Below are 115,343 nucleotides of genomic sequence, written 5' to 3'. Positions count from 1 at the left end.
TGATAGAGTTCATGACGAAAAGCCAACAACGTTTTCGCACTTGCTCCCTTAACTAAAGTATTGCCTCGGCCAATAATAAAAGAACAGCGTAGCGCTTGTTCACTCTCAATCATGTCGACACAAATGGTCTCTCGTAAATTTGAGGTAATAATCGCCACCGTTTCTTGGGTTTTTTTCGCTAAAGTTTGCAGTTCTTGTTTAGATGCGCTCATCAATAAACTGTGGTGATAGTATTTTTCTTGATTTTTGATACTCTGCGAGCCAACACAGTATGTGCCATATTGTTTTGCGTGAGATACAAATTCCCAATCTATGAGAATTGTCAGTAAACGATAGACGGTTGATAATGGGATCTCTAACGCTGATGAGATAGACTGTGGCGTCACTGGAGATGCGCAAGTTGTGATGTAAGACAAGATGTCTAAGGTTCTATTTATACTGTTCATGGCATCTCCTTTTTTTCGAACTTATCAGTAAATTTTTTTCGTCTCAAATATAATTCCCATAATATGAGAATTATATTGTAGCAAATAGGTTAAATTATGACTTTTATTTGCTTAGAATGAGAATATTCGAACAAGTATTAGCCAATTAGAGTGTTTGCATGTGTAAGCAAAAAAAGAATTACCGTAAAGGCGGTTTTACATTTAAACAGTTTTTTGTGGCTCATGACCGATGTGCGATGAAAGTGGGGACGGATGGCGTGCTATTGGGGACTTGGGCTCCTGTGGACGGTGTTCAGTCTGTATTAGACATTGGAAGCGGTAGTGGGTTAATCGCCTTGATGTTAGCGCAAAGAAATACAAAGTTACGTGTTGATGCGGTCGAATTAGATAACGATGCGGCAGTGCAAGCACAGGAAAACTTTACTGAGTCGCCATGGGCTGAGCGTTTGCATGTTATCAACCAAGATATTGTCAGCTACAGCCAGTTACATTCAGCTCAATATGATTTGATTGTGAGCAATCCACCGTATTTCGAACCTGCGGTTGCGTGTCGGGATGAAAAACGAGACCAAGCGCGATATACCGCGACATTAACTCATGATGTATTACTAGAAAGTGCAAAATCCTGTCTTACATCTCATGGGCTATTTTGTTTAGTGCTGCCCTACGAGGTTGGTAAAAAAATACAGAAGATGGCTGAGAATTCAGGCTGGTTTACCGCTTTTCGCGTTAATGTTAGTGATAAACCTACAGCGGCTTACCATCGCATGCTATTAGGTATTCAACGGCAAGAGACACAAGCTCAAGTGACATCGCTGGCACTCAAAGATGAAAAGGGTGAGTATACTGATGAATTTCGTAAACTAATTCAGCCATTTTATGTAAAATACTAAAGCCGGCACTTAAGGCCGGCCAAAGTTCTGGTTATTCAGGCTGTAAAATAGTGGGGCCTGAATTAGGAAGTGGTTCTGGGTAATCTAAGGTGTAATGCAATCCTCGGCTTTCCCTACGCTCTAATGCGCAGCGAACCATTAATTCAGCGACTTGTACGAGGTTTCGTAGTTCCAATAAATTATTTGAGATACGAAAGTTGGCATAATAATCGTGAATCTCTTGTTGAAGTAAATGGATGCGGCGTAATGCACGTTCAAGGCGTTTAGTCGTTCTGACGATCCCCATGTAGTCCCACATAAATAGGCGTAATTCATGCCAATTATGTTGAATAACTACCTGTTCATCTGAGTTATGTACTCGGCTTTCATCCCACTCAGATAAATAGGGAATATCATCGATCTGTTTGATCGTTTTATTAATGTTTTCAGCCGCCGCCCAACCATATACCAAGCATTCTAATAGCGAATTGGATGCCATACGGTTTGCACCATGTAAGCCAGTGTAGCTCACCTCACCAATTGCATAGAGATTCGCGATATCAGTCATACCTGTTTCATCGACAATTACACCACCGCATGTGTAATGGGCCGCTGGGACGATAGGGATGGGCTCTTGAGTGAGGTCTAACCCTAAAGTCATCAATTTCGCATAAATAGTCGGGAAATGGTTTTTAACGAAATCGCTAGGTTTATGGCTGATATCCAAATACATGCAATCAGCACCAAGGCGTTTCATTTCATGGTCAATAGCACGTGCAACGACATCGCGAGGGGCAAGTTCACCGCGATCGTCGTGATCTGGCATAAACCGGCTACCATCAGGGCGCTTGAGGTAAGCTCCCTCACCACGTAATGCCTCAGTTAATAAAAAATTACGGGCTTGTGGGTGAAATAAACAAGTTGGGTGAAATTGATTAAACTCAAGGTTAGCAACACGGCAGCCAGCTCGCCAGGCCATTGCAATGCCATCACCAGAAGAAATATCTGGGTTAGTCGTATATTGATAAACTTTAGCTGCTCCACCCGTGGCGAGAACAATCGTTTTCGCTCGAATGGTTTCAACTTGCTCTTTTTGGCGGTTCCAAACGTAAGCACCTAAAATTCGTGGTGATTCAGTTGTGCTAGAAAGGATCAAGTCGACGGCATTATAGCGTTCTTTAATATGAATGTTTGGGTGAGCAAAAGCGAGATCGACTAACGTGGTTTCAACTTCTTTTCCTGTCGCATCAGCATGATGGAGAATTCGTCGATGGCTATGGCCGCCTTCACGGGTCAAATGATACTGTGTTTCGCCGTTCTCGGTAATTTCAGTATCGAATAACACACCTTGGTCGATAAGCCATTGCACACAATGTTTTGCATTGGAGGCAATAAACTCAACGGCTTCTTTCTGGCAAATACCTGCACCAGCAATTAGTGTATCTTCTACATGAGATTCGATGCTGTCAGTGTCATCAAAAACTGCAGCAATACCGCCTTGTGCGTAGTAAGATGCCCCTTCGCTAAGGCTGCTTTTACTAAGAATGGTCACTTGATGAAAGGGGGCGAGCCGTAAGGCAGCTGAAAGTCCTGCGACACCACTCCCAATGATTAAAATATCAGTGTAATGCTGTGTGGATTCGTTCATAAGTGTTTGCATGTATATAATAGTATGTATTGAGTTTTTTATGTTAGCCTATCGAGTGTCCTATTGCTATGAGTGGATGGCTGTTAAGGTACAGTATATTGACCTAGCGCTACTTACGTATTCAAATGGTTTTAGTGTGATAGCTATCGCATTCGTGCCTAAAATCTGTATGCTGTCTTATGGGTCTTGTAGTTAGTTGTTTTAATAAGGATCTTTAAGATCACCCAAGTAATTTTTTCATCAGTTTTGTAAATTTTTGACTATTTTTTTAGATTAAATTGAACTTCAACGAGTTCTACTACTCAAAGTAGTGCTTGCTTTAGGAAGGGAGAACATGATCAAGTTAACATATTATCGGCCTGAATTCGGGAGATACTTCCTGGAATGAGCGAGCAACTGACCGACCAGATTTTGGTTGAAAAGGTACAAAAAGGCGATCAACAAGCTTTCAACTTATTGGTGATAAAATATCAGCATAAAGTCGCGAGCTTAGTATCTCGCTATGTACCGCAAGCAGATGTGCCTGACGTTGCGCAGGAGTCTTTTATAAAAGCTTATCGCGCCATTGGTTCGTTTCGTGGTGACAGCGCATTTTATACTTGGCTTTATCGGATTGCGGTAAATACAGCTAAAAATTATTTAGTTGCCCAAGATAGACGCCCTCCTGCGTCGGACTTGGAAGCGAGTGATGCAGAAAACTTTGAAACCGCGAGTGCCTTAAAAGAAATTTCGAACCCAGAGAACTTAATGTTGTCTGATGAATTAAAGAAAGTTGTTTTCCGGACCATCGAATCGCTGCCTGAAGATCTTAGAATGGCAATTACGCTCCGCGAGTTAGATGGTTTGAGCTATGAAGAAATCGCAGAAATAATGGACTGCCCAGTTGGCACCGTACGTTCTCGTATTTTTAGGGCAAGGGAAGCGATTGATAATAAAGTTCAGCCACTGATTCAACAGTATTAGTATGTTAAATCAGTCAATTAAACATAATTGTGATGCAATTAACTGAAGGTAATTGGGCATGCAAAGAGAGAAACTTTCCGCAATGATGGATGGCGAAGTACTAGACTTAGAACTAGTCAGCGCTATTTCACGTGATTCAACGTTAAAACAACGTTGGGAGAGCTATCATCTTATTCGTGATACTCTACGTAACGATACTAGTGAAGTCATGCATTTTGATATTGCAAGTAAAGTTGCGGCAGCATTAGAGAATGAAGCTGTGCGTATTAATCCTCAGGTAGTTGTCGAATCGCAGCCAGAGCCTGCGACTTGGGGAGCTTTCCCATTCTGGGGTAAAATTCGTCCTTGGGCGAGCCAGTTAACTCAAATTGGTGTTGCAGCCTGTGTGTCTTTGGCTGTCATTGTTGGCGTTCAACAATACAACCAAAGTAATGCGGTTGACTCACTGGTTGATGAGCCAATGTTCAATACCATTCCTGTTGGCAGAGGGGCGCCAGTTAGTTTAAATATCTCAGATAACCAATTATTTGGTAATGAGCAGCAACTTCAACAAGTTGAACAACAAAATCAACGCATTAATGCGATGCTGCAACAGTATGAAATTGAAAGACGCTCGATGCTCAACCAGCAATATCAAGAGTCTGCACAACCTGCGTCTTCAGCAGGAGTTAAATTGCAATAATGAATAAATGGTTATCCGTCATCTGCCTGACGGGCAGCCTGATTATTTCTAATCAAGCTTCGGCATCTGAAATAGATGCCGATGTTCTTTTTAAAGAAATGGGAAATGCTGCCCAGAACCTCTCTTACGAAATGTCTTATATGACATTCAGCCCGCAATCAATAACACCAGTACGTTATCGCCATGCCATCATTAATGGTGAACCAGTTTCACAAATGATCCAAATGGACTCATCGCGTCGTGAAATTGTTCAAAAAGGTAATAGTATTAGTTATTTTGAACCTGGTTTTGATGCATTTAGCTTAAATGGCAAATATATAGTTGATAATTTGCCATCAGTAGTTTTTGCCAATTATCAACAAATTAAACCTTATTATAATTTTATTGATGCGGGACGTACCCATATTGGTGATAGGCCTGCGTTAGTGATTCGCATAATATCGAAAGACAATTCGCGGTTTAACTATGTAGTATTAATCGATGAAGAAACGAAATTGCCATTACGTATTGACCTTCTCGATAATAATAGCCAAACATTAGAACAATTTCGTGTGATCTCGACGGTGCTAGATAGCCAAACAGTGAAAGACTCATTGCTCGCATTAAGTAAGGTAAATATGCCTCCATTATTGATTTCCCCTAAAAATGGAAATCCTTCTTTTAAATGGCAAGTTGGCATGTTACCTCCTGGTTTTGAAGAAATATCCCGTTCTTCGCGAAAATTAGCTGAAGACGACGTAGTAGAAACCGCAATGTTTAGTGATGGTTTATTTACCTTTTCTGTAAACGTGACAAAATCGACTAAAGGCCCGTTACTTGATCAACCGCTTCAAAATGGGCGTCGTACTATTTATACGATGACGCAAAAGCAAAATGTTATCACTATCATTGGTGAATTACCGTTGGCAACAGCGCAAGTGGTAGCAGGTAGTATTCAGTTTCGGGAGTAAATTATGGTAAAAGAGTGGGCAACAGTAGTCCGTTGGCAAAACGGTAGGGCTTTATTGCGCTACGGTTCTTCGTCCGGCTGTGGCAGTTGTGGTGCTCGTAAAACCTGTGGTTCTTATGCTTTAAGCAAAATAGGGCCAAATACGGAACATGAATTAGAAATTGCGATTGAACAACCGTTAGTTGAAGGGCAAAAAATTGAAGTGGGCATCCCGGAGGGAAGCTTGATCCGTTCAGCGCTATTAGTTTACTTAACACCTATTTTGGGGTTGTTTATTTTTGCAGGATTGGCGCAGGCGTTTGATTTTGAGCAGTTCTGGATAGCGATTTCAGGTGTAATTGGTGGTACTATTGGCTTTTATATCGCGCGTAGACTAGCCTCAAATTGGCGTGATGATGAAGCTTTTCAACCTGTTGTTTTACAGATAGGGCTACCTCCGAGTGAGCTTTCAGTACAAGTTAATTACTAAATTTCAATATGTTGAGTTAGAAGGTTAATTTGATATTGTCAATAGAAAGGGGAAACTTAAGTTTCCCTTTTTTGTGGATTAGAGTTAATTAACAAACAAATAGTATTATGGCGAACAAAGCTATTAACCAATTTTGTCTGTTTTGAGTTAGAAATTACAATAGATTGACTAGGGCTATAGAAGTGGTTGGTGTGAGTTGTATTAATGATGAATCACGGCAACTAATCTATTAACCTGATGCAGGTTTACAGTTGTTTTACATTGAATCTTTGTGTTAGTGGGTTCTTATATGTAAAATGCAGCTAATTAACAATCTTGTGATAATCATAGCATTTTAGTTTTGTTGCAATATTTGCACAAAGCTGATTTTGTAAGGCAATTTAAAAGAAGATATTACCTTGAAAATCAATAATATAAGAAATTTCTCCATCATTGCACATATCGACCACGGCAAGTCGACCTTGTCAGATCGCATCATTCAAATTTGTGGTGGCTTAACCGACCGCGAAATGGCGGCACAAGTTTTAGACTCGATGGACTTAGAGCGTGAGCGTGGGATCACTATTAAAGCACAGAGCGTAACGCTTGATTATAAAGCTTCAGATGGTGAAACTTACCAATTAAACTTCATTGACACACCGGGTCATGTTGACTTCTCTTATGAAGTGTCTCGTTCATTAGCTGCCTGTGAGGGTGCTTTGCTGGTGGTTGATGCAGGGCAAGGTGTTGAAGCTCAAACTTTGGCAAACTGTTATACCGCTATCGAGATGGACTTAGAAGTTGTTCCGGTCTTAAATAAAATTGACTTACCTGCTGCCGATCCTGAACGTGTTGCCGATGAAATCGAAGATATTGTCGGCCTTGACGCACATGATGCGGTTCGCTGCTCTGCAAAAACCGGTGTTGGTGTTCAAGATGTGATTGAACGTCTTGTTAAAGAAATTCCACCACCTGTTGGTGATGCAGATGCTCCGTTACAAGCACTGATTATTGACTCGTGGTTTGATAACTATTTAGGCGTTGTTTCCTTGATCCGTATTAAAAGCGGAACATTGAGAAAGGGCGATAAAATTAAAGTTATGAGTACAGGGCAAGTGTATAACGCGGACCGCCTTGGAATTTTTACACCGAAGCAAATTGACCGTGATGTATTAAGTTGCGGTGAAGTGGGCTGGTTAGTTTGTGCGATTAAAGATATCACTGGCGCCCCAGTTGGGGATACATTAACTGGCGCTCGCAACCCAGCAGATAAAGCGTTACCTGGGTTTAAAAAAGTTAAACCACAGGTATATGCAGGATTATTCCCTGTCAGTTCTGATGACTATGAATCATTCCGTGATGCATTAGGTAAATTGAGTCTAAATGACGCATCTTTGTTTTATGAACCAGAAACTTCTACTGCGTTAGGCTTCGGCTTCCGTTGTGGTTTCCTTGGTTTACTGCACATGGAAATCATTCAAGAACGTTTAGAACGTGAATATGACCTTGATTTGATTACCACTGCACCGACTGTTGTGTATGAAGTGCAGCAAACTAACGGTGATATAGTGTATGTCGATAGCCCATCTAAGCTACCGGCATTGAACAATATTGAAGAATTACGCGAACCAATCGCAGAGTGTCACATGCTGATGCCTAAAGAATATTTAGGTAACGTTATTACACTTTGTATTGAGAAGCGTGGCGTTCAGACCAATATGGTCTATCATGGTAATCAAGTATCGTTGACTTATGAAATCCCAATGGCAGAAGTGGTATTGGATTTCTTCGATCGCTTAAAATCAACGTCTCGTGGGTATGCATCTTTAGATTATGCATTTAAGCGCTTCCAAGCATCAGATATGGTGCGTGTTGATGTTCTTATTAATAATGAGCGTGTTGATGCTTTAGCCTTGATCACACACCGTGCGAATTCTCAATATCGCGGTCGTGAACTGGTCGAAAAAATGAAAGAGCTAATTCCGCGTCAGCAGTTCGATATTGCGATTCAAGCAGCGATTGGTAACCATATTATTGCTCGTTCTACAGTTAAACAATTGCGTAAAAACGTACTTGCCAAGTGTTATGGTGGTGACGTTAGCCGTAAGAAAAAACTGTTGCAGAAGCAAAAGGATGGTAAGAAACGTATGAAGCAAGTTGGTAACGTTGAGCTACCACAAGAAGCGTTCCTTGCTATATTGCATGTTGGTAAAGACTAAGTTTACAAGGAGCCTCAATGGCTAACACCTTTGCCTTGATCCTAACACTGGCAACATTAATCACAGGGATTATATGGTGTTTAGACAAGTTTAAATTTGCACCTGCGCGTAAAGCAAAACTCAAGCAGTTACAGGATGCAACGAATGGCGCCGTGAGTGAAGCGGATGTGGCAAATGCTGTCCGCCGCCCATCATGGCTTGAAACAGGGTCGTCTATTTTCCCTGTGTTGGCGATTGTACTGATTGTGCGTTCATTTATTTATGAGCCATTTCAAATACCTTCAGGGTCAATGATGCCAACGTTGTTAGTTGGCGATTTTATGTTGGTTGAGAAATTTGCTTATGGCTTAAAGGACCCAATTACACAAACGACATTAATCGAAACGGGTAAGCCGAAACGTGGCGATATCGCAGTTTTTAAATACCCAAGAGATCCTAATGTTGATTTTGTCAAACGAGTTATTGGAATGCCGGGTGATAAAATTATTTATAACCCAGATGCAAAGGAATTAACAATTTACCCGAATTGTGCAGATAACAAATGTACAGAGACCTTACCTATTGTTTATGGTCCTCTGGCGCCGAGTGAATGGACAATGTTCCTTGATATCGGTTCTGTTGTTGACAACCAAAAGGGAAATTATGAAATTCCATTAGACCAACCTTTACCAAGGAATGCACTGCGTCAGTATGAGCGTAGTGAAAAGCTGGATACGGTTGAGCATCAAATTTTAATTATTCGTCAAGCAATTACTGAAGCTAAATACCTGCAACCAGGTATGCCAAAGAATGAATGGATTGTTCCTGAAAAGCACTATTTTATGATGGGTGACAACAGGGATAATAGCTCTGATAGCCGTATGTGGGGCTTTGTACCAGAAGAAAATTTAGTTGGTCGCGCAGTATTTATTTGGTTAAGTCTTGATAAACAAGAAAACGAATGGCCGACAGGTATTCGCTTTAGCCGAATTGGTCCACTATAATTTGATTAGTGGCCCTACTAGCCAAACGTTGAAAATGCGGGTTTTCGTTTGAAAATCCGCATTATCCGAAGCATTATTGTTTTACCCGGTGTACAATATAGATTAATTAATATTATTGGCTCCCCAATTATTAACTCTCCCATTTTAACTTATTGTAACTAATGAATTTTTATAATTAGTTCCACTGAGCTGTAAAATATATGGAAGGATAAGGAGTCAGTGCAAACGCAACAGTTTTGTAAAATAATGTATTTTACAGGTCTGTTGCGTGTGCTTTTTTATCAAATAAAAAATGGTTGGGCGCACATGAACCCCTCTTTATTAGAAAGATTACAGCGTAAGCTTGGTTATCAATTCAAACAGAATGAGTTATTAATTCAAGCATTGACGCATAGAAGTGCAAGTAGCAAACATAATGAGCGTCTAGAGTTTTTAGGTGACTCAATTTTGAGTTTTGTGATTGCAAATGACTTATACCACCGTTTTCCAAAAGTAGACGAGGGCGATATGAGTCGTATGCGAGCAACGCTTGTACGTGGAAATACATTAGCAGAAATCGCACGTGAATTTGAACTCGGTGAGTGTTTACGTTTAGGGCCGGGGGAATTAAAAAGCGGTGGTTTCCGTCGCGAATCTATCCTTGCTGATACTGTTGAAGCACTGATCGGTGGTATTTTTTTAGATAGTGATATCCAAACGATCGAAAGAATTATTTTAGATTGGTATCAAAGTAGACTGATTGAGATCAGTCCGGGTGATAAGCAAAAAGACCCTAAAACAAGGTTACAAGAATATCTGCAAGGGCGCCATTTGCCACTACCTAATTATTTGGTTGTTCAGGTTAAAGGCGAAGCTCACGATCAAGAATTTACGATCCACTGCCAAGTTAGTGGTATTGACCAACCTATTAATGGTGTTGGCTCAAGCCGTCGTAAAGCAGAGCAAGCAGCAGCAGAGCAAGCATTGAAAATTTTGGAGCTTGAATGAGTGAATTACAATCCCACTGTGGTTTTGTTGCCATAGTTGGACGGCCAAATGTTGGTAAATCGACATTATTGAATCAATTACTGGGGCAAAAAGTTTCGATTACTTCGAGAAAGCCACAGACGACTCGCCATCGTATTATGGGGATCCATACAGAAGATAATTACCAAATTATTTATGTTGATACCCCAGGACTTCATATTGAAGAAAAACGTGCAATTAACCGCTTAATGAACCGTGCTGCATCCAGTTCAATTGGTGATGTTGAATTAGTTATTTTTGTCGTTGAAGGGACTAATTGGACCGCTGATGATGAAATGGTATTGACTAAGTTATCTAGTTTACGTTGCCCCGTTATATTAGCAATTAACAAAATTGATAATGTGACTGATAAAACGATACTATTGCCTCATATCAGTATGATCAGTCAGAAAATGAATTTTTTAGATGTCGTTCCGATTAGTGCTGAAAAAGGTACTGGTGTGGATACAATTGCTAAAATTGTTAAACAGCATATCCCTGAAGCAGTACACCATTTTCCGGAAGATTACATTACTGACCGTTCGCAGCGTTTTATGGCATCTGAAATTATCCGTGAAAAGCTCATGCGTTTCTTAGGTGACGAACTACCATATTCGGTGACGGTAGAAATTGAGCAATTTAAGGTGACAGAGTCAGGTATTTACCATATCAATGGCTTAATTCTTGTTGAGCGTGAAGGCCAGAAGAAAATGGTTATTGGTAACAAAGGTAGCAAATTGAAAACCATTGGTACCGAAGCGCGAATTGATATGGAAAGAATGTTTGATAACAAGGTGCACCTTGAGCTTTGGGTTAAAGTTAAATCAGGCTGGGCTGATGACGAAAGAGCATTACGTAGCCTAGGTTATGTTGACGACCTAAAATAGTAGGTGGCAAAGTGAGTGGTTGGCAGCGTGCGTTTGTACTCCATTCAAGGCCTTACAGTGAGACGAGTTTATTGCTCGATTTCTTTACTGAAGGCGAGGGGAAAATACGTTTACTTGCAAAAGGTGCTCGCCGTAATCGCTCACCATTAAGGGGTTGCTTACAGCCCTTCACACCTTTGCTAATCCGTTGGGGAGGCAAAGGTGAAATCAAAACCTTAATTAATGCAGACCCGGTTTCTTTAGCCCTCCCTTTAACAGGAACCGTTCTATATAGCGGTTTATACCTTAATGAATTAACCGCGCGTGTATTAGAATTTGGTACACCCTATTCTGCGCTATTTTTTGATTATCTCTCCTGTTTACAAATCCTTGCTGCAAGTGAGCACACTCCCGAATTTGCCTTGCGTCGCTTTGAACTAGCCTTGCTTTCTTACCTTGGCTATGGTGTTGATTTTTTACATTGTGCTGGTAGTGGAGAACCTGTTTCTGACACAATGACTTACCGGTATAGAGAAGAAAAGGGATTTATTGGTAGTTTGGTTGTTGATCAACTTAGTTTTACGGGTAAACAACTTAAAGCACTGGCGAGTCGCGAATTTCCTGATGCGGATACGCTTAAAGCAGCAAAACGTTTTACTCGACTTGCTTTAAAGCCGTATTTAGGCGGTAAACCTTTAAAAAGCCGAGAATTATTTCGCCAGTTTACTTATTCGCCTGTTGTGCAGAACAAACAGAGTTGAAATTGTTTTTAATTTTATTTTTACCTAGTTTGTTATACCGCTAATACCGCTATATATCCTTTTCTCATGTATCTTTTTAGCTGAACTGGCTTTATCAAACAATATATTTTTTTGTCGATATAAAATCTTACGAAGCGCTTCGCAAAAATAAAATACAACGACTGAAATAGGGTATGAATATTGGAATTTACTTCGAATGATGAGAGATTTATTCCCTCAACACAGGAAATTACAGTAGGATAGTAGGCAGATAAGTTTATTAGCGTTTACTAATGGGGAATAAAAAATGGCAGAGCTTTTGTTAGGCGTAAATATTGACCATATTGCAACGGTTAGAAATGCAAGAGGAACCCAATACCCTGATCCAGTACAAGCTGCGTTCGTTGCAGAACAAGCGGGAGCTGATGGTATCACCATTCATTTACGTGAAGACCGCCGTCATATTACAGATAGAGATGTCACATTGCTAAATGAAACCATTCAAACTCGAATGAATCTTGAAATGGCGGTAACGGACGAAATGGTAGAGATTGCTTGTCGTATTAAGCCTGCATTCTGCTGTTTAGTACCTGAAAAACGAGAGGAAGTGACCACGGAAGGTGGCTTAGATGTCGCAGGGCAAAAACAGAAAATTGCAGATGCTGTTAAACACCTCACGGAAGCGGGTATTTTAGTTTCATTGTTTATTGATGCAGACCACGCACAAATTGATGCTGCGCAAGCGTGTGGTGCTCCGTTTATTGAAATCCATACAGGAGCTTATGCAGACGCTAAAACAGAACAGGAGCAAGAACTGGAGTTTCGCCGTATTCATGATGGTGTTATATATGCGGCGAGTAAAGGAATTAAAGTCAATGCAGGTCATGGCTTAACCTATCATAACGTTCAACGTATTGCACAGTTGCCTGAAATTTATGAGCTTAACATTGGTCATGCAATTATTGGCCGAGCATTGTTCAGTGGGTTAGCTCAAGCCGTAGCTGATATGAAAAAAATTCTGTTGGAAGCGCGCAAATAATGGCAATTGTAGGGTTAGGTACAGATATTGTGGAAATTGCTCGTATTGAATCTGTGATTGAACGTACAGGTGACAGCCTTGCGAAACGAATTCTAACGGAGGCTGAGTTAGTCCAGTACCAACAACAATCAAAACCAGCTCGCTTTTTAGCAAAACGCTTTGCAGTTAAAGAAGCGGCAGCTAAAGCACTAGGTACGGGGATCCGCAATGGCCTTGCGTTTAACCAATTTGAAGTTACTAATGACAAGCTTGGGAAACCGTTATTGAGTTTAAGTGATGAGGCATTAAAGTTGGCTAATTGTATACATGCAACACACTTTCATGTTTCGATAACCGATGAACGGCATTATGCGGTAGCTACCGTGATAATTGAAAGCACTATAAAAAATTAAAGTATTTCTAATCAGTAGAAAAATATAGGTTATTTACTGCTTGTTTTATTAGGTAATAAATAACCTATTAAAATAAAAGATATGTTATCTAAAATAAAATAATTATTGTAAGTTGAATATTTATGCTTGAAGTTATGTAATCAAATGAGATTTCAATCAGTCAATAAAAAACGGACTAGCTAATAATATGTAATTTTATAATCATTTTGGTTATTATATTTATTGAAGAATTTATTTTAATAAAATATATAGTATTGTGTAGTTTATTGTTTTTGTTGTTAAACAGCGACAATGGGTTGTATAAATTAAAATTTACACAACCCTAAGCTAAGTAAGAACCCATCATGGGAGGTAAAATATCACTAAAGGTTAGCATGTTGTATTCATTCATAATAATGAACTCTTAACATGATATTAGAAATTTAAATTTTGTCTGCGTGGTGAATCATGACAAATTTATCCCATAGCTGCTCTTGGCTTTCGATATGATGAGGATCAATAATGATAGTATTGTTTATGGGGCATACTGATTGGCAGGTAGGCTTATCATAGTGTCCTACACATTCAGTGCATAGGTTTGAGTCAATCTCATAAATTTCATTACCCATAAAAATTGCATCATTTGGGCATTCAGGTTCGCACATATCACAATTGATACAGCGTTTTGTAATTAATAAAGACATATCAGTGACTTATACTCTACTAAGTTAAAAAATAGTAACTTATACCTTGCACCTATTCGTTACTTCTATTCGATTCTTGTGTTTTTGTGCAACCATTTTACATTGAAATGTTTGAAAAAGTAATACTAAATTACAATACTTATTTTTATATTGTTTAAATTTGAGCTTTGTTTAAGTTTATTTTTATTCAGAATGGTTATTTTCCTATGAAAAATAGAAATCCACAAAAGAAGTTGTTTAGTTAAGTTTATGGAAATGCATCGTTTGATGTTATTAATGAATTTTTATTGCTATTTAATAGTAGGTTTTATTTTCAATAAAAACCAAAATATATTTATAATGGGAAATCTTTATTTAAAAATAAATTTAAAATAGATTTTTTTAGCATTAAAAATGCTTGATGTTAATCGTATTGCTTATTCATATTTTACGGTTTTTATGGTGAAATATGATTATTTATATCAATAAGGGCCTTTAATCAGACCCTTATCCATTTTAAATTTTAACCTAAATATAATTCGGTGTTATTATTCCTCTATTGAATAGCTATGGATTTTCCAGTTTTTATCTTTTTCTGCTTGGCTATATATATGAATAAGACCATTAGCGACATAAAGCGTTGCTGATTGAATTGTATCTCCAACGTTGAAGTTATCAATAAAGATCGGTTGTATACCAGCTTTATCATCTATTTGGTACAATTCGACAATTTTTTCATTTAAATTATACCCATATAAGTACTGTTTGTTTTTTGCCGAATCATAGAATGCTTGAATATTACTAAGGTAGGATCTTAGTTTCCCTTTTTGTACTGGTGCATTCGGGTCAACTTTACCATTATCTGCCATAGAATATACAACGTAAGTTTTATCTTTTGAGTGACCTAAAAAGTAATTACGTTTAGCGGCACTAAAAGTCATCGTTGTTGGATAGAAATCTTCGAATGCACCATTTTGTACTAAGGTTCTAATAATAAGCATATATTTATTCCTTTTGTTGTTAATAATGAATAACAATGTGATTGCCTAGTAATCATAAATAAATAAGTTTGATTTAAAATAATCTTTATTATTAGTTCATTTCATATATCTAATTAATTGAATAAATATTCACAAAGAGTGAAAGTTATGATAAAAATAATAAAAAAGATAAAGGGTCAAAAATATGTTCGAAAATCTTGGTGTTCTTAACTTCTGGACTTATTTGGCAGGGTTAGTTTTAATCATTATTGTACCAGGACCTAACTCATTATATGTATTAAAAACAAGTACATCGAGTGGCACTCGGTTTGGTTATCGAGCTGCTCTAGGGGTATTTACTGGAGATGCAATATTAATTTTTCTGTCATTTATTGGTGTCGCTTCAGTGATTAAAGCATCTCCAACATTATTTATGATAGTTCGCTATTTAGGTGCGGCTTATCTACTATATTTAGGCAGTAAGATTTTATATAGCACATTTATGCGTAAAAAATCGAAGCCAGACGGTATTGACGCTATCCCAATTAAAACAGAAAAACACTTTACTCGTGCCTTAGTGCTGAGCTTAACAAACCCGAAAGCAATTTTATTTTATATTTCTTTCTTTATACAATTTGTTGACTTTAATTACTCACATGCATGGGTACCTTACCTTGTACTTGCGACGATTTTAGAATTAGTGAGCTTTTTATACCTGAGCTTATTGATTTTTAGTGGCTATTTGATTGCGCGTTTTTTGCGTGAAAAACAACTCCTTGCAAAGCTTGGAAATTGTACGGTAGGCGCCTTCTTTATGGGGTTTGCAGCTAAATTAGCAATTTTTAGCAATTAAAATTAGGTTGTTATTACAGAGATAAAAGCATTTTAATTGCGGTCATTCTAACATTTGAGGATAATCGCGTGTAAAACGCATTGACCAGAGGTAAGAGTGACGCAAATAGAAATTGATGAGTATTGGATGCAACAAGCCATTGAACTTGCGCTAACAGCACAAGATCTCGGTGAAATTCCTGTTGGTGCGGTCTTAGTTAAAGACAATCGTTTAATTGCTTCGGGCTGGAATCGTTCTATTATTGACCATAATCCAACAGCACATGCTGAAATTATGGCTCTGCAACAAGCAGGGCAAGTGTTGTCAAATTATCGGCTATTGGATACCACATTATATGTAACATTAGAGCCTTGCATTATGTGTGCAGGCGCGATGATCCACAGCCGTATTAATCGTGTCGTTTATGGTGCTAAGGATTTTAAAACTGGCGCTTGTGGTTCCTACCTAGATATTATGGGGCAAGCAGGGCTAAATCATTATGTGGATGTGACTGGTGGTGTTCTAGAAGAGCAATGTTCTTCAATGCTGAGTGCTTTTTTTAAATTGCGTAGAGCGCAAAAAAAAGAACAAAAGCGCTAACACAGTAAAATTTAGCGCACTTATTTTATTTCAGCATGATTTATAGTGGCTTTTCAGGTGCTTTTGGTGGTGAGATAGGTGTTTCATCATCGGCTTCATCAGTATGTTGTGATGGGTGTAATGAAAGTAAATATTTTCCTAATGGCAGCCTTTTTTCATCAAGAGTTTTAGATGGCTGCGCCGCAGAACTCATTTTCCCTAGATTGGTTACACTAACTTTGTCAGGAATAGGGGATTGATTTTGCATTGCTTGAGATTCTATTTTGGTATGGCTCTCAGGCGAAATCAAATAAATAAGTGACTTTTGCGCAATATCAAGTGCATGCTGCTTTCTTTCTTGGCTTTGTAAGTAACCCACTAAACTTTGATGATAACGACGAATATTCTCAACGTAACGATAAGCTTCGTGGCCACGTGCATAACCATAAGTGAGTTGTGAGTAATATTTTTTCTGCGTCAATAGAGGTAAACGGGCTTTTACATCTAACCACCGGTTAGGGTCTCCGCCTAACATTTCAGTTAATTTACGGACATCCTGCATATGCCCATACCCCATATTATAGGCTGAAAGGGCAAACCAGATACGGTCATCCTTTTCGATGGTTTCAGGTAAACGCTCCATAATATAAGCAATATAAGCGGCGCCGCCCTTTATGCTTTCTTCCGGATCTAACCTATCCGCAATACCCATTGTTGTTGCGGTTGGCTTTGTTAGCATCATTAGCCCGCGCACCCCTGTAGGTGAGGTCGCTAAAGGATCCCAATGGGACTCTTGCCATGCAATAGCCGCTAATAATTTCCAGTCAATTACCTGAGCATATTTTTCAAATAGGGGTTGATACTCGGGGAGTTTATTATCAATGGCTTTAATAAATGCCATTGTGTCGAAATAATCGAAAGACTCTACATGGCTGAAATATTTTTCATTAAGGCGCGCGAGTAACTCGCTTTCATGGCTGATGTTGAAGAAATCAAGCAACGCAGCATCTAAACTGTTTTCTTTACTACGACGCATATACCAAGTAACAGCATGATCATCCAATAAATCAAAAGCAACCGCTAATTGCGGGTGAATACGTTGCTGTAGTGCAACTGCAATAGAGTCTTCTAATGTGTAGTCAACCTCACCATCGGCAACCATTTCAAGGATTTGATTAGTATTGTATTTTGAGGTTTCTTCCCATTTTAGGTTTGGGTATTCTTTAGCGAGCTCTTTCAAGGTACTTGCATGCGCCGTACCCGCCGTCACCAATAATTTACCATTTATTTCATTGAAGTTTTTGGGGCGATTTGTTCCTTTGCGATAGACGAGTTGTTGAGTGACATTGAGATAACTTGGACCTGTTTTCGTTTTAGCTAAACGGTCTTTGTTATACAGTAAACCCGCAACCGCGATATCGGCATCGCCATTTTCAAGGTCATCAAATATTTGCTCGAATGTTGGGCGAATGGTTATCTTGAGTTTAACTCCTAAGTATGAGGCAAAGCCTTGAGCTAGCTCGTAGTCGAACCCACGCAGCTGTTTTTGCTCATCAATATAGATAAGTGGCGAGCTAACGGCACTAATACGTAATTCACCTTGAGAAATAATTTTATTAATTTGTGAATTCTGCGTATTGGGCCAGCGGACGTTAAAACCGATGACCATAGTTGCTAGTAGCGCGATGACCACGATAATTAAATAGTTAACTTTTAAGTTATTCAAATAATAGTTTCTCGTGCATTGACTGGTGCTGTATGTCCATAAAAGAGTATGGCTAAGTAATGGTTATAATTCCAGTAGTCGGCTATTTTGCTCAACATTTAGGAACGGTGCAACCTATATTATCGTATTTAGCACAGAATAATATTTAACTAATCGCTTCATTTTTAATCACGCAAACGGTTTCGTATTGATGAACATTGCTTTATAATGTGTTCCGGTTTCCCTGCTTTCATGTTCAGGGCTGGCGTTTAAAAGAGAGAAATTAAGACGATGGAAATTTTGCGTGGTTCACCTGCTCTATCAGCATTTCGTATTACCCGCCTTTTGGCGCTGTTTGTAGAAAAACAGCTTCCTGTCACGGATATCTATGCTGAATATATGCACTTTGCTGAATTATCAGCGCCGTTGAGTGATAGTGAGCAAGGCAAACTGAGCAGTTTGTTAAAGTATGGTCCTTCTCTGGCTGAGCACGACCCATTTGGTAAGCTTATTTTAGTCACTCCTCGTCCAGGAACTATCTCTCCGTGGTCTTCAAAAGCCACCGATATTGCACATAACTGTGGCCTTGGCCAAGTAAAGCGTATTGAACGTGGTATTGCTTATTATGTTCAAGGTGATGCATTGACCCAAGAACAGTGGCATGAAGTGATCGCCATTTTGCATGATCGCATGATGGAAAGCATTTTCTCTTCTTTTGAACAAGCGAGCGCACTGTTTGTGCAGCAACAGCCGGCACCAATGAAATCCATTGATGTGATTGCGGGTGGCCGACTTGCATTGGAAACAGCAAACAGGGAAATGGGCCTAGCGTTGGCTGATGACGAAATTGATTACCTGTTAGAGGCGTTTACGGGGCTAAAACGTAATCCAACGGATGTTGAGCTCTATATGTTTGCGCAAGCGAACTCTGAACATTGCCGCCACAAAATCTTTAATGCAGACTGGGTGATTGATGGTGAAGAACAACCTAAATCACTGTTTAAAATGATTAAAAATACGTTTGAAAAAACACCTGACTATGTTTTATCTGCTTATAAAGATAATGCTGCAGTTATGGAAGGTTCGTCTGTTGGCCGCTTTTTTCCTGAACCTCAAGGACGTACATACCGCTACCACCAAGAAGATGCTCATATCTTAATGAAGGTGGAAACTCATAACCATCCAACAGCGATTTCACCTTGGCCAGGAGCAGCAACAGGCTCTGGCGGTGAAATTCGTGATGAAGGCGCAACAGGGCGCGGCGCGAAGCCAAAAGCCGGTTTAGTCGGTTTTTCTGTTTCTAACTTACGCATTCCTGGTTTTGAACAGCCTTGGGAAGAAGATTTTGGTAAACCAGAGCGCATTGTGACGGCTTTGGATATTATGATGGAAGGGCCATTAGGCGGTGCAGCATTTAATAATGAATTTGGTCGCCCTGCGTTATTAGGCTATTTCCGTACCTATGAAGAAAAGGTCAATAGCCACAATGGTGAAGAGCTTCGCGGCTATCATAAACCGATTATGTTAGCAGGCGGCATAGGAAACATTCGTGCGGACCACGTGCAAAAAGGTGAAATTACGGTCGGTGCCAAACTCATTGTACTGGGTGGCTCTTCGATGAATATCGGGCTAGGTGGTGGAGCCGCGTCATCAATGGCATCTGGTCAATCAGACGCAGATCTCGATTTTGCTTCGGTACAACGTGATAACGCAGAGATGGAACGCCGTTGCCAAGAAGTGATCGATAGTTGCTGGCAGCTTGGTGATGATAACCCTATCTTATTTATCCACGATGTGGGTGCGGGGGGTTTATCGAACGCAATGCCAGAATTGGTGAGTGATGGTGGCCGTGGTGGGCGTTTTGAATTACGTAAAATACTGAATGATGAGCCGGGCATGAGCCCGCTAGAAGTTTGGTGTAACGAATCACAAGAACGTTATGTGATGGCGGTTTCACCTGAACAGCTTCCTGTCTTTACGGCGATTTGTGAACGTGAACGTGCACCGTTTGCCGTGATCGGGGAAGCCACTGAAGAGCGTCATTTAATATTGAATGATGAACATTTTGCTAACCAACCTATTGATATGCCTCTGGATGTTTTACTAGGTAAAACACCAAAAATGCTGCGTGATGTAACAACATTAAAGGCAGAGCCTGATTCATTAGATAGAACAGCGATCAATTTAAATGAAGCGGTTAAACGTGTTCTACATTTACCTGCAGTTGCTGAAAAAACATTCTTAATTACCATTGGTGACCGCACCGTTACAGGTATGGTTGCACGTGATCAAATGGTTGGCCCATGGCAAATTCCTGTTGCTGACTGCGCGGTCACTACCGCTAGCTTAGATAGCTACTATGGGGAATCCATGTCAATTGGTGAAAGAACACCGGTGGCATTAGTGGACTTTGCTGCATCAGCACGAATGGCAGTGGGGGAAGCATTAACTAATATCGCATGTTCTTATGTGCAAGATTTAAAACGCGTTAAATTGTCGGCTAACTGGATGGCAGCGGCGGGGCACCCTGGTGAAGATGCGGGTCTATATGAAGCGGTTAAAGCGGTGGGGGAAGAACTTTGCCCTGGATTAGGTTTAACTATCCCAGTTGGTAAAGACTCCATGTCAATGAAAACGCGTTGGCAGCAAGATGGCGAAGAACGCGAAATGACCTCGCCACTTTCTTTGGTGATTAGTGCATTTGGCCGTGTTGAAGATGTTCGCTTAACAGTGACACCTGAATTAAAAGTAACTAATGATAATGCCTTGTTATTAATTGACCTTGGGCAAGGCAATAATGCGCTGGGCGGCTCTGCGCTGGCACAGGTATATCGTCAGTTAGGTAATAAAGCCCCAGATGTACGCAGCCCTGAAGTATTACTTGGCTTCTTTAATACAATTCAGAAGTTATTATCAGAGCAAAAACTTCTAGCTTACCATGACCGTTCAGATGGTGGTTTATTCGTCACTTTAGTAGAAATGGCTTTTGCGGGTCATTGCGGTATTAATGTTGATATTAGCTCTTTTGATGAAGACACGCTTGCGGCGTTATTTAACGAAGAGTTAGGGGCAGTCATTCAAATTAATGAAGCCGATAGAGCGTATGTAGCAGAATGTTTCGAACTAGCAGGGTTGGCAGGTTGCGTTCATTATTTAGGTTCTGCAATACATGATGACGCCGTGATTATTAATAGTCGAGATACGGTTGTATATCGTGAATCACGTAGCTTATTGCGTCAATGGTGGGCTGAAACTACTTGGCAAATGCAACGCTTGCGTGATAACGAGGTTTGTGCAGACGAAGAGCATGCGATGAAGCAGGATAACCAAGATCCTGGCTTGAATGTGAAACTGACGTATGACATTGAAGAAGACATCGCAGCGCCGTTTATTTTGTCAGGTGCGCGCCCTAAAGTGGCTGTTTTACGCGAACAAGGCGTGAACTCGCATGTGGAAATGGCTGCTGCTTTTGACCGTGCTGGTTTTGATGCGGTTGATGTGCATATGAGTGATTTACTTGCAGGTAACTTATCTTTGGAACAATTCCAAACATTGGTGGCTTGTGGTGGTTTCTCTTATGGGGACGTATTAGGTGCGGGTGAAGGTTGGGCAAAATCTATTTTATTCAATAATAAAGTTCGTGATGAATTCGCTGCGTTTTTCAACCGTCCTGATACCTTATCACTGGGGGTATGTAATGGTTGCCAGATGATGTCAAATTTACATGCGCTGATCCCAGGAGCGGAATTCTGGCCGCGTTTTGTACGTAACCGTTCAGAGCGTTTTGAAGCGCGCTTTAGCTTAGTTGAAATTGCGAATAGCCCATCGTTATTACTGCAAGATATGGCAGGCTCTCGTATGCCTATTGCCGTTTCTCATGGTGAAGGACAAGTGGAAACACGTGCAGCTGCACATTTACAGCAACTGGAAGATTACGGGTTGGTGGCGATGCGTTTCGTGAATAACTATGGTCAAGTGACTGAGCAATATCCAGCTAACCCGAATGGGTCAGTTAATGGTATTACTTCTGTGACATCGAAAGACGGCCGTGCAACGATTATGATGCCTCATCCTGAGCGTGTTTTCCGTACGGTAAGTAATTCATGGCACCCAGAGAATTGGGGGGAAGACAGCCCATGGATGCGTATTTTCCGTAATGCACGTAAACAATTAGATTAATGAGTATTTTAATAAATTAGCCGCTGAGCTAAATTGAATGCAAGCACGCTATCGTTAGGTATAAAACTAAAACGATAGCGTGCTTTTTTATTATTTAAATATTAATTAATTTTAAATTGGTTTTATGAATGAATCTCTTGATATATCAGATTAACTTTTTAATTAAAAAATGAATTAAATGTTAAATTATTGAATGCTAAATACGGCTAATTCAATTAATGGATTAGTCGTTTACATTCAAATAAAATTTAACGAGTATTAATATGAATGCTATAAATAAATTGAAGGAAGTTATTCATTTAAATAAGACAGTCGTAGGTTTAAATTATCGTGATAAAGGAGACGTATACATTAATTTAATGAAGGAAAACCTTGAGTTAGGTGAAGGTAAAGGGCATGAAGTCAAATTGGAATATACTAATAATGTGTTTTTTTCAGGGGGAATTGAATCCAATTTATTTATAAAAGGGAATAAAAACAATAATGTATTAGATGCGGGTGTAATGAAAGCGTCTATTAATGGATACGGCGGGAACGATCATATTATTTTTAGCTCGGGTGTTGCGAGAGGCGGGGATGGTGATGATAATTATTATTTACGCCGTTATCAATGGAAGAATGTTAAAAATAAAAGTATAACTAAATTAAATGCAAGAATCGTTGAGAACACAAAAGATAAGAGTGATGTTCACTTAGGGTATACTTTAGAGGAAATAGTTAACGTAAAACGCATAGATAATGACCTAGTATTAACAATAAAGGCAAAATCGCCATATAAAACCTTAGATGTTTTAGAACTAAATATTACATTAAAAAATGCTTATCAAGATACTTTAAATGGAAAAAAACTAAAACATCATTACCAGCTCTATACACATGATGGGTTTTGTTTAAATCCGATTTTAAATAACAATAGTGATAAGAAAAATTTGGAAAAATTTTATGAGATTACCTATCTTCAAGATAATGATTATCTTAAGAGAAGTGATGAAAGTGATAAAGTCAAAATCAATCAAGAAAAGCAAAATATAATCATTAATAATCATGGATATTTTTCTCCTTCCTGGGGTGATTTCAATTTTAATGGAAATATTAAAAACCTAACTTATACAGGTAGTGATCATAATGACCATTTAGTTATGGTTAATAGGAATAGCTATATTATTGCTACAAAGGGGAATGATATTTACCAGTTAAAACACAGTGATCTTGTGCCCTCGGAATTGGTTATTGACCTTGGTAATATGAAAGGGAATGATGGCCGTAAAAACAGTATTATTATAAAATTACCTGATGAATATGAAGACCAGTTACGTACAGATGGTCAATCAATATACGTTACTAATATTTTCGATGATAGAAAACTGGATATAAAATTTGTTGGCTATGAAAATAATGAATTTCAGCATATATATATTAAGGATGCAAATGATAATTTAATTAAGATTAATTTAAATAACGAAGGGCATGAAATAGCAACTAAAAAGATAACCAGTTTATTTACTGAACAATCGGATAAATTCAACCTTAGAAGGAAAGGGGACTATCTAGAGGCTATTGTTGATGCATTAGATGGGGATGATTCCATTTATAATCATAGTGGATTTGGAATGATAGCTAATGGCGGTAATGGTAATGATAAACTTATAGCATATAAGGGGATGAATGTTTTATATGGTGGGTCGGGGAATGATGTTATAGATGGAGGTATGCAAGGAGACTTATTACTTTCGGATTTAGGTGATGATATTTTAAATGGTAATGATGGGAATGATCACTATATTGTTGATGGTTCCAAAGGTATCGGAACAACAATTATCAATGATAATAAAGGTATCGGAACAACAATTATCAATGATAATAAAGGTATTAATAACATTCATTTAATGTATTTTAATAAAGAATATAAAGAAGTAGAAGAGAATGGAATAAAGTATCAGGTTTTCACGTCAGTTTCAAAATTACGTGAGGTAAAAATAAAGAAAATATCATCTAATGAAATAAATAAAAATCACATTCATCATTATGACAGGCTTCCTGATAATATTCCTAACGATGTCAAAGAAAGTATGAGCCATATGGTAAGGTACCTGGCTGAGCAAAAAAAATTCTGGGAAAGAGAGTATCCACTAATACCTTGGCAGCCGATATTTGAATTTAAAGGTTTTTTTGAAAACACAAATTACTCAATAAGAGATTTATCTTCACTAGAGATTAATATTAAGAAGGATTCAAAACCTTTTCAGTTAGTTATGAGTTTAACTGGCAATCAACATAAAGTAGTCGATAAAAGCAAACACGGACGGGTATTTAAAGCAAAGATGGATATAGGAAGTGTATCTGTTGTACACAATAATGCTGGCCATAATGTTTTGTATGCTGAAGAAGGAAATATCGATTTATCCGGTGGTGATGGAAATGATGTGCTTATTGCTAATGGTCATAGTGGGGAATTAAGTGACCAAAAAGGAGAGAATACGTTTATTGTTAATGGGGAATTCGTAGGGAAGAGTATTATAAATCACTATAGTGATAAAGACACGATACACTTAATTAGCTTTAATAGAACACCAGAAATCTTAGAACCTGATGACCGAAATGAAATAGCCCGCCATGTGTACAGTTCAGAGTCCGGCTATAAAGTTACGCTTATCCAACGTAAAAATAACCAAGCGCCAGTTGTTGTCCATCATAATTCATTACCCGGTACGCGAAAATATACAACAGCTCAAAAGCTTGATTATTTAGTGAATACTTTAGCTGAAATGCGGTTACAAGATGAATATAACAGCGTTGGGACTCTTGATTTTGAAAGAATAAATAGTGATTGGCAACCCGTTCAGCTTGTGAACGATTTTTTGTCGAAGGGATAAGTATAAAAAGAATAGTATGTTAATGAGTTACTGGTTTTAAACGTTGTAGAGTGAATAAAATCAAAAGCCCTAAAATATTCTGTTGATTTTAGGGCTTAACTAGAAACATATTTAGCGTAGTTTAGGCCCAAAAACGGTCGATTTGCTCACGTAATGCTTCTGCCGTTTTTTTACCTTTTTCGCCCACTAATGCACGGCCAGCAATAAAGGCTTTGGCCTTGATACCGTTAAATAAATGGATATCCTCCGGCACGATACCGCCAGTAATGGACAACTCTAGCCCTAAATCAGACAATTTGCGCATTTTTTCGATATCTTCACTAGTCCAGCCAATACCGGCGAGTTCTGCATCGCGGGAACGATGGTAAATCGCTTGCGAAATACCAAGTTCGACCCAATTTTTGGCATCTTCAAAAGTCCAATTACCATAAATTTCAATTTGGATCTCACGATTAAACTCATCGGCAACTTTTTTACAGGCAGCCATAGTGGCAATATGCGCCGCGGCTGAGACTGTGATCCAATCTGCTCCTGCTTCAAATGCCATTCTTGATAAAATGGCGCCACCATCCGTCGTTTTCATATCACAAACAATAATATGGTTTGGATATTTCTGACGGAGTGTCGAAACGGCTTTCATGCCTTCTGCGAAAGCTAAAATGGTACCCACTTCGATAATGTCGACAAAAGTGTGTACATTGTCAGCCACTTCGAGTGCGGCAGGTAAGTTGGTTTGGTCTAAAGCAATTTGGATCAAAGGCTTTGTCATTGTGATTGTCCTAAAATATTTTCATGGATTAGACGTGCAAGGCCATCACCGTTATTATCTGTAGCACAGACGGAATTCGCATGTGATTTCACTGTGTCATCAGCATTTTTCATTGCAACTCCTAGACCCGCTAGCTCAATCATGGAGATATCGTTGTGGTTATCACCAACAGCAATAACTTGTTTTGAGTCATAACCCTGAGAGTGAAGATATTCCGCTAAACGCGTTCCTTTGTTATTGCCTTTTGCGGCAAAGTCGAAACGGTTTGACCATGACTTTTCGGCATTAAAAGTTTGTTTAATCCAAGGGGAATTTAAGAAACGTTCTAACGTAGACGGTTCACCTTCGACGACGAACTTCCAAATATAGTCAGCCTGCTGGACTTGTTCTTCAAATGAATCAATGCGATAAATTTTCGGCGGATGGCTCATGGTTGGGTCGTTAGCCCACTGTTCCATTGCACTCATGTAATCGATAGGGTCGATTTTTGAATACACCATGGCATCGGTGATATACATCACCATTTTCAGTTTATCGTTCTGCGCTAATTCGATGAATGTCAGTGCATTTTCTTTGGTAAGGGCATTGTGCGTGATGACTTTTTCATTTTGGTAATCATAGATATAAGTACCATTGCAACAAATAATCGGCGTAGTTAGCCCGAGTTCATCATAGTAAGGACGCGCAGCGGTATGGTGGCGGCCAGTGACTATCATGACGTGGCATTGTTTTGCTGCTTGTTTAATGGCTTGTTTGACTGCAGGGTGGATTGTATGTTCTTGAGTTAAAACCGTTCCATCCAAATCAAGCGCTAATACTTTATACATAGTTGATTACCTCTATCGCTAATTAATGATTCTCTTTTATTATCATTAAATTAGCATAATGCTTGATCAATAACCTGATAAACATCATCAATCGTGCGGCAACGGCGTAGTTTTTCAAGATCGACACCTGTTTCACTGTTTTCATCATCGAGAACGCGGGTCACTTCCATCAAGCCTTCCATATGTTCATCGGATGAACTGCCTGCTAAGGTGATCAGTACATCAACGGGTTCATCTTCACCCTCAAAAACAATCGGTTTTTCCAGTGTGACTAAAGCAAAGGCAGTTTTCAGCACACCATCTTCAGGTCTCGCATGGGGAAGTGCTAAGCTAGGTGCGATACAAATATAAGGGCCGAGCTTTTCGACGCTGCTGATGATTGCTTCATGGTAGCTGGGTTTTATCGCACCTGAAGCGATGAGCAAGTCTGTACCTATCTTAATGGCATCACGCCAGTTATCAGCGGATGCTTGTAGCTGTATCGAATTATTGTCGATTAATGATTGTTTAAATCCCATCATTGCCTTCCTATTTTTCAACGTTAGGGGAGTCGATACCGTTATGAGCGATATTGACTCCTACGACTTAGGCTATTTATTACCTATAAAATTGGTATGTATGATATCGAGTAGTTCATCACCGAATGAGTTGGGGTTGAGCATATTTTGTACGCCAAGAATGAATTTACCATCACCGGGATCCATTTCTGAGCTTAAATGTTTAGATGAAACAATAATATCTGTAGCGATTAATTTTGATTTATAGTCAGATACGGCGCAGGAATCCATGATGTGCGGGATACCTTTTTTCTCAAGATACTGGCCAATTTTCATCTTCATCATCATGGAAGAGCCTTGTCCATTGCCGCAAACCGCTAAGATACGTACAGGTTTAGCACCACTATGTTCAATAGATGCCGCTTCGGCTTCTTCAATGGTTTCTATTTCTCTTTCAATTGGGCTTTGTGCATCTTCTTCAGCGCGTAGTTTCTTCGCCGCAAAATACATATAGATAAGGGAGAGAGCGACAATAACAAAGAAGAACATTTTGGAGAAAGAAAGGCCTTGCATAATCACTGGGAAGGCGAGCGCCCAGTCGGCCATACCCATCCAACCACTAAAGTCAGTACCTTGGTTATTAATTAAGCTGATTGCCCAAGCGGAACCTAATACTTCAATGATACCCATCACGAAACACACTTTCATGACGGCTTTCCAACCCCCAAAATGGTTGGCAAAAATACCGATAGTGGCGTTCGAGAAGAACATAGGGATAAAGCCAGGAATGATCATAATTGGTGAGTTAAACGCCAACATACCCAACACAGCCACAAATTGGCCTATTGCCCCCCACATAAAACCAAATACCATGGCATTAGGTGAGAATGCATAGATAGCTGCACAATCAATGGCGAGCACGGCGTTAGGAATGACACGTTCGGAGATCCCTTTAAAGGCCTCAGAAAGCTCTGCAACAAACATGCGCACACCCGTTACAATAATTTGGATAGCGACGGCAAATTTTAAACCAGTTTCAATAATATAAATGGTCCAGTGAGTGGTACCTGCCATGGTTTGTAGGTTGGGAATGCCAAAAGAAATCAAAATAACGCCAAAGAATAAGGTCATCACAATGGCAGTAGCGGAAATGCTGTCGTGAAAAATATGCAGCCATTTGGGCAGTTTTAAATTATCTACACTGTCTTTTTTATCGCCCAGTTTAGGAGCAACTTTGGTTGCTATCCATGAGGCAAACTGCTGCTGGTGCCCAATCGAAAAACCGGCACCACCAGTGACTTCTTGCGTTGGTTTAAACATAATATTGGAAGAAATTCCCCAATATAGCGCCATTAAAACTGCGGAATACAAAATAGTTTCCCACATGCTTGATCCGAGAACAAAATAGAAAACAGCGATCAAGCCTGCTTGTTGAAACATAATATGCCCTGTCAGCATAATGGTACGAATACCCGTGACGCGGCGGAAAAGGACTAAAAGAATATTAATTGCGAGAGCTAATAACACGGTATAGCCCACCCAAGAATAGTTATCACCCATGGTTTCCATTGTCGCCATCATTGATGTATATGGGTCAATGACGGACCCTGTAAGTCCATGGTATTCAGACATTTTTTCGATGACGGGTTTAAAACTGGACACTAAGGTACTGGCACCCACGCCAACTAGCATAAAACCAACAATCGTTTTGATTGTCCCTTTGAGGATTGTCGTGCCATCGCGCTTTAATAGCCAATAACCAATAAATGTGACTAAGCCTAATAATAGAGGTGCTTTTGTCATTACTTGGCTGTAAAAAATATAGAAAGCGTCGTATAAAAAATCCATATTTTTACCTCTAATCAAATTGTATTTGTAATTTATCTGGGTCAGAGATTAATCATATTGATCGTATCTGGTGTTATTGCGATATAATCATTTAAAGCGATTAATCAGTCTCGCAAAAATCAAATGTGATCATATGTAATCACGAATTGCTCTTTTTTGATTGTTCTCATTTGTGCGTTTTTTTACCAGTAAAAAAATAAATAAATGGCGACCTGATCACGTAAAATTTAAAATATACATATGTATCAATCACTTGTTTTTATTTATATTAAATGTTGTTTTTTTGCATTCGCAAAGGTTGACAATAGTAAACGAGATAAATAGAATCAAAACCAATCACTAATAATCATTTTGAGTCACAAGGTGTCATCAGGATGATTATTAATTAATAAGGCGATGATTATGAATGAAGTGCAAAGACACAATGAAATATTGTCGTTATTGGAAACACATCGAGTGATCAATGTTTCTCATATTACCGAACAGTTTAGTGTGTCTCCTGCAACAGCTCGTCGTGATATTTCAAAGTTAGATGAGCAAGGTAAATTGCGAAAAGTCCGTAATGGCGCTGAACGTATTGAAAATAAAAAGCGTAAGTGGACACCGTTAAACATCAACAGTACTGATCACTATGAAGAAAAATCGGAAATCGCAATTAAAGCGGCTGCACTTTGTCTTCCTGGGGAAAGCGCAGTCATTAACTGTGGTTCCACCGCGTTTATGTTAGGGCAGCAATTGTGCGGGAAAAACGTGCAAATTGTGACTAATTATTTTCCATTAGCGAGCTATTTGATAGACCAAGACCATGATGACGTCATTTTAATCGGCGGGCAGTATAACAAAGCACAAAACATTTTTTTGAATCCGGCTTTGAACACGTTAATGGGTTATGCAGGTAACTGGATGTTTACTTCAGGTAAAGGGTTAACGGAGGCCGGCTTATATAAAGCTGACATGCTAACTGCGGTAGCAGAGCAGCAAATGCTTGACCAAATTGATAAATTAGTCGTTGTTGTAGACAGTTCCAAAGTGGGTCATCGAACCGGAATGTTATTCTGCCCAGCTAATAAGATAGATGTTCTTATCACTGGAAGAAATGCTAACTCTGAGGTTATCAAAGCGATTGCTGCACAGGGCACGCGAGTGATACTGGTTTAATTCCACCGTATACCTAATTTTTAAAACTTAAACTAATTCTGCCGCCATGCCTTAATTTCTCGATTAAGGCATCAGGCTCCCTACATCTAAAATTCTGGAAAAAGGTATTATTACTATGAGCAAAGTAAATGAAATCACACGTGAATCTTGGATTTTAAGTACGTTTCCTGAGTGGGGAACGTGGCTAAATGAAGAAATTGAAAAAACGGTTATTGAACCTAATACCTTTTCAATGTGGTGGCTAGGATGCACAGGAATTTGGTTAAAAAGTGAAGGGAATACCAATGTTTGTATCGATTTTTGGTGTGGAACAGGGAAAAAAACACAGAAAAACCCATTGATGAATAAGCAACATCAAATGATGCGTATGGGAGGGGTGGAAGCGCTACAACCAAACTTACGAACCGCGATTTTCCCTTTAGACCCGTTTGCCATTAAAGAAGTTGATGCGATTTTAGCGTCTCATGACCATGCTGACCATATTGATGTCAATGTGGCCGCGGCGGTAATGCAAAATTGCGGCGACCACGTTAAATTTATAGGTCCTCAAGCCTGTGTGGATTTATGGATTAAGTGGGGCGTACCAGTAGAGCGCTGTGTAGTCGCCAAAGTTGGCGATGTACTTGAAGTAGGGGACATGAAAATCCGTGTGTTAGATTCATTTGACCGCACAGCATTGGTGACATTGCCACAGGGCGTTTCTTCCACGGATAAGCAAATTTTAGATGGCATGGATTCTCGTGCAGTAAACTACCTGATAGAAACAACTGGCGGCTCTATTTATCATTCCGGTGATTCACATTATTCAAACTATTATGCGGCGCATGGTAATCGTTACAATATTGATGTCGCACTGCTTTCTTTTGGTGAAAACCCACGTGGTGTGACCGATAAAATGACTTCATCGGATATTTTGCGTGCAGCAGAGTCATTAGATTGTGAGCGGGTTATTCCATTCCATCATGATATTTGGGCAAACTTCCAAAATGACCCGCGTGAAATAGAAGTGTTGTGGAATATGAAAAAAGAGCGCCTGCAATATAAATTTGCCCCGTTCTTCTGGCAAGTGGGTGGGAAATATACTTATCCAACAGATAAAGACCGCATGCATTATCAACATTTCCGTGGCTTTAGTGATATTTTCAAAAATGAGCCTGAATTACCATATAAAGCATTTTTATAATTAATTGGTTTGTTAAGAAAAGCAGAAGGGGAAACGCTTCTGTTTTTTATTTGAACTTAATAACGAAAAAACCGCCACTATGAAGTGACGGTTTAGATTATTGATCAGAAATTATTCTTTTTCGTTTAAGATAAACATGCCGTATGGGTGGATCTGCAAATAAAGGTTTTCCCCAACAGCGGGTTGCAACTGCGTCGCATTAATTTGCAGCAACATTGATTGACCATGCCAATCAACAGTGACTTCGTATTGAGGCCCCATATAGGCAACATGAGTAACCGTGCAGCATTGGCTATCTTCGCCTTGCAAACTCAGTGTGATGGCTTCAGGGCGAACCCCCACAGTCACCGTAGTTTTATCAGTAACAAACTGCTCTGGACGCGGTAAACGATAATTGAAAATATCGACGGAATCAGCACTGAGTGTTGCAGGGAAAATATTTGCATCCCCCATAAAGCTCGCCATAAATTTTGACGCTGGCTGGCGGTAAAGCTCTTGCGGCGAACCTAACTGCATGATTTTCCCTTTATTCATCACTAGAACCATGTCTGAAACCGCAAAGGCCTCGCTTTGGTCGTGGGTGACATATAAAGAGGTGATATTGAACTGTTGCTGTAACTCACGAATTTTTTCACGCATGCTACGACGCAAATTTGCATCTAAGTTACTTAATGGTTCATCGAATAATAGGACTTTGGGTTTAAGGATCAATGCACGCGCCAAGGCTACACGTTGTTGCTGACCTCCAGAGATTTGGTCAACAAAACGGTCAGCAAAGCCAGCCAAATCCACTAACTCTAATGCTTCTTCAACCCGTTTTTTGATCTCAGCTTTGGGTAATCCTAACATTTTTAAGCCATAGCCGACGTTGTCCCCCAAGGACATATGCGGGAATAGGGCGTAGGATTGGAATACCATACAGATATCGCGTTGCTGAATGGAACGGTCTGTCACATCTTCGCCATCAATAAACATACGGCCTTCAGTGGGTTTTTCTAACCCCGCCACTAGGCGTAATACGGTAGTTTTACCACAACCAGATGGGCCGAGTAGGGTCACCATGCTACCTTGCGGAATTGAAAGACTTAAATCATCGATGACGGTGTTGTTGCCAAAGCGTTTAGTCACATTTTTTAGTTCAACAAAATGATGTTGTGTCATGTCAGTTACTCCATGATTACTGTGCATTTTTGGCTTTGGAACGTGAAACACGGGCTTCGCCAATCAAATAGTCAAATAAGAAAATAATTGCCAACATTACGACAATCAGGATTGAGCCATAGGCAATGGCAACGCCATATTCACCGTCTTCTACACGGTTTAAAATATAGGCTGTTGCGACGCGAGTATCAGGAGTAACTAAGAATACAATCGCACTGACAGTCGTGATCGCACGGACAAAGCTATAAATCAGCGCCGATAAAATGGCTGGGCGCAACAAGGGTAGCAGAATAAAGAAGATGGTACGCATTGAACCTGCCCGTAAGCTGAGAGAGGCTTCATCCAATGATTTATCAATTTGGCCTAAGCCTGCAATACCTGCGCGGATCCCGACAGGAACATTACGCATAGTCATTGAAATAATAACAATGGCAGCTGTCCCTGTTAAATAAAACGGTGAGTCGTTAAAGGCTAAAATGTATGACACACCCGCAACAGTTCCTGGCACCGCAAAGCACAGCATCGTGGTAAATTCGATAGTCTTTTTACCGCGGAACTCTTGGCGAACCACAATATAGGCAATAAGTAAGCCAAGAATCGCGGTGATGGGAGCGGCAATACCAGCGTACAGAAGCGTATCCAACAATGACGGCCACGCACCATCGCTCATACCTTGACCGAATAATTTAATAAAGTTATCGAAGGTTAAAGTGTAATCAACACCCCAGTTAACAGTGAAGCTACCGTAGAAAATACTGCCGTATAACAAGACGTTAAATGCAACCCAAATCGCTAAGAAAGTGGTTACGATAGTAATTAATGACGTTGGTAACGGTTGAACATCACCACGGTAAGATTTTCCTGATACGGTGACATAGGAGCGTTTACCTATCCACATATACTGAACACAAAAGACTAATAGTGAGAACACTAATAGTGATGCACCCAAGGTACTGGCGGCTTGATAATCCAGTTGTGAACCAGTGATATAAAAGTAAATTTGCGTTGCGAGTACGTCGAAGTTACCGCCTAAAACCAATGGGTTACTAAAGTCAGCGAGCGATTGTACGATGACGATTAAAAATGCGTTCGCCAAAGCAGGTTTCAGTAATGGCATAAAAACATTAAAGAAAGTTTGGTAACGGTTGGCACGTAAAGTATAAGACGCTTCTTCTAAAGATGGGTGAATGGTTTTAATCGCACCGTCTAAAATCATGAATGACATTGGAGTGAATGCCAGTACTTGCGCTAACCAAATACCCGTAAAACCATATAGCCAGTTGGTATTTTCCAGACCCATATAGGTCGCAAGGAATTCAGTAATATAGCCCGAACGCCCCATCATCAAGGTGACCCCTAGGCCAACCACAAATGGCGGAGTGACGATAGGCAAAATAGAAAAAACACGGCCAATGATGGCAGAGCGCTTAGCAATACGCGTCGTATAAATGGCTAAAATTAAGCCAAAGAAAGTACAGCCAGCCCCTACCGCTAACGATAAAAATACTGAGTTAATAATAACTTGGACAATGTGAGATTGCGTCAGAATTGCCACAAAGGCGAATGGTGCAAAGTCCCCATTCCCATCAGTAAACATCGGAATGAAAATAGCGACACTCGGGAACACAATAAACAGGGTTATCAAAGCAACAACGGTGATCAGCGAGCCAATAACGAATTGGTCTCCACCGAGCCACTCAAGGCGGGTTAACGCCAGTGTCATCACCATACCCAAGGCGATAAATAGTACAATAGTTGAGTAACCTAACCCTTTTCCTTCAAAATAAGAGGTTAAGATCACCACGGCTGCGGTGACAACTGCTACGCCAATATCGAAATAATGCCGTGTTTTATGATAACGATCCGCTGGTGTTAACGGGCGAATAAATAAAATGGACGGTAATAAATACCAAAGCCAGCTAATGTTTAGTCCACTCCAACCGTAAGCTGCTATGATTTCGTCTTGTGTTGAGTCAAGTACGCCATAGTCTAAGCTCCAAGAAGGCAGCAACGCGAAACCTAGCCAAGCAATCAACAGCCAAAAAAATATGCTATCTTTTTTGGTTGGGGTCGATAAGGTTAGGGTTTGAGACATAGTTCCCCCTAAGCTCGTCATATTTTGCGTTGTCACGGTGTTGGCTTCACTTCGTTACCCTAGTCACATACTTACTGTATGCGCCTAGGGATAACGTTATGCGCGGCTGGCGACAACTCAAATTATTCAGAGCTTAATTAAATTTAATTTTTATTTTAGTTTAGTAAGAGCTCAGTGCGGTGGATGACCACCGCACGAGATAGCTATTTGCTCATTTTGACTTCTGTTACCCATTTATTGATAAGGTTCTTACGGACATCAGCATCACCGTATTTGTCCATATCATAATTAATTAGGTTTAACTCATTGAGTTTTAATGAAATAGGAGAGGACTCTGCCGTTGTATTGGTTAAGATTTGGTAAGATTTACCTTCTTTCCAACTTAACTCTTGGGCTTCTTTCGATAAGACGAAATCAACAAACAGTTTCGCGTTATCCATATTGCGTGCATTTTTTAGGATACTGATCCCGCCAATTTCATAGCCAGTACCTTCGCATGGTGCGATAAGCTCTAATGGCGCGCCATTTTCCACTTCTAATGAATAATCATGTAAGAAACCAATACCAATGGCGGACTCACCGCGGGCGGCGTTACGTGCTGGGGCAATACCTGACTTAGTATATTGAGAGATATTTGAGTTTAATTTTTTCAGGTAATCAAAGGCTTGCTCATTACCCCATAATTGGTCGAAAGTGGCTAATGCGGTATAAGCAGTTCCTGAACTTTGTGGGTCTGCAATTTGAATCTCACCTTTATATTCAGGTTTAGTTAAATCTTTCCAGCAAGTAGGGATAGGTAAACCTTTCTCTTTTAGACGGTCTTTGTTAACGCCAAACCCTAAAATACCGATGTAAACAGCAGAAGAATAATTGCCTTTACGCTTTGCGGGATCTTGGAACTGCGGCATGATCTCAGCCAGATTTGGCGATTTGTATGGTTCAAGCAAATCCATTTCCCCTGCTTGTGAGTGGGGGTCTAATGTACCGCCGTACCACACGTCAGCTTGTGGGTTACGTTTTTCAGCTTCGATTTTGGCTAACGTACTGCCAGAACCATTACGCACAAAGGTGGTTTTGACATCATATTTCTTAGCAAAAGCCTGCGTTTCCGTTTCACACATGGCGTTAGTGGCGCTACAGTAAACAACTAAACGGCCCGCAGCATTTGCAGTGGTAGTAATCGCTGCGAGGGATAAGCCAGCAGCAACAAGCGTAGAGAGAGTTTTCAGTTTCATTGTCAGTCCTTTATTCAGGTTTTATTATCAGAGGGTGAAACAGTGCCTGCTAAATGCTCTCGTTTGCTGACATTGGCAATCAATAGAGGCATTAGCAGTAATCCCATCAAAGCCGCAGCACTCGCTAGTAAAGAAAACATTCCTGACCAACCATAGTGTGCAATGACTTGAGAGAGTGGCCATCCCGCAATTGCAGCGCCTAAATAGGCATACAATCCAAGATAGCCAGTTACCGCTCCAGCTGCTTTTTTATGACAATATTCTGTTGCAGCTAGACCGATTAACATTTGTGGACCAAAAACAAAAAATCCAATCGCAAAGAAACATGCAGCCAATAAAGCATAGTGATGAATTGGCGTTAACCATAAGGCACTTACTGAGACACAAAGACCCAATGAAAACAGCAGGATCATGGGCGCTCGTTGGCCACGAAACAGAATATCAGAGCCCCAACCAGAGCAGAGTGCACCTAATAATCCGCCCAGCTCAAATAACGATAATGTTGCATTCGCACTGAGTAAATTGGTGCCATGTTTTTCTGTTAACCATAAATTTCCCCAATCGTTTATCGCCATGCGGATCAGATAAACCAAAATATAGGAGAAGCCCAGTAACCAAATCATACGGTTAAAAATGATGGCATCTTTTAATATTACTAGCATTGGCATTGGCGGTGATAAGCGTTCTTGGCGCATTTCCAAGACATCGTGTCGCCACAGCCCAACACTTGGTAGTTGCTCTTCTTGCGGTGTGCCGCGTAATTGGCGACACAACCATAGCCCAATGATGACACCAATGATCCCGGGAACAATTAAGGCCATTTGCCAACTGTATTGGGTTGCTAATAATGCCGTCAGCAAGGGAAGCAACATTCCCCCTAGATTGATGGAGATATTCCACAGTCCCCACCAAAACCCGCGTTCATTGCGTGAATACCAGTTCGTTAGAATGCGTGCACAAGGTGGCCAGCCCCAACCTTGAAAAAAGCCGTTTAGTGTCCAGACAATTAATAACGCTGGAAATGATAAGCAGTAGGCAAAAATAATATTCAGTAGCCCTGTCATCACTAAACCGGCACCCATAAACCAACGGTATCCTGTGATATCGTGGAAGATCCCCGATAAAAACTTAGAAATACCGTAGGTTAAATAAAAGGCAGTCGCTATCCAGCCAATGTCGCTTTTATCGAGAAACAGCTCGTTTTGCATCACAGGCATCACGAAATTAAAACTCTTTCGCGTAAGGTAAAAAGTGGCATAACCAATAATCATTGATAGCATTAAGCGGCGACGCCAAAAACGATACGTGTTATCCAGACTCAACGTGTCTTTACCTGTCATAGGGCGGTTTCTCTTGTTAGGCAAAATGTAATCAAATTTTTAACAAAAAGGATGAGAGAAGGTATTAGAGGGCTAGGAATTATTCCTAGTTTTACGATGTTTTATCTCAAAATGTGGGCAAGTTAACACTTATTTGTGTACCGTTTAGGGTTGTTAGTGTCCAGTCACCGCCTAAGGCTCTCACTCGCTCTTCAATACCGCGCAAACCAAAGCCACTCGTGCGTTTGCTAAATGGAATACCGACACCATTATCATTAACAATAAGCTGGATCGAGTCACCTATTTGCTCAAGTGAAATGTGGATTTGTGTGGCTTTTGCATGTTTACTGATATTGTTAAGTAGCTCTTGAACGAGGCGATAAAGCGTAAACAACACCGTTTCATTGATCGGCGTTGTTTGTAAGCCATAATGAAAGTGGCACTGAATATTATTCTGTGGAAAAGAAAATTCAGCAATTAAGTGTGTTAGTGCATTTTCAAGAGACATTTCATCTAACACAGGAGGGCGCAATTGGCGCAATAATTGCCGCGTAGATTGATGAATTTGCTGCGCTAATTCATTTATTTGACTGGCTGCTTGGTGGCTGATGTCATCTGTCGCTGTTTTTTTCACTAGCATCGACTGAATTTGAATAGCAGTAATATTTTGTCCAATTTCATCATGCAGCTCACGGGCAATCGCTTTTTTGATATCTTCTTCGGTGTGCACGAGCTGCAACATTAAGTCGCGCCGTGTTTTTAGTTCTTCTTCTAAGCGCTGGCGATAACGTTGTAGATTACTTGCCAGCTGTTTTTGTCGGCTAATTGCTATCCCAAGGCCAATACCAATTAAGGCTTGAGTGCTGAGAAACATTTCTAATTCTTCTAAATCAGCAAATGCACCGTGGAATTGCCGCGCAAAAGTAATGATTAAACTACCTAATAATGCAGAAAGTACGCCACCTTGCCAGCCATAACGATATGCCATAAAAACGTTAGGAATAAACACCAGTAAGACAATTAACCGTTCAATTTCGGGAGCAAAAAATACTTGGGCGCTGAGCCCAACGACACAAAATAGAAAACACCAAACAATCAAAGAGGTTCGTAATTGTTTATCTGGCGTCCCATAATCAAGTAGCATTTGGTAGTGTTGTTCGTGTAGATATTCATAAATAAGGTAAACAAAAGGAGAAAGTAGTATCCCTCCGGTGAATGTTGTTAGGAATAATTGGCTAATAGAACAAGATGATAACCCACTGAATAATAAAGCATGCAATACACTATTTGCCGCAACGCCTGCGAGTAATAATAACAACCGCTGCCAATATAACGTATAACGCCACCAGATATTTTGAATAACAAAAGCCACACCGAGACTTAATAACGGTGATAACAGTAAAATAGGTTGGAAGAGAAGTTGTTCTGATGATAACCAAAAATTTAATATCCCTTCGCTAAGCAGTAGTGTTGGCCAGTAGCGTCTCCAAAGGATAATCATCAATGCTAGGCGTAAGCCTTGTGGCAGAAATAAAGTTGCCTGAAAACTGTTTTGACTTAAATAAAAGCCGATAATCCACAAGCCAATCCATAACAAGGAATAGGTAAAAAATAAGAAGATGGATTGCAGCGTTAACCGTAAGCTTTTATTCATGCCTGAATTACCGTGAAATTAGGTTATGTTCTAACGCGTAGTGAACAAGGTCGATGGTATTTTCGCATTGCAATTTGCCTAGTATATTTGCGCGGTGAACATGCACGGTTTTATGGCTTAATTCAAGTTGCTCTGCGATCACTTTTACACTCAAGCCAGCAACTAATAAATCAAATACTTCCCGTTCCCGAGGTGTCAATTCATGTAGACTTTGCTGTTGCTTAGGAGAGTGGCGTAGTGCTCGCATAGCATCGGCACATAAATAGCAGCCGCCTTGGTGGACAGAGCGAACCGCTTGCACTAACTCTTCAGGGCCACAGCGTTTAGTTAAATACGCACTGGCTCCCGCATCTAAAGCGCTTTGCACAAAGGCAGGGGTATCATAAATGCTCAATATAATGGTGCGAAAATCAGGCTTTTTTTGACGCAACCGTGATAAAAGTTGTAAACCGTTTTCATCTGGCATTGAAATATCCATGATGGCGACATCAATATCTAAATTGAGTAAATTCGGCCATGCTTCTTGGGCATTTGCATATTGCCCAACAACTGAAATATCGGGTTCCAGTGTTAAAAGTTGTGCGAAACCAGAACGCACAACCACGTGGTCATCAACTAAAGCGATTTTTATCATATTTTTTATCAATTTGATGAGTAGGGTATTGGGAAATCTTATATCAAGACGAGAAGAGATAAGCTACTAACATAATTTAGAATTAGGATATTCATCAGAAAAGCAGGAGGAAGTCATGAAAATATGCCAATAGCCACAATACAGCTAAATACTGATAAGGTAATAAAACGAATGCTTGATGTTCTATTACCTGATGGTTATACAGCGTTTGCTTACATTTAAATAGGTAGCACTTCAATGAGCTTAACATGGGTACCTGTGCTAATAATTTGATTAAGCTTCAACCCAGCTTGGGAAAAAAGAGCCTCAAATTCTGCTTTGGTATGCTCACCGCCTTCAGAGGACAATTGAATGCAAATTAAATCGAGCTCTTTACCAAAGTCAGGGGTGTTATCATCGGCAACAATACAATCAACTAAGAGTAGCTTAGCGGTTTCTTTCATCGCACGGCGAATGGTGGTTAAAATTTCAACAACTTGTTCATCCGGCCAATCATGACTGATGTATTTTAATAAAAAGATATCGGCATCTGGGCATTTTTCAAAGAATGAACCGGGGTAAAGAGTCCAACGTGAACTATCGTTTAATGCATGTAGGACATGATTTTCTAACACATGCTCTCTGTCGAATAGAATGCCGTTTACGGTTGGGTTTTGTTGGAGAACTTCAAGAAGTAAACTACCAAAGCCACCTGCAATATCTGCAACAGTGGCATTTTCAGGGAAATTATAATGCTTAACGACATAATGGTTTTCCAAAGCAGACATGGAGGACATTCCATTATGAAAGTTATCAGCTAAATCAGCATTTTTTTCCCAATACTCGAAAAAATTACAGCCAAACAAGTTCTCAAATACAGGTTGTTTTAACGCAAGCTCACCTAACTGATAAAGTGGCATCCAGAAGGTTTGGTCGGTGAGCATTAAGACCGCTTGACGCAATGAATATGGGTGGTTTGCCATCAGGAAGCGGGCTTCTAAATTTAATGCAAACCGTGAATTACCCACAGATTCAAATATGCGGTGGCTCGCGAGTAGGCGTAGTATTTGATTAAGCGTGCGTTCTCGTCCCCCGATTTCTTGTGCCAACTGTTTCGCTGTTTTGGGCCCACTCTCCAAATGCTCAGCCAGATTGAGCTGTACTGCAGCACGTAATGCGGCTTGGTAAGAAAAACCAATGGCTTGTTGTAACACATATTGGCTAGCACTGAGTTCACATGATTTATTGTCTATTATCATCGTTCTATGTTCCATGGAATCCCCTACGATAAATTAATGGAAAAATGAATTCATTTCTTTGGTTTAAGTATTATCTGGTTTTGAAAAATAACAACCTATTCCCTTTAAATAAATTGCTGATTATTTTTAATTTAATTTATTGATTTTCATTAATAATAATGGTTTTGGTTAGTTGTGTGCTATTTTTCGGATGCTAATAAGTTATAAATATATTTAATGTTCTTTGACTGGAATTAACAAATTTGATTATACGTCACCCAAAAATGCGTATGTCTAAAATTGGCGACAGACGCCACTTTAGAGTGTCGTCAAAAGGAGACATTTATCTTATTGATAAATATAGATTTATAAATTTGATGTTAAGGGTGTCTTAAATTAGCGACAATATGGAGAAAGAGATAAGCCGTTTTAGTGTATCCAGAATCAATGAATAGACAGTAAAAAATAAATAATATTATTTTTCAATTAGTTAAAGAGTGACTTGAAAAGTTGGCACGGCATGTGCATAATAATACTCAGTTGCTCATTCAACTTCTTATGTAGGTCCAAAATTAGTTGGGTACATACCACATAAACCAAGAATGACGCCAAAGTAAGGTGCCTACCGTCCAACAGCACAGATATTCGCCTACGGGCCTTATCAAACACAGGGCGACACGTGGAGTGAGGCACCACCTATATAATTATCTTTAATGTAAAGACATAATTATATAAAAGCAGTAACCATCAGAGTCGTTGTTATCGCTGGCGGGGTAAAGGTAAGTCCTTTATCCCGCCTTCCTATTTTATGCCCACCATAATGCCCGTCATACTTCGAACCGCAGCGTTGTTACCTGCGTTCAGCCACTCTAGTCACATACTTTTGTATGCTACTAGAGATATCTTCACTTGGCGCCTAGCTGCAATTCGAATTATTTAGGACATAGCTAAGTGTTTTATTTTTAAAGAAAAAACTAAAGAAAAGCCGAAAGAATTCATTTAGTAAGACCTATCGATTCTTTTATGCTTTCGTTTATGCGAAAAAGGAACATCCGGGTGATGAATATACCTATCTGAAAATTATCATTTTTTACCAATTAACTTGGCACGTTCATTGCTTTTTGATTGTTACACTTAGTCTGATTTTAACGCTATGGGACACATAATTTGGATTGTGCTTTTCGCATGACAAAGAGTTCTGCTACCATTGCAATACGTTTAATGGGTATGAGATGAATGTATTGAGTAAATGGCGTTTTTTCCCGCGCTCCTTGCGCCAACTCGTTGTGATGGCATTTTGGCTTGTACTACTTCCTTTATTAGTACTCGCTTACCAGGCGTATCAAAGCCTGGAGCAACTCAGTAACCAAGCTGCCAATATCAATAAAACCACGCTGCTTGACGCACGGCGTAGTGAGGTCATGAGTAGTCTCGCCTTAGAGATGGAGCGAAGCTATCGGCAATACTGTGTTTTACAAGATGCCACCTTGCAAACGCAATATCAGAAACAGTTTGCAGATTACCAGCAAATGTTCGAGCGTCAAAAAACAATCTTACCCACTTCGTCAGACACCTCCGCATTGGCTAACACTTTGGATGTACTTAAAACAGTCACTTGTGAAAATAATGAGCCAACAGAAAAAAACACACTAGCCTTAGAACAGTTTTCTGCCGAAAATGCCTCATTAGTGCAAGAAACTCGAGATGTGATTTTTAGCCGTGGAGAACAGCTACAAAAAGCAATTGCGAATAAAGGTCAATTATTTGGCTGGCAGAGCTTAATTTTATTCTTATTAAGCGCTTTGCTAGTGGCATTATTCACTAGGATGATTATTGGCCCAGTTAAAGCTATCGAACGAATGATTAACCGTCTTGGAACTGGACGCACGATAGCCAATAATATTGAGCGCTTCAAAGGTCCTAGGGAGCTACGGACAATCGCGCAGCGTATTATATGGTTAAGTGAGCGATTAGCATGGCTTGAATCACAACGTCATGAATTTCTTCGTCATATTTCGCACGAATTAAAAACGCCTCTTGCAAGTATGCGTGAAGGAACGGAGTTACTTGCTGATGAGGTAGCCGGGCCATTAACGGTGTCTCAAAAAGAAGTTGTAGAAATTTTGGATCACAGCAGTAAGCATCTTCAGCAACTTATTGAGCAATTACTTGACTATAACCGTAAGCTCGTAGATACCCCACCGGAAGCACAGATTGTTGATTTACAAAAACTCATTGACGATATTGTCAAAGCGCATAACTTACCCGCACGGGCTAAAAACATCAAAACAGAAGTGCGTTTAAAAGTGGATAGCTGTTTAGCTGAACCCTCACTTCTTGGGAGAGTTATTGATAATATCTATTCCAATGCGGTGCACTATGGTGGCGAATCAGGTAATATTTGGATCTCTAGTCGCCAAACAGGCAATAAACTGCTAATTGAAGTTGCGAATACGGGTACGCCAATTCCTGAATCTGAGCAAAGCATGATTTTTGAACCTTTCTATCAAGGTTCATTGCAAAGAAAAGGTGCTGTTAAAGGAAGTGGGCTAGGGCTGAGTATTGCGCAAGATTGTATTAAACAAATGGGGGGCGAGCTTTCTCTTGTTCCCACTAAATCAGCAGATGTCTGTTTTAGAATTGAACTGCCTCTAACCGCAGAGAATGAATAATGGTAAATCGGTCTACAGGTGTTTGGGCGGTACTTTACCGTAATGCATCGTTAAGTAAACATAGTCAAAGAGTACCTTATGTGATGAGACGTACAGGGCTCAATTTTGGGGCGGTCTTATTTTCCCTAATCTTAAGTGGATGTGTCGCTAAAAATGGTCAGTCACCGCTCGAAACTCTAGCACAAGTCGTTGTGCCTGAGGTAAAAGTTACGGACTACCGGTATACATCATGTGAAACGATCTGGAATAATGACCAACCTACTGCACGGGAAAACGCGCTATTTTGGTTGCGAATGATGGACTGTGCCGATCGCACTGAAACCAGTCAAGCACGTGATGAAGCAGGTAAAATCGAGGTAACAAACTGGTCGAGTGCATTTCAACAAAATATATTGTTGAATTCTGCTGACCCGTCTATTGCTGAGCGCCGCAAAATGCTTGATAGCATCAATACGTACAGTTTGAATTTTCCAACAGCAGTACGGCCATTATTACAATTATGGCGTGAGCAACAAGTCCAAATTATCAACTTGTCTGACGCGGGTGTTCGCTATAAACGCCTACAACAAGAAATGGATACAAAGCTCGACCGCTTGAAAGAAGATAATGCTAAATTGGCTTTCGAACTGAATACGACCTCCCGTAAGCTTGAAAACTTAACGGATATTGAACGTCAACTTTCATCTCGCAAAAAGAGCACGAACGAAACTGAAAAAGAGGTGGAAAATGGGGTTGAAGGAGATAAACCTATTTCCTCTGAAGAGCCAAAGCCTGATAGCAGTGTATCTTCTCCAGTAGAGCAAAACTCATCGGAGAATGAACAAAAATGACGAATCGTAAGTCAGCAAATTTATTACTCGTGGATGATGACCCAAGTCTTCTGAAACTGTTAGGTATGCGTTTGAGTAGTGAGGGTTTTAAAGTCACTACAGCAGAAAGTGGTCCTGAAGCACTAAAAATCTTACAAAAAGAAAAATTAGATTTAGTCATCAGTGATTTACGTATGGATGAAATGGATGGCATGGCGCTTTTCGATGAGATACAAAAAGCCCATCCAAACATGCCTGTCATTATATTAACAGCTCATGGCTCGATTCCTGATGCCGTCGCGGCAACACAACGAGGCGTATTTAGTTTTTTAACTAAGCCAGTCGACAAAGACGCATTATATAAAGCGATTGATGAAGCACTCGCACTTTCTTCAACACCCATGAGTGATGAAGAATGGAGCTCAGGTATTGTCACACGTAGCCCCTTAATGATACGCCTGTTAGAACAAGCGCATATGGTGGCACAATCTGATGTTAGCGTATTGATTAACGGGCAAAGTGGTACTGGTAAAGAGGTTTTAGCGCAGGCGATTCATAAAGCTAGCCCTAGGGCACGTAAGCCGTTTATTGCCATTAACTGTGGTGCACTACCTGAACAATTATTAGAGTCTGAACTATTTGGGCATGCAAAAGGCGCCTTTACTGGCGCAGTCAGTAATCGCGAAGGGTTATTCTTTGCTGCCAGTGGTGGAACGTTATTTTTAGATGAAATTGGTGATATGCCAATGCCATTGCAGGTTAAATTACTGCGGGTATTGCAAGAGCGCAAAGTTCGTCCTTTAGGTAGCAACCGTGATTTAGATATTGACGTACGTATTCTGTCTGCAACTCACCGTAACCTACCAAAAGCAATGGAAAAAAATGAGTTTCGTGAGGACCTTTACTATCGTTTGAATGTGGTTAACTTGCGTATTCCTGCGTTAAATGAACGTTCAGAAGATATTCCATTATTAGCTAATCATCTATTGCGTGAAGCTGCATCACGTCATAAACCTTTTGTACGTAGTTTTTCCAGTGATGCAATGAAATGCTTAATAACAGCGAGCTGGCCGGGCAATGTCCGTCAATTAGTGAATGTTATCGAACAGTGTGTTGCATTAACGACTTCTCCTGTTATAAGCGAAGCACTGGTCAGCCAAGCACTTCAAGGTGAAAATACGGCGCTACCAACATTTGTTGAAGCTCGCAATCAGTTCGAATTGAATTATTTACGTAAGTTATTACAAATGACGAAAGGAAATGTTACTCAAGCTGCCCGAATGGCAGGACGAAACCGTACAGAATTTTATAAATTACTTGGTCGTCATGATTTAGAAGCTAATGATTTTAAAGAATAAATAAGTATTATTTACCACATGGTTGTTATCGATTACATTATGTGGAATAAGGCAATTCATATTCACGCTCCGGGAGAAAAAACACCTTATGAGCCGTAAGCTTAATATTTCACTAGCACAACTTAATTGGTTAGTCGGTGATATCGAAGGCAACTGCGATCGCATGCTGCAAGTTGTGAGTGAACAAGCACCAAACACAGATATTGTCATGTTTTCAGAACTGTCTTTGACAGGGTATCCACCAGAAGATTTAATTTTCCGAGCTGATTTCGAGGACCGCTGTTTAGTACAACTTGACCGTTTGCAAAAAGCTAGCCAAGAAACGGCGATTATTGTTGGTCATCCATGGTATGAAGGGGATGATATCTATAATGCGCTGTCCTTTTTCTATCAAGGTAAATTGCACGCTCGCTATTTTAAACAAGAGTTGCCAAATTATGGTGTGTTTGATGAACCCCGTTATTTCACTGCAGATGAAAAATCCTGCGTTGTTGAATTTAAAGGTTATCAACTCGGTTTATTAATTTGTGAAGACATTTGGTATGACGAGCCAGTAGATGCAGTCAAAGGGGCGGGTGCTGAAATATTATTAACCATCAATGCATCTCCTTATGATATTCATAAAGAGCATATTCGAACCGACTTATTAGTCGAACATTGCAAACGCACTCATATGCCAATTGTGTATCTCAACCAAGTGGGTGGGCAAGATGAATTGGTGTTTGATGGTGGCTCAAAAGTCATTGCGAATAAAGGTAAACAAATCTTTAAATTGGCAGAATTTAAAGAGCAGGTGATCACAGTACAATTTGATGAACTTGCATTGGTGAGCGAAGGTAGCGTATTTATTGAGAATGACCCAGTTGCTCAGGTATACCAAGCTTTAGTTATGTCAACTCGTGATTATATCAATAAAAATGGTTTTAATGGTGCAATCTTAGGGCTATCAGGTGGTATTGACTCAGGGCTAACGGTGGCCATTGCCGTTGATGCTATAGGGAAAGAGCATGTACAAGCTGTCATGATGCCATTCCGCTATACTTCTGAAATGAGTATTCACGACGCTAAAGAGCAAGCTGATTTGCTTGGGGTTGAATTCGATATCGTATCCATCGAACCGATGTTTGATGCCTTTATGGCCCAGTTAACCCCGATGTTTGAAGGAACCGCGGTTGATACCACTGAGGAAAACTTACAAGCGCGTTGCCGAGCGGTTATTTTAATGGCAATGTCAAATAAACGTCGTCGCTTAGTGTTGACGACCAGTAATAAAAGTGAATCTGCTGTTGGTTATTCAACATTATATGGCGATATGGCGGGTGGCTTTGACGTATTAAAAGATGTACCGAAAACTCTCGTCTTTGAGTTAGCTAAATATCGTAATACATTATCTCCAGCAATTCCTCAACGTGTGATTGATAGACCACCGTCAGCAGAACTTGCTCCAGGGCAATTAGATCAAGACAGTTTGCCGCCTTATGATGTGTTAGACGCATTATTGGAAGGCTATGTGGAAAAAGACTTGTCAGTTAATGATTTAATCAAACTTGGTTTTGATAAAGACGTAGTGCGTAAAGTTGTACGTCTTGTTGATATTAATGAATATAAACGCCGTCAGGCTCCTGTTGGGCCACGTATTACGATGCGTAATTTCGGTAAAGATCGCCGCTATCCGATCACCTCAGGTTTTGGCCGTAAAAACTGGTCATAACAGGAATTATTTATGAAAAAAATTGATGCAATTATAAAGCCATTCAAACTTGATGATGTTCGTGAAGCATTGGCAGAAGTGGGTATTACCGGAATGACGGTAACTGAAGTGAAAGGCTTTGGACGTCAAAAAGGGCATACCGAGCTTTACCGTGGTGCAGAGTATATGGTTGATTTTTTACCTAAGGTAAAAATTGAAATTGTTGTCCCTGATGATATTGTTGAAAACTGTGTCGAAACCATTATGCAAACGGCACAAACGGGCAAAATTGGTGATGGGAAGATCTTTGTTTATGATGTAGCTCGAGTGATCCGTATTCGGACCGGCGAGCAAGATGAAGAAGCGATTTAATAAATTACGTTATGTGAAAATGCGGTAACGGAAAATACACAGGAATGGGATTAGAATTGCGTATTTATTATGCGAGTCCGTTACCGCTAAACTTAGAAAAATGGCAAACACTTAACCATTTAAACCATTTTCTTCAGTTAACATGTTTCAGAGAATGCTCTTCTAAACAGAAGAGCATTTTTTATCCATTAATTGAGGGGCAATACTTTGTGTGGTCCAAAACATTCATAGTGAATAGCATCGGCATCGACACCCATTGCAATTAGCTGTTTGCCTACGTGCTGCATAAAACCAACAGGGCCACAGAAATAGAATTGCATGTTCGGTTGTTCAATCCATTCACGTACCAATTCTAAATTCATTAAACCTTCATATTGGTAATCAAACCCGAGACGATCTTCCTCTCTTGGTTGATTAAACCAAATCGCAGATTGGCTGGTTTGTTGTTTTGCTAATAGTTGTTGAATTTCGTGCCTAAAGGCATGAACAGCACCATTTTCAGCGGCATGGAACCAATTAACTTGTGCATTGTGACCTTGTTCTGTTAGATGATTTAACATACTCAGCATTGGGGTTAAACCAACGCCTGCAGAGATCAAGGTAACAGGTGTCTGGTCATCAACATCAATGAAGAAATCACCACATGGTGGGGCGAGCAGTACACTATCACCTTCATTTAATTGTTGATGTAAGAAATTAGAAACGGAGCCTTGTTCTTCACGTTTTACTGCAATACGGTAGCTACGGCCATTAGGCGCGGTCGTTAGTGAGTATTGGCGGATTTCTTGGTTTTCAAATCCCTGATTGTTGACATAAATAGTGATATATTGGCCTGGACGGTAATCTGCGACGGGTTTCCCATCGACAGGTATGAATTCAAAACTGGTGATTACATCGCTTTGTGGTTGTTTTTGTTTCAATTTAAATTCACGTAAACCCTCCCAGCCTCCAATTTTATCTGCATTCTCTTGGTAAATGACTGCTTCACGACCAATAAAGATATCAGCTAAGACCCCGTAAGCTCTTCCCCAAGCATCAAGCACTTCTTGGCCTGGACTAAGTAGTTCATCGATAGCCGCCAGTAAATTTTCCCCAACAATAGGGTAATGCTCAGGTTTGATATTTAAACTAACGTGTTTTTGGGCAATTTTTTCAACCGCTGAAATCAGTGCTTCAGGGGTTTCAATATTTACCGCATAAGCACAAATAGCATTGAACAGCGCTTCACGTTGGTCGCCGTTCATTTGGTGAGTCATGTTAAAAATATCTTTTAGTTCAGGGTGTTGTTTAAACATCCGATCATAAAAATGTGCGGTTAGTTTTGGCCCTGTTTCAGCAATGGCAGGAATGGTTGATTTAACAATGGCGATGGTTTGGCTATCTAGCATACAGGTGCTCCTGAATTATTTTCATGTTCTCATCGTAGTGAGCGTAAGGCGTCAGTTTTTAGTTTTGTACAAACATATCCTTTTGCATCATTGGGATAAGTTTATTTCATCCCAATAAATCACTCTTTTTTGAGAGACATAAAGTTTATTTATAAACATGTATTTTAAATACAACTTATAATATTTAAGGTTTTATGTAAAGACTCAAACTGGGAAAATATGTCGGAATTAGGCACATAATGAGAAGGGGCTAGCAAATCTGGATGTTTCTACGTTAAAAATTAAAATTTAAGCTATTTTATAGTGGAGCCTTCAGAAGCAAATGAAGTGAAAAAAATTAATGCAATCGTTTGCGTATATTTTTTCTTTAGGGCTATCTCAAGAGAGAAAAAGAGTTTACACTGTGTGTCATTGCGATGAATCGATTTTCAACCTATTGAATTGCTGAGGCAGGAGAAGCGAATGTTAAAGCGTGAAATGAATATTGCTGACTACGATCCAAAATTATGGGAAGCAATGGAGCAAGAAGTACAACGTCAAGAAGAACACATTGAATTAATTGCTTCTGAAAACTATACCAGTCCACGAGTCATGCAGGCTCAAGGTTCTCAGCTAACCAATAAATATGCAGAAGGCTACCCAGGCAAACGCTACTATGGCGGTTGTGAGTATGTTGATGTGGTAGAACAATTAGCGATTGACCGTGCGAAAGAACTCTTTGGTGCTGACTATGCGAACGTGCAACCGCACTCAGGTTCACAAGCTAACGCTGCTGTTTACATGGCGTTATTACAACCAGGTGATACTGTTCTGGGGATGAACCTTGCACATGGTGGTCACTTAACTCACGGTTCACCAGTTAACTTCTCAGGTAAACTGTATAACATCGTGCCTTATGGTATCGATGAAAGCGGTAAAATTGATTACGATGATATCAAAGCGCAAGCTGAAAAACATAAACCAAAAATGATTATCGGTGGTTTTTCTGCGTATTCAGGTGTGGTTGATTGGGCAAAAATGCGTGAAATCGCAGATGGCATTGGCGCTTATTTGTTTGTGGATATGGCTCACGTTGCAGGTTTGATTGCTGCCGGTGTTTATCCAAACCCAGTTCCTCACGCACACGTTGTGACGACAACAACACATAAAACTTTAGCAGGTCCACGTGGTGGATTAATTTTAGCTAAAGGTGGTGACGAAGAGTTATACAAAAAAATCAATTCAGCCGTATTCCCTGGTTCTCAAGGTGGCCCTTTAATGCATGTGATTGCAGGTAAAGCGGTTGCTCTGAAAGAAGCGATGGAACCAGAATTCAAAGTTTACCAACAACAAGTGGCTAAAAATGCCAAAGCAATGGTCGACGTTTTCCAAAAACGTGGCTATAAAGTCGTATCTGGCGGAACGGAAAACCATTTGTTCTTAGTAGATTTAGTAGACAAAGACATCACAGGTAAAGATGCCGATGCTGCACTAGGCCGTGCAAATATCACGGTTAACAAAAACAGCGTACCTAACGATCCTAAGAGCCCATTCGTAACGTCAGGTGTACGTATCGGTTCTCCTGCAATTACACGCCGTGGCTTTAAAGAAGCAGAAGCGAGTGAGCTAGCGGGCTGGATGTGTGATATCCTAGACAACCTCAATGACGAAGCGACCATTGAGAGCGTAAAACAAAAAGTATTAGCAATTTGCAAGAAATACCCAGTTTACGCATAATTTAAACGACAATTCGTGATTAAAACCCGCTTCTACATGCATGTATGAGCGGGTTTTTTGCATTGAAAAAACGGAGGGATGATGGTCATTCCATCAACGCGTTGGCTAGCCATTGATTATTTTACCTACTTTTTTGCTTACAGTATTTTCTTACCATTTTGGTCAGTTTGGCTACAAGGTGAGGGAATTGATGCAGAAATGATTGGTGTTTTGTTAGGGGTAGGGTTAGCAGCCCGTTTCCTTGGCGCGATGTTCATTACTCCTTTAGTTAAAGAGCCCTCGAAACTGATTACTGCACTACGTTTACTTGCAGGGCTTTCACTCATTTTCTCTGTTGGTTTTGCTTTGGGCTCTCATTGGGCATGGTTGCTATTTGTAATGATAGGCTTTAACTTATTTTTTGCACCAATGGTCCCGCTGGGAGATTCACTGGCGGGGACATGGCAAAAACAATTTACCTTTGATTATGGCAAAATTCGCGTCTGGGGTTCGATAGCTTTTATTATTGGCTCCTCATTGATGGGTTATTTAGCAGGTGTTTGGGGTAATAAAGCCATCATGGTGGCGTTGATAGTAAGCTGTTTAGCATTATTACTCGGCGCAATGCTGAAACCGGCAATTATGCCAATGGGAGCGGCGAAAATTGAAGGTGGCAATAAAGTCACTTTTAAACAGTTGATTGCCGATAAAAACGTCGTTAGGTTTTTAATTTGTGTGACCTTATTACAAGGGGCCCATGCAGCTTATTATGGTTTTGCTTCCCTATTTTGGAAAGAGGCGGGTTATTCAGATTTAGTGATCGGTAATTTATGGTCGCTGGGTGTGGTTGCTGAAGTCATTGTATTTATGTTAAGTCACCGTTTGTTCCGGCGTTGGAGTGCGCGTAATTTACTGCTGCTATCCGCATTTTGTGGAATTATCCGTTGGGGGCTGATGGGGGCGTTTACTGCATTACCTGTGTTAATTGTAGTGCAAATTCTTCACAGTGGGACTTTTACGATTTGCCATCTAGCGGCAATGCGCTTTATCAGCGCAAGAAAAGAAAATGAAATTATCCCATTACAAGGTGTTTACTCTGCCCTCGCAACCGGTGGTGGGTTAGCCGTACTGACTATTATTGTGGGGTATATTTATGAACGAGTGCCTGCTCATCATGGTGTAGTTTTCTATTTAATGGCGCTTCTTGCTGTTCCTGCCGTGTTTATCCGCCCTAAAGTTGTAGCTCAATCCTAGTATTTATCAACCAAGCTATAAAAGGGTTTATACCTATTTTTATAGCTTGGTTTGGTACTGAATTTGTTTCCCTGTATCGTCAATATAAATCATTGTTATATTTTCCCCATGATTAATTGTGGCGGTTGAAGGGAAGATTTGTGATGAAAATGGCGCAATCATCGAACTTTTTGTAATAGAACGGCTTTCATTATTAGCTAGATAAATATTGGCAATACTTAAAAAATAAGGGGTCGGGTTGTTGACGATAATACCATCTTTAGCTAAATGGAATTGAATGTTATTGATTGAATCATCGGGTTTATTTATAAGCGCAATTGGTCGATAAAAAACTTTAATCCGTGTTTGAATGGCAAATTGTAGCAAATTTGCACTATTTATTTGTTTTGGCTTTGGCGCAATGTCTAATACATTTAAATAAAATACAGACTCTTTATTCGTAGGGAGTTTGTCGCCAATAAAGCGTATTCGTAATTGAACTCCGTCATTTGCCGCGATTTTAGTCATGGGGGGGGTCACAATAAATGGCGCGTTCGTCGTTTCTGGTGTTGAATCGAGGTTACCTTCATCCACCCAGCTTTGAGTCAATGTGGCTTGTTCACTGTAATTAGTAAGTTGAATTCCGACGGCCTTTTTATCGCTAGGAAAAATAATTCGTGTTCCTTGTAAAACAAGGCTCGCACTTGTTTGGACGCTAAAAAATAGTAACGTAGCGAACCCTGTGATTTTAATTATTCCGGTCATAATATTTTCCTTTCTAATTGTATGACATCACCACGGTTGCAGTACTTGAGACTTGTCCTTGAATAACACTACTTGGGTTGTATGCATGGTAATAGGCACCTAAATTTACTGAAAAAGAAGGGGAAATCGGATTTCCCTTGAGAACAGTAAAAATATTTGTTGCCCCACTTTTATCTGCCACGCTATCCGAAAGTACTAATGGTGTATTGAGATTACTTGCGCTAACTAATCGGAAGCCAACACCCTTAGCTCCTTGACTAATGGTATTATTCAATGTTGTTTTATCATTTGAGAGCAGGTTGCTACTGGATAAAAAAATAGATACATCACGAGAAGCATTACCACCTGCTAAAAAATCTTGGCAGGTAAAATTAAGTGTAAATGGCGTGTAGCCTGCTCTGGTTACAGTTTTCACCACATTGATACTTACTGGGGGTAGTGCAACGACTAAACCTTGGTTAACAAAATTACAGGTAGTGAGAATGGGATTATAAGTTAAGGTCATTGGTTGTAAGTAGATATCATCGGCACTGGTTGGCCATTGTAGCGTTAACAGAAAAGTGACTAATTTGACTACAATATCTAATAACCACTGTAGAATTCCCAAGCTGGATGCATCAGAGGCGAGTACAATAGGGGTAATTGTGGCGGTACTTCCTGATACTTCGACATAGTTGGTTCCGGGTTTGGTTGTGAGCAAATTAAATTGAACGGTAAAATTTGTATCGAGCTCACTACCTTGATGTATACCTTCCGTAAGGCCGACAACCCTATCTTTTTCTAATGCAGTGACTGTAATTGAGACAAACTGCTTTCCACCATTAAAACCAATAGTGGCTGTTCTGCCTTGGAAAGGGGATGCAATACCGATAGAGTTAGGGAAAAGCAGCCCTCTTGCAGTACAGGTAAAAGTTCCAGGGTAGATGGTTCTGCTATTTTTACTAACTTGAGTCGATGTACTGGTAAGTTCGGTCGATAAATCAAAAGCAATAGCGGGAGCCGTCACCGTAGATGTTTGTCTACAATGTGCGGAGGAATACTGACTATAAGCCAATATACTGGAAAGCATCAGTGCTAAAGTGACTTTTTTCATCATATTTACCTTTATCGACAGAGGTTTTTGTTTTTATCCATCGTATTGAGTAGTGGCTCAATAACACATGTTTGTTTCCCTTTAAGCTTTATGTGCAATGCCATCGGTAATTGCTCACTTTTGATATACATCACGCCAGATTGACCGACATAACCAACACTTTGCTGTTTAGCATTTGTGATTTCTGTACCAAAAGGTAAGCTATCGCCATTAGCAAGCACGCCTCGGATGAGATAAGTTTGTCGTGTATCGGTTTCGAGTTTGATGTAATTCACCGCTCCTTGATATGGACTTACATTGGCCATATTACCGAGCACCTCTGCACCTGCGGTTTTTTCTGTATCTGTTAAGGTATAGGTATTGGTTCTATATGGTGTGGAATTGGCAACTAAAACAACACCTTGTTGGTTGGTTAAGGTGGTTTTATCGGCGTTGACCATCATGTTACTGGCCATTGGTGCGTCAATGATGGTATAGGTTTGCCCTGTTTCCCCTGAAAAAACAATATGTCCAGGGATAGCAACTAGAGTCCCTCTGGCGCCTAAACCAGTTTGGCGGTAATTATTGGCTTCGGTGTAAGATCCTGAAAGCGTGCTAGAGGGGAGCTGATAGCTGGCGTTGCCACCCACTAAGTTATTCCCACCGCTTTGATTTGTTGCAGTTAGCGTATAATTGACTTGGTCATTTTTACCTGCAATACCACTGACACTTAGCGTAGTTTGTTGGTAACGAGAGTCAGTGAAATAACTTCCCATACTAATATTGGCGCGTTTTTCAAATAAAGAAAAAGGAACACTAAAATTGGCATAGATACGTGTTTCTTCTTCGCTGTCGTAATTCCGAACACGTGAAACAGACACACTATAGGAAATATCGTTATAGTTGTTGGCATAGCCAGCTTGATATTCACGGCTATTACCGTTTGTATTCCAATAATCACGGTGTGTCCCCGAGATGAATACCGAACCATAACCATCAGCTAATTGTTGGTTTAAATTCAATGTAAATGTATTTTTAGCACGTGAACCGCGTAAGGCGTCATAATTAGTGAGTGAAAGTTCAGGTGGAATATTATTGCCGAGTTTTTCGGATAGCTGGTCTTGATAAGCTTTCCAAGCGCGATAATTGTCTTGAGAATAAATGGCATCAATAAAACTATAGTAACCACTAGTCGAATAACGATATGACGCCAAGGTTAAATTGGTCGACGTTGCGTTAATATATTTGTTATAAGTCAAGCGATAGCTTTGACCTCTATGATCGCCTGAATCTAATTTAGTATTTGCTTGCGTGATATCAGCTGAAATGGCCCCAAAACTAAAATTCCAACCACTCCCAATAACGCCGGAATAGTATTTTTCGCTAAATAACATTCCTGCATAAAGCGTCACTAAATTATTTAAACCATAGTGAAACTCGCCTTGAGTAAATTTGGGTTGGTAATGGGTACTATCGATTTTAGTTTGACCAACAATAAAATTGTAATTGTAGACACCTTGTTTGAGCATATCAGGTACAGCAGAATAGGGCACAGTAAAGGTTTCTTGCCTTCCATCAGCTTCTTGAATAACGACAAATAAGTCACCACCACCAGCACTAGGTTGAAGGTCATTAAATGCAAATTCACCAGGGGGAACGCTCTCTTGATAAACTAGATTATTATTTTGGTACACGCTGACTAAGGCATTTGTTTGAGCGACACCGCGTATAATGGGGACAAAATTTTGACTTGAATTTGGCAACATACTAGCTTCTGTTGCTAATGCAATGCCTCGAACTCGAATACTATTAAATAGGGCTGCTGGCGTATAAAAATCACCTAATTTCAACCCGGATTTGATTGCACTAAGGGGGCGGTAAACATAACGGGTACTGTTTTTCCATTTTTGGCTACTATGAGAGCTATGTCGATAGCTGGATTCATCTCTAAATTGCCAGGCGCCCAAATTAATGCCTGAATTTAAGGTCGCATAAAAATTGTCACTGCTGGTTTTTGAGTTTTTTTTCTCTTTGTAACTATAATAATTTGTATTATAAGAAAAAATAATTGCAGGCTCGCCATAATTCCAGAGACTGGGGTCAACATAGTTAGCTTCGAGTTGCTTCAGAGCGACTTGAGGGACGATAATATCGAGCCTCAAGTCGTTGATATTAAATTTATATTTTATATTGGGTACTAAATCATCTATAGGAATAAGTGGCTGTTGTTTGGTTTGCTCAATCACCTCAGCAGATAAATTCAGGTTTAATTTCTGTACATCAGCAGCAGCAAGGCTAATCAGTTTGCCATCATTATTGACATCAATTTCAAACTGACCTTTCCAATTATTATTGACATAAAGATCGGCTAATTGTTTACCTGATGGAATGTTATTGTCAGTATAGAATCGTGAAATATCTCCTTGCGCAGATTTGCCAACCAATAGGGAAGTCTCAAACTCGTCCGCTATTGAGTTCTTTTGATAACTTTGCAGTCCTATTAAGATTAGGAGATAGAGATAATTTTCTTTTTTCACGATGATTTCTTCTATTAAAGTTTAATATTTTTAGATTTGAAAACACCATAGTCATCCACATACATTACAATCATGTCGTGGTTTTTTATTATTCCTTTAATAGGGAATTCTTTTTCAGACATAGGGGCAATCATCGCAGAATCAGTTAATGAATTATTTTTATCGTCAGATGGTGTGATAGCTGCAATAGTTAAATGGTATTGCGAGTTATTTTTAACTAATATTTTATTATTTTTAATCTGGTAGCTTGCATTATTAATAACCTCATCGGGGGGGGAAGTTAGCCCAATAGGACGATAAAAAATTTTAATTCTTGAACGTGTGGCTAGTTGAATTGCATTTTTGCCTTTAGCAGATTCTGGCGTTTTAGGAATGTCTAAAACATTTAAGAAAAATACACTTTCAATATTTTCAGGAAGTTTTCCGGGTATTTTTTTAATTTTTAGTTGCTGACCTTGTAAACCTTCAATTTTAACAATAGGAGGGGATAAATAAAAAGGCGTTTCAGAATTCTCAGGCGTGGAATTTTCATCACCGTTATCTATCCATGACTGAACAAGAGAAGATGTTTTGCTGTTATTAGTTAATTGTACAGCAATACTATCAGCGTCAGCAGGATATATAATTCGAGTGCCTGTAATAATAACATTAGAAAATGTTGTGCTCGAAAATAAAATAGTGAGTAATAAAACTAGAGTTTTCATAATAGCATCCATTTAAAGCCAGGCTAATAAAAGCCTGGCTAAGTCATAATTATAAATAGGAAACTGTATATATTACGTTTGATTGCAAAAGACCGACTTTGGCAGCAGTTGTATTAGTTTTATAATAACTGGCTATTAAATTAAGAGTAGCTCCTGTTGCGCCACCAGTGTCAGCCCCTGTAAGGTTAGTATCAAAAGCTACATTGAGTGGAATTGCAGTGGTTGGAGTACTGGTTTTAGATAAACTAAACCCGACGTTTTTGGCAACGGAAGCATCATTTTCATTCACGGAAGTATTCACTAAATACAAACCGGAAGGCGAAATGTTACTTGATGAATAAAAATGTAATTTCAGATTACTGACTGGGACGCTTGCGGGCGCACAATCTGAGAAAGTTAAAGAAAATTGTTTTTGATTTTTAGAAATAACCGTTGCGGCAGTTATCCCTGCATCTGTTACGGTTATTGGGTCAAGAACAACAGTCATATCGGCACTATTTCCGCCATTAATGGTACAGGTTGTATCGCTTATTGCTCCAGAAATTGAAATAATTCCCCCAGCACTATTCGTTATTGCAAGTGCTGAGCCTGATATAACAGATAAAGAAAATAAAGACAGAGGTAGTATATATCTAGGCATAATTAACCCCATAAGGTCAAAGTAAGATAAAGTTATATAACTTTGATTAACAGCTGAATGTAAATTAGCTTTCTTGTTTTATGCTAGATATAAAATATATTTTTTTTCAAATTCAAAATTAAAAAAATAAATAATGAGATTGGTGTGTTTTTTATATGTATGAATTTAATGTAATATTATTTTTTTGATTATTTCAGAATAACTCGTAATAAGTGTGTTTGTTGGTGGTTGGCGGTTTGTCTATTTGAATGTTTCTTGTGGTAAGTGTTATTATGACAAGGGTAAAGATCAATTAACTTAATCATAAATTTAAGTAATATTAACTTATGGAATTAAATAAAATTTAATTTATAAAAAATAAGTTGATAATAAAATGGCAAATCATAGGAAATGATTTGCCATTGAAATATACATTTATCTTATAAGCTTGGTAGGAAAGTCGTAAATACAGGCATAAAAGTGACTAAGAGTAAAACGATAATTAATGCAAAGAATAAGGGCATAACTTCACGAATAAAATCAGAAATACGGACACCAGTAATCGATGTAGCTACAAACATGACAGTTCCCATTGGCGGTGTTAAGCAGCCGATAGCTAAATTAAGGATCATGACAATGCCAAAATGGATAGGGTCAATTCCTAATAATTTTACTGTAGGCATTAATAATGGAACAAGGACAATAATTGCGGCATTTCCTTCAATAAACATACCTAAGATTAACAACACCGCATTGACAATCATTAAGAAGACATATGGGTTATCAGAAAAATTGGTCATCATTCTGGCAACATCTTGCGCCACTTGCTCGTTCGTCAATACCCATGCTAATGCGGAACAAGTCATAATAATGAGCATGATACTTGCTGTTGAACGGGCTGTTTCTAAAAATGAGGCAGCAATGTCTTTTAACTTCATTTCACGATAAAAGAAGGTACCAATTACAATAACGTAAAGTACAGCAATAGCACCAGCTTCTGTTGGTGTAAAAATACCAAAGCGAATTCCGCCAATAATGACAAGAACTAATAGGAAAGCAGACATCGCTCCTTTACCTGTTTGGTAAACCTCAGCAAATGTAGGTGCTTTATCTCTAGCTGGCTTATATCCACGTTTTTTTGCAATCAGATAAATTGCAACCATTAAAGCAACGCAGCACATTAATCCAGGAATGATTGCAGCCATAAACATCTTACCAATAGAGACATCAGCGACAAATCCATAGATGATTAATGCAATACCCGGTGGAATTATAGGCGTTATTAATGATCCTGCGGCAGTGACAGCGGCAGAGAAGCTTTTTCCATAGCCTAATTTTGTCATTTCTGGCACTAACATTTTAGATAGCATTGCACAGTCAGCGAGGTTAGATGCAGAAAGCCCGCCCATCATTGTACTTAATAATACGTTAGATTGGGCAAGTCCTCCTGGATAGTGGCCAGACAGAGTGCCAGTAAATTTCAACATTCGTCTAGTAATACCAGTGTAATTCAAAAGGTTACCTAACAAAATGAAGAAAGGGATAGCAAGTAACGTCACATTTTCCCCAGCCCCAATAATGCGTTGTACTGCAATGAGGGGAGAAATGTCACCCGCAGAGAAAAAGTAGGTGAGTAATGCAATCAGTACACTTAAAAAGATGGGAACATTAATTAAAAAGCAGAATATTAATACGATACAGGCGATAATTACTGACATGGTTTATCTCCTTTTATTAATTTACTCATGTCTTCCAGTAAATGTTGGATAGAAAATAACACCATGATGGATGCGCCAATGGGTACAGAAAGGTCGATATAATAATAAGAGACACCAATTATTGGTGTTATTTTGTCTTCTGCGATAATAGAGAGTTCATATCCAAGATAACCAAAAATTGATAAAGCAATAATGGCCATAATATGAGTAACGACCGCAATAGCTAATTGTACTTTTTCAGGAAATAAAGAGGTAATTGCATCAATACTGACATGCATTCTTTTGCCTGCCGCAGATGCTGCGCCAATCATCACCAACCAAATGTAGCAAATGATTAAAACTTCCTCACTCCACATTAAAGGGTCATTAAGAAGCCAACGCATGAATACAGCAAGAATGGTAATAATGACAATAGCGGCAACGGCAAGAGAAGCTACTATATCACTTAATTTCCCCAGAAATTTAAACATAAAAGATCCTTGCGAGAATAATATTTAACCGTTTGTTTTGTAAAAATATTGGCGGTGTTAACCGCCAAGTAATAGGGTTAATTATTAATAATATCTTGAGTTTGTTGATATAAGTTCGCAGACCATTCAGGGAACTCATTATAGAAAGGTTTAGATTTTTCTTTGAAGAGTGTTCTATCTACTTCAACAACAGTAACGCCTTCATTTTTCATTTTCTCAATGATTTCTTTTTCTTGTTGTAAGACTAAATCTGTTAAGAATTGGCCTGCTTCATTTCCTGATTCAACTAAAGCTTGTTGAATATCTTCAGGTAATTTAGCGTAGGTTTTGCTGCCCATGACTAGGTTGGTTACGTTCTCTACATGACCCGTTAAAATCAAGAATTTGGCCGCTTCATGGTGTTTTTGCCCATATAGCACAGGAATTGGGTTTTCTGCGCCATCAATAATTTTAAGATTAAGTGCAGTATAAACTTCTGCTAAAGGTAATGGTGTTGGTGTGGCACCCATTGCCTCTAAACCTTTAATTTGAATTTTATTATTGGGGACGCGAATTTTTAAACCTTTTAGGTCATCTGGGGTTTGGATCATTTTATTGGCTAAGATATGGCGTGAACCATATAACCAATCTTTAGAAACCACGTGAAGGCCTTTTTTATCTAACTGTTGTTCTAAGGAACCATACCAAGGTGAGGCATTTAATTTAAAAATATCTTTATAAGATAGCCCTAAATACGGCCCAAACATAATGCCGTAATCAGGCACATAATCAGAAAAGAATGCACCATCTGCTAAGGTAATTAGTGGGCTACCTAACTTCATTTGTTCGATGACATCTTTTTTGGAGCCTAATTGTGAGCTTGGATAAGGAATTAATTCACCTTCACCATGAGTTTTTTCATTGAATTTTTTTGCCCATTCGTGAATAGCTAAGTCAAAAGGCTCACCAGGGTTATTTTCATAAGCGACTTTTAACTTATATTTAGCATCTGCAAATGCGGCATTTGTCATGCTGCCCATTAATAGCATTGTGCTGAGTGTTAAGCTAAGAAGTTTTTTTCCGTTTAATGTGCTCAGTTTCATAAAGGTATCTCCTGTAGGGGGATTTATTATTTTAAGTATTTATTTTCTTTTTCTAGCCAACGTATTTTTTGCGTAGCATTGATTCTGTACCGCTACTCAGAATTTCAGTGATTTTCTGGCTCACATCATCTTGTAATTGCGGTATTTCGTTGAGGTTTAATCCCCATAAATCAGACATTGCTAGCACATTTTCAGTAAGTTGTTTTACATTTGAGTCATAGAGTTCATGCCAAGCTTTAAAGCGTTCAAGTAAATGGTCATCATCATTTAAAGGAATGAGTTGTTCGGCCTGTTTTCCTCGATAGAAAACAATAAGTGCAGCAAGTGAAAATGAAATGCAATAAGGAATTTTATTGTATTGCCTAACATAAGATATTAATTGAGGTAATAGGCGAGTTTTAAATTTAGTTAACGAGTTTAGTGAAATTGAAATTAATTCATGTTCTATATATGGGTTATTAAAGCGGTCAATAACTGCGGAGGCAAAAGCTGCGAGCTCCGAAGGGTTTTGAGATAAAACAGGAATAACTTCATTATCAATTAAATCTTTAATGAAAGCTAAAAAGATTGGGTTGCTAGTGACATCACGAACAGTTCTGATCCCTGCCAAGTAAGCAACAGGAACCATCGCGGTGTGCGCACCATTTAAGATTGCAACTTTACGTTCTTTGTAGGGCTTTATGTCATCGACTACTTTGATATTTAATGGTAATTCATTCAGTTTTAGCTTCTTCTCTAGTATTTTTGGCCCTTGAATGACAAATAAATAGAAATATTCAGCAGTGACGAGAAAATCGTCTTTATAACCTAATTCTTTTTCTAGTTTCTTAATTTCATTTTTCGGGTAGCCAGTAACGATTCTATCGACTAACGTAGAACAAAACGTATTACTGCTATTTAGCCAAGCAATAAAATCTGCAGGGAGTTGCCAGTCATGTGCATGTTGATTTACAAACTCCTGTAACTTATCGCCATTATAGTCAATTAACTCACAGGGGATGATGAACAACCCTTTGCTACTATCGCCATTAAAATGTTGAAAGCGGTGAAATAAAAACTGAGTAAGTTTCGCAGGGAAACTACTTGCTGGTGTATCTTTTAAGCGTACGTCGTGCTTATATGCGATCCCTGCTTCCGTAGTGTTAGAGAAGATCCATTGTAATTCGGGATTTTCTGCACATTTTAAAAATTGATCATATTCAGAATAAATAAGTATTTCGCGGTTAACCGAATTAATAATTCTTATATTCGAAACGCTTTGTTTTTGTTCATTGATTCCCCTGGTGATGGCAGTATAGAGTCCATTTTGTTGATTAATTGAGGGATTAGATGAGTCAATTGGCCTGACAAGCGTAATGCCACTATTGAAATCTGTTTTTTCATTCAGTTGGTCAATCATCCAGTCGATAAAAGCACGTAAAAAATTGCCTTCTCCGAATTGCAAAATTCTCTCTGGGTATTGCTTATTAGCCATTGACTGTCTATTTAAGTAATCCATGACCACTCCTCTAGTTATTATGTGTATTAATCATCCGGTGTTGATTCAGACTAGAAGTATTTTTTTCTATGGACTATTAATTGCATCAATTTTGTGGAATGAATGGCTTTTTGATGTTTTTATTCTGTTTTTTATCAGTTAAAAACAGATGAATTATTAATTGATTCAATCTATTTAGTAAGTTTGTTCTTTAATTGTATGAAAAATAGTAATATTTTTATTTGTCATAATTTTGATTAATAATGATTTTATAATTAAGTTGTTTTTTTTACTAAAAAATTCAGATTTTTTCTGATGTGCATATTATCGAGCCAAAGAATAAGTCATCGTTGGCCATCCATTGGTCTTGTAACTCAATGTAATTTATTCATAAGTTTGTTGTATGGAATTAATCATAGTTCGTTTAGCGGTATCTAAGTGATGTCTAAGTTCATTCATCGCGACAATATCATTACGGCTAATCAAAGCACTTAAAATGGTCATATGTTCTTCAATTGCCAGTACATTTCTTTCTTTTAAATCTGATTCATCCCATTGATATTGAAAGTGAAATATCACAGTGATGATTTCAAGAGACTGATTAAAAAAGGGGTTATTGGCACCTGATAAAATAAGACTATGTAGTTCATAATCTAGTTGGGAAAAGTCGCGGTAATTGATAGTAACGGTTTCCCGTAGTGTCCTATGTTTGAGTAATAGCTCTTTTGCTAAAATCCAACGATGGTCATCTGGTGGTAAATTTAAAAAATGAGTCAATGCATTGGTTTCTAGTAACTCCCTGAATTCAAATAGTTTTTCTGCATATTCACGTGAAAACTTCATCATATGCCAATTTCCTCGGTGAGTATTTTTAATTAACCCATAGCGGGAAAACTCCACTAAGAACTCCCGAACAATACTAGAACTCACATGACTTTTTTTTGCTAGTTGTAATTCAGTAAAAGTATCTCCAGGCATCAATTCTTTGCGCTTAATCATTTGGTAAAACGCTTTTTCGAATAAGACGATTTGTTGATCAGGGAGACTTGATTCAACAGGAAAGAAATCAGTTTTATTGGGGTAGCGAATGACATGATATTCATTCTCTTGTTTTTCAATGATTTTCTTTTCTAATAAATATTCTAGGGTATGTCTCACGGTGGTTCGACTGATATTAAACATCTCTGCTAAAGAAGATTGTGAGGGGAAGGGGGATGTTAATAAATTTTTATGTATAGCGTCTAAGAATTCATTAATTGACCCATAGCGTATATTTTTACTCCTCACCATTTAAACACTCCTTAGTCTGATTTTTATTCTTTAAAGACCGATTTAAAACCGATTTAAAAACATTTAATCACAAAATTTGGTTGTTAAGTATCTAGTCTATGTTTTTTAAATTAAAAAAGACAGATAAATTGATGGAGGGAAATATGAAACAATTGATATGCCAAGAACCTAAAAAATTAGTTTACCAACAAGTTGCTGAACCTACAGTTCAAATTGGGCATGTAAAAATAAAAATTCATGCGGTTGGAATATGTGGAACTGATATTCATGCATGGGGAGGAAACCAGCCATTTTTTCAATATCCACGGGTATTAGGACATGAAATTTCTGGAACTATTTGTGAGGTTGCACCTGATATTACACAGTGGAAAGTTGGGCAGCGTGTTGCGGTGATGCCTTATGTTGCATGTTACGAATGTGGTGCGTGCAAGGAAGGCAAAACAAATTGTTGTGAAAAAATTTCAGTTATTGGCGTTCACGAGGACGGAGGTTTTTGTGAGTATTTAAATGTGCCAGAGAAAAATGTATTAGCGATTGAAGACACTGTCACAGATATTGATGGCGCCTTGATCGAACCATTTTCAATCAGTGCTCATGCCGTTAGACGTGCGCAGGTTAAACCTCAAGATACTGTTTTAGTCGCAGGGGCTGGGCCGATAGGGCTTGGTGTTGCTGCAATTGCTAAAGCGGATGGTGCTAACGTATTAGTGGCTGATACCAGTGAGGCACGTCGTCAACATGTTGAAAAGGTATTAGGCTTAAAAACGTGCGATCCAGCCGCTGAAAATTACTTATCAAGTATTGAAAGCCATTTTTCAGGTATGCTTGCAGAAAAAGTCATTGATGCAACGGGGAACCAACACGCAATGAACACTGCGGTCAATTTAATTCGTCATGGTGGCTTAATTGTATTTGTTGGTTTATTTAAAGGTAATTTATCGTTTCCAGACCCTGATTTCCATAAGAAAGAGACAACAATGATGGGAAGTCGAAATGCCACTCCTGAAGATTTCAATAAAGTTGCAAGGTTAATGGCTGAAGGTAAGTTATCTAGTGGGATGATGCTAACGCATCAATTTGACTTTAATACCATTGGTGATATTTATGAAAGTGATGTCATTAATAATCGTGAATTAATTAAAGGTGTTATTTTGTTTTAAATAGCAATGTATTTTTAAACAACAAAAAACCCACAATAAAAGTGGGTTTTTTTGTTTCTAGTTCGTCTCTAGAAAGAATGGGTTAGCGCTTTAATGCTTCCGATAGTTCATCTTTCATGACGGACAGTATGTCTCTAACAACACGTGGGCTACCAGCAACTAAGTTACCGGAGGCTAAATAATTGTGGCCGCCAATAAAGTCAGTCATGATGCCGCCAGCTTCACGCATGATCAGTTCACCGGCCATGAAATCCCACGGTTTTAAACCAATTTCAAAAAAAGCATCGACACGGCTAGAAGCCACATAGCATAAATCTAATGCTGCGGAACCAGTACGACGAAAGTCAGCACATTTGTTAAACATCGCAGTCATGATGTTCATATAGACAGGTGCATGTTGTTTTTGTTTGAAAGGGAAACCTGTCGCAACGATGGCGCCATCAAGGTCACGTTTTTCGTCGATACGAACACGATAACCGTTAAGCTGAGCGCCTTGTCCACGTACTGCGCTAAATAATTCATTACGCATTGGGTCGTAAACAACAGCGACTTCTGTGCGGCCTTTAACGCGCACAGCGATAGAAACAGAAAAATGAGGGAGACGTTTTGTGAAGTTGGTAGTGCCATCCAGTGGATCGATTACCCATTGAATATCATCATCTTTACCAATTAATTCACCACTTTCTTCAGTGATAATAGTGTGGTCAGGATATGATTTGCGGATGATTTCAATAATCAGTTGCTCAGATTCTTGGTCAACGTTAGTAACGAAATCGTTAGTGCCTTTCTGAGTGACTTTAATATTGCTAGGCATTTCATAGTTTTTAGCTATGTGATTACCAGCCTTACGTGCTGCACGTATGGCGATGTTAAGCATCGGATGCATGGGCTTTTTCCACTGGAATGTTAAAGAACGAAAAACTTGAGTGCCGAAGTATATAGATGTTCGTCACAATAAGCAATTTTGTGTTAAGCTATTGCGATAATTTTTTCATTAAACGTATAAACCATGTTAGATAATATCCGTATTGTTCTTGTTGAAACCTCACACACTGGTAATATGGGCTCAACGGCTCGTGCCATGAAAACCATGGGGCTTTCTAATCTGTACCTCGTTAATCCTCTCGTTGAACCTGATTCACACTCTATTGCACTTTCTGCTGGGGCAAGTGATGTTATCGGTAATGCGAAAATAGTTAAAACTCTCGATGAAGCTTTAGAGGGCTGTAAGTTAGTTATCGGCACGAGTGCGCGTTCTCGCACCTTATCTTGGCCAATGGTTGAGCCGCGCGAATGCGGCGTGAAGTCCGTTGAGCAATCAAAAGAATCACCTGTTGCTATCGTGTTTGGTCGTGAGCGAGTCGGCTTGACCAATGAAGAACTACAAAAATGCCAATATCACTTATATATTCCCACGAACCCAGAGTACGGTTCTTTGAATTTAGCGATGGCAGTGCAATTGGTGAGTTATGAAATACGCATGGCGTATCTTTCAATGGATGAAAAAAATACGGTAATTGCAGCTGATGATGAGGTAGAATATCCGCCGTCAGAAGATGTTGAACGTTTTTATGTCCATCTTGAAAGTGTGTTGAATGAATCAGGTTTTATTCGTAAAGCGCATCCCGGCTTAATTATGAATAAATTACGCCGTTTATTCACTCGAGCGCATATCGAAACCCAAGAGTTACATATCCTGCGGGGTATTTTAACGTCAATGGAAAAATGGGCGAAAAAATGAGGCAAAATCCGTGGTAAAAGCAGGTGAATAATACTTGAGTAAATTAGTCAGGTAAATAGTTGACTAAATTACTCAGGAATGTCACAATCTGACCATAATTTACCACGGAGTAATATGTTATGAGACTCACTTCCAAAGGGCGTTACGCAGTAACTGCGATGTTAGATGTCGCATTACACTCTCAGTCAGGTCCAGTGCCTTTAGCTGACATTTCTGAACGTCAGGGAATTTCCCTCTCTTATCTTGAGCAACTTTTCTCTCGTTTACGTAAAAATGAGTTGGTTTCGAGTGTGCGCGGCCCAGGTGGCGGTTATTTGCTTGGTAGAGACGCAGACCAAATCTTTGTTGCTGAAGTAATCGCTGCGGTAGATGAATCTGTTGACGCTACTCGTTGTCAGGGTAATAAAGAAGGTTGTCAAAATGGCGACCGCTGTTTAACTCACGCATTATGGCGCGATTTAAGCGATAGAATTACAAGTTTCCTTAGCAGCATTAGCCTTGATGAACTGGTTAAAAACCAAGAAGTCATGGTTGTTGCTGATAGACAAGATAATGAACAGCGTAAGACCATGCCAAATGGGATTACACCTGAATCGATTATCAATGTACGTGCTTAAAAATATTAAAAAAATTGCAGTCGATACATCTTGGTGAGTTATTGGACGAAGAGCTAATTTCCGCCATTTGTATCTTTAAAAATTAAAGGCAAGTTAGCTTGTCCTTTGGAGTAAGTGAGCAATGAAATTACCAATTTATCTTGATTATTCAGCAACAACACCGGTTGACCCACGTGTGGCTGAAAAAATGATGCAATGTTTAACAATGGATGGGAACTTTGGTAACCCAGCGTCCCGTTCTCATCGTTTCGGCTGGCAAGCTGAAGAAGCGGTGGATATTGCTCGCAATCAAATCGCTGAATTAGTGGGTGCTGACCCACGTGAAATCGTATTTACCTCAGGCGCAACTGAGTCTGATAACTTAGCGATTAAAGGCGCTGCTAATTTCTATAAAAAGAAAGGCAACCACATCATTACCTGTAAAACGGAACACAAAGCCGTTTTAGATACCTGCCGCCAATTAGAGCGTGAAGGTTTTGAAGTGACTTATCTGTCACCGCAAAGCAACGGTTTAATTGCTATGCAAGACCTACAAGACGCTATCCGCGAAGACACCATTTTAATTTCTATTATGCATGTTAATAATGAAATAGGTGTGGTTCAGGATATCGCAGCTATCGGTGAATTATGCCGTAGCAAAGGAATTATTTTCCACGTTGATGCAACACAAAGTGTGGGTAAATTACCTATCGACTTAAGCACATTAAAAGTGGATTTAATGTCATTCTCTGCACATAAATTATATGGCCCTATGGGTATCGGTGCACTATATGTTCGCCGTAAACCTCGTATTCGCCTTGAAGCACAGCAGCACGGTGGTGGTCATGAGCGCGGCATGCGTTCTGGGACATTACCTGTACACCAAATCGTGGGTATGGGCGAAGCTTACCGTATTGCCAAAGAAGAAATGGCAGCGGAATCTGAACGCTTACGCGGTTTAAGGTTACGTTTGTGGAATGGCATTAAAGATATCGAAGAAGTTTACCTCAATGGTGATTTAGAACACGGTGCGCCGCACATTCTGAACGTCAGCTTCAACTATGTTGAAGGTGAATCACTGATGATGTCATTAAAAGATTTGGCTGTATCTTCAGGTTCTGCATGTACTTCTGCAAGCCTAGAACCTTCTTATGTACTGCGCGCTTTAGGGATGAATGATGAGCTGGCACATAGCTCAATCCGTTTCTCTTTAGGTCGTTTCACGACAGAAGAAGAAATTGACTATGCAATCAAAATGATTCATGGCGCAATTGGCCACTTACGCGAGCTGTCTCCTTTATGGGAAATGTTCAAAGACGGCGTAGATCTTAACAGCATCGAATGGTCTCACCATTAATCAGACGGTTTCAGGAGTTTAAAAATGGCTTACAGTGAAAAAGTTATCGATCATTATGAAAACCCACGCAACGTTGGTTCGTTTGACAACAGCGACCCAAGCGTAGGAAGCGGTATGGTGGGTGCACCTGCCTGTGGTGACGTCATGAAATTACAGATTAAAGTAAATGATGACGGCATTATTGAAGATGCGCGCTTTAAAACGTATGGTTGTGGTTCAGCCATTGCATCAAGTTCACTCGTGACTGAGTGGATGAAAGGCAAAAGTTTGGACGAAGCGGAGTCAATCAAAAATACAGCGATTGCCGAAGAGTTAGAATTACCACCAGTGAAAATTCACTGTTCAATTCTGGCTGAAGATGCAATTAAAGCTGCTATTGCTGATTACAAAAGCAAACGCCAAAGCAAATAAGTTTTTAATCAGTCTATAGGGCAACCCATATTAATAAATAACAACAAGTTATCGTCCTATAACTGGAACAATACCCACGGCGTCTAGGCTAAACATCGCTGAGTTTCTTAGTTTAGAAATAGGGTGGGTATAAAATAATTTGAAGGCGGATGCGACTCATGAGTAGCATCTGCCTTGTTTGTTTCTAAAGTGAGGTTTGCAATGTCTATTTCTCTTACAGAAAGTGCTGCGCAGCGTATTCAATCCTTTCTACAAAATCGTGGAAAAGGCGAAGGCTTGCGTTTAGGTGTAAGAACTTCAGGTTGTTCAGGAATGGCTTATGTTCTTGAATTTGCTGATACAATCAATGAAGAAGACACAGTTTTTGAAGATAAAGGTGTGAAAGTCATCATCGATGGCAAGAGCATCGTTTATCTTGATGGTACTGAGCTGGATTTCGTGAAAGAAGGCTTAAACGAAGGGTTTAAATTTAATAACCCTAACGTCAATAGTGAATGCGGATGCGGTGAAAGTTTTCACGTATAATGCGTTTTATTAAGCCTAATTTTCGGCCAATCTCACTAATTTTAGTTTATTAGTGGTATTGGTAACCGGTTCGAGAAACTGAGCACTTATGGATTATTTTACTCTTTTTGGATTGGCTTCCATCTATGCCATCGATAGCGAACAACTGACGTTACGTTTTCAAGACTTACAGCGTCAATACCATCCTGACCGTTTTGCAACCTGTTCTGAACAGGAGAAAATGCAAGCGCTGCAAAAAGCAGCAACCATTAATGCTGCTTATCAAGCCCTTCGTCATCCGCTAAAACGCGCGGAATATATGCTTTCATTGCATGGTTTTGATATTAATAACGAACAACATACCATGCATGACACAGCATTTTTGATGGAGCAGCTTGAGCTACGCGAAGAGTTAGACAATATTGAAAACAGTGATGACGCACTTGATCTATTGGCTAAATTTATGCAGAACGTCAAACAAATGCAGCAAGCACGAAGTGCACTGATGGTGACAGAACTAGATGCCATGCAGTGGGAAAAAGCCGCTGATACCGTACGTAAACTACGTTTTCTCGACAAGCTTCAGCAGCAAGCTGAACAACTCGAAGAACGGTTACTAGATGAATTTTAAGAGAAAACGATTATGGCGTTACTACAAATCAGCGAACCCGGTATGACCGCAGCTCCGCATCAGCGCAAATTGGCTGCAGGCATTGATTTAGGTACCACCCACTCTTTGATTGCGACAGTGCGTAGTGGTGAAGCTGCGGCTTTACCTGATAGCCAAGAGCGCTTTTTATTACCATCGATTGTTAATTATCAACCTGAAAATAGATTAGTGGGATGGGAAGCTAAGCAACTTGCCGAACAAGACCCGGTAAATACTATCATTTCTGTAAAACGCATGATGGGACGTTCTCTAACCGATATTCAAAAACGCTACCCCGACTTGCCCTATCAACTGAGTGCCAGTGAAAACGGTTTACCGTTGATTCAAACCGCGGCTGGCCAAGTTGACCCAATCCAAGTTTCTTCTGATATTTTAAGAACACTAGCAAAACGTGCTGAAGAAACCTTAGGTGGGGAAATGGATGGTGTAGTGATCACGGTACCGGCTTATTTTGATGACGCACAACGTCAAGGTACCAAAGATGCCGCGCGCCTTGCAGGCTTACATGTATTACGTTTGCTGAATGAACCAACAGCGGCTGCGATTGCCTATGGATTAGACTCTGGGCAAGAAGGTGTAATAGCCGTTTATGACCTCGGTGGTGGTACGTTTGATGTATCCATTTTGCGCCTGAGCCGCGGTGTTTTTGAAGTCTTAGCAACGGGCGGTGATACCGCGCTTGGCGGTGATGACTTTGACCAAGTATTGGCTCAGTGGATTGCTGAGCAGGCAGGCGTCTCATTACAAGGTGATCATCATTTAAATCGTCAGTTATTAAATGTGGCGACAGAAACCAAAGTCGCGCTTAGTGATGCAGAAACAGTGACTATCCAGCTTGCCAACTGGCAAGGGGAAATTCGTCGTGAGCAGTTTGAAACGTTAATTGAAACTTACGTAAAGCGCACACTGATGGCTTGTCGTCGTGCGTTAAAAGATGCAGGTGTTGAGGCTGAAGATGTTCTGAATGTCGTGATGGTAGGCGGTTCGACTCGTGTGCCATTAGTACGTCAAAAAGTCGGGGAGTTTTTTGGTAAATCACCACTGACATCCATCGACCCAGATAAAGTGGTGGCAATTGGGGCTGCCATTCAAGCGGATATCTTAGTCGGAAACAAACCTGACAGTGAAATGCTGTTGTTAGATGTGATCCCACTCTCTCTTGGTTTGGAAACGATGGGGGGATTAGTCGAAAAAGTGATCCCGCGTAATACCACCATCCCTGTTGCTCGAGCTCAAGAGTTTACCACCTTTAAAGATGGTCAAACGGCGATGAGCGTTCATGTCGTACAAGGGGAACGCGAAATGGTGGCAGATTGCCGTTCATTAGCTCGCTTTACCTTGCGTGATATTCCAGCGATGGCCGCAGGTGGGGCACATATTCGTGTGACGTTTCAAGTCGATGCCGATGGGCTGTTGAGTGTTAGTGCCATGGAAAAATCGACTGGTGTAGAAGCCTCTATTCAAGTTAAGCCATCGTATGGGTTAACGGATAACGAAATTTCAAACATGATTAAAGATTCAATGACTAACGCGCAAGATGATTTAAATGCGCGCCGCTTAGCGGAGCAAAAAGTTGAAGCTGCAAGAGTGCTTGAAAGTTTAACGAGCGCATTAGCCCAAGATGGCAATTTACTGACGCCAGAAGAAGAGTCAGAAATTGATAATGCGGTCAATGAGTTAATTAAAGCGGTTGAGGGTACAGACCCAATCGTAATTGAAAATGCCATTAAACAACTGGATAAGCAATCGCAGGAGTTTGCAGCGCGTCGCATGGATACGTCCATTCGACAAGCGTTGTCAGGCCATTCTGTGGATGAGATATAATTATGCCTAAAATAGTTTTTTTACCTCATAGTGATTTATGTCCAGACGGTGCAGTAGTTGAAGCACAAGAAGGCGAGTCTATTTTAAATGTTGCACTACGCAGCGGTATTGAGCTTGAGCATGCTTGTGAAAAATCCTGTGCTTGTACAACCTGTCACTGCATCGTTCGTGAAGGTTTCGACTCACTGGAAGAAAGCAGCGAACTTGAAGACGACATGCTAGACAAAGCGTGGGGATTAGAGCCAGAAAGTCGCCTAAGTTGTCAGGCGCTGGTGACGGATGAGGATTTAGTGGTAGAGATCCCGCGTTATACTATTAATCACGCCCGCGAACACTAATTTTTGTCATACTTCACGCTGTAGCGTTGTTGGCTTCCTTCAAGTACTCGGATCACATATTTTTGTATGCTCCTAGGAATTAGCTCAATTTGCCGCCTAGCTACAACGTGAATTATTTAAAAAATTGAACCGCTCGGCATGTTTGGCGTTGTAACGTAGAGCATCAATGGTAAAAATCATTTAATAATCAAATTGGTGAGAGAACATGAGTTTAAAATGGTCAAATAGCCGCGAAATCGGTGAAGCACTGTACGATGCATTTCCTGATGTTGATCCTAAAACCGTGCGTTTTACCGATATGCACCAGTGGATTTGCGATTTAGAAGAATTTGATGATGACCCGCAAAAATCGAATGAGAAAATCCTGGAAGCCATTTTGTTAGTTTGGCTGGATGAGTTCGAATAAGTAGAGTTTTACCCTAAAAACCGAGTGACTGTCAGAAATAGTGCTCGGTTTTTTATTTTATATCAGCACTATAATGATATCCCTATTGGTATTTATCAGTTAAGGTAATGCTATCTGCCGACAGAATCAATGGGTTTTTACTGTCTGCAAAAATAGACAAAGTGAGAAAAACGATGACAAAACAAATTATGCCAGTAATGATTTCTTGTGAGCCGGCTGCACCTTGTTGGGGTGAAGGCGCATTGTTAAGCTCTAGTGATAAAGGGATGACAATCCACCTGAAACATGCAGGTAAATTATGTGCAGTACAAAGCGCTGGCCGTAAATTAGATGGTCAAGGGATCCGCAATGTTGCTTTGGCTGGCGAAGGCTGGGATTTAGAAAAAAGCTGGGCATTTTGGCAAGGTTTTCGTGCGCCAAAAGGGGCGAGAACGATTGAATGGCCAGTATTGCCTGAAGCAGACCGCAAAGAATTAGAAAACCGTATTCGTACCATTGATTGGGTACGTGATGTCATTAACGCACCTGCAGAAGAGTTAGGGCCAGAACAACTCGCACAACGCGCCATCGATTTACTCTGCACCGTGGGCGCACAAGACATTAGCTACCGTATTATTAAAGGCGATGACTTATTAGAACAGGGTTATACTGGTATTCATACGGTTGGCCGTGGTTCAAGTCGCCCACCTGTCTTTTTAGCGTTAGATTACAACCCAGGTGCCAACCCAAATGCCCCTGTTTTTGCTGCGTTAGTTGGCAAAGGTATTACTTTCGATTCAGGCGGTTATAGCATTAAACCTTCTTCTTCCATGAATTCAATGAAAGCCGATATGGGCGGTGCAGCAACCTTAGCGGGTTCATTGGCATTGGCGATTTCTCGTGGCTTACAAAAACGCGTAAAAATGTTCCTGTGCATTGCTGACAATATGGTTAGCGGCAATGCATTCAAATTGGGTGATATTATTCGTTACCGTAACGGTAAATCCGTTGAAATTATGAATACGGATGCTGAAGGCCGTTTAGTGTTAGCCGATGGTTTAATTGATGCAAGCAAAGAAAAACCAACGCTGATCATTGATGCTGCAACCTTGACGGGCGCTGCGAAAACCGCTGTGGGCAATGACTACCATTCAGTGTTGAGCTTTGATGACAAGTTAGTTGCTGACTTAATGAACGCTTCAGACGCTGAGTTTGAATTATTCTGGCGCTTACCATTAGCAGAGTTCCATCGCCAACAGTTACCATCTGGCTTCGCGGATTTGAACAACATCGCGGCACCATCGCACACTGCAGGCGCAAGCACCGCTGCGGCATTTTTATCGCATTTTGTCGAAAATTATCGTCAAAATTGGGTGCATATTGACTGCTCAGCGACTTACCGTAAATCTGCAGTTAGCTTATGGGCAGAGGGCGCAACCGGTACAGGTGTAAGAACACTAGCAAACTTATTAATCAGCAAATCAAAATAAATTACGTTTGATTAATAACAGGCACGGGAAGATGGCTTTTCGTGCCTATTTTTTTACCTTGACGTATTTGCGAGTATAATAAGCACTTCTTTTTAATAGCAGGGGATTGGCAATGTCGCAGCAATCGAATAATAACAGTTCCAACCAAGAAACTGAGATCCAATTTACTGAATTAACCGTACCGAAAGGCTCATCACTTAAATTAAGTGCGTTAGAGGAACAACCGCAGGCTATTGTTGAGGCGCTTAGCGAATTTTTTAAACAACACAAAGTGGTGAGACGTGGTTTTATGGTCTCCGCAGTAGAGAGTGATGACGCTGAAGAAATGCCAATATTAATGATAGCGTTAGAGTTTACTGCAGGGGCAGAAAATATTGATTCCATTATTCATGAGGCGGGGACACTTGCTTGTGAGTTTTTAGCCGATGACGAGTCTATTGATTTTTGTGTGGTAAATGAGAATGAGCAAGGTGTCAGCCACTTTATTACTCAACACATTCAGCCTTTTTATCAGCGTCGCCTTGGTAGCTTCTTGCGAGACACAATCCCAGTAAAAAACACCTAATAATTCCATGTATAGAGTGAGAAAAATGCTTTTCTCACTCATAAAAGGTATGTTGCTCATTTATTAAAGATATATTCTGCTTACTATTTGAAAAATATTATTTCATTTCTCTGTTTTTCTCGCCCATCATTTTTTCCGTTTTGTCTGATAGGTGTTCTTATAACATTCTGTTAAATTATTTCGATAATTGAAACAATATCGGCAATATTCATCTAGACATATTTTTAGCCATTTCCAAGCAAGTATATAGTGGGTTTTAACCTCCTGTTAAAACCTTAAAAAACAGAATAAATTTTAACTAATTAAAGGGCGGGCGGTAATGAAACAACAATCTAGTTGGGCTTCATTGGCGGGTCTAAAAACCAAAAAGCGTTATTTAGCACTTGCGTTGGCGTCGGTTGTGGCATTGGCCGGTTGTGATAATACAGAAGAAGCAACCAAAAATGAGCCAAATGTTTCCACGACAGCGCCAGAAAATCAAACTAAAACAGCGCCAGTTGCAGAGCAGAAAAAAGCAGCACCAAAACTTTCCACTGAAGAAATGGTAAAAAAATATGCAGGGAAAGATCTCACTATTTTGGATGCGTCTGAATTACAGCTTGATGGTGCGAGTGCCATGGTGGTGACATTCTCTGTTCCACTGCAAGCCAACCAAGATTTTGGCCAGTACATTAACCTTATTGATGTTAAAACCGGTAAGTTAGATGGTGCTTGGGAACTGTCTGATAACCAAATGGAATTACGTTTTCGCCACCTTCCACCGTCTAAAGAATTAAACCTCACCATTAACCCGGGTATTAAAGCGGTTAATGAGCGTACGACGACCGAAAATTTTGAGAAAAAATTGACCACTGCACAAATCATCCCAACGGTTGGTTTTGCAAGTAAAGGCTCGTTATTACCTAGCAAGGTTGCCCAAGGCTTACCTGTGATTGCCTTGAACGTTGATAAGGTAGACGTCAATTTCTTCCGTGTGGATGAAAAGCAATTGCCACAATTTTTAGCACAGTGGCAGTATCGTAGTAATTATGAGTATTGGTATTCCGAAGAGTTTCTCGACAAAGTGGAGCTGGCTTATACCGGCCGCTTTGACTTAAATCCAGATAAAAATACCCGCCAAACCATTTTACTGCCGTTGAAAGATGTCAAAGAGTTACAGCAAGATGGCGTGTATTTGGCCATCATGCAAAAAGCAGGTAGCTATAGTTATCAATTCCCTGCCACTGTTTTTACACTAAGTGATATTGGTGTGTCACTACACAGTTATCAAGACCGAGTCGATATTTTCACTCAATCCTTAGCGAAAGGTTCCGCCATTAAAGGCGTTGAGCTACGTATTTTGGATGAAAAAGGTCAGTTAGTGACCAAAGGCACGACAGATGGTGATGGTCATGCTCAATTAGATAAATTAGCAGGTGGAAAATTATTACTGGCAACCCATGAAGGGCAAACCAGTATGATTGACCTCACTCAGCCAGCGCTTGATTTATCTGAATTCGACATTTCAGGGCCAGAAGGCTACGCAAAACAATTTTTCACCTTCGGTCCTCGCGATTTATATCGCCCAGGTGAATTATTACTGGTAAATGGTCTATTGCGTGATGGCGATGGTAACCCAGTCAAAACTCAGCCAGTTAAAGTTGATGTATTAAAAACAGATGGGCAAGTGGTTCGTAGTTTCGTGTGGCAGCCGGAAGAAAACCAAAATGGGTTATATCAATATCAATTTGAAATTCCTAAAAATGCAGAAACGGGCGGTTGGTCGCTACGTTTTGATTTAGGTGACGGTTCACCGCAACGTTATTACAAATTCAATGTTGAAGATTTCATGCCAGAACGCATGGCGCTGGAAATTGTTGGCAGTGATGTTCCTCGTTTAACTGACCAATCAGTTGATTTTGATATTCAAGGCCGTTATTTATACGGAGCACCTGCAGCAGATAACCAGTTGCAAGGCCAAATTGTTTTAAAAGCAGATCGTGAAGCGGTAGCAAAATTACCCGGTTTTGAATTTGGCGCTGTCAATGAAGAGGGCTTACCTCGTAAATTAGATGAATTTGACTTGACGCTGGACAGCAACGGTGAAACGGTAATTTCAATTCCAAACAGTAATTGGAGCTCGACTCGCTCACCAATTTCAGCTGTTTTGCAGGCCAGTTTGCTTGAGGCAGGTGGTCGCCCTGTGACGCGTCGTGCTGAACAAGCCATTTGGCCTGCAGAAAAATTGGTCGGTATTCGTCCATTATTCGCCAAAAAAGAAATTTACGATTACCGCACAGACCGTTATGTCAAACGCCACAATGTGGATGAAAATTCACTTGCAGAATTTGAATTAGTTATGGCTGATGCAGCGGGTAATAAACTGGCAGCAGAAAACTTAACCGTGCGTTTAGTGTACGAACGCCGCGATTATTACTGGAGTTGGTCTGAAAGTGGCGGCTGGTCTTCAAATTATGACCAGAAAGACCTCGTCATGGCGAATGAAAATATTGCCATCGCCAAAGATGGTACAGCGAAAGTCTCCTTCCCGGTGGATTGGGGCGCATTCCGTTTAGAGGTATTAAACCCAGAGAATCAGCTCGTTTCCAGCGTCCAGTTCTGGGCGGGGTATTCATGGCAAGATAATACAGGGGGAAGCGGTTCAGTTCGTCCTGACCAAGTGAAACTCAGCCTGAATAAGCCTGCATATTTACCGGGTGAAAAAGCCAAAGTTCGCATTGAATCCCCTAAAGCCGGTAAAGGCTATATATTGCTCGAGTCGAGTAATGGCCCACTGTGGTGGGAAGAAATTGATGTACCAGAAAAGGGCTTAGACGTTGAAATCCCAGTCAATAAAGAGTGGGCTCGTCATGATTTATACGTTTCTGCCGTCGTTGTTCGTCCAGGTGATGACTCTAAAGAAGCCACAGTGAAACGTGCGGTGGGTGTGTTGCATTTACCGATTGCAGATGAAAACCGTAAGATTGCATTGGCCTTAACGACGCCAGACAAAATGCGCCCTAATCAAGACTTAACGGTAAAAATTAAAGCGACAGCGCAAGATGGCAAACCGTTACCTGAAAAAGTGAATGTGCTGTTATCTGCGGTTGATACTGGTGTATTGAATATCACCGATTTTAAAACGCCAGATCCTTATGATGCTTTCTTTGGTCGTAAGCGCTATAGCGTTGATCAGTATGACGTTTATGGTCACTTAATTGAAGGACAAGGCAAGGTTGCTAACTTACGCTTTGGGGGCGACAGCGAAGATGCTGCATTAGAGCGTGGTGGTATGAAGCCACTCACTGAAGTGCAAATTATTGCAGAGCAAGCCAAACCTGTCACATTAAATAAAGACGGTGAGGGTGAAATTAGCCTTGCTATCCCTGATTTTAACGGGGAATTACGTGTGATGGCTCAAGCATGGAATGAAAAAGAGTTCGGCCATGCGGATAGCAAAGTAATTGTCGCAGCACCATTAGTGACACAAATGTCGATGCCACGCTTTATGGCTGGCGGTGATAAGTCTTACTTTGCGCTTGATTTGACCAATATGACGGACAACACACAAAATGTGACGGTTAACTTCAAGGCATCAGGAATGGTGAAACTTGATGGCGTCAGCAGCCGTGAGTTGGAGTTACCAAAAGGCAAACGCACCACCATTAATTTACCTGTCAGAGCAGACTACGGTTTCGGTGAAGGCGAAGTGTCGATGACTATTAATGGCGTGAAAATTCAAGGCGAAGCCAATAAAGATTACAGCAATAGTTGGAAAGTTGGCGTTCGTCCGGCACAGCCAGCAGAAACGGTTTCTTTTGCTACCGCGATTGAGCCAGGTACTTCATGGGCACTGCCAACTAACCAAATTGCTGGCCTGCAACCGGATACCATTGAAGGGCAAGTCCTGTTAACCAGCCGTCCGCCATTAGATATCTCACGTTATATTCGAGAGTTATTTGCTTATCCATACGGTTGTTTGGAACAAACTATCAGTGGTTTATACCCTTCATTGTTCTCAACCCAAGCCGAACTGAATAAGTTAGGAATTAAAACGCAAACAGATGCAGACCGCCATAAAGCGATTGAAATTGGTATTCCACATTTGTTAAGTATGCAACGTAATGATGGCGGTTTTTCGCTGTGGGATAGAAACGGCCGCGAAGAATATTGGTTAACTGCGTATGCGGCGGATTTCTTGAATAAAGCTAATCAACGTGGCTTTACTGTCCCGCAAGAGGCTATAAGTAACGCCAATACGCGTCTACTGAGCTATTTACAAGATGGTAGCCAAATTAACTACCCGTATACGGAAAACCAAGAGGGCGCTCGTTTTGCTACTCAGGCCTATGCAGGTTTAGTATTAGCATCACAGCAAAAAGCACCGTTAGGCGCATTACGTCAACTTTATAACCAAAGAAACGCTGCGGCAAGTGGCTTACCTCTGGTTCAGCTTGGAGTTGCATTGAACTTGATGGGTGATAAATCACGTGGTGAGAGTGCAGTGATTGACGGACTGAAAAAACAACGTAACCGCTACAGCTATGTAGGGGATTACGGTTCGGTGATCCGTGATGACGCGATGATTGTTGCGCTATTAAATGAATATAATTTAATGCCAAAATCCCGTGACCAAAAACTGCAAACTTTGTCTAATAATTTAACTTCTCAACGTTATTTCTCAACACAAGAGAGCAATGCGTTATATTTAGCGGGCCGTTTTTACTTAAATGAAAGTGAAGCACCGTGGAAAGCTACGATTAATGGCCAAGAACCTCCGATGGTCTCAGATAAACCTGTGAGTGAGTTCCTGAGTAAAGATCAGTTGGAGACAGGTTATAGCATCGAAAACAGTGGAACGAATACTCTGTATACACGCTTAAATGTGGTGGGTTATCCACAACATTCACCAAAGCCAAGCTCGAATGTATTAGGTATTACTCGTAGCTACTATGATATGAAAGGCAATCGCATTTCATTAGATAGATTAAGAAGCGGTGAAATGGTGGTGGTTAAACTGGAAGTTCAAGCATCCCAAAGTGTGCCAGATGCGTTAGTGGTTGACTTGCTGCCAGCAGGCTTAGAACTGGAAAACCAAAATTTAGCGAACAGTAGCGCTAATTTGAGTGAGTCCGCGCCGAACTTGCAAGAATTAATTGATGATATGCAGCAATCACAAATACGCCATATGGAATATCGTGATGACCGTTTTGTGGCTGCGGTTGAAGTTCAGCAATACCGCCCAACTACCTTAGTCTACTTAGCGCGAGCGGTAACGCCGGGTGTGTATAGTATTCCGGTACCACAAGTTGAATCAATGTATGTCCCTGACTGGCGTGCGACTGGCTACTCGGATGGCCAATTAGAAATCGTTCGCTAATCACCTTCTAAAGCCCTTATATTGATACTCAGATATAAGGGCTTTTTTAATTTATTTTCGGTACTCCCATCAATGAAAAAATGGTTACGTCGCACAGGCATTACACTGGTTCTGTTGGTCATTATTTTGCCACTGGCTTTTTTAGCCGCTGATAAAATTTGGCCGTTGCCGATTAAGCAAATTGAAATGGCACGAACCGTGGTTGCAGCGGATGGTACACCATTGTGGCGCTTTGCAGACAAAGAGGGAATTTGGCGCTTTCCTGTTACACTCGAAGAGGTTTCTCCTGATTTTATCGAAGCGTTACTAACGTATGAAGATCGTCATTTTTATCGTCATCCGGGGGTAAACCCGTTTTCGCTGATTAGGGCCGCGGGGCAGTTTGTGAGTTCAGGGCGTATTGTGTCGGGCGGAAGTACCATTTCGATGCAAGTTGCACGGTTAATTGATCCCCATGAAAGAACATTGGGTGGTAAGCTGAAACAGCTTTGGCGTACGGCTCAACTCGAATATCACTATTCGAAAGATGAAATTTTAGAAATGTATTTAAACCGTGCTCCGTATGGCGGAACCATTGAAGGTATTGGCGCAGCTAGCTGGGTATATTTGAATAAGTCACCGGCAAAATTGACGGCGAGTGAAGCGGCATTATTTGCCGTATTGCCGCAAGCTCCGAGCCGTTTAAGACCGGATAGATATCCAGAAAGGGCACAAGCTGCACGTGATAAAGTATTGGATAGACTAGAGGAATACCAAGTCTGGAGCCCTGAAAAAGTTGCCGATATTAAACAAGAACAAATTTGGTTAGCACCGCGGAAGAACCCGCATTCAGCCCCTTTACTTGCAAGGCGGGTAACCAAAGATACGCAACAGTCCATCATTGAAACCACTATCGATGCCAGTTTGCAAAGGCAACTGGAAGATATGGCTATGAATTGGAAAAACCAACTACCAAAACAAACATCATTGGGAATTTTGGTGGTTGATCATACAGATATGGCAGTGAAAGCGTATATTGGCTCAATTGATTTTCAAGATGATAGCCGTTTTGGCCATGTGGACATGATTAGCGCTTGGCGCTCTCCAGGCTCAACGTTAAAACCATTTTTATACGCATTAGCAATGGATGACGGGCTCATCCATGCGGAATCGTTATTACAAGATGTTCCACGGCGCTTTAATGATTACCGTCCGGGGAACTTTGACAGTGGTTTTAATGGGCCAGTGAGTGTTAGCGATGCACTCGTTCGTTCATTGAATTTACCGGTGGTTCAGTTATTAGATGTGTATGGCAGTAAACGATTTACCGCTCAACTACGCAATGTTGGGACTGAGCTGCGCTTTCCGTTAGGGAGTGAACCAAACTTATCGCTGATTTTAGGTGGCACAGCCACACGGATGGAAGATTTAGTTTCTGCCTATAGCGCATTTGCGCGAAAAGGCAATGTGTCACCGTTACGCTTTAAACCAACCGATGAAATTCGCGATAGGGCGCTGATGTCACCAGGAGCTGCATGGATAGTACGTCGTATTATGGGCGGGGAAGCACGCCCTGTTCCTGAGGCTAATTTAGCAGGGCAACTCAATTTGGCATGGAAAACGGGAACCAGTTATGGTTATCGTGATGCGTGGGCGATTGGTGTTAATCCGCGTTATACCATCGGCGTTTGGGTTGGTCGGCCAGATGCAACGCCTGTAGCAGGGCAGCTAGGCTTTGCAACCGCTATTCCGATTATGAATCAAATTAATGGCATGTTACTGAGCAAAATCTATCAATCCCACGAACCGCTACCAAAAGATGTGAAACCTGCCAGTGTGAGCCAAGCGGTGATCTGTTGGCCGGGAGGAACTTCATTACTGAAAGATGATAATAATTGCCGCCAAAGGCGTCTTAGTTGGATCTTGGATAACACCATTCCACCCACGTTAATGGTGCGAGACCAAGAGTCACTATTAGGATTAAGACAAAAAATCTGGGTGAATGACAAAGGGCAACAAGTCGCGGCAGATTGCCCAAATGCACAGGAAAAAGAAGTACATTTATGGCCGATTACTGTGGAGTCATGGTTACCAAGCAGTGAGAAACGGGAAAATCGGTTACCTAAGGCGGATTCAGCTTGCCCGCCATTGAAGCTAGAAATGCCGCCATTATTGATTTCTGGTATCCGTGATGGGGAAGTTTTACAGCGTCTACCCGGGAAAACCAGCTTAGATTTACGTTTAGTCACGCAGGGTGGACAAGGGCAGAAATGGTGGTTTTTAAACGGAGAACAAGTGAATACAACCGAGCAAAACGGTTCTATTTTGCTGACACTCGATAAAAGTGGAAACTACCAAATTTCGGTATTAGATTTAAGCGGCCAAGTGACAGCAATGAGCTTTAGAGTGAAGTAATAGATGAAAAACGTGACTTACCCGAAAAAATAGTGTTTTTTGCTATAAAAAGTTTAACAAAATGTTGTTGTGACTGTAGGAAATTGTAATCAGAGCCCCTATAATCATCGCCTTATTTTTCTTTTTCCTAGATATGGTTGCTTTTGAAGTCTAAAAGCCTAACAATAGAATTAGAAATAATATAAAAAACTACAACATGCCTATTTTAAGTTCTTACATCCTAAGTCACAGGGAAGAATAAAGAATAAAGGCCTAATGAATCGCTAAGAGGTTATTTATGACTGTTCAACGTACATTTTCTATTATTAAACCAAACGCTGTGAAGAAAAACGTTATTGGTGCAATCTACAACCGTTTTGAAAGCGCGGGTTTCACAATCATCGCTGCTAAAATGATGCATTTGACTCGTGAGCAAGCTGAAGGCTTCTACGCTGAACACAAAGGCCGTCCTTTCTTTGAAGGTCTGGTTGAATTCATGACTTCAGGCCCTATCATGCTGCAAGTGTTAGAAGGTGAAAACGCAATCCAACGTCACCGTGACCTGATGGGTGCAACTAACCCAGATAACGCATTAGCGGGTACTTTACGCGCAGATTACGCAGACAGCTTCACTGAAAACGCAACTCACGGTTCAGACTCTGAAGAATCTGCTGCACGTGAAATCGCGTATTTCTTCACTGCTGATGAAATCTGCCCACGCTAAGACTTCTTTAACTAATGCATTAGCATTATTGTTATAAAGTTTGTACAATGCGACGCCCTGCTATGATTAGCGGGGCGATTATATTTTTAAGACCGCAAAAATTACGTCGTGCTATACTCACCACTAGCACTGCCGAAAGTGTAACAACGAGGCAATACACCATGTCTGATATGACGACAGATGCACAATGTGCAACTTCTTCCGCTATTTCTGTCACACCAGAAAAAACGAACCAAAAAACCAATTTACTTGATTTAAACCGCAAGCAAATGCGCGAGTTCTTTGCTCAAATGGGTGAAAAACCATTCCGCGCGGATCAGGTCATGAAATGGATTTATCATTATTGCTATGATGATTTTGACCAAATGACCGATATTAATAAAGTCCTTAGAGCAAAACTGAAAGAAGTCGCGGAAATCCGTGCACCGGAAGTTGCTGATGAACAGCGTTCATCAGATGGCACCATTAAGTGGGCAATCAAAGTGGGTGACCAACTGGTTGAAACGGTATATATCCCAGAAGCAGACCGTGCAACATTGTGCGTTTCTTCACAAGTAGGTTGTGCATTGGAATGTAAATTCTGCTCGACGGCGCAACAAGGCTTCAACCGTAACTTACGTGTTTCAGAAATTATTGGTCAGGTTTGGCGAGCAGCCAAAATTATTGGTTCGCTAAAGTCCAGTGGACGCCGTCCAATTACCAACGTCGTGATGATGGGAATGGGCGAACCATTGCTGAATTTGAATAACGTCGTTCCTGCGATGGAAATTATGTTAGATGACTTCGGTTTTGGTTTATCTAAGCGCCGTGTCACGATTTCCACTTCAGGTGTTGTACCTGCACTGGATAAACTAGGGGATATGATTGATGTTGCGTTAGCGATTTCATTGCATGCGCCAACAGATGATATCCGTGACGATATCGTTCCAATTAATAAAAAATACAATATTGAAACCTTCCTCAACAGTGTGAATCGTTATTTAACGAAATCGAATGCTAATGCAGGGCGAGTAACCGTTGAGTATGTGATGTTAGATCACGTGAACGACAGTGTTGAGCAAGCACATCAATTAGCGGAATGTTTAAAAAATACACCGAGTAAGATTAACTTAATTCCATGGAACCCGTTCCCAGGGGCGCCATACGGTAGAAGTTCGAACAGTCGTATTGACCGTTTTTGTAAAGTATTGATGGGATATGGTTTCACCACGATAGTGCGCAAAACGCGGGGTGATGATATTGATGCTGCCTGTGGGCAACTTGCTGGCGACGTGATCGACAGAACAAAACGAACGTTGAAAAAACGCTTAGCAGGGGAACCTATCAAGGTAAAAACAGTCTGATTTATAAATAAGCTTGAATCAGTGAATTAGGTGATGATTTAGGGCGTTTTAGAGTTAGGCAAAACGCCTTTGTTCACCTACAATAGTAGAAGCAATAAGAAAAATTTAATTGTTGTTTCAACATGATGATAAATTATTGACGAATAAAGCTGCTCAATGTTCGCTTTATATCTTTTAAACTTGGAAATAGTGTTGCCAGCAAATGACTATCGAAAATAATACCGAACAAGCTACGACCACAGTAGGACAATTATTGACGCAAGCACGTGAGCGCATGGGTCTAACCCAAGATGTTGTTGCAGAACGATTATGCCTTAAAATCAGTACGGTAAAAGAGATAGAACAAGATATTGCTCCCGCTGGCGTGGAACCGACATTTTTGCGTGGTTATATTCGCCTTTATGCTCGTATGGTAGGCATACCCGAGAGCGAATTAAAAACGTATATGAAAACAGAAGAAACCGTTACATTAGCCAAAGTTTCTCCTATGCAAAGTTATTCTTTGGGGAAAAAACGCAAAAAGCGTGAAGGTTGGTTAATGAAACTGACTTGGTTGATTGTGATTGTTCTCATCGCAATGGTTGGCGTATGGTGGTGGCAAGATCATAACGCCCAAAAAGATGAGCTAGTTTCAATGGCAAATCAAAATGATTTGATTTTGTCCCAACAAGATAACAACACCACACCAGTTGAATTACTGACATCAACAGAGGTCGCCTCAACTGATACAGCGCCTGTTGTACCGGAAAATACTCTTGAATTACAAACTCAAGAGCCCGTATTAGCGACTGACCCTATTACTGAGCCGGTCAGAACAATTCCATTACCTAATGCACCACAATCTTCAGTTGCATTAGACAGAACACAAAATACAGAAACGACTGAACCTGTTGCTGCAAGCAGCCAAGCCCTAGTATTGAATTTTACTGGCCAGTGCTGGTTAGAAATTCGTGATGCAAATAATAAAATCCTATTCAGTGGCACCAAAAATAGTGGTGATAAGTTGGAACTCGATGGGCCGCAACCTTATCGCCTGAATATTGGTGCACCCGCGAATGTTACTGTACAGTTCCAAGGCAACGCTGTTGATTTAAGCCGCTTCATTAAAGCGAAACGTCCGGCAAAATTGAAGTTACCTGAAGCCTAAAAACAGACAGGTAAAAAGAAGCAAACTATATCCGAAAACATCTTTTTTGATAGGCTATAGTTTGCTTTCTTGTGTATAGTTGAGCGTATAAAAATAATCGTTAAAACTATATCACGGTAACAAAGAATATCACGGTAACAAAGAGTACCACGGTAACAAAGAGCACATGGACGTTCGGAGAATTAAACCAAAATGCATAATGAATCACCGATAAAAAGACGTAAATCCACTCGTATCAACGTAGGTAGCGTGCCAGTAGGCGATGGCGCACCTATCGCTGTCCAGTCAATGACGAATACCCGTACAACTGATGTCGAAGCCACCGTTCGCCAAATAAAATCCCTTGAGCGTGTTGGTGTTGATATTGTGCGTGTTTCTGTTCCTACCATGGATGCCGCTGAAGCATTTAAACTGATTAAACAACAAGTTAATGTTCCACTGGTGGCGGATATCCATTTTGACTATCGTATTGCATTAAAAGTAGCGGAATACGGCGTTGATTGCTTGCGTATTAATCCAGGTAATATTGGTAGCGAAGAACGTATTCGCCAAGTTGTTGATTGCGCACGCCACTACAATATTCCAATTCGTATTGGGGTTAATGGTGGTTCCCTTGAAAAAGATATTCAAGAGAAGTACGGCGAGCCAACACCGGAGGCATTAGTTGAGTCAGCAATGCGCCATGTGGACATCTTAGACAGACTTAATTTTGATCAGTTTAAGGTCAGCGTAAAAGCATCAGATGTATTTCTTGCTGTCGGCTCTTACCGTTTATTAGCGAATAAAATCGGTCAACCCCTGCATTTAGGGATTACCGAAGCCGGTGGTGCCCGTGCAGGATCAGTAAAATCTGCAATTGGCTTAGGAATGTTACTGTCTGAAGGTATCGGTGATACCTTGCGTATTTCTTTAGCTGCTGACCCTGTTGAAGAAGTTAAAGTGGGTTTTGATATCTTAAAATCACTGCGGATTCGTTCGCGTGGTATTAATTTTATTGCTTGTCCAACTTGTTCACGGCAAGAGTTTGATGTGATTGGTACCGTGAATGAATTAGAACAGCGTTTAGAAGATATCATTACACCAATGGATGTATCGATTATTGGCTGTGTGGTTAATGGCCCCGGTGAAGCGGAAGTTTCTACGCTAGGCGTTGCAGGGGCAAAAACCAAGAGCGGTTTTTATGAAGACGGTAAACGTCAAAAAGAGCGTTTTGATAATGACAACATTATCGACCAGTTAGAGGCTAAAATTCGAGCCAAAGCGGCGATGATGGATGAAAGCAAGCGGATTGAAGTCAACTTAAAAGACTAATTTTGTGTATTCTACTGCTAAGCGGCTCACAGAGTCGTTTGGCATGTTTAGAACAAACACTATATCAATCGTCCGCATTTTTTTCTAAAATCGGTCGCTCACCGTACAAATTGACAGATAAATCCCGATTAGTATCAGTAATTGGTGTTTGTTGATTGAACCAGATGATATTTCGCTCTTATAATCAAACTTATGTAATTCTGAAAATAGAGAAATAAAGTGGGAAAAAATATCCAAGCCATTCGCGGCATGAATGATTACTTACCAGCTGACACGCGTGTATGGCAGAAAATCGAAGCAACATTGAAAAATATTTTACAGGGTTATGGTTTTAGTGAAATTCGTACCCCGATTGTAGAGCAGACCCCGCTATTTCGCAGAGCGATTGGTGAAGTGACGGATGTCGTTGAAAAAGAAATGTACACTTTCAATGACCGCAACGATGAAAGTCTGACATTACGCCCTGAAAATACCGCTGGTTGTGTCCGTGCCGGTATTGAGCATGGTTTGCTGTACAATCAGGAACAGCGTTTGTGGTATTTAGGACCTATGTTCCGTTATGAGCGCCCACAAAAAGGCCGTTATCGTCAATTTCACCAGTTAGGGGCTGAAGTTTTTGGTCTTGCAGGTCCTGATATCGATGCTGAAGTCATCTTAATGACAGCGCGCTGGTGGAAAGCGTTAGGCATTAGTGAGCATGTGACTTTAGAGCTGAACTCGATTGGCTCATTAGAAGCGCGTGCCAATTACCGTGAGGCTTTAGTTGCTTTCTTAGAACAGCATAAAGACAAGCTGGATGAAGATTGTAAGCGTCGCATGTATACAAATCCTCTACGCGTTTTAGATTCTAAAAATCAAGAAATTCAGGCTTTATTGAATGATGCACCTGAACTGTTTGATTACCTTGATGTCGAATCACGTGAGCACTTTGATGGCTTATGTAAGTTATTAGAAGCTGCAGGGGTTCAATATCGTGTTAATCAACGCTTAGTTCGTGGTCTTGACTACTATAACCGAACCGTTTTTGAGTGGGTAACAACGGCACTGGGCTCACAAGGCACAGTTTGCGCGGGCGGTCGATATGACGGCTTAGTTGAACAATTAGGCGGTCGTGCAACACCTGCGGTTGGTTTTGCCATGGGTATGGAACGGATGGTGCTATTAGTCCAAGAAGTTAACCCAGAATTTACAGCGGATGCTTCAGTTGCTGATGTTTATCTTGCTTCTTTTGGCGAAGATAGCCAGCAAGCAGCGATATTAGTAGCCGAAAAAGTACGTGATGCACTACCAACACTGCGGTTAATGACTAACCACGGTGGTGGTAACTTCAAGAAACAGTTAGCAAGAGCGGACAAACAAGGCGCTAAAATTGCACTGATCTTGGGGGAAGATGAAATTAAAAATGACCAAGTCACATTGAAAGATTTACGCACAGGCGTACAAGAAACCATTTCGCAGCAACTTATGGCGTCACGCATCGCCGAGTTATTAGGTTAAGGAGAGACAAGTGGAAGTCTATACAAACGAAAATGATCAAGTCGATGCGATTAAACGCTTTTTTGCGAATAATGGCGTGGCATTAGTTGTTGGCCTCGTAATTGGCGTTGGTGGTGTATTTGGTTGGAATTACTGGCAGTCTCATAAAACCAATGTACTGCAGGAAAGTGCGCAAAAGTTTGAAGCAGTAAATAGCCAATTACGTTCAGGCTCAGAGCAAGGTATTGTTGCAGCGCAAAAATTCGCGGCTGAAACCGACGATGTATACAGTGCGATGATGGGCTTAGAGCTTGCGCAAATCGCGGTGGATAAAGGCGATTTAGCGAATGCACAAACTGCATTGACCAATGCATTAGCCAAGGCAAAAACCGTGGATATGCAAGATTTAATTAACTTGCGTTTAGCGCGAGTGCAATTAGCCCAAGGTAATGCTGATGGCGCGATAGCGTCAGTTGCAAATATTAAAAGTAAATCATGGCAAGCAACGGCACAGGATGTCCGTGGTGATGCTTTACTCCATAAGGGTGATAAAGCTGGTGCAAAAGCCGCTTATGCTCAGGGGTTAGAAAGTGAAGGCTCTCAATCTATTAGAGGTATTTTGACTCTGAAGTTGAACAACGTATCTAATTCATAAGAAGAAAGGAAACGACAAACATGCAGTTGCGCAAAACACTTTTAGTTGGCCTAGTCGCTTCAGCTTTACTTGCCGGTTGTTCCAGCGAAACTGATTCTATTATCATGGCGCCACTTCCACAGGTTGAAAATCAATTCACCCCATCAATTGTTTGGGATAAATCGGTTGGAAATGGTGTTGAACAATTTTATTCTGAATTATCACCTGTTTGGGATGGTTCAGCGGTTTATGCAGCAGACCGCAAAGGTTTAGTTAAAGCATTTGAACTTGATAGTGGCAAAGAGCTGTGGTCAGTCGATTTATCTAAACGAACAGGTTTTCTTTCTGCTAACTTGTCAGCATTGCTATCCGGTGGTTTAACCGTTGATGGCGACAAAATCTTTGTCGGTACTGAGCGCGGAACCGTTATTGCTCTGAATAAAGAAGATGGCCAAGTTGCTTGGGATGTCGAAGTTGCAGGCGAAGCCCTTTCTAAACCTGTTGTGAGTAATGACTTTGTTATTATTCACACCAGTAATGGTCAACTACAAGCTTTAGATGTCAATAGTGGTGAAATTAAGTGGACCGTTAACATGGATACTCCATCGTTGTCATTACGTGGTGAATCTGCTCCTGCGGTTGCTTTTGGTGCTGCGATTGTCGGTGGGGATAACGGCCGTGTCAGTGCGGTGCTATTGTCTCAAGGCCAATTAATTTGGCAACAACGTATTTCGCAAGTGACAAGTTCGACAGAAATCGGCCGCTTAAATGATGTCGATATGACACCAATTATTGATGACGGTAAAGTGTATGCGATTGCTTATAATGGTACTTTAGCAGCGCTGGATATGCGTTCAGGCCAAATTCTGTGGAAACGCGAGCTTGGCTCAATCAATGACATGGTGATGTCAGGTGAAAACCTGTACCTCGTTGACCAAAATGGCCGCGTGTTATCTGTTCGTAAAAGCGATGGTGTAACACTGTGGACACAGGAAGACCTGTTAAACCGTGGGCTATCTGCGCCAGAAATGTATAATGGTTACCTTGTTGTCGGTGATAAAGAAGGTTATCTGCATTGGTTAGACATGAGTACGGGCGGGTTTGTTGCACAAAACAAATTAAACAGCTCCGGTATTCACAGTCGTCCAGTGGTTGCAAGTGATAAGCTAATGGTTCAGACAAAAAACGGAACAGTTTACCTGTTAACTCGTTAATTTTCTGACAAACCGCCAATTTATCGATAAAATCAACGGTTCCTGAAGACAGGAGCCGTTTCGTTTTTTTGTTTTCTGAGTTAAAGCCTCAGAATTCCTTTAGTTAATAAAAGTTGTGAGGCATCTAAAAATGATACCCGTCGTAGCGCTGGTAGGGCGTCCAAACGTAGGAAAATCCACGTTATTTAACCGTTTAACCCGTACCCGTGACGCATTAGTAGCGGACTTTCCCGGTCTGACTCGTGATCGTAAATATGGTCGTGCTGAAGTTGAAGGGCATGAATTCATTATTATTGACACGGGTGGTATCGATGGGACTGAGGAAGGTGTAGAAACGCACATGGCCGCACAGTCCTTGCAAGCAATTGAAGAGGCAGATATTGTTCTGTTTATGGTTGACGCAAGAGCCGGGTTAATGCCCGCTGATGAAGGCATTGCCAAACATCTTCGTAGTCGCAAGAAAAAAACCTATTTAGTCGCAAACAAAACCGATGGAATTGATGTAACTACGGCAATCGGAGATTTTTATTCTCTTGGCCTAGGCGAAATTCACCCGATCGCGGCATCACATGGTCGCGGTGTTACTCAGCTAATTGAACAATCGTTGAAACCTTTTGTGGGAGAAGACGAGGAAGAAGTTGAGTTGACTGAGGAAGAAGAAAATGCGGCATATTGGGCTGAGTTAGAAGCTCAATGTGAGCTTGATGAAGACGAAGAAGATGACTTCGATCCAACAACATTACCGATTAAATTAGCCATCGTTGGCCGTCCGAATGTCGGTAAATCGACATTAACCAACCGTATTTTAGGTGAAGAGCGTGTTGTGGTGTTTGATATGCCGGGAACTACCCGTGACAGCATTTACATCCCAATGGAACGCGATGATCGTGAGTACATTTTAATCGATACCGCAGGCGTACGTAAGCGTGGAAAAGTTACTGAAACAGTGGAGAAATTCTCTGTTATCAAAACATTGCAAGCGATTGAAGACGCGAACGTCGTACTATTAGTTATTGATGCACGTGAAGGTATATCTGACCAAGATTTATCTTTACTTGGCTTTATCCTCAATGCTGGTCGTTCATTGGTGATTGCAGTCAATAAATGGGATGGTATGAAGCCAGAAGACCGCGAGCACGTTAAAGACATGCTTGAACTGCGCCTTGGTTTCGTTGATTTCGCGCGTATTCACTTTATTTCTGCACTACATGGTAGTGGTGTGGGGAACCTATTTGAATCAGTGCAAGAAGCGTATGAGTCTGCAACTCGTCGAGTAGGTACCGCATTATTAACTCGTATCATGAAGATGGCAGAAGATGAGCACCAACCACCGCTTATTCGCGGTCGTCGTGTTAAAATGAAGTATGCCCATGCGGGGGGACACAATCCACCAATTGTGGTGATCCACGGTAACCAAGTTTCTGATTTACCTGATAGCTATAAACGTTATTTGATGAATTACTTCCGCCGTTCATTGCAAGTGATGGGAACGCCAATTCGAATTCTGTTTAAAGAGGGGGAAAATCCTTATGCAGATAAGAAGAATAAGTTAACGCCAACCCAGTTGCGTAAGCGTAAGCGTTTGATGCAGCACTTGAAAAAACGCTAATCAATAAAGCGCTGATGAAGGCTTAATTAGCCCTATTGGACGTATAAAAGCCGTAACAAAGTCATTATGTTACGGCTTTTTAATATTATCTGGATTAATATTTTAATAATAAATATCACCCTCACGTTACCAACATAGATCATGATGAACGTAGGGTAAGAATTAAAGATTGAGGAAAATTATGGACACTCGTTCTTCTACACGTTTAAACAAATATATTAGTGAAAGTGGTATTTGCTCAAGACGTGAAGCTGACCGTTATATTGAACAGGGTAATGTATTTATTAATGGTAAGCGTGCAGGAATTGGCGACCAAGTTTTTTCTGGTGACGTGGTAAAAGTTAATGGGCAATTAATCGAACCGCGTAATGAAGAAGATTTAGTGTTAATCGCACTTAATAAGCCTGTCGGTATTGTTAGTACGACAGAGAGTGGTGAAAAAGATAATATTGTTGATTATGTTAATCATAGTACCCGAATTTTCCCGATTGGCCGCTTAGATAAAGACTCTCAAGGGCTAATTTTTCTCACCAACCATGGGGATTTGGTGAATAAAATTTTACGGGCAGGCAATTCTCATGAAAAAGAGTATTTAGTCACTGTCAATAAACCCGTAACAGATGACTTTATTCGTGGAATGGGGGCTGGAGTACCCATTCTTGGTACAATGACGAAAAAATGTAAGGTCAAGAAAGAGGCCCCTTTTGTTTTTAGAATTACCCTTGTACAGGGGTTGAACCGTCAAATTCGTCGTATGTGTGAGCACTTTGGTTTTGAAGTCACTAAACTTGAACGTGTTCGCATCATGAATGTTAAGTTAACAGGCATTCCTGTCGGGGAGTGGCGTGATTTAACAGATGATGAACTGATTGAATTATTTGATATGATGGAAAAATCTGAATCAGATGTAAAATTGAAAAAGCCACAGAAGTCAGCTTCTGCTAACAAAAGTAATACAAAGCAGAATTCGCCAAGTAAACCTAAAGTAAAACCAGAAAACCCGACACGTAAAAAGTTTACACAACCAGGCAGAAAAAAGAAAAAACGTTAACGTGCAGGTTTGATTAATAAGGCTGAATAAAAGAGTTGTTTTAAGCTCTTTATTATCGGCCTTTATGTTTTATAGAAAAATTAATCTTAAATTAGTTTAATACTGTTTATATAAATTATTGCAGTTTTACAACTAATCCAACATCTAACCAGCTTTGCTGTGTTTTTTGCGCGATATTATCATCAAATAATTTCTTAGCAGCACGGATCGTTGCATCAGCAAATTCGATAAATGTTGCCTTTTTTGTCACTTTGTTGTCAGACACAGCTTCAAGCCAAATTTTACCGGCGATGTCCCATGTATAACCTCCAAGACTCTTAGCTAATAGGTAAAAGGCTCTATTTGGAATGCCTGAGTTAATATGCACGCCGCCATTATCAATAAAAATAGGTAAATCCTGATATTGAGACATATGACCAACTTGTGGGTCTCTAACATCGTCAGAAAGATAATAAGCATCCCCTGGATTTATCATAGAACGTAGTGCCGGTGCGTTTATTTGGTCAATAAATAAATTTTCGCCTAGCAACCAATTAGAAGCATCGGCTGTTTCATTATTTAAATATTGTTTCACCATAATCCCAAGCACATCTGCGACAGACTCATTGAGAGCACCAGACTGGTAAGTGTATCTAAAATCAGCTTTTGAACTAATAAAGCCGTGAGCCAGTTCGTGAGCGATTATATCGATGTCATTATAGAATGGGCCAAAAACGATTCCATCCCCGTCACCAAAGAAAATAGCTTGAGAATTCCAAAATGCATTAGCGTAGTTTGTTCCATAATGGATAACCGCATTAATATCAGCAGAACAGCCAAAAATTTGGTCAATATTTAATTTTTCCTTAAAAAAGGTACGGATAACGCCAATTGAATTAAATACTTGCCCCGCTGGTTCTGATGGTGCATGAGTATCTTCTTCGCGCATAATCACCGCGTAGTCATCATGTGGCATATGGCTATCAGGTGGAAGTCCTGAACGTTCACAAATTGGCAGGTCGGAATGCCAGTGATTTTTATGTGGGACAGGGCGTTGAGCATCGCGAATAAAGCGATTATAACGCTTTCCTATCATATCTATAGGGCAAGCTGAAAGGTTATTGCGGTGGAGTAATGCATCTTCATGTGAATAGGTTCGGCTCATAATATCATTGATATGCGTGAGCGTTGATTTTAAGTCTGTATGGCCTGATTTAGTGACTAAACTTGCTAATAAACAAGGTGATAATAATGAACGGCCTAAAATTTGATTCATATTACAACTCCATTCAGTTGGGTGAAATGGAATCATAATCTGTCGTGATTGTTTTGTAACTACCTGATATTTAAGCTTTAAAATTAATTATTGTTATTTTATGTTAGAAAGGTAGAACGGTTATCTTTCTACCTTAATTTATAAACCAGTGTTATTAATTATGGCGAAACCCACTCTTTATTTAAGACTAAAAATTCAGTATAGAGGGCAGCTTCTGGGCTACTAGGTTCGGGATGATAGTCGTATTCCCAGCGAACAATCGGTGGCATTGACATTAAAATTGACTCTGTGCGGCCTCCGCTTTGTAAGCCAAATAATGTACCTCTATCCCATACTAAGTTGAATTCTACGTAGCGGCCGCGACGATATAATTGGAATTGACGCTCTCTTTCACCCCATACATGATCTCGGCGTTTTTCAACAATCGGGACATAAGCATCTAAAAAACCATTACCCACCGCTTGAGTGAAGCTAAAACAAGACTCAAAACCACCTTGGTTAAGGTCATCATAAAATAGTCCACCAACACCACGAGGTTCATTTCTATGTTTCAGGAAAAAGTATTCATCGCACCAATTTTTATATTTAGGATATACATCAGTGCCATAAGGGCGACATAGATCACGAGCAACGGTATGCCAGTGGATGATATCTTCATGGAAACCATAGAAAGGGGTTAAATCAAAACCGCCACCAAACCACCAAACGGGCTCACAACCTTCTTTTTCAGCGATAAAGAAACGAACATTGGCATGGGTAGTTGGAATGTAAGGATTCAGAGGGTGAATAACAAGAGAGACGCCCATTGCCTGGAAGCTACGGCCAGCAAGCTCGGGCCGATGTGCGGAGGCTGATGCAGGTAACTTTTCTCCTTTAATATGCGAGAAATTAACTCCGGCTTGTTCAAATAATGCCCCTTTAGTTAGTACTCGGCTGCGACCGCCACCACCTTCAGCTCGTTCCCATGTTTGTTCTAGAAAAGTTTGCTTACCATCTAGTTCAGTAATTTTTTGGCAAATAGTCTCTTGCAAGCTCTGCAAATAGGCTTTTACGCGATCAATATCTGGGTAATTCATTGTTTTATAATAGAACCATAGCAAATAAATAATGGTTAAAGTATACCCTTTTGCTCGAAGAAAGGCATATTGAATATTGATTGTGTTGCAAAAGCAGAGATAATGGCAGAAAGATTAGCTTAAGTAGGCAAATGAGATGGAAATACGAGTCTTTCGGCAAAGTGATTATGAAGACGTCCTGACCTTATGGGAGCGTTGTGCTCTCAATGAGTTTTCAGGAGATCCTGAACTCGATATTGAACGCAAATTACAGTGTGGGGCAGACTTATTTTTAGTGGCTGAAGTTGCCGGTGAAGTTGTCGGTACTATTATGGGGGGCTACGATGGCATCCGTGGCACCGCTGTTTATCTTGCCGTTCATCCTGAATATCGTGGCCGTGGTATTGCTAATGCATTAGTGAGTCGACTAGAAAAAAAACTGATAGCCAGAGGCTGCGGAAGAATAGAATTATTAGTGAGTGAAGAGTCTGATGCTGCTATCTGCATGTTTGAAAAAATGTTGTATGAAGAAGAACAACCTGAACGTTTGATTTATTCGAAAAAATTAACGCACGAAACGGATTTTTAAGTTAATTGACTATTTATTTAACTTTCCATGGGAATGTTTTAGTAAATAGATTGTCACAATATGCATTATGCGACTCATAAAAGAGGATGATATGTCCCAACATGCAAAGTTGAACAGTAATAATGGATTATCGCCGTTGTTGAAGGTTTCTCTACTCTGTGGAGCTGCCTTGTTATCAGGGTGTGCGGGTGTAAAGGTTTTTTCGCCATCGACTTGGTTTAGTGGACCTCTGGTGGTTTCTAGCTCTGGGCTTGGTCAAGTGACAAGTTTTACACCAATGCAAGCGGATATCATTAAGAAACAACTTAGTGACCGCTATACATTACGCAGCGGTATGCAAATGGAAAGTGGGAATGTGGTCACAGTTTTCCAAGGTATGGATGACAATGAAGTAAAATTAGAAATAGTCGGCCCTGAGCACGGTTATGTATCACGTATAACAGTGAATGACCCGAATATCGTCACCGAATGGGGGCCTGCAGTTGGCACTGAATTTAGCGAAATTTACCAAAAAGCCTTCGGTATTTGTGGTTTAGGTGAGCGGGTCAATGACGTTCCGACTATTGAATGTAATTCACCGCAATCAAGTAAAGTGGTTTACCGTTTTACGGGTAAATGGCAAGGGCCAGAAGACTTAATGCCTTCCGATAATGACCTAAAAACATGGCAAATCTCACAAATTATTTGGCATAAATAGTTTTATTTCGTTAATGATATCGTCGGGCCTATTCAGACTGGCGATATCTTCCCACTAATACTTCTTTTTCGTTGTTTTCAAAGAAATTTCCCCTTTCTTAAATTTTCTTTCTTATAATAGACCTGAAACCTATATTCCCTTGCGTTAAAACAAGGTGAACATCATGACGATAAGATAGGATATTAATATCGTTTTATATAAGAAATAGGTTATATAACATATTCATTTTACGAGGTTTACCGTATGTCTCATTCTCAAAGTGGTATTTTGAAAGAACATAGCCGTTTTGGTATTTTTATTGAAGCGCAAGTGCTAGAGGGATCTCTGGATGAAGTCAAGTCTGGATGTAAAAGCTTTGTCGAGGCTTTAACCAAATTACAAGCGCAATACCCAGATGATCGCCTCGGCGCGGTTATCGCGTTTGGCTCTGACATCTGGAAACAGCTCGGTAAGGCAAATAGTGCCCCTGAATTGAAACCATTTCACACGCTAGGTAAAGGACTCGCTCCTGCCACTCAACGGGATATGTTTATTCATATTCAATCACTGCGCCACGATATTAACTTTTCATTAGCACAGGCGGCTTTAAAAGCATTTGGTAAATCTATCTCTGTGGTTGAAGAAATTCATGGCTTCCGTTGGGTAGATGATAGAGATTTAAGTGGTTTTATTGATGGAACCGAAAATCCGCAAGGGGAAGAAATTGCGGAAGTCACATTAATCGAAGACGGTGAAGATAAAGGCGGAAGCTATGTTTTAGTCCAACGCTATGAACACGATTTAAGAAAATGGGATCGTTTTTCGGAACATGAACAAGAGAAAATGATTGGTCGGACGAAAAAAGACAGTATTGAGCTGGACGAAGATGCTCGTAATGTTACCTCTCATGTTTCCCGTGTGGTTATTGAAGAAGAAGGTGAAGAGCTTGAAGTCATGCGTCACAGCTTGCCATATGGAACAGCAAGCGGTAAGCATGGCTTATTCTTTGTGGCTTATTGTGCAAGATTACACAACATCGAGCAGCAATTATTAAGCATGTTTGGTGAAAAAGACGGTAAATACGATGATTTACTACGTATGACGAAAGCGGTTTCGGGCAGTTATTACTATGCTCCGTCGATTGAGACATTGACGTCTCTGTAGCGTTACTCGTCATTCTTTGCGTTACAGCGTTGTTGGCTACGTAAGATTACCCTAGTCACATACTATTGTATGCTCCTAGGGCTAATCTTCCTTGCCGCCTAGCTGTAACACAAATTATTTAGAGTAACTGTTTATACTTAGCAATTTAAACATAATGATTTGTATTTATTCTATTATTATTAACCCGTTATCATTAATGCTTACTTACTACCTAGTAATGATTTAACTTATAGAATGCCCCTCCATTGAGTAATATTCATATCGCTAACTAATTAAAATATCAGTTAATTTTTCTGCTTATGACGTTCATTTCTTTGTTATTCCAATTTGATATATAAAAAGGTGATTGATAGCTACCCAGTTATAACCAAAACAGATACAGTGGTTTTAATCTTAGTCATTTGGGTTTAGTTACGAACAGGTGTGGAATGAAAAAATCATTTTTGAAAAAAACGGCACTCGCGAGTTTGGCAACGGTCTCATTACTCGGTAGCTCGCCACTAATTGCAGCTGAACTGCTTAACAGTTCTTATGATATTGCTCGTGAATTATTTGTGGCGTTGAACCCATCATTTGAAAAACAGTGGAATGAAGCTCACCCTGATGACAAATTAACCATCAAGCAATCACACGCAGGCTCATCAAAGCAAGCCTTGGCGATTTTACAAGGGCTAAAAGCAGATGTGGTGACCTACAACCAAGTCACCGATGTACAAATTTTGCATGATAAAGGCAATTTGATCCCAGCAGGCTGGCAAGCTCGCTTACCAAATAATAGCTCACCGTATTATTCCACCATGGCGTTTTTAGTGCGCAAAGGAAATCCTAAAGGAATTAAAACGTGGGATGATTTAGTCCGTGAAGATGTCAAATTAATCTTTCCGAATCCAAAAACTTCCGGAAATGGCCGTTATACCTACCTTGCAGCATGGGGGGCTTTTAACCAAGAAAATAAAGGTGATAAAGCGAAAACCCGTGAGCAAATGAAACAGTTTTTGAAAAATGTCGAGGTATTTGATACCGGTGGGCGTGGTGCAACAACATCATTTATTGAGCGGGAGCTTGGTGACGTCCTGATTAGCTTTGAATCTGAAGTGAATAATATTCGCTCTCAGTATGGTGAGTCAGACTATGAAGTTATTGTGCCACCAGTGGATATCTTAGCAGAGTTTCCTGTTGCTTGGGTCGACAAAAATGTACAAAAAAATGGGACTGAAGACATCGCTAAAGCTTACTTAAATTATCTCTATAGTCCGCAGGCTCAAGAAATCATCACTCAGTATAATTATCGGGTGAATGATAAAGCGGTAATGAATGCGAATAAGGATAAATTTCCTGAAACTCAGCTGTTTACGGTTGAATCTCAATTTGAGAGCTGGCCAAAAGTGATGGATGTTCATTTCTCCACTGGAGGAGAATTTGACAAATTAATGGCAGAAGGGCGCCGTTAATGAATCGTTCAGGAAAGCGCTTTTTGCCAGGTTTCGGGCTAACGCTAGGTAGCAGTCTATTTTATACCTGTTTGATATTATTATTACCCATGAGCGCATTGGTAATTCAGTTATCAGAAATGACATGGCAGCAGTATTGGGCCGTCATAAGCTATCCGCAAGTGGTTGCGGCGTATAAAGTGACGTTACTGTCAGCGTTAGTCGCAAGTTTGTTTAATGCAGTATTTGGCATGTTATTAGCTTGGATTTTAACGCGTTATCGCTTTCCTGGGCGTTTATTTTTAGATGGTTTAGTGGATTTACCCTTTGCATTACCTACCGCTGTGGCGGGGCTGACATTAGCAACCTTGTTTGCAACCTCGGGATGGTATGGGCAATATCTGCACCAGTTTGATATTAAAGTTGTTAATACTTGGTTGGGAATTGCGGTTGCAATGGCATTTACCAGTATTCCGTTTGTTGTGCGTACGGTTCAACCAGTGTTGGAAGAGCTCGGTCCTGAGTACGAAGAGGCTGCTCAGACCCTAGGAGCTAGCCGTTGGCAAACCTTTCGCCGAGTGGTATTGCCGGAGCTTTCACCCGCCTTATTAGCCGGAACAGTTTTATCCTTTACACGTAGTTTAGGTGAGTTTGGCGCCATTATATTTATTGCGGGTAATATTGCATGGCAAACCGAGGTTGTTTCATTAATGATTTTTAGTCAGTTACAGCAATTTGATTACCCGGCCGCCAGTGCTGTCGCCTCAGTTATTTTAGCGGTTTCATTGTTACTGTTATTTAGTGTCAATTTAGTACAAAGCCGCTTCGGTAAACGGTTAGGAGGCAAGTAATGGCGCAAATTACCCCCATTCATACGGCTAGTCGTACCCAAATTAACTGGGGGAAATGGCTATTAATTGCGATAGGTTTATTGTTTTCATTTTTACTATTAGTTATTCCAATTGTTTGGATATTTATTACAGCTTTTCAAAAAGGGTTAGATGCCGTTTTACTGAATTTGGCAGACCCTGATATGCTACATGCCATTGGTTTAACAGTATTAATTGCTTTAATTACGGTCCCGGTAAATTTAGTCTTTGGTACCATGATGGCGTGGTTAGTGACGCGATTTCAGTTTCCTGGTCGCCAATTATTACTAACCCTAGTTGATATTCCGTTTGCGGTTTCACCTGTTGTGGCGGGTTTGCTGTACTTACTTTTTTATGGCTCAAACAGTTGGTTTGGTGGATGGCTTGAAGGTTTTGACATCCAACTGATGTTTTCATGGCCCGGTATGGCATTGGTGACTATTTTTGTCACTTGCCCCTTTGTGGTACGTGAGCTAGTCCCGCTAATGTTAAGTCAGGGTAGCCAAGAAGATGAGGCGGCGGTTTTACTAGGGGCCTCAGGATGGAAGATGTTTTGGCGTGTGACATTACCCAATATCCGCTGGGCATTATTGTATGGGGTAGTTCTAACTAACGCCCGCGCGATCGGTGAATTTGGTGCGGTTTCGGTGGTTTCTGGGGCTATTCGCGGTGAAACATACACCTTACCGTTGCAAGTTGAATTACTGCATCAGGATTATAATACGGTGGGCGCATTTACGGCCGCAGGGATCCTCGCACTAATGGCAATTATCACCTTAATACTTAAAAGTGCATTGCAGTGGCATTTGAGTCGCCAGCAATCTGAATCAGGAGTCCATTAATCATGAGTATTGAAATTGAAAAAATCGGTAAATTATTTGGTAAAACCCAAGTACTCAACGATATTTCACTGGATATTGCATCGGGTGAAATGGTTGCCCTATTAGGGCCTTCCGGTTCAGGTAAAACAACCTTATTGCGTATTATTGCAGGGCTTGAGCAACAAAGTCAGGGGCTATTGCGTTTTCATGGTCACGATGTCAGTAAAATCCATGCTAAAGATAGGCATGTTGGCTTTGTATTTCAACACTATGCATTATTTCGCCATATGACAGTGTTTGATAATGTGGCCTTTGGTTTGACTGTCTTACCAAGAAAACAGCGCCCATCAGCTCAGGCTATTAAAGATAAAGTAACAAAATTGCTGGAGATGGTTCAACTGGGTCATTTGGCTTCACGTTACCCTGCACAACTTTCAGGGGGACAAAAACAGCGTGTAGCATTAGCAAGGGCTTTAGCCGTTGATCCGCAAATTTTATTATTAGATGAGCCTTTTGGGGCGCTCGATGCACAAGTACGTATTGAATTACGCCGTTGGCTACGTCAATTACATGATGAATTAAAATTTACCAGTGTTTTTGTGACTCATGATCAAGAAGAAGCCATGGAAGTTGCAGACAGAGTTGTGGTGATGAGCCAAGGTCATATTGAGCAAGTTGGCACACCGAGTGATATATGGCAGCGGCCAGAAACACGATTTGTCCTTGAATTTATGGGGGAAGTTAACCAAATCTCTGCCCATATCAAAGGTTCAACATTAAATATCGGTGGCTATGATTTCCCACTGAACCATACCAGTGTTCAACAAGGTGAAGTTGACGTATTTTTACGACCTTGGGATATCTCATTGCAGTCTGAAGTGGATGAGCAGCACCGTTTACCTGTAAGGGTCACTGAATCGGGGCCAAGAGGGCATTTTTGGCAATTAACCGTTCAACCGCTAGGTTGGGGGAAAGAGCCGTTGTCAGTTATTTGGCAGTCTGAAAAAACAATACCCACTCGAGGTGAACGTTATTTTTTAGGCAGCCAGCAGGCAAAGATTTATCAGGGGGAGCAGGCGTTAATTTTTCCCCAGCTTGCTGAAAGTGCATGAATATAAAATTCAATAATTTATAACACTAATACACAATATTATTGGTGTTATTTGCTCTATTACTTTCTAGGTATTATCATCGATAATTAGACTTTATATTTAAAATATATAGTCTAATCCTTTCTATATTTAAATCTCCATATAACGCATTGATATTATTGTGTTAATCGTTATATTTTTATGCGAAATATAACTGGTAATTCTATAAACTTATTGTAATATAATATATCAATTAGCTATATCAGAAATGGTAATTAAGATAATCTATTTTTCTAATATCAATGTGAAGAGATTTCAATTTTCACATATCAATATTGGGGTAATATCTTATTTCTATTGTTTCTTATTTATATATAAAAATTATAAGGATGGTAAAGTGTCGGCTCTGGAACAGTTTATCGGTAATACCCCATTAGTAAAACTTCAGCGTTTAACACAAGGGATTGACGCTGAAATTTGGGTAAAACTTGAAGGTAATAACCCTGCGGGCTCGGTAAAAGATCGTGCGGCATTTTCAATGATTAATGAAGCGCAATTACGGGGTGAAATTAAGCCAGGTGATACGCTAATTGAAGCAACTAGCGGTAATACCGGTATTGCCCTCGCGATGATAGCTGCAGTAAAAGGCTACAAATTAAAATTACTCATGCCTGATAACATGAGTAAAGAGCGACAAGCCTCAATGCAAGCTTATGGTGCAGAACTTATCTTAGTCAGTACGGCTGTCGGTATGGAAGGTGCACGGGATCTCGCTAAAGAAATGGAGCAGCGAGGAGAGGGGAAAGTTTTAGACCAATTTAATAACCCTGATAACCCATTAGCCCATTTTAAAACAACGGGTCCTGAAATTTGGCAGCAAACTAATGGCGCTATTACCCATTTTGTGTCGAGTATGGGAACAACAGGGACCATTACAGGGGTTAGCCGCTATTTAAAATCCCAGTCAGCGGACGTGCACATTGTTGGCTTACAACCTGCTGAAAAAAGCCAAATTCCGGGTATCAGGCGCTGGTCACCGGGTTACTTGCCCGGCATCTTCGATGGTTCATTAGTTGATAGCGTACTGGATATAAACCAGCAAGAAGCCGAGGAAACCATGAGAGCCTTAGCGAAGGTCGAAGGTATCTTTTGTGGTGTGAGCTCAGGTGGTGCGGTTGCTGGTGCTTTAAAAGTGGCTCAAGCTAACCGGGGAGCGGTGATTGTGGCAGTCATTTGCGACCGAGGAGACCGCTATTTATCAACAGGCGTATTTAATGGGTGAGTAAATTTGATTGCCACTGGCGTGCAATAAAGTGCCCCATCAATGAAAAACCATCAGGCAAGCCTGATGGTTTAAGCTAAATATGGGTAGTTGAGTTATTTCTTAATACGCATGACGACAGTTTCACCCACTGTCACTGAGCCTGTCAGTTTGTTTAGCTCTTTGATTTCGTCCATATTAGAAATGACAACTGGAGTTAGAACTGATTTTGCTTTCTCTTCTAATAGCGCTAAATCAAACTCAATGATTAAATCACCTTTTTTCACTGCTTGGCCTTCTTCGGCGATGCGTTTAAAACCCTCACCTTTAAGCTCAACAGTATCAATACCGAAGTGAACAAATAGTTCTATGCCATCATCTGATTCAATAGAAAACGCATGGTTAGTTTCAAAAATTTTACCAATTGTACCGTCTACAGGGGCAACGATTTTGTTACCTGCGGGTTTAATCGCAATACCATCACCAACAATTTTTTCTGCGAACACAACGTCTGGAACATCTTCAATATTGACAATTTCGCCCGATAAAGGCGCGATAATCTCAATACTGCCACTGCTACTTTTGTCTTCCGAAACGAGTGATTTCAGTTTGTCAAACAGACCCATGGACCTTCTCCTAATCGTTTTATATGGGACCGAACTAATGTGCTGTTCTTAGCATAACGTTTTTTCTTGGATAAAGGTATCTACAAGTTTCATCAATTCATCCGCTGTTGGTTGAGCAAGTGCTTGTTCAGCCAAAGCTTGAGTATCAGTAAAGCTCGCATTGCGAATTAACTTTTTGATACGTGGAATTGAAATTGCGCTCATACTAAATTCATCCAGCCCCATGCCAAGTAGCAATAAGGTTGCACGCTCATCTCCAGCTAACTCCCCACACATCCCAGTCCATTTACCTTCAGCGTGTGATGCATCGATCACTTGCTTAATTAAGTTTAGGACAGCAGGTGACATCGGGTTGTAAAGATGAGAAATCAGTTCATTACCACGGTCGACCGCTAAAGTGTATTGAGTGAGATCGTTCGTCCCAATACTAAAGAAATCAACTTCTTTTGCCAAATGGCGAGCAATAACAGCGGCTGCTGGCGTTTCAACCATCACACCGACTTCAATTGACTCGTCAAAAGCCTTACCTTCTTCACGTAACTGAGCTTTTAGCATTTCTAGCTCTGCTTTTAGTTCACGAACTTCTTCAACGGAAATGACCATTGGGAACATAATACGCAGTTTACCAAATTTAGAGGCTCTTAAAATAGCTCTTAATTGTGAGTGTAAGATTTCTTTGCGATCAAGACAAATACGAATTGCACGCCAGCCGAGGAATGGGTTCTCTTCTTTCGGCAAATTCATGTATGGCAGGTCTTTATCACCGCCGATATCCATAGTGCGGACAATAACGGCTTGGCTGCCCATTGCTTCTGCAACTGCTTTATACGCCTGAAATTGTTCTTCTTCAGTAGGAAGAGAGTCTCTATCCATGAATAAAAATTCAGTACGATAGAGGCCAACGCCTTCTGCGCCATTGCGTTCTGCACCGGCAACATCACGTACGGTACCAATGTTGGCACAAACTTCAACTTGATGACCATCAAGGGTGATAGCTGGCAAATCTTTTAATTTTGCGAGCTCTTCTTTTTCTTGAAGATATTCATCACGGAAGGCTTTTAGTTTATCGATTTCGGCTTCAGATGGATTCAAGTGGATAGTGTTGTTGACACCATCTAACACAATGAAATCGCCATTTTTAATTTTGCTGGTGGCATCGCTCGTGCCGACAATGGCAGGTAACTCGAGAGAACGCGCCATAATTGAGGTATGCGATGTACGGCCACCTAAATCAGTAATAAACCCTAATACTTTATCTAAATTCAGCTGTGCGGTTTCTGAAGGGGTTAAATCCGCAGCGACTAAAATAACTTCTTCGCTGATTGCACTTAAATCAACGATAGGAATATTTAAGATATTTTTTAATAAACGTTTACCAATATCGCGTACGTCAGCAGCACGCTCTTTAAGATATTCATCGTCAAGAGATTCAAGTGCTTGGGCTTGGTCTTCAATAACGGAATATGCAGCTGCATCTGCCGTTTTTTTATCACCTTTGATTAAAGAAACAATTTCTTGCTCCAGCTCTTCATCTTCCAGCAGCATGATATGACCTTCAAAAATCTCAGCTTTTTCGGCTCCAAGATTTTTTTCGGCTTTCTCTTTAATCAAATTGAGTTGTTCGGCTGATTTGTTACGGCCCTCAATAAAACGAGCAATTTCTTTATCAACCTGATCGTCAGCGATTTTTTTTGTGCTAACAACGATAGGATCTTCTTTGAGGATTAAAGCCTGACCAAAAGCAAAACCCGGGGATACTAAAATTCCTGAAATCATAATATTACCTTACTGCTGCTAGTGCTGGGAGTTCTGATGTTGCAGAGACGACAATGAATATAGCTGATTATACAAATGTCCCCGAATGACATCACTCAGGGACATTGAATGAAATCAGTAAATGCTATTTTCCTGCGAAATTATTCTAATTCGCCCATCAGTTTAACTAAATGCTCAACGGCTTCTTTTTCATCTTCGCCTTCAGCAGAAATTGTCACTACTGTGCCTTGTGTTAGGCCTAAGGTTTGTAATTTAAACAAACTTTTCGCGCTAGCGGATTTACCGCCAGAAATTAAAGAAATGTCGGAAGAGAATGCTTTTGCTTCTTTTACGAATTGAGCTGCAGGACGAGTATGTAGACCATTTGGTGCCGTAATAGTAACTTCTTGCTGAAACATAGTATTTCCTCAATAACTTTCGTTTTTTTAATTACCCAGCCAATTGTAGATGAAATAGACTAGGTTTGCGTATAAGTTAGATTATTAACTTGGAAAAAGGTTTCCTACTTTGTGCGGTATCAACCCTTTTTCTGTTTTTTTGCGAACTCGTAACTTTTTCTCGTTGGCAAATTATTTTACTTGGCCTAGAGATTGGCTAAAAAGTGATTAATTTCGAGGTGCAAAATAATTACTATGTTTAATACTAAACCTCGAATTAGAAATCATCTCCATCCGTGCTAAAGTTTGATCCATGCCACAAAAAAAGCACCATTTAGGTGCTTTTTTAACGATATTGTAACGAAATTATGTTATTCAGCAGAAATGTCAGCAAACAGGACAGTTGACAGATAACGCTCACCTGAAGAAGGTAAAATAACGACAATATTTTTGCCTTTATAAGCAGGGTCAGCGGCAATCTTAGTGGCAGCAGCAATAGCAGCACCCGATGAGATCCCTGCGAGAATACCTTCTTTTTCCATCAGTTCGCGTGCGGTTTTAATCGCTTCGTCATCACTGATTTGAATGACTTTATCAAGCAATTTTAAATCTAAGTTACCCGGAATAAACCCTGCACCGATCCCTTGTATTTTGTGAGGACCCGGCTTAATTTCTTCACCCGCCAAAGCTTGGGTAATGACAGGGGATGTTTCGGGTTCAACTGCGACGATAGTTACATCTTTACCTTTGGTATTTTTCAGATATTTTGCAATACCAGTAATTGTCCCACCTGTACCGACACCTGCGACCACAACATCTACATTGCCATCGGTATCTTCCCAAATTTCAGGCCCTGTGGTTTTTTCATGAATTTCAGGGTTTGCTGGGTTATTAAATTGTTGAAGTAATAGGTATTTTTTAGGGTTGCTATTCACTATCTCTTCAGCTTTAGCTATTGCACCCTTCATGCCTTTTGCTCCCTCGGTTAAAACGAGGTTGGCGCCCAATGCTTTGAGCAGTTTACGACGCTCAATACTCATGGTTTCAGGCATGGTCAAAGTTAATTTATAACCTCTTGCCGCAGCGACATAGGCTAAAGCTATTCCTGTATTACCACTGGTTGGCTCAACTAATTCTTTGTCTTTATTTAGGATACCTTTTTTCTCTGCGTCCCAAATCATGTTCGCACCAATACGGCACTTAACACTGAAGCTTGGGTTGCGAGATTCCACTTTCGCTAAAATATTGCCATTACCAAAATGTTTTAAACGGACAAGAGGGGTGTGGCCAATGGTCAACGAGTTATCATCATAAATTTTGCTCATGGGATATCCTTAAAAATCGGTTAGCCAGTAATGTAATCGGTATTAATGAAATAATGAGATGGATTCAACATACGTTAAGAACAAATTAATGCAAATATGATTTGAGTATAAGCTTATAACGTAATGCTATTTTAGATCCAATTGTTCTAAGAAATTTTGCTGAAAATAGGTGAAGTATTCGATGAAAGAAAAGCGCAGGTGATAAACCTGCGCAATGACTGATATATAACAATTGATATATTAGTAGCGTGCGTAACGGTCACGATAGCGGTCAACCCACATCAATGTTGCACCACAGACGGCAACAGGCATGATCACTAAGTTGACAAAAGGCACCATCATTAACAGGCTAACAACGCCACCAAATTGAACATTTCTCATCCGTTCTTTGGCAAGTGCTTGCTTCATTTCACTGAAACCAACACGGTGATTATCAAACGGGTAATCGCAATATTGGATTGACATCATCCAAGCACCAAATAAAAACCACAGTACCGGAGCGACAGTTTGGCCAATACCAGGTATGAAAAATAGGATTAATAACCCAATAGCACGAGGTAAGTAGTAGCCGATTCGGACAAACTCGCGTTTTATCATACGAGGGACATCTTTTAATAACTCAGCCACACCCGTATCTGGTGATGGCTTACCCGTTAGCTCAGCTTCGAGTTTCTCTGATAGCCAACCGTTAAAAGGCGCCGCGATAATATTAGCAACCGTACTAAAGAAATAGGTAAATACAAGCAGTATTGAGATAACGGCGATTGGCCAAATAACATAGTCGAGCCATTGTAGCCAGTCAGGAACGTAACTCATCACTTGGTTTATCCAGCCACCAAGCTTGGTATATAACCACCAAAATGCGCCGCCTAAGAATAAAATATTGGCTAATAGGGGCAAAATAACAAAACGTTTAATACCGGGACGAGTGATTAATCTCCAGCCTTGTGTAAAATAATAAAAACCGGAATGGTCTTTTTGTGTCGAAAATGTCGATTGGGTCATACTTCTTGTTCTCTCCTTTTCGGTTGACCATGTATCATATAGATATGAAATTAGGCTGACTAGCCATTATTCGCTTAAAAAAGCAGCAAATGAAAGCGGAATATTCTCTTTCTTGTAAGAAAATCGTTCTGGGGGTTGCACTTAGAGCCATTGAGAAATAATCTTAGGGTAGTTTCCGCCGTGTTGGCATTATCATTCATCAACTAGAGATAGCAGCGATGCAGGATTTGCGTCTGATATTAGTGGTCGTAGGTGCGATAGCGATTGTCGCTTTATTACTGCATGGTTTATGGACCAGCCGTAAAGAGCGCTCAAAGTTATTTCGCGATAGACCCGTAAAACGTAGAAAAAACGATATGCAAGAGAATTCATCAGAATATGATGATTCTGCATTATTTACTGAAAATCAACCTACTCAGCAAGCGCCTGTTCACTCCGCTGCGACTGAGCCTGTATATCCGGTAAAAAATGAGTCTCCAGTTGAACCTAATATACAGCCACAGGCATCGGTTGAACCTGACATTATTATGAATATGCAGCCAGAGGCTAAATCGCCAGTTCATAATGAGCTTACGATGCACCAACGAACTGAACCTGTTCATGTACCTGAGCAGCTCACCATTAATATGAGTGAAGAAGTGGCAATTGAGCCAGAAGTTCGTACTCAGCCAGTCATTGGTACTGCCGCTGAGCCGCATATTGATTCAACTAAATTGAGCGAAGAGCCTCAGCCGAGTACCTATGAACAAGAGACGCAGCATATTGAGAAGAAAGCTGAGCCGCAGGAAAATTCTGCTACAACAAGTAGCAAGGAGACAGTCCTGGTACTTCACGTAGCCGCTCTTCAAGGACAAGAACTTCAAGGTGAATTGTTACTGCAGAGTATTTTACAAGCCGGTTTCCAATTTGGGGAAATGAAAATATTCCATCGTCATGTGAATCCGTCTGGTACAGGGCCTGTGCTGTTTAGCTTAGCTAACATGGTGAAGCCGGGCTCATTTGACCCTGAGACAATGGCTGACTTTACCACCCCTGGGGTTTCCATGTTTATGATGGTACCGTCTTACGGTGATGCAGGGCAAAATTTCAAACTGATGTTGCAAGCAGCTCAACGTATCGCATCAGATGCGGGAGGGGTTGTTCTTGATGACGAACGCAAAATGCTGACACCTCAAAAAATAGAGGTGTATCATGCACGAATTAGAAACACACTAAATTAAATAAACGTTGAACAAAACCCCCATTATTGGGGGTTTTTTATCTGTATGAGTGAATCATGACTACCAAACAAGAAATAGACGAATTAAAAAAACAGTTACGTCATCATGAATATCAATACCATGTATTAGATGCGCCCGAAATTCCAGATGTGGAATATGACAAGTTAATGCAACGTCTAAAAGAGATAGAGGCGCAGCATCCTGAACTTGTCACCAGTGATTCACCGACTCAACGTGTTGGTGCTGCACCATTAGCTGCGTTTGATACCGTACGCCATGAAATTCCTATGTTGTCTCTAGATAACGTTTTTGATGAAGAAAGCTATCTTGCGTTTGATAAGCGAGTCAGAGATCGCTTGAAAAATCATCAAGAACTGACTTTTTGTTGTGAGCTCAAGTTAGATGGGCTAGCGGTCAGTTTACTGTATGAAAACGGTGAGCTAGTACAGGCTGCGACTCGGGGCGATGGAACCGTAGGCGAAAATATTACTGCGAATGTTCGAACCATTCGCGCTATCCCATTGCGTTTAACGGGAAGCAATATTCCTGATCGCGTTGAGATCCGTGGGGAAGTTTTTATGCCCCAAAAAGGTTTTGAAGCGCTTAATGAACAAGCACGCAAAACGGATGGCAAAGTCTTTGCAAACCCACGTAATGCAGCAGCAGGTTCTTTACGCCAATTAGACCCACGTATTACCGCCAAAAGGCCGCTTACTTTTTATTGTTATGGTGTGGGGCTTGTGGAAGGAGGCACTTTACCGGATACACATTATGACCGTTTGATGCAATTCAAGGCATGGGGTTTACCGGTTAGTGATTATGTTCAATTACGTGTAGGTCATCAGGCAGTATTGGATTTTTACCATGAAATTGAGCAAGTTCGACCTGAGCTTGGCTTTGATATCGATGGTGTGGTTATTAAGGTTAACTCGATTGCGATTCAAGAAGAGTTAGGGTTTGTTTCTCGAGCACCTCGCTGGGCGACCGCGTTTAAATTTCCAGCGCAAGAACAAGTGACATTATTAAAAGATGTTGAATTTCAAGTCGGGCGTACCGGTGCTATCACGCCTGTCGCGCGTTTAGAGCCTGTGCAAGTTGCAGGCGTCGTGGTCAGCAATGCGACTTTACACAATGCCGATGAAATCGAACGCCTTGGCGTGCATATTGGTGACACAGTTATTATTCGTCGAGCCGGAGATGTTATTCCGCAAATCGTCAGTGTTGTGGTTGATAACCGCCCTGCAGATAGCCGGGAAATTGTTTTCCCAACTCATTGCCCAGTATGTGGCTCTGATATCGAACGAGTCGAAGGCGAAGCGGTAGCGCGCTGTACAGGTGGGCTTATTTGTGGGGCACAACGCAAAGAAGCACTGAAACATTTTGTCTCACGCAGAGCAATGGATGTCGATGGCATGGGCGATAAAATTATCGACCAACTAGTTGAAAAAGAGTATGTCAAAACGCCAGCAGATTTATATCAATTAAGTGCAGGTATCTTAACAGGCTTGGATAGAATGGGGCCGAAATCGGCACAAAATCTGGTTGATGCACTCAATAAGTCTAAACAAACGACGTTAGCTCGTTTTATTTATGCCCTTGGAATTCGTGAAGTTGGTGAGGCAACAGCGGCAAACTTAGCCGCGCATTACACCACACTTGACGCCGTGATGACGGCAGATGAAGAGTCACTAAAAACGGTTCAAGATATTGGTCATGTGGTCGCGAAGCATGTGGTCAATTTTTTCCGCGAACCTCATAACCAAGCGGTGATTGAAGATTTACTGACTAAGGCAAATATTCATTGGCCTGAAGTGAAAGTCGTCAACAGTGCAGAAATCGATAGCCCATTTGCAGGTAAAACGGTAGTGCTAACAGGGTCAATGAGTATCTTGACGCGTGATGAAGCCAAAGACAAATTAGTCGCTTTAGGTGCAAAGGTTTCAGGAAGTGTCTCTAAAAAAACAGATTTGGTGATTGCTGGTGAGGCCGCAGGTTCTAAATTAGCGAAAGCGAATGAACTTGGCATACGTGTTATTGATGAAAATGAATTGATTCGTTTGCTGAATATTCAATAGTGAACTATATTCAATTTGGCTTAGTTGCCTACAATCTCTGTAGGCAACAATTTTGTACGCAGGTTGTTGTAAGTCTTAACTTAAATTCTCAGTAAAATTTCTGTGCAAAAAAAGCGAATACTAGGAATTGTTATAGTTGAAACGTGATCCCCTTCTTCTTTTTGCAAAATACACCTAGTAAGCTTTCATATTAATGTGACCTCCGTCTCATTTAAATGTTGTCTATTACATAGAATATGCACATAGACTGATTCTTAAATTTGTTGGAGTCGCATATGACCTCGATCCTGCATTTCGTTTTATCTTTAGTAGTAATTGCTGCTCTTGCAATTTTAGCTAGTAGTAACCGTAGAGGGATCCGCCCTCGCTATGTTGTTCAACTACTGGTTATTCAAATTGCATTAGCTTATCTGTTCTTAAAATCGAATATTGGCGAATCATTTGTTCTTGGTGTAGCAGGAGTGTTTACCCACTTGCTAGGCTATGCAGCAGAAGGGACTAAATTTATTTTTGGCGGTATGATTGAAGGCAACTTAGCGTTCTTCTTCTTACAAGTGTTATGCCCAATCATCTTTATTTCTGCGTTGATCGGGATCTTACAGCACGTCAAAATTCTTCCTATCGTGATCCGTATCATCGGTACCGTGTTATCGAAAGTGAATGGTATGGGTAAATTGGAGTCATTTAACGCAGTCAGCTCATTGTTATTGGGTCAGTCAGAAAACTTTATTGCGTATAAAGACCAATTGAATCGGATGTCAGATCGCAGAATGTACACCATGGCCGCAACAGCCATGTCAACGGTATCTATGTCTATCGTTGGGGCATACATGACCATGTTAGAACCACGTTTCGTGGTCGCAGCATTGGTTCTGAATATGTTCGGTACTTTCGTTGTACTCTCACTGATTAACCCGTATCCACCGGAAGGTGAAGAAGATATTCAAATGAGCAACCTGCATGAAGGGCAAAGCTTCTTTGAAATGTTGGGTGAATATATTCTTGCTGGGTTTAAAGTAGCGATTATCGTTTCAGCGATGTTAATTGGTTTTATTGCCCTCATTGCAATGATTAACGGTATTTTCTCAGCTGTATTCGGTATCGACTTCCAAACTATGTTAGGTTACGTATTCTATCCGTTTGCGTGGATGCTCGGTATTCCTGCTGAAGAAGCCTTACAGGTTGGTGGAATTATGGCAGTGAAAATGGTAACGAATGAATTCGTTGCGATGGATGGCTTACAAGCGATTGCTGGTGGGTTATCTGAGCGCTCTATTGGTATCTTGTCCGTATTCTTAGTTTCTTTCGCTAACTTCTCATCCATCGGTATTATTGCGGGTGCGATTAAAGGCTTAGATGAGAAACAAGGTAATACCGTGGCTCGCTTCGGTTTGAAATTACTGTATGGTTCAACTTTAGTTAGCTTCTTATCCGCAGCCGTTGTTGGGTTAGTTTTGTAATCCACTAAAACATGCTAAATTAAGAAACGGCGTTCAAATGAGCGCCGTTTTTTTATGCTTTGACACAAAAGAGAACTAATAATGGAAAAACAAGATCTCATCGATATGGCCAATACCTATATGCCATTTGGTAAATATAAAGGCTGCGTATTAATTGATTTACCCGAAGAATATTTATTATGGTTCTATAAGAAAGGAGAGTTTCCTGCTGGACGTTTAGGGCAGTTAATGGAGATGACTCTAGGATTAAAAATAGAAGGCTTAGAAGGGCTAGTAAAGCCTTTAAAACGAGGTTAATCGTGCCCTAGTGCGTGAGTAATCTTCTGGCTTAAAGTAATAAATAGCTTTTGTTCTTGGGGCGTTAATGCGGCTTTGACCTTTTCTGCATTTTCAGCACGTCCTGTGGCGGCTCGTTGCAAAAAGTGATGCCCTTTTTCGGTTAAACGGGTGATCAGTTCCCGTCTATCTTCTTCAGATTGATATTGCTCGACAAATTCATAAGATTTCAGAACTCGAAGAAACTTTGATAAATTTTGGCGAGAAAGGCCAAGTGCTTGGCTTAACTGGCTTGGTGTTAAATCCCCTTTTAATCTCAATATTTCTAACACATCATATTGGCCCCAAGTTATTTGCTCAGGGGTAAAGCTAACTCTGCGTGCAACTAGGGTGCATTGCAGTAGCGAAAGCGCATCTTCTAGAGAATTTGGCATTATGGTGATTCCGTAATATTCAGTCTATTGAGTATATATTGATTTTAATAATAAGACGACTTATTGATTAACTTTAGTTAATTAATTATAGTTAACTAAAGTTAATCATAATAGAGGTGAGCTATGGGTAAATTTAATCAGCGGGTTGCGCTTATAACAGGGGCATCGACAGGTGTCGGTTTCACTATTGCACAAAAGCTGTATTCACTTGGCGCGATAGTGGTAATTACGGGGCGTAATGAGGTAGCTTTACAACAAGCCGCTAAAGAAATAGACCCAACAGGACAACGTGTCTATGCCATAAAAATGAATGTCGCAAATGCACAAGACTTTAAAATAACAGTTGAAAAAATTGAGCAACAATACGGTGCATTGCACTACTTGGTGAATAATGCAGGGATCACTGGGCCTCATGGCGTCAATATTGAAGATTATCCTTTAGAGGCTTGGCATGAGGTGATCGAGACCGATATAACAGGAACATTTCATGGTTTGAAGTACAGTATTCCTGCGATTTTGCGCAGTGGTGGGGGAGCTATCGTGAATTTATCAGCTTGCAATGGGGTAACAGGGATAGCGGGCATAGCACCTTACACCGCAGCAAAGCATGCGGTACTGGGGTTAACGCGTTCAGCAGCCTTAGAAAACGCTCAAAAAGGTATCCGTATCAATGCGGTTGGCCCCGGCTATGTAGAAACACCGAATATTAGCGTATTATCACAGGAAACGAAGCAATGGATGGCTTCAACTCATCCAATGGGTAGAATGGCTACTCGGCAAGAAATTGCTAATGTTGTCGCTTTTTTGTTATCAGAAGAGAGTAGCTTTATAACAGGGGCATTTATTCCTATTGATGGTGGTTATACCGCGCAGTGATGCAAAATAATCAAGGTTTGGCGTCAGCCACAAAATGAGGGAAGACGCCAAAATTACTACCAGTCTACGAGCCTGCTTTTGATCCCTTGGTGGCTAGGGAAATGCGGTAAAACCTCTTCAGCTATTTCTTGTAGTACTTCTAAAGCTGGGCGCTCAGAGTATTGAATTCCAATCGCGGCATGGTTAACTCCCGCAGCTTGCCATTCTTCGAGTAGTTGAATCAAACCGTTACGGCCTGTTCGTAGAGTGAATCCTCCTCGTAATGGAGTGCGTGGGAAATCAGGATCATCGACAAGGTCAATCCATTCATTTGTCATATGTGGCCTAAAGTCATGTTCAGGGATGAGGGCGCGCCAGGCCGCAATTTTCTCCGCTAAACGAAGAGCGCCTTCTGGATGACTGGTAGCTTCAGGATAGGATAGCTGTGCATGGTGTTGAACATGATAAGCAAGTAACACGAGGTAGTGCATTTGATGATGATTATTTATTGATCCGTGCTGCGATTGCAGGGCAAGGTTTAGCCTTAGTCCCAAAAGAGTACGCGATACAGGAAATCGAAGATGGGCGGCTAATGCAAGTGATTGATAAGCCATGGCCAGCTCGATTTGCCTATTATTTGGTCATGTTACCCGAAGTGATTGAACGGCCTGAAATCATTGAATTTATAAAGTGGATTAAAGCAGAAGCAGGGAATAATTCATAAGAGAAATAAGATGGTGGAGCTAAGCGGGATCGAACCGCTGACCTCTTGCATGCCATGCAAGCGCTCTCCCAGCTGAGCTATAGCCCC

Annotated in this window: 99 protein-coding genes and 1 tRNA gene (1 of these 100 running past the window's edge); 62 read left to right on the top strand and 38 right to left on the bottom strand. The window is 40.5% G+C overall.

All coding sequences use genetic code 11. From position 1 onward, the window contains the following. Nucleotides 1–446, bottom strand: the 5' portion of a protein-coding gene (locus PSE60_RS15105) for an IclR family transcriptional regulator (RefSeq protein ID WP_004912819.1). The gene continues 286 nt to the left of window position 1, outside the view; the window shows 446 of its 732 coding nt (coding positions 1–446); the start codon lies at nucleotides 444–446; the stop codon falls past the left edge of the window. Between the two features lie 158 nt (nucleotides 447–604). Here PSE60_RS15105 and trmN point away from each other — a divergent pair, with 158 nt between their 5' ends. Further along, a complete protein-coding gene (gene trmN, locus PSE60_RS15100) occupies nucleotides 605–1,339 on the top strand; it encodes a tRNA(1)(Val) (adenine(37)-N(6))-methyltransferase TrmN (protein ID WP_272665924.1) in 735 nt (244 codons plus the stop codon). 31 nt (nucleotides 1,340–1,370) lie between these two features. Here trmN and nadB read toward each other — a convergent pair whose 3' ends face one another. After that, the gene (gene nadB / locus PSE60_RS15095) at nucleotides 1,371–2,966 is read right to left on the bottom strand and encodes an L-aspartate oxidase (RefSeq protein ID WP_272665923.1); all 1,596 of its coding nucleotides are present in this window, start codon (nucleotides 2,964–2,966) and stop codon (nucleotides 1,371–1,373) included. 384 nt (nucleotides 2,967–3,350) lie between these two features. Here nadB and rpoE point away from each other — a divergent pair, with 384 nt between their 5' ends. The 11 genes from rpoE (at nucleotide 3,351) to acpS (ending at nucleotide 13,252) form a co-directional block, all read left to right on the top strand. Beyond that, nucleotides 3,351–3,929, top strand: a complete 579-nt coding sequence (gene rpoE, locus PSE60_RS15090; RefSeq protein ID WP_004912810.1) for an RNA polymerase sigma factor RpoE — start codon at nucleotides 3,351–3,353, stop codon at nucleotides 3,927–3,929. A 58-nt stretch (nucleotides 3,930–3,987) separates the two neighbouring features. Beyond that, a complete protein-coding gene (gene rseA / locus PSE60_RS15085; RefSeq protein ID WP_272665922.1) occupies nucleotides 3,988–4,611 on the top strand; it encodes an anti-sigma-E factor RseA in 624 nt (207 codons plus the stop codon). Continuing rightward, nucleotides 4,611–5,561, top strand: coding sequence for a sigma-E factor regulatory protein RseB (gene rseB, locus PSE60_RS15080; protein ID WP_004912804.1), 951 nt, complete (start codon nucleotides 4,611–4,613; stop codon nucleotides 5,559–5,561). The genes rseA and rseB overlap by 1 nt, the downstream gene beginning before the upstream one ends. Nucleotides 5,562–5,564: 3 nt before the next feature. Further along, nucleotides 5,565–6,029: a SoxR-reducing system protein RseC gene (gene rseC, locus PSE60_RS15075; RefSeq protein ID WP_272665921.1), complete on the top strand. Its 465-nt coding sequence runs from the start codon at nucleotides 5,565–5,567 to the stop codon at nucleotides 6,027–6,029. A gap of 404 nt (nucleotides 6,030–6,433) precedes the next feature. After that, entirely contained in the window at nucleotides 6,434–8,227 is a 1,794-nt protein-coding gene (gene lepA / locus PSE60_RS15070) for a translation elongation factor 4 (protein WP_210837135.1), read from the top strand. A 17-nt stretch (nucleotides 8,228–8,244) separates the two neighbouring features. Beyond that, the gene (lepB, locus tag PSE60_RS15065) at nucleotides 8,245–9,210 is read left to right on the top strand and encodes a signal peptidase I (protein WP_004912796.1); all 966 of its coding nucleotides are present in this window, start codon (nucleotides 8,245–8,247) and stop codon (nucleotides 9,208–9,210) included. A gap of 306 nt (nucleotides 9,211–9,516) precedes the next feature. Further along, entirely contained in the window at nucleotides 9,517–10,197 is a 681-nt protein-coding gene (rnc, locus tag PSE60_RS15060; protein ID WP_210837126.1) for a ribonuclease III, read from the top strand. Beyond that, complete coding sequence (gene era, locus PSE60_RS15055; protein WP_272665920.1) at nucleotides 10,194–11,102, top strand: GTPase Era; 909 nt, start codon at nucleotides 10,194–10,196, stop codon at nucleotides 11,100–11,102. The genes rnc and era overlap by 4 nt, the downstream gene beginning before the upstream one ends. An 11-nt stretch (nucleotides 11,103–11,113) precedes the next feature. After that, nucleotides 11,114–11,842 (top strand): DNA repair protein RecO, encoded by a 729-nt coding sequence (gene recO, locus PSE60_RS15050; protein ID WP_198641507.1) that lies wholly within the window; start codon nucleotides 11,114–11,116, stop codon nucleotides 11,840–11,842. A 286-nt stretch (nucleotides 11,843–12,128) separates the two neighbouring features. Continuing rightward, the gene (gene pdxJ / locus PSE60_RS15045) at nucleotides 12,129–12,860 is read left to right on the top strand and encodes a pyridoxine 5'-phosphate synthase (RefSeq protein WP_272665919.1); all 732 of its coding nucleotides are present in this window, start codon (nucleotides 12,129–12,131) and stop codon (nucleotides 12,858–12,860) included. Next, complete coding sequence (gene acpS, locus PSE60_RS15040) at nucleotides 12,860–13,252, top strand: holo-ACP synthase (protein ID WP_210837131.1); 393 nt, start codon at nucleotides 12,860–12,862, stop codon at nucleotides 13,250–13,252. Before pdxJ ends, acpS begins: the two co-directional genes overlap by 1 nt. Nucleotides 13,253–13,674: 422 nt before the next feature. On the opposite strand, the gene PSE60_RS15035 is transcribed toward acpS, so the two are convergent. Both PSE60_RS15035 and PSE60_RS15030 read right to left on the bottom strand, forming a co-directional pair. Continuing rightward, nucleotides 13,675–13,935: a YfhL family 4Fe-4S dicluster ferredoxin gene (locus PSE60_RS15035; protein ID WP_272665918.1), complete on the bottom strand. Its 261-nt coding sequence runs from the start codon at nucleotides 13,933–13,935 to the stop codon at nucleotides 13,675–13,677. A 527-nt stretch (nucleotides 13,936–14,462) separates the two neighbouring features. Beyond that, nucleotides 14,463–14,915 carry an XRE family transcriptional regulator gene (locus tag PSE60_RS15030; protein WP_272665917.1) on the bottom strand — a complete coding sequence of 151 codons (453 nt, stop codon included), beginning with the start codon at nucleotides 14,913–14,915 and terminating at the stop codon, nucleotides 14,463–14,465. Between the two features lie 184 nt (nucleotides 14,916–15,099). On the opposite strand from PSE60_RS15030, the gene leuE reads away from it, so the two are divergent. Both leuE and tadA read left to right on the top strand, forming a co-directional pair. Next, entirely contained in the window at nucleotides 15,100–15,747 is a 648-nt protein-coding gene (gene leuE, locus PSE60_RS15025) for a leucine efflux protein LeuE (RefSeq protein WP_272665915.1), read from the top strand. Nucleotides 15,748–15,843: 96 nt separating this feature from the next. Continuing rightward, on the top strand, nucleotides 15,844–16,326 hold the full coding sequence (gene tadA, locus PSE60_RS15020; RefSeq protein WP_272665914.1) for a tRNA adenosine(34) deaminase TadA: 483 nt from the start codon (nucleotides 15,844–15,846) through the stop codon (nucleotides 16,324–16,326). Nucleotides 16,327–16,366: 40 nt separating this feature from the next. Here tadA and mltF read toward each other — a convergent pair whose 3' ends face one another. Continuing rightward, nucleotides 16,367–18,031 (bottom strand): membrane-bound lytic murein transglycosylase MltF, encoded by a 1,665-nt coding sequence (mltF, locus tag PSE60_RS15015; protein WP_272665913.1) that lies wholly within the window; start codon nucleotides 18,029–18,031, stop codon nucleotides 16,367–16,369. Between the two features lie 270 nt (nucleotides 18,032–18,301). On the opposite strand from mltF, the gene purL reads away from it, so the two are divergent. Both purL and PSE60_RS15005 read left to right on the top strand, forming a co-directional pair. Beyond that, entirely contained in the window at nucleotides 18,302–22,189 is a 3,888-nt protein-coding gene (gene purL, locus PSE60_RS15010; protein WP_272665912.1) for a phosphoribosylformylglycinamidine synthase, read from the top strand. A gap of 263 nt (nucleotides 22,190–22,452) precedes the next feature. Next, nucleotides 22,453–25,062: a calcium-binding protein gene (locus tag PSE60_RS15005; RefSeq protein ID WP_272665911.1), complete on the top strand. Its 2,610-nt coding sequence runs from the start codon at nucleotides 22,453–22,455 to the stop codon at nucleotides 25,060–25,062. A 121-nt stretch (nucleotides 25,063–25,183) separates the two neighbouring features. Here PSE60_RS15005 and PSE60_RS15000 read toward each other — a convergent pair whose 3' ends face one another. The 4 genes from PSE60_RS15000 to PSE60_RS14985 form a co-directional block, all read right to left on the bottom strand. After that, nucleotides 25,184–25,831, bottom strand: coding sequence for a 3-keto-L-gulonate-6-phosphate decarboxylase UlaD (locus PSE60_RS15000; RefSeq protein WP_272665910.1), 648 nt, complete (start codon nucleotides 25,829–25,831; stop codon nucleotides 25,184–25,186). Further along, entirely contained in the window at nucleotides 25,828–26,658 is an 831-nt protein-coding gene (locus PSE60_RS14995) for a Cof-type HAD-IIB family hydrolase (protein ID WP_210840090.1), read from the bottom strand. Before PSE60_RS14995 ends, PSE60_RS15000 begins: the two co-directional genes overlap by 4 nt. Nucleotides 26,659–26,708: 50 nt before the next feature. Then, the gene (locus tag PSE60_RS14990) at nucleotides 26,709–27,176 is read right to left on the bottom strand and encodes a PTS sugar transporter subunit IIA (protein WP_272666002.1); all 468 of its coding nucleotides are present in this window, start codon (nucleotides 27,174–27,176) and stop codon (nucleotides 26,709–26,711) included. Between the two features lie 72 nt (nucleotides 27,177–27,248). Beyond that, nucleotides 27,249–29,003 carry a PTS ascorbate-specific subunit IIBC gene (locus tag PSE60_RS14985; protein ID WP_272665909.1) on the bottom strand — a complete coding sequence of 585 codons (1,755 nt, stop codon included), beginning with the start codon at nucleotides 29,001–29,003 and terminating at the stop codon, nucleotides 27,249–27,251. 402 nt (nucleotides 29,004–29,405) lie between these two features. On the opposite strand from PSE60_RS14985, the gene ulaR reads away from it, so the two are divergent. Both ulaR and ulaG read left to right on the top strand, forming a co-directional pair. Continuing rightward, nucleotides 29,406–30,161 (top strand): HTH-type transcriptional regulator UlaR, encoded by a 756-nt coding sequence (gene ulaR, locus PSE60_RS14980; protein ID WP_272665908.1) that lies wholly within the window; start codon nucleotides 29,406–29,408, stop codon nucleotides 30,159–30,161. Nucleotides 30,162–30,276: 115 nt separating this feature from the next. Next, nucleotides 30,277–31,344, top strand: coding sequence for an L-ascorbate 6-phosphate lactonase (gene ulaG / locus PSE60_RS14975; RefSeq protein ID WP_210840087.1), 1,068 nt, complete (start codon nucleotides 30,277–30,279; stop codon nucleotides 31,342–31,344). Nucleotides 31,345–31,455: 111 nt separating this feature from the next. On the opposite strand, the gene fbpC is transcribed toward ulaG, so the two are convergent. The 7 genes from fbpC to PSE60_RS14940 form a co-directional block, all read right to left on the bottom strand. Next, on the bottom strand, nucleotides 31,456–32,505 hold the full coding sequence (fbpC, locus tag PSE60_RS14970; RefSeq protein WP_272665907.1) for a ferric ABC transporter ATP-binding protein: 1,050 nt from the start codon (nucleotides 32,503–32,505) through the stop codon (nucleotides 31,456–31,458). Nucleotides 32,506–32,521: 16 nt separating this feature from the next. Then, nucleotides 32,522–34,600 carry an ABC transporter permease gene (locus PSE60_RS14965; protein WP_210840082.1) on the bottom strand — a complete coding sequence of 693 codons (2,079 nt, stop codon included), beginning with the start codon at nucleotides 34,598–34,600 and terminating at the stop codon, nucleotides 32,522–32,524. 203 nt (nucleotides 34,601–34,803) lie between these two features. Beyond that, complete coding sequence (locus tag PSE60_RS14960) at nucleotides 34,804–35,835, bottom strand: ABC transporter substrate-binding protein (RefSeq protein WP_004912741.1); 1,032 nt, start codon at nucleotides 35,833–35,835, stop codon at nucleotides 34,804–34,806. A gap of 14 nt (nucleotides 35,836–35,849) precedes the next feature. Continuing rightward, nucleotides 35,850–37,175 (bottom strand): MFS transporter family glucose-6-phosphate receptor UhpC, encoded by a 1,326-nt coding sequence (gene uhpC, locus PSE60_RS14955; protein WP_210840081.1) that lies wholly within the window; start codon nucleotides 37,173–37,175, stop codon nucleotides 35,850–35,852. A 106-nt stretch (nucleotides 37,176–37,281) separates the two neighbouring features. Next, on the bottom strand, nucleotides 37,282–38,808 hold the full coding sequence (locus tag PSE60_RS14950) for an MASE1 domain-containing sensor histidine kinase (RefSeq protein WP_272665906.1): 1,527 nt from the start codon (nucleotides 38,806–38,808) through the stop codon (nucleotides 37,282–37,284). A gap of 7 nt (nucleotides 38,809–38,815) precedes the next feature. After that, complete coding sequence (locus PSE60_RS14945) at nucleotides 38,816–39,442, bottom strand: response regulator transcription factor (protein ID WP_210840079.1); 627 nt, start codon at nucleotides 39,440–39,442, stop codon at nucleotides 38,816–38,818. 218 nt (nucleotides 39,443–39,660) lie between these two features. Further along, a complete protein-coding gene (locus PSE60_RS14940) occupies nucleotides 39,661–40,695 on the bottom strand; it encodes a methyltransferase (protein WP_272665905.1) in 1,035 nt (344 codons plus the stop codon). Nucleotides 40,696–41,891: 1,196 nt separating this feature from the next. On the opposite strand from PSE60_RS14940, the gene PSE60_RS14935 reads away from it, so the two are divergent. From PSE60_RS14935 to glnB, 5 genes are all read left to right on the top strand, one after another. After that, nucleotides 41,892–43,331, top strand: a complete 1,440-nt coding sequence (locus tag PSE60_RS14935) for a sensor histidine kinase (protein WP_210840043.1) — start codon at nucleotides 41,892–41,894, stop codon at nucleotides 43,329–43,331. Continuing rightward, on the top strand, nucleotides 43,331–44,161 hold the full coding sequence (gene qseG, locus PSE60_RS14930; RefSeq protein ID WP_210840042.1) for a two-component system QseEF-associated lipoprotein QseG: 831 nt from the start codon (nucleotides 43,331–43,333) through the stop codon (nucleotides 44,159–44,161). Before PSE60_RS14935 ends, qseG begins: the two co-directional genes overlap by 1 nt. Then, nucleotides 44,158–45,498, top strand: a complete 1,341-nt coding sequence (glrR, locus tag PSE60_RS14925; protein WP_210840041.1) for a two-component system response regulator GlrR — start codon at nucleotides 44,158–44,160, stop codon at nucleotides 45,496–45,498. The genes qseG and glrR overlap by 4 nt, the downstream gene beginning before the upstream one ends. Before the next feature lie 88 nt (nucleotides 45,499–45,586). Beyond that, nucleotides 45,587–47,209 (top strand): NAD+ synthase, encoded by a 1,623-nt coding sequence (locus PSE60_RS14920; protein WP_004912723.1) that lies wholly within the window; start codon nucleotides 45,587–45,589, stop codon nucleotides 47,207–47,209. Between the two features lie 12 nt (nucleotides 47,210–47,221). After that, a complete protein-coding gene (gene glnB, locus PSE60_RS14915) occupies nucleotides 47,222–47,560 on the top strand; it encodes a nitrogen regulatory protein P-II (protein WP_004912721.1) in 339 nt (112 codons plus the stop codon). A 188-nt stretch (nucleotides 47,561–47,748) separates the two neighbouring features. Here the strand turns inward: glnB and hmpA are convergent, their stop codons facing one another. Continuing rightward, nucleotides 47,749–48,948, bottom strand: coding sequence for an NO-inducible flavohemoprotein (gene hmpA, locus PSE60_RS14910; RefSeq protein ID WP_210840039.1), 1,200 nt, complete (start codon nucleotides 48,946–48,948; stop codon nucleotides 47,749–47,751). A gap of 462 nt (nucleotides 48,949–49,410) precedes the next feature. On the opposite strand from hmpA, the gene glyA reads away from it, so the two are divergent. After that, on the top strand, nucleotides 49,411–50,664 hold the full coding sequence (gene glyA, locus PSE60_RS14905; protein WP_004912718.1) for a serine hydroxymethyltransferase: 1,254 nt from the start codon (nucleotides 49,411–49,413) through the stop codon (nucleotides 50,662–50,664). Between the two features lie 81 nt (nucleotides 50,665–50,745). Continuing rightward, nucleotides 50,746–51,897, top strand: coding sequence for a 3-phenylpropionate MFS transporter (locus PSE60_RS14900; RefSeq protein WP_115166964.1), 1,152 nt, complete (start codon nucleotides 50,746–50,748; stop codon nucleotides 51,895–51,897). Nucleotides 51,898–51,936: 39 nt separating this feature from the next. Here PSE60_RS14900 and PSE60_RS14895 read toward each other — a convergent pair whose 3' ends face one another. The 10 genes from PSE60_RS14895 to PSE60_RS14850 form a co-directional block, all read right to left on the bottom strand. Continuing rightward, nucleotides 51,937–52,641, bottom strand: coding sequence for a fimbrial biogenesis chaperone (locus tag PSE60_RS14895; protein WP_272665904.1), 705 nt, complete (start codon nucleotides 52,639–52,641; stop codon nucleotides 51,937–51,939). A gap of 13 nt (nucleotides 52,642–52,654) precedes the next feature. Next, the gene (locus tag PSE60_RS14890) at nucleotides 52,655–53,734 is read right to left on the bottom strand and encodes a fimbrial protein (RefSeq protein ID WP_336298617.1); all 1,080 of its coding nucleotides are present in this window, start codon (nucleotides 53,732–53,734) and stop codon (nucleotides 52,655–52,657) included. Nucleotides 53,735–53,745: 11 nt separating this feature from the next. Then, nucleotides 53,746–56,250 carry a fimbria/pilus outer membrane usher protein gene (locus PSE60_RS14885; protein ID WP_272665902.1) on the bottom strand — a complete coding sequence of 835 codons (2,505 nt, stop codon included), beginning with the start codon at nucleotides 56,248–56,250 and terminating at the stop codon, nucleotides 53,746–53,748. A 14-nt stretch (nucleotides 56,251–56,264) separates the two neighbouring features. After that, on the bottom strand, nucleotides 56,265–56,954 hold the full coding sequence (locus tag PSE60_RS14880) for a fimbrial biogenesis chaperone (protein WP_272665901.1): 690 nt from the start codon (nucleotides 56,952–56,954) through the stop codon (nucleotides 56,265–56,267). A 49-nt stretch (nucleotides 56,955–57,003) separates the two neighbouring features. Next, nucleotides 57,004–57,594, bottom strand: coding sequence for a fimbrial protein (locus PSE60_RS14875; RefSeq protein WP_272665900.1), 591 nt, complete (start codon nucleotides 57,592–57,594; stop codon nucleotides 57,004–57,006). A 419-nt stretch (nucleotides 57,595–58,013) separates the two neighbouring features. Beyond that, a complete protein-coding gene (locus PSE60_RS14870) occupies nucleotides 58,014–59,291 on the bottom strand; it encodes a TRAP transporter large permease (protein ID WP_109911474.1) in 1,278 nt (425 codons plus the stop codon). Next, complete coding sequence (locus tag PSE60_RS14865) at nucleotides 59,282–59,761, bottom strand: TRAP transporter small permease (RefSeq protein WP_210838802.1); 480 nt, start codon at nucleotides 59,759–59,761, stop codon at nucleotides 59,282–59,284. Before PSE60_RS14865 ends, PSE60_RS14870 begins: the two co-directional genes overlap by 10 nt. A gap of 77 nt (nucleotides 59,762–59,838) precedes the next feature. Next, nucleotides 59,839–60,843 carry a C4-dicarboxylate TRAP transporter substrate-binding protein gene (locus PSE60_RS14860; protein WP_210838800.1) on the bottom strand — a complete coding sequence of 335 codons (1,005 nt, stop codon included), beginning with the start codon at nucleotides 60,841–60,843 and terminating at the stop codon, nucleotides 59,839–59,841. Nucleotides 60,844–60,895: 52 nt separating this feature from the next. Next, nucleotides 60,896–62,341, bottom strand: a complete 1,446-nt coding sequence (locus tag PSE60_RS14855) for a tagaturonate reductase (protein ID WP_272665899.1) — start codon at nucleotides 62,339–62,341, stop codon at nucleotides 60,896–60,898. Between the two features lie 363 nt (nucleotides 62,342–62,704). Next, nucleotides 62,705–63,610 (bottom strand): GntR family transcriptional regulator, encoded by a 906-nt coding sequence (locus PSE60_RS14850; RefSeq protein ID WP_210838797.1) that lies wholly within the window; start codon nucleotides 63,608–63,610, stop codon nucleotides 62,705–62,707. 131 nt (nucleotides 63,611–63,741) lie between these two features. On the opposite strand from PSE60_RS14850, the gene PSE60_RS14845 reads away from it, so the two are divergent. Continuing rightward, on the top strand, nucleotides 63,742–64,770 hold the full coding sequence (locus PSE60_RS14845) for a zinc-binding alcohol dehydrogenase family protein (protein ID WP_210838795.1): 1,029 nt from the start codon (nucleotides 63,742–63,744) through the stop codon (nucleotides 64,768–64,770). A gap of 82 nt (nucleotides 64,771–64,852) precedes the next feature. Here the strand turns inward: PSE60_RS14845 and suhB are convergent, their stop codons facing one another. Further along, the gene (gene suhB / locus PSE60_RS14840; RefSeq protein ID WP_210838794.1) at nucleotides 64,853–65,656 is read right to left on the bottom strand and encodes an inositol-1-monophosphatase; all 804 of its coding nucleotides are present in this window, start codon (nucleotides 65,654–65,656) and stop codon (nucleotides 64,853–64,855) included. A gap of 123 nt (nucleotides 65,657–65,779) precedes the next feature. On the opposite strand from suhB, the gene trmJ reads away from it, so the two are divergent. The 22 genes from trmJ to rluF all read left to right on the top strand — a co-directional run bounded on the left by trmJ (nucleotide 65,780) and on the right by rluF (nucleotide 92,892). Then, nucleotides 65,780–66,511: a tRNA (cytosine(32)/uridine(32)-2'-O)-methyltransferase TrmJ gene (trmJ, locus tag PSE60_RS14835; RefSeq protein WP_272665898.1), complete on the top strand. Its 732-nt coding sequence runs from the start codon at nucleotides 65,780–65,782 to the stop codon at nucleotides 66,509–66,511. A gap of 119 nt (nucleotides 66,512–66,630) precedes the next feature. Further along, the gene (gene iscR / locus PSE60_RS14830) at nucleotides 66,631–67,128 is read left to right on the top strand and encodes a Fe-S cluster assembly transcriptional regulator IscR (protein ID WP_004264917.1); all 498 of its coding nucleotides are present in this window, start codon (nucleotides 66,631–66,633) and stop codon (nucleotides 67,126–67,128) included. A 121-nt stretch (nucleotides 67,129–67,249) separates the two neighbouring features. Further along, nucleotides 67,250–68,464 (top strand): IscS subfamily cysteine desulfurase, encoded by a 1,215-nt coding sequence (locus tag PSE60_RS14825; protein WP_272665897.1) that lies wholly within the window; start codon nucleotides 67,250–67,252, stop codon nucleotides 68,462–68,464. 24 nt (nucleotides 68,465–68,488) lie between these two features. Then, nucleotides 68,489–68,875: a Fe-S cluster assembly scaffold IscU gene (iscU, locus tag PSE60_RS14820; RefSeq protein WP_004264914.1), complete on the top strand. Its 387-nt coding sequence runs from the start codon at nucleotides 68,489–68,491 to the stop codon at nucleotides 68,873–68,875. A gap of 201 nt (nucleotides 68,876–69,076) precedes the next feature. Beyond that, nucleotides 69,077–69,400, top strand: a complete 324-nt coding sequence (gene iscA, locus PSE60_RS14815) for an iron-sulfur cluster assembly protein IscA (RefSeq protein WP_004912669.1) — start codon at nucleotides 69,077–69,079, stop codon at nucleotides 69,398–69,400. An 88-nt stretch (nucleotides 69,401–69,488) separates the two neighbouring features. Then, nucleotides 69,489–70,010: a co-chaperone HscB gene (hscB, locus tag PSE60_RS14810; RefSeq protein WP_272665896.1), complete on the top strand. Its 522-nt coding sequence runs from the start codon at nucleotides 69,489–69,491 to the stop codon at nucleotides 70,008–70,010. Nucleotides 70,011–70,022: 12 nt separating this feature from the next. After that, the gene (gene hscA, locus PSE60_RS14805) at nucleotides 70,023–71,873 is read left to right on the top strand and encodes a Fe-S protein assembly chaperone HscA (protein ID WP_272665895.1); all 1,851 of its coding nucleotides are present in this window, start codon (nucleotides 70,023–70,025) and stop codon (nucleotides 71,871–71,873) included. A gap of 2 nt (nucleotides 71,874–71,875) precedes the next feature. Continuing rightward, nucleotides 71,876–72,211, top strand: coding sequence for an ISC system 2Fe-2S type ferredoxin (gene fdx / locus PSE60_RS14800; protein WP_004912660.1), 336 nt, complete (start codon nucleotides 71,876–71,878; stop codon nucleotides 72,209–72,211). A 205-nt stretch (nucleotides 72,212–72,416) separates the two neighbouring features. Then, nucleotides 72,417–72,617, top strand: a complete 201-nt coding sequence (gene iscX, locus PSE60_RS14795) for a Fe-S cluster assembly protein IscX (protein ID WP_004912658.1) — start codon at nucleotides 72,417–72,419, stop codon at nucleotides 72,615–72,617. 173 nt (nucleotides 72,618–72,790) lie between these two features. After that, complete coding sequence (gene pepB / locus PSE60_RS14790; RefSeq protein ID WP_272665894.1) at nucleotides 72,791–74,086, top strand: aminopeptidase PepB; 1,296 nt, start codon at nucleotides 72,791–72,793, stop codon at nucleotides 74,084–74,086. Between the two features lie 112 nt (nucleotides 74,087–74,198). Further along, complete coding sequence (locus PSE60_RS14785) at nucleotides 74,199–74,651, top strand: enhanced serine sensitivity protein SseB C-terminal domain-containing protein (protein WP_210838779.1); 453 nt, start codon at nucleotides 74,199–74,201, stop codon at nucleotides 74,649–74,651. A gap of 319 nt (nucleotides 74,652–74,970) precedes the next feature. Further along, nucleotides 74,971–80,010, top strand: coding sequence for an alpha-2-macroglobulin family protein (locus tag PSE60_RS14780; protein WP_272665893.1), 5,040 nt, complete (start codon nucleotides 74,971–74,973; stop codon nucleotides 80,008–80,010). Between the two features lie 72 nt (nucleotides 80,011–80,082). Further along, nucleotides 80,083–82,404 carry a peptidoglycan glycosyltransferase PbpC gene (gene pbpC / locus PSE60_RS14775; RefSeq protein ID WP_272665892.1) on the top strand — a complete coding sequence of 774 codons (2,322 nt, stop codon included), beginning with the start codon at nucleotides 80,083–80,085 and terminating at the stop codon, nucleotides 82,402–82,404. Between the two features lie 277 nt (nucleotides 82,405–82,681). After that, a complete protein-coding gene (ndk, locus tag PSE60_RS14770) occupies nucleotides 82,682–83,107 on the top strand; it encodes a nucleoside-diphosphate kinase (RefSeq protein ID WP_004264899.1) in 426 nt (141 codons plus the stop codon). A 161-nt stretch (nucleotides 83,108–83,268) separates the two neighbouring features. Then, nucleotides 83,269–84,450, top strand: coding sequence for a bifunctional tRNA (adenosine(37)-C2)-methyltransferase TrmG/ribosomal RNA large subunit methyltransferase RlmN (locus PSE60_RS14765; RefSeq protein WP_004912645.1), 1,182 nt, complete (start codon nucleotides 83,269–83,271; stop codon nucleotides 84,448–84,450). Between the two features lie 202 nt (nucleotides 84,451–84,652). After that, nucleotides 84,653–85,597, top strand: coding sequence for a cytoskeleton protein RodZ (gene rodZ, locus PSE60_RS14760; RefSeq protein ID WP_272665891.1), 945 nt, complete (start codon nucleotides 84,653–84,655; stop codon nucleotides 85,595–85,597). Between the two features lie 192 nt (nucleotides 85,598–85,789). Then, nucleotides 85,790–86,908 (top strand): flavodoxin-dependent (E)-4-hydroxy-3-methylbut-2-enyl-diphosphate synthase, encoded by a 1,119-nt coding sequence (gene ispG / locus PSE60_RS14755; RefSeq protein WP_272665890.1) that lies wholly within the window; start codon nucleotides 85,790–85,792, stop codon nucleotides 86,906–86,908. 219 nt (nucleotides 86,909–87,127) lie between these two features. Beyond that, complete coding sequence (gene hisS / locus PSE60_RS14750) at nucleotides 87,128–88,405, top strand: histidine--tRNA ligase (protein WP_272665889.1); 1,278 nt, start codon at nucleotides 87,128–87,130, stop codon at nucleotides 88,403–88,405. Between the two features lie 10 nt (nucleotides 88,406–88,415). Further along, nucleotides 88,416–89,039 (top strand): YfgM family protein, encoded by a 624-nt coding sequence (locus PSE60_RS14745; protein ID WP_004912636.1) that lies wholly within the window; start codon nucleotides 88,416–88,418, stop codon nucleotides 89,037–89,039. Nucleotides 89,040–89,059: 20 nt separating this feature from the next. Next, on the top strand, nucleotides 89,060–90,232 hold the full coding sequence (gene bamB / locus PSE60_RS14740; RefSeq protein WP_272665888.1) for an outer membrane protein assembly factor BamB: 1,173 nt from the start codon (nucleotides 89,060–89,062) through the stop codon (nucleotides 90,230–90,232). 130 nt (nucleotides 90,233–90,362) lie between these two features. Beyond that, on the top strand, nucleotides 90,363–91,841 hold the full coding sequence (gene der, locus PSE60_RS14735; RefSeq protein ID WP_272665887.1) for a ribosome biogenesis GTPase Der: 1,479 nt from the start codon (nucleotides 90,363–90,365) through the stop codon (nucleotides 91,839–91,841). 181 nt (nucleotides 91,842–92,022) lie between these two features. After that, the gene (rluF, locus tag PSE60_RS14730) at nucleotides 92,023–92,892 is read left to right on the top strand and encodes a 23S rRNA pseudouridine(2604) synthase RluF (RefSeq protein WP_272665886.1); all 870 of its coding nucleotides are present in this window, start codon (nucleotides 92,023–92,025) and stop codon (nucleotides 92,890–92,892) included. A 115-nt stretch (nucleotides 92,893–93,007) separates the two neighbouring features. Here rluF and PSE60_RS14725 read toward each other — a convergent pair whose 3' ends face one another. Then, nucleotides 93,008–94,147, bottom strand: a complete 1,140-nt coding sequence (locus tag PSE60_RS14725) for a M4 family metallopeptidase (RefSeq protein WP_272665885.1) — start codon at nucleotides 94,145–94,147, stop codon at nucleotides 93,008–93,010. 158 nt (nucleotides 94,148–94,305) lie between these two features. After that, nucleotides 94,306–95,223 (bottom strand): oxygen-dependent coproporphyrinogen oxidase, encoded by a 918-nt coding sequence (hemF, locus tag PSE60_RS14720; protein WP_272665884.1) that lies wholly within the window; start codon nucleotides 95,221–95,223, stop codon nucleotides 94,306–94,308. A gap of 136 nt (nucleotides 95,224–95,359) precedes the next feature. On the opposite strand from hemF, the gene PSE60_RS14715 reads away from it, so the two are divergent. The 8 genes from PSE60_RS14715 to cysM all read left to right on the top strand — a co-directional run bounded on the left by PSE60_RS14715 (nucleotide 95,360) and on the right by cysM (nucleotide 103,124). Continuing rightward, on the top strand, nucleotides 95,360–95,791 hold the full coding sequence (locus tag PSE60_RS14715) for a GNAT family acetyltransferase (protein WP_004912619.1): 432 nt from the start codon (nucleotides 95,360–95,362) through the stop codon (nucleotides 95,789–95,791). 91 nt (nucleotides 95,792–95,882) lie between these two features. After that, on the top strand, nucleotides 95,883–96,488 hold the full coding sequence (locus PSE60_RS14710) for an RpoE-regulated lipoprotein (protein WP_272665883.1): 606 nt from the start codon (nucleotides 95,883–95,885) through the stop codon (nucleotides 96,486–96,488). Nucleotides 96,489–96,731: 243 nt separating this feature from the next. Continuing rightward, nucleotides 96,732–97,631, top strand: a complete 900-nt coding sequence (locus PSE60_RS14705; RefSeq protein WP_210837968.1) for a Dyp-type peroxidase — start codon at nucleotides 96,732–96,734, stop codon at nucleotides 97,629–97,631. Nucleotides 97,632–98,059: 428 nt separating this feature from the next. Continuing rightward, nucleotides 98,060–99,082: a sulfate ABC transporter substrate-binding protein gene (locus PSE60_RS14700; RefSeq protein WP_272665882.1), complete on the top strand. Its 1,023-nt coding sequence runs from the start codon at nucleotides 98,060–98,062 to the stop codon at nucleotides 99,080–99,082. Next, nucleotides 99,082–99,912 carry a sulfate/thiosulfate ABC transporter permease CysT gene (gene cysT, locus PSE60_RS14695; protein ID WP_004912608.1) on the top strand — a complete coding sequence of 277 codons (831 nt, stop codon included), beginning with the start codon at nucleotides 99,082–99,084 and terminating at the stop codon, nucleotides 99,910–99,912. The genes PSE60_RS14700 and cysT overlap by 1 nt, the downstream gene beginning before the upstream one ends. Further along, nucleotides 99,912–100,772: a sulfate/thiosulfate ABC transporter permease CysW gene (gene cysW, locus PSE60_RS14690; RefSeq protein WP_210837966.1), complete on the top strand. Its 861-nt coding sequence runs from the start codon at nucleotides 99,912–99,914 to the stop codon at nucleotides 100,770–100,772. The genes cysT and cysW overlap by 1 nt, the downstream gene beginning before the upstream one ends. A 2-nt stretch (nucleotides 100,773–100,774) precedes the next feature. Continuing rightward, the gene (cysA, locus tag PSE60_RS14685) at nucleotides 100,775–101,863 is read left to right on the top strand and encodes a sulfate/thiosulfate ABC transporter ATP-binding protein CysA (protein WP_272665881.1); all 1,089 of its coding nucleotides are present in this window, start codon (nucleotides 100,775–100,777) and stop codon (nucleotides 101,861–101,863) included. Nucleotides 101,864–102,239: 376 nt separating this feature from the next. Beyond that, entirely contained in the window at nucleotides 102,240–103,124 is an 885-nt protein-coding gene (gene cysM / locus PSE60_RS14680) for a cysteine synthase CysM (protein WP_272665880.1), read from the top strand. 95 nt (nucleotides 103,125–103,219) lie between these two features. Here cysM and crr read toward each other — a convergent pair whose 3' ends face one another. The 5 genes from crr to cysZ form a co-directional block, all read right to left on the bottom strand. Beyond that, nucleotides 103,220–103,729, bottom strand: a complete 510-nt coding sequence (gene crr / locus PSE60_RS14675; protein WP_004912598.1) for a PTS glucose transporter subunit IIA — start codon at nucleotides 103,727–103,729, stop codon at nucleotides 103,220–103,222. A gap of 48 nt (nucleotides 103,730–103,777) precedes the next feature. Beyond that, entirely contained in the window at nucleotides 103,778–105,505 is a 1,728-nt protein-coding gene (gene ptsI / locus PSE60_RS14670; RefSeq protein ID WP_004264877.1) for a phosphoenolpyruvate-protein phosphotransferase PtsI, read from the bottom strand. A gap of 140 nt (nucleotides 105,506–105,645) precedes the next feature. Next, on the bottom strand, nucleotides 105,646–105,903 hold the full coding sequence (gene ptsH / locus PSE60_RS14665; protein ID WP_004264876.1) for a phosphocarrier protein Hpr: 258 nt from the start codon (nucleotides 105,901–105,903) through the stop codon (nucleotides 105,646–105,648). 350 nt (nucleotides 105,904–106,253) lie between these two features. Next, on the bottom strand, nucleotides 106,254–107,207 hold the full coding sequence (gene cysK / locus PSE60_RS14660; RefSeq protein WP_004912592.1) for a cysteine synthase A: 954 nt from the start codon (nucleotides 107,205–107,207) through the stop codon (nucleotides 106,254–106,256). Nucleotides 107,208–107,447: 240 nt separating this feature from the next. Next, on the bottom strand, nucleotides 107,448–108,212 hold the full coding sequence (gene cysZ, locus PSE60_RS14655) for a sulfate transporter CysZ (protein ID WP_210839197.1): 765 nt from the start codon (nucleotides 108,210–108,212) through the stop codon (nucleotides 107,448–107,450). 218 nt (nucleotides 108,213–108,430) lie between these two features. Here cysZ and zipA point away from each other — a divergent pair, with 218 nt between their 5' ends. From zipA to PSE60_RS14635, 4 genes are all read left to right on the top strand, one after another. Further along, nucleotides 108,431–109,432 (top strand): cell division protein ZipA, encoded by a 1,002-nt coding sequence (gene zipA, locus PSE60_RS14650; RefSeq protein ID WP_210839195.1) that lies wholly within the window; start codon nucleotides 108,431–108,433, stop codon nucleotides 109,430–109,432. A 56-nt stretch (nucleotides 109,433–109,488) separates the two neighbouring features. Continuing rightward, complete coding sequence (gene ligA / locus PSE60_RS14645) at nucleotides 109,489–111,507, top strand: NAD-dependent DNA ligase LigA (protein ID WP_272665879.1); 2,019 nt, start codon at nucleotides 109,489–109,491, stop codon at nucleotides 111,505–111,507. Nucleotides 111,508–111,782: 275 nt separating this feature from the next. Next, on the top strand, nucleotides 111,783–112,967 hold the full coding sequence (locus PSE60_RS14640) for a NupC/NupG family nucleoside CNT transporter (protein ID WP_210839191.1): 1,185 nt from the start codon (nucleotides 111,783–111,785) through the stop codon (nucleotides 112,965–112,967). An 81-nt stretch (nucleotides 112,968–113,048) separates the two neighbouring features. After that, on the top strand, nucleotides 113,049–113,264 hold the full coding sequence (locus tag PSE60_RS14635; RefSeq protein WP_004912576.1) for a DUF3820 family protein: 216 nt from the start codon (nucleotides 113,049–113,051) through the stop codon (nucleotides 113,262–113,264). On the opposite strand, the gene PSE60_RS14630 is transcribed toward PSE60_RS14635, so the two are convergent. Further along, on the bottom strand, nucleotides 113,261–113,677 hold the full coding sequence (locus PSE60_RS14630; protein ID WP_210839188.1) for a MarR family winged helix-turn-helix transcriptional regulator: 417 nt from the start codon (nucleotides 113,675–113,677) through the stop codon (nucleotides 113,261–113,263). The two genes, PSE60_RS14635 and PSE60_RS14630, sit on opposite strands and share 4 nt — an antisense overlap. Nucleotides 113,678–113,800: 123 nt before the next feature. Between PSE60_RS14630 and PSE60_RS14625 the strand changes: the two genes are divergently transcribed. Continuing rightward, nucleotides 113,801–114,553, top strand: a complete 753-nt coding sequence (locus PSE60_RS14625) for an SDR family NAD(P)-dependent oxidoreductase (protein ID WP_272665877.1) — start codon at nucleotides 113,801–113,803, stop codon at nucleotides 114,551–114,553. 56 nt (nucleotides 114,554–114,609) lie between these two features. On the opposite strand, the gene PSE60_RS14620 is transcribed toward PSE60_RS14625, so the two are convergent. Further along, on the bottom strand, nucleotides 114,610–115,011 hold the full coding sequence (locus tag PSE60_RS14620) for a hypothetical protein (protein ID WP_272665876.1): 402 nt from the start codon (nucleotides 115,009–115,011) through the stop codon (nucleotides 114,610–114,612). On the opposite strand from PSE60_RS14620, the gene PSE60_RS14615 reads away from it, so the two are divergent. Next, on the top strand, nucleotides 114,978–115,256 hold the full coding sequence (locus PSE60_RS14615; RefSeq protein ID WP_272665875.1) for a LysR substrate-binding domain-containing protein: 279 nt from the start codon (nucleotides 114,978–114,980) through the stop codon (nucleotides 115,254–115,256). The two genes, PSE60_RS14620 and PSE60_RS14615, sit on opposite strands and share 34 nt — an antisense overlap. A gap of 11 nt (nucleotides 115,257–115,267) precedes the next feature. Here the strand turns inward: PSE60_RS14615 and PSE60_RS14610 are convergent. Continuing rightward, nucleotides 115,268–115,343, bottom strand: a tRNA-Ala gene (locus PSE60_RS14610).

The sequence above is a fragment of the Providencia sp. PROV174 genome, from assembly GCF_028480685.1.
In the GTDB taxonomy this organism is placed as follows: Bacteria; Pseudomonadota; Gammaproteobacteria; order Enterobacterales; family Enterobacteriaceae; genus Providencia; species Providencia rettgeri.
This window is presented reverse-complemented; position numbering and strand designations above follow the sequence as displayed.

Coding starts and splice junctions, on each gene's coding strand:
- trmN (WP_272665924.1), top strand. CDS start 605: ATGTGTAAGCAAAAAAAGAATTACCGTAAAGGCGGTTTTACATTTAAA.
- nadB (WP_272665923.1), bottom strand. CDS start 2,966: ATGAACGAATCCACACAGCATTACACTGATATTTTAATCATTGGGAGT.
- rpoE (WP_004912810.1), top strand. CDS start 3,351: ATGAGCGAGCAACTGACCGACCAGATTTTGGTTGAAAAGGTACAAAAA.
- rseA (WP_272665922.1), top strand. CDS start 3,988: ATGCAAAGAGAGAAACTTTCCGCAATGATGGATGGCGAAGTACTAGAC.
- rseB (WP_004912804.1), top strand. CDS start 4,611: ATGAATAAATGGTTATCCGTCATCTGCCTGACGGGCAGCCTGATTATT.
- rseC (WP_272665921.1), top strand. CDS start 5,565: ATGGTAAAAGAGTGGGCAACAGTAGTCCGTTGGCAAAACGGTAGGGCT.
- lepB (WP_004912796.1), top strand. CDS start 8,245: ATGGCTAACACCTTTGCCTTGATCCTAACACTGGCAACATTAATCACA.
- rnc (WP_210837126.1), top strand. CDS start 9,517: ATGAACCCCTCTTTATTAGAAAGATTACAGCGTAAGCTTGGTTATCAA.
- era (WP_272665920.1), top strand. CDS start 10,194: ATGAGTGAATTACAATCCCACTGTGGTTTTGTTGCCATAGTTGGACGG.
- pdxJ (WP_272665919.1), top strand. CDS start 12,129: ATGGCAGAGCTTTTGTTAGGCGTAAATATTGACCATATTGCAACGGTT.
- acpS (WP_210837131.1), top strand. CDS start 12,860: ATGGCAATTGTAGGGTTAGGTACAGATATTGTGGAAATTGCTCGTATT.
- PSE60_RS15035 (WP_272665918.1), bottom strand. CDS start 13,935: ATGTCTTTATTAATTACAAAACGCTGTATCAATTGTGATATGTGCGAA.
- PSE60_RS15030 (WP_272665917.1), bottom strand. CDS start 14,915: ATGCTTATTATTAGAACCTTAGTACAAAATGGTGCATTCGAAGATTTC.
- leuE (WP_272665915.1), top strand. CDS start 15,100: ATGTTCGAAAATCTTGGTGTTCTTAACTTCTGGACTTATTTGGCAGGG.
- purL (WP_272665912.1), top strand. CDS start 18,302: ATGGAAATTTTGCGTGGTTCACCTGCTCTATCAGCATTTCGTATTACC.
- PSE60_RS15005 (WP_272665911.1), top strand. CDS start 22,453: ATGAATGCTATAAATAAATTGAAGGAAGTTATTCATTTAAATAAGACA.
- PSE60_RS15000 (WP_272665910.1), bottom strand. CDS start 25,831: ATGACAAAGCCTTTGATCCAAATTGCTTTAGACCAAACCAACTTACCT.
- PSE60_RS14995 (WP_210840090.1), bottom strand. CDS start 26,658: ATGTATAAAGTATTAGCGCTTGATTTGGATGGAACGGTTTTAACTCAA.
- PSE60_RS14990 (WP_272666002.1), bottom strand. CDS start 27,176: ATGGGATTTAAACAATCATTAATCGACAATAATTCGATACAGCTACAA.
- PSE60_RS14985 (WP_272665909.1), bottom strand. CDS start 29,003: ATGGATTTTTTATACGACGCTTTCTATATTTTTTACAGCCAAGTAATG.
- ulaR (WP_272665908.1), top strand. CDS start 29,406: ATGAATGAAGTGCAAAGACACAATGAAATATTGTCGTTATTGGAAACA.
- ulaG (WP_210840087.1), top strand. CDS start 30,277: ATGAGCAAAGTAAATGAAATCACACGTGAATCTTGGATTTTAAGTACG.
- fbpC (WP_272665907.1), bottom strand. CDS start 32,505: ATGACACAACATCATTTTGTTGAACTAAAAAATGTGACTAAACGCTTT.
- PSE60_RS14965 (WP_210840082.1), bottom strand. CDS start 34,600: ATGTCTCAAACCCTAACCTTATCGACCCCAACCAAAAAAGATAGCATA.
- PSE60_RS14960 (WP_004912741.1), bottom strand. CDS start 35,835: ATGAAACTGAAAACTCTCTCTACGCTTGTTGCTGCTGGCTTATCCCTC.
- uhpC (WP_210840081.1), bottom strand. CDS start 37,175: ATGACAGGTAAAGACACGTTGAGTCTGGATAACACGTATCGTTTTTGG.
- PSE60_RS14950 (WP_272665906.1), bottom strand. CDS start 38,808: ATGAATAAAAGCTTACGGTTAACGCTGCAATCCATCTTCTTATTTTTT.
- PSE60_RS14945 (WP_210840079.1), bottom strand. CDS start 39,442: ATGATAAAAATCGCTTTAGTTGATGACCACGTGGTTGTGCGTTCTGGT.
- PSE60_RS14940 (WP_272665905.1), bottom strand. CDS start 40,695: ATGGAACATAGAACGATGATAATAGACAATAAATCATGTGAACTCAGT.
- PSE60_RS14935 (WP_210840043.1), top strand. CDS start 41,892: ATGAATGTATTGAGTAAATGGCGTTTTTTCCCGCGCTCCTTGCGCCAA.
- qseG (WP_210840042.1), top strand. CDS start 43,331: ATGGTAAATCGGTCTACAGGTGTTTGGGCGGTACTTTACCGTAATGCA.
- glrR (WP_210840041.1), top strand. CDS start 44,158: ATGACGAATCGTAAGTCAGCAAATTTATTACTCGTGGATGATGACCCA.
- PSE60_RS14920 (WP_004912723.1), top strand. CDS start 45,587: ATGAGCCGTAAGCTTAATATTTCACTAGCACAACTTAATTGGTTAGTC.
- glnB (WP_004912721.1), top strand. CDS start 47,222: ATGAAAAAAATTGATGCAATTATAAAGCCATTCAAACTTGATGATGTT.
- hmpA (WP_210840039.1), bottom strand. CDS start 48,948: ATGCTAGATAGCCAAACCATCGCCATTGTTAAATCAACCATTCCTGCC.
- glyA (WP_004912718.1), top strand. CDS start 49,411: ATGTTAAAGCGTGAAATGAATATTGCTGACTACGATCCAAAATTATGG.
- PSE60_RS14900 (WP_115166964.1), top strand. CDS start 50,746: ATGGTCATTCCATCAACGCGTTGGCTAGCCATTGATTATTTTACCTAC.
- PSE60_RS14895 (WP_272665904.1), bottom strand. CDS start 52,641: ATGACCGGAATAATTAAAATCACAGGGTTCGCTACGTTACTATTTTTT.
- PSE60_RS14890 (WP_336298617.1), bottom strand. CDS start 53,734: ATGAAAAAAGTCACTTTAGCACTGATGCTTTCCAGTATATTGGCTTAT.
- PSE60_RS14880 (WP_272665901.1), bottom strand. CDS start 56,954: ATGAAAACTCTAGTTTTATTACTCACTATTTTATTTTCGAGCACAACA.
- PSE60_RS14875 (WP_272665900.1), bottom strand. CDS start 57,594: ATGCCTAGATATATACTACCTCTGTCTTTATTTTCTTTATCTGTTATA.
- PSE60_RS14870 (WP_109911474.1), bottom strand. CDS start 59,291: ATGTCAGTAATTATCGCCTGTATCGTATTAATATTCTGCTTTTTAATT.
- PSE60_RS14865 (WP_210838802.1), bottom strand. CDS start 59,761: ATGTTTAAATTTCTGGGGAAATTAAGTGATATAGTAGCTTCTCTTGCC.
- PSE60_RS14860 (WP_210838800.1), bottom strand. CDS start 60,843: ATGAAACTGAGCACATTAAACGGAAAAAAACTTCTTAGCTTAACACTC.
- PSE60_RS14855 (WP_272665899.1), bottom strand. CDS start 62,341: ATGGATTACTTAAATAGACAGTCAATGGCTAATAAGCAATACCCAGAG.
- PSE60_RS14850 (WP_210838797.1), bottom strand. CDS start 63,610: ATGGTGAGGAGTAAAAATATACGCTATGGGTCAATTAATGAATTCTTA.
- PSE60_RS14845 (WP_210838795.1), top strand. CDS start 63,742: ATGGAGGGAAATATGAAACAATTGATATGCCAAGAACCTAAAAAATTA.
- suhB (WP_210838794.1), bottom strand. CDS start 65,656: ATGCATCCGATGCTTAACATCGCCATACGTGCAGCACGTAAGGCTGGT.
- trmJ (WP_272665898.1), top strand. CDS start 65,780: ATGTTAGATAATATCCGTATTGTTCTTGTTGAAACCTCACACACTGGT.
- iscR (WP_004264917.1), top strand. CDS start 66,631: ATGAGACTCACTTCCAAAGGGCGTTACGCAGTAACTGCGATGTTAGAT.
- PSE60_RS14825 (WP_272665897.1), top strand. CDS start 67,250: ATGAAATTACCAATTTATCTTGATTATTCAGCAACAACACCGGTTGAC.
- iscU (WP_004264914.1), top strand. CDS start 68,489: ATGGCTTACAGTGAAAAAGTTATCGATCATTATGAAAACCCACGCAAC.
- iscA (WP_004912669.1), top strand. CDS start 69,077: ATGTCTATTTCTCTTACAGAAAGTGCTGCGCAGCGTATTCAATCCTTT.
- hscB (WP_272665896.1), top strand. CDS start 69,489: ATGGATTATTTTACTCTTTTTGGATTGGCTTCCATCTATGCCATCGAT.
- hscA (WP_272665895.1), top strand. CDS start 70,023: ATGGCGTTACTACAAATCAGCGAACCCGGTATGACCGCAGCTCCGCAT.
- fdx (WP_004912660.1), top strand. CDS start 71,876: ATGCCTAAAATAGTTTTTTTACCTCATAGTGATTTATGTCCAGACGGT.
- iscX (WP_004912658.1), top strand. CDS start 72,417: ATGAGTTTAAAATGGTCAAATAGCCGCGAAATCGGTGAAGCACTGTAC.
- pepB (WP_272665894.1), top strand. CDS start 72,791: ATGACAAAACAAATTATGCCAGTAATGATTTCTTGTGAGCCGGCTGCA.
- PSE60_RS14785 (WP_210838779.1), top strand. CDS start 74,199: ATGTCGCAGCAATCGAATAATAACAGTTCCAACCAAGAAACTGAGATC.
- PSE60_RS14780 (WP_272665893.1), top strand. CDS start 74,971: ATGAAACAACAATCTAGTTGGGCTTCATTGGCGGGTCTAAAAACCAAA.
- pbpC (WP_272665892.1), top strand. CDS start 80,083: ATGAAAAAATGGTTACGTCGCACAGGCATTACACTGGTTCTGTTGGTC.
- ndk (WP_004264899.1), top strand. CDS start 82,682: ATGACTGTTCAACGTACATTTTCTATTATTAAACCAAACGCTGTGAAG.
- PSE60_RS14765 (WP_004912645.1), top strand. CDS start 83,269: ATGTCTGATATGACGACAGATGCACAATGTGCAACTTCTTCCGCTATT.
- rodZ (WP_272665891.1), top strand. CDS start 84,653: ATGACTATCGAAAATAATACCGAACAAGCTACGACCACAGTAGGACAA.
- ispG (WP_272665890.1), top strand. CDS start 85,790: ATGCATAATGAATCACCGATAAAAAGACGTAAATCCACTCGTATCAAC.
- bamB (WP_272665888.1), top strand. CDS start 89,060: ATGCAGTTGCGCAAAACACTTTTAGTTGGCCTAGTCGCTTCAGCTTTA.
- der (WP_272665887.1), top strand. CDS start 90,363: ATGATACCCGTCGTAGCGCTGGTAGGGCGTCCAAACGTAGGAAAATCC.
- rluF (WP_272665886.1), top strand. CDS start 92,023: ATGGACACTCGTTCTTCTACACGTTTAAACAAATATATTAGTGAAAGT.
- PSE60_RS14725 (WP_272665885.1), bottom strand. CDS start 94,147: ATGAATCAAATTTTAGGCCGTTCATTATTATCACCTTGTTTATTAGCA.
- hemF (WP_272665884.1), bottom strand. CDS start 95,223: ATGAATTACCCAGATATTGATCGCGTAAAAGCCTATTTGCAGAGCTTG.
- PSE60_RS14715 (WP_004912619.1), top strand. CDS start 95,360: ATGGAAATACGAGTCTTTCGGCAAAGTGATTATGAAGACGTCCTGACC.
- PSE60_RS14710 (WP_272665883.1), top strand. CDS start 95,883: ATGTCCCAACATGCAAAGTTGAACAGTAATAATGGATTATCGCCGTTG.
- PSE60_RS14705 (WP_210837968.1), top strand. CDS start 96,732: ATGTCTCATTCTCAAAGTGGTATTTTGAAAGAACATAGCCGTTTTGGT.
- PSE60_RS14700 (WP_272665882.1), top strand. CDS start 98,060: ATGAAAAAATCATTTTTGAAAAAAACGGCACTCGCGAGTTTGGCAACG.
- cysT (WP_004912608.1), top strand. CDS start 99,082: ATGAATCGTTCAGGAAAGCGCTTTTTGCCAGGTTTCGGGCTAACGCTA.
- cysW (WP_210837966.1), top strand. CDS start 99,912: ATGGCGCAAATTACCCCCATTCATACGGCTAGTCGTACCCAAATTAAC.
- cysA (WP_272665881.1), top strand. CDS start 100,775: ATGAGTATTGAAATTGAAAAAATCGGTAAATTATTTGGTAAAACCCAA.
- crr (WP_004912598.1), bottom strand. CDS start 103,729: ATGGGTCTGTTTGACAAACTGAAATCACTCGTTTCGGAAGACAAAAGT.
- ptsI (WP_004264877.1), bottom strand. CDS start 105,505: ATGATTTCAGGAATTTTAGTATCCCCGGGTTTTGCTTTTGGTCAGGCT.
- ptsH (WP_004264876.1), bottom strand. CDS start 105,903: ATGTTTCAGCAAGAAGTTACTATTACGGCACCAAATGGTCTACATACT.
- cysK (WP_004912592.1), bottom strand. CDS start 107,207: ATGAGCAAAATTTATGATGATAACTCGTTGACCATTGGCCACACCCCT.
- cysZ (WP_210839197.1), bottom strand. CDS start 108,212: ATGACCCAATCGACATTTTCGACACAAAAAGACCATTCCGGTTTTTAT.
- zipA (WP_210839195.1), top strand. CDS start 108,431: ATGCAGGATTTGCGTCTGATATTAGTGGTCGTAGGTGCGATAGCGATT.
- ligA (WP_272665879.1), top strand. CDS start 109,489: ATGACTACCAAACAAGAAATAGACGAATTAAAAAAACAGTTACGTCAT.
- PSE60_RS14640 (WP_210839191.1), top strand. CDS start 111,783: ATGACCTCGATCCTGCATTTCGTTTTATCTTTAGTAGTAATTGCTGCT.
- PSE60_RS14635 (WP_004912576.1), top strand. CDS start 113,049: ATGGAAAAACAAGATCTCATCGATATGGCCAATACCTATATGCCATTT.
- PSE60_RS14630 (WP_210839188.1), bottom strand. CDS start 113,677: ATGCCAAATTCTCTAGAAGATGCGCTTTCGCTACTGCAATGCACCCTA.
- PSE60_RS14625 (WP_272665877.1), top strand. CDS start 113,801: ATGGGTAAATTTAATCAGCGGGTTGCGCTTATAACAGGGGCATCGACA.